This window comes from Pseudomonas sp. OV546, from assembly GCF_900116845.1.
GTDB classification, from domain to species: domain Bacteria; phylum Pseudomonadota; class Gammaproteobacteria; order Pseudomonadales; family Pseudomonadaceae; genus Aquipseudomonas; species Aquipseudomonas petroselini.
On sequence record NZ_FPCE01000017.1, the window covers coordinates 1 to 101,273 of the forward strand.

Here is a 101,273-nt window from a genome sequence, read left to right on the forward strand (position 1 = left end):
ATTTGCTGAAGCGAGGCCAGCTGGCCACGACTCAGTACCCGAATTTCTTGACGACCATAGAGCATTGGAACCACCTGATCCCATCCCGAACTCAGAAGTGAAACGATGCATCGCCGATGGTAGTGTGGGGTTTCCCCATGTGAGAGTAGGTCATCGTCAAGATTAAATTCCAGAACCCCTGTTTGCTAACGCAAACAGGGGTTTTGTTTATGTAGAAGTCCATGAATTTAACCGGCACGTTGCTAACACAACGGTCCGGTGCACAGAATTTCTTGACGACCATAGAGCATTGGAACCACCTGATCCCATCCCGAACTCAGCAGTGAAACGATGCATCGCCGATGGTAGTGTGGGGTTTCCCCATGTGAGAGTAGGTCATCGTCAAGATTGAATTCCGAAACCCCTGTCTGCTAGCGCAGACAGGGGTTTTGTCGTTTAAGAGATGCGGCAGTTGATAGATCCCCGGTAAGCATGTTCGATTTATTCACGTCGTCAGTGATCGATTACCAGGCCATTGCATGACATGCAAAAACCTATGAGGCATCTTGATTCCGGAGCTCCTGCTCTGTTGCAGCAAGTTCACAAAGGCGCCTTGCGCGGACGTATCTGCGGCACGACCCTGGCGACTGAAAGGCTCTGCATCACCGATCCGTTATCGCCTACCACCGGTCGGTTTCTCTCGCGAAAACAGGATATACCTCACAATCCCCTAAGATTTGCCCTGCTTTGGCCGAAAGCCTGATGAGCCATGCGTGCACCGAAATAGAGCGGTCAGAGAGTCCGCCTATACCGTTACATGGAATGTTCCACTCGGCACGCTCACACCCCCATTTGGCAAAAGAAGTCGGTGAAATGAATCTTAAGTTCAGTCATAAAATTCTGTTGGCCGCGTCAGGCGTTGTGGTTCTAGCCTTCGCGTTATTCACGCTTTACAACGACTACCTGCAGCGAAGCACCATCAAGCAAAACCTGGATTCCTCCATCCAGCAATCCGGCGAGCTTACCGCCAGTAGTGTGCAGAACTGGCTCAGTGGGCGAATTCTGGTACTCGAAAGCCTGGCGCAAAATATTGCCCACCAGGGCACTGGCGCAGACCTCCCGGGCTTGGTCGATCAACCTGCCCTGACAGCAAATTTCCAGTTCACCTATGTCGGCCAAACCAACGGTGTGTTCACCCAGCGTCCAGATGCGAAGATGCCTGATGGCTACGACCCCCGTCAGCGTCCTTGGTACAAGCAAGCTGTAGCCACTGATAAAACCATGCTCACCCCGCCTTACATGGCCGCAGTGGGTGGGCAGATCGTAACCATCGCGATGCCGGTGAAAAAGAACGGTGAACTGCTGGGTGTCGTCGGTGGTGACCTGAGCCTGCAAACCCTGGTGAAGATCATCAACTCTGTGGATTTCGGCGGCATCGGCCATGCGTTTCTGGTCAGCGGCGATGGCCAGGTCATCGTCAGTCCTGACCAGGACCAGGTGATGAAGAACCTTAAGGACATCTATCCAGGCTCCCCTGTGCGTATCGAGAAGGTCAGTCAGGATGTCGTCCTCAATGGCCAGGATCGTATTTTGTCGTTCACCCCGATCAGCGGCCTGCCAGATGCGGATTGGTACATTGGTCTGTCGATCGATAAAGACAAGGCCTACGCACCGCTGGGTAAATTCCGTACATCAGCGTTGATTGCCATGTTGATTGCGGTGGTGGCGATCGCAGTGCTCTTGAGCCTGCTGATCCAAGTACTGCTGCGGCCTCTGACCACTATGGGCGTTGCCATGCAGGACATCGCTCAGGGTGAGGGCGACCTGACCCGTCGCCTGGACGTCACCAGCAAGGACGAGTTTGGCGAGGTAGGCAGTGCATTCAATCAATTCGTAGAGCGTATCCACGCCTCCATCTCCGAAGTGTCTTCAGCAACACGCCAGGTGCATGACTTGTCCCAGCGCGTAATGGCATCGTCCAACGCCTCGATCATCGGTTCCGACGAGCAGAGCGCGCGCACTAACAGCGTGGCTGCCGCGATCAACGAGCTGGGCGCAGCCACTCAGGAAATCGCGCGTAATGCTGCCGACGCCTCGCAGCACGCGAGCGGTGCCAGTGAGCAGGCTGACGATGGGCGCAAAGTGGTGGAGCAAACCATTTTGGCGATGTCGGAACTGTCGCAAAAGATCAGCCTGTCCTGCACGCAGATTGAAACCCTGAATGCCAGCACCGACAACATCGGTCACATTCTTGATGTCATCAAAGGCATCTCCCAGCAGACCAACCTGCTTGCGCTCAACGCCGCGATCGAGGCTGCCCGTGCCGGGGAGGCTGGCCGCGGGTTTGCCGTGGTCGCTGATGAAGTGCGTAACCTGGCCCACCGTACGCAGGAGTCGGCTGAAGAAATCCACAAAATGATCACCTCGTTGCAAGTGGGTTCGCGTGAAGCGGTGAGCACGATGAACGCCAGCCAGACCTCCAGCGAAGAAAGTGTCCAGGTGGCCAACCAGGCGGGTGAGCGGCTGATCAGCGTGACGAAGAGGATCGTTGAAATCGATGGCATGAACCAATCGGTCGCTGCCGCCACCGAAGAGCAGACTGCAGTAGTGGAAACACTCAATGTCGACATCAATCAGATCAACCTGCTGAACCAGCAAGGCGTGACCAATCTCAACGAAACATTGAAGGACTGCGATGCGCTGTCCCAGCAGGCCAGCCGCTTGAAACAGCTGGTCGACAGTTTCAAGATCTGACGGTGATTGAACAGGAGCGAGCCCTCTCGCTCCTGCTCCTCAACCCAGCATATGGCGCACATTTCCCAAAGCGTTGTCGGCGAATGTTTGTACAAACTGTTCAAACTCCGCCTGCGCCATTTCTGCTGGCTCGCCGATCAGCGTCCAGGTCGCCCTTGAACCGCTTGAACCGAGTGCTTCCACGCGCATCGCCGCCCACAATCGAGCTACGCCCAGCGTGTTATAGATCGTTGTCCAGGTCATGCTCATGGCATCTTCGTCCCGGCTATTGAGTTGCTCCACGACGCGATGACCATTGTGGAAAAACTTGGTGCGCAAAGCGCCCACGCCGTCCCCCGTCATTTCGATGTGCGACAGGGCCGGAATAAAGGCATCAAAGCCTGCAAAGTGACCCACCACCCCCCACAGTCGCATGGCCTCGCAGTTGACCACGACAGAGGCCACCACCGGCATGCCAGTTGGGTTGTGAATCAATGTATCGGGTTGCAGCGGTTTCATGAGGTTGTCCTTAATCCGTTCAAAGAAAGCCGATAGCCTTGAGGTAGTCGCAGCCCCTTTGCAGCAGCGACGCGCTCTTTTCGGGGTAGTGGGTACCCATTGCTTCCACTGCCCGGCGTGCGTTGTTGCAGTGGATCATTGAGGTGTCGCCAATGTCGTCCCCCAGCCCGTCCATATAAAAGCCCAGTACGCCAAACAGCGCGTTTTCGCGGCTTACCGTGCGCAGCGCCCTTTGCCAGTGCGCGACACTGACGCGCTCGAATTCGTAGCCCGCCCGGCTGAATGCATCCAAATATTGATCCCAGCTCAAAGGCTGTGGGTTATGCAGGTTGAAGACGTTTCGCCTCGCTTCAAAATGGCCGCAGTGGAACGCGAGAAACCGAGCAAAAAAGTCCACAGGCATCAGGTCGAAGTTCACTTCCAAACGGGGCACCAAGCCCAATTGCAGCGAGCCTTTTAGCATCAGCATCAGGCGATTTTTCTGCGGCTGACACACACCGCTCCGGCTGTTGAAACTGATGTTTCCCGGGCGGTGAATGTTCACCCAGGAACCTTGCTTGACCGCGCGCCCCAGCCAGCGCTCAGCGACCCACTTGGACAAGTTGTAGCCATTTTTGATGTAGATCGGCAGGGTCTGCGCGGCCGGGGTTTCGAGGACGTGGCCATGTGCGTCGGTGTCGCTGCAGGCCGACAAGGTCGAGATGAAATTGAGCACTTTCTTGCAGTGGGTCTCACACAAGCGCAGGCATTCCAGCAGGGGGGCGACGTTGTCCTTTACCAACGAGGCGTAGTCCATCACGTGATTGACCCGCGCGGCGTTGTGCACGAGTACACCGTAGTCCCGTGCAAGGTGCTCATACGTATCGCAAGCCAAGCCCAGGCGTGGTTGGCTGATATCCGCGGCATAGACCTGCACCCGGCTCAAGTCCAAGTGTTCAAGACGGTGTTCGCGCAACGCCTGAGCGAATCGCGTGGTTGCGGCTTGTCCCGGCAGCTCCCGCACCAGGCACGCCACGTGGGTTGCACCATTGGCCAACAGCGCCTCGACGATATGCACACCGATAAAACTGTTTGCGCCTGTCACGATCACTTTGTTGCGATCACCGACGCGCTCTACAGGCAGTACCTGAACAACGTCTTCCCTCTGTGCATCCTGAAGTGCCTGGCCGAAAGCTGCTTCAGGCAGCGCCCCATCCTCGATCAGCAGCGCAAGCGTGCGAATCGTTGGTGCTTCAAAGAAGCGGTTCAACGGCAGGCTGCGGCCAAACTGCTCGCGGATACGCAGCAACAACATCGACAACAACATGGAGTGGCCGCCGAGATTGAAGAAGCTGTCATCAATTGACAGCTCGCCCACTGGCAACCGCAACAACTCACGCCATAACGCCACCAGTTGCATGTGAAGGGGCGTTTGCGCAGCCTGCCCGGCGCTATTCAACGTGGGGTGGGCCGGCAACGCCAGCAAGGCCTGGCGGTCGACCTTGCCGTTACTGGAGCAAGGCAGGCTGGGTAGCTCGGCCCACAGGTCGGGCTGCAGGTAATCAGGCAGCCACTGCCGTGCATGCTGTTTCAAGCCGGCTAGCGTAGCGCCAGGCTCCGGTTGGGCGACGACACCACGAATCTTGCGTTCACTATCAATGACCACCGCCACCTGGCGATACAGTCGACTGTCGCGCAGGCACTGTTCGATTTCCTGAGGCGCGACCCGGATTCCGCGAATCTTCACCTGCGCATCGCGCCTGCCGCCCAGCTCGATACCCTCGGCAGTCCACTTCGCAAGGTCGCCACTGCGATAGGCCCGCAGGGGCTTGCCACCCGGCAGGGCCAGCGTCATGAAAGGGTCGTCGGGCAACTGCGCTGCATTTAAATACCCCAGGCCTACCCCAGGGCCGACGATGTACAGCTCGCCCATCACCTGTTCGTCCACCGGTTGCAGGTTATCGTCGAGGATCAGCACTTGGCTGTTGGCGATGGGGCGGCCCAGGTTGCGATTGCCATCCCCGGCTTGCAGGATCCGATGGGTGACCAGTACCGTCGCTTCGGTGGGACCGTAGAGGTTGTGCAGGTGGCATTGGCCTGCCAAGCGTTCGATCACATAAGGCTCGCAGGCATCGCCGCCGGTCAACAGATGCGTCAGGCCCAAGGGTTTATCAAGCGGCAGGAGGCTGAGCAGCGCCGGCGGCAAGAACGCATGGGTGATGCGCTGTTGCCGAATCAGCTCGACCAATTGCTGCGGATCGCGCCGTTGCGTCTCGCTGGGGATGATCAACTCCGCGCCGGCGATCAGGCTGGGGAAAATGTCCATCAGCGATGCATCGAAATTCACCGAGGCGAACTGCAGCACACGACTCCGTTCACTCAGCGCCATTTTGCTGGCAAACCAAGCGCTGAAATGGGCGAGATTGTCCTGGCCGAGCAGCACACCCTTGGGCCGTCCCGTGGTGCCCGAGGTGAAGAGCGCCATGCAAGGTGCTTCAAGGTCGATGCAAGGAGGCCGCAATGGTCGTGCAGTGTCTGGCGCGCCGAGATTGCCGACGTCCAGCGAAACGAAGTGCTCACGCAATGGATGGCTGCCGTCATCCAGCAATACGCGGGCGCCTGCACTTTCCAGCATGACCTGCTGGCGTTGTGATGGGTGGTCGGGCGCCAGCGGCAGGTACACCGCGCCGCAGCCGAGCACTGCGAGAATACTGGCGTACAACGCGATGGATTTTTCCAGGCAAACACCGACTACGGCGGGTGCCTCAATGCCCTCCAGTAGCCGTTCCAGCCGCTGCTGGATGGCGAGCACCTGAGTCTGCAGTTGCCGGTAAGTCGTCACATTGCCCGCAATGTTCAGGGCAGGTCTCTCGGCGAAGGTGAGAAGGCTGGCCTGCAATCGCTCGATCACCGGCACCCGGGCTGCCTGCCACACGGCCGGGTCCGCCGTGCGATTAAACCGATGCAGAAACGCCACCGCTTCCAGCCCCTGCATGCCTTGCTCAGGCCAGGCATTGGCGCAGGCCTCTGGGGGCAAATACTCAGGGTCACGTGCAACACGACTGATGTGCAAGGCAACCCATTCCGCCAGCACCCGGGTTGCGTGCAAGCGCAGTCGCTGGCCGTTCCCACTGGGCTCTTCGGCAAGGTCCAGCGCGGCAAGCAGGCGCCTGTTGCGGTCATAGCCGCGCAACTGTACGGCGGGCAGCCCGTATTCAGTCAGAGCGCCGATGCCCACGCGCAAGCTGATGCGGGAGGCTTCGGACAAGCGCCGGGGTACTGGCTGGCTCCCGTCTTCGATCACCCAGTCGGCGGCCTCATCACCAGACCGATGGCCGTACTGCTCCAGCACGTGCTTCACGCTCTCCAGGGCTTGGCTGACACCGACCCATCCAATGGTCAGGCATCTCATGCCGCTCTCCCGGCCAGGGGCAAATAGTCACTCAATGCCTGTGTCACGCTGGGTGTCTGCAGCAAGCCGCTACGCTGCAGAAAACCTGTGATGTTACCGATCAGTGGGTGTTGTCGGGTGATGGGGAAATCCAGCGCGTTTACTTCTCGTGTCAGCGCCTGACGGATGTTGGGGTCCACGTCCAGACGTTCGATCAGTTGCAGGTCGAAGGACTTCTGCAGGTCGTTGGTCAGGTAGTGGCTCAAGAATGTTGGCAGCACGTCGGCGATGCTGTCGCGATCCTCCGGGCTCGCCGCTTGCCAGTAGAGGCGTACCAGGCGTGTCCAGAATTGCGCATGACGCCCTTCGTCAGAGAGATGATCGGCCATCATGCCGCGGACCGACGACTTGACGCTGTCGTCCTTGGCGAAGGCGGCGACGTCATGGGTCACCGTGTTTTCGGCGATGGCCACGCCAATCAACTCAACCGCGTCACGCAGGTGTGCCGGGGCCTGCGCCTGTGCTGCCGGCAGGGCGCGACTGAGCTCGATTTGTGCCGGCAGTTCGAGCGGTTCTATACCGGTCATTGCCACGGTCTGTTGCAGGAAATCCAGTGCGACCAGGGCATGGTAATCCTCGTCCACCACGATGGTCATTGCGTCGTAGCGACAGGCGAGGGGGAAGGTGATGGCGAAGCGGTTCTTGGCAATGCGGCGGGCGGTCTTGTCGACGATCTCGGTTTCGAAAATAACTACGTCATTGATGAATTTATAGAAGCTTTGCACCAGCACAAAATCGCGCCATTGCGAGCAGTGCTCGAGAAACGTCGCGCCCACTACCAGTGGCTGGCGACACAATGGATAGATCAGATTGCCGTCGTTTTCCAGCACGCGGCGAGGACGTGTGCGAATGGTTGCACGGCACTCCCAATCCTCAGCGATGGAGCGATAGTCAGCGGTATTCATGGATGCCCCCTTGCAACGAGGCACGCACCGAGTCCCAGAAGGTGATGCGGTTTTCCACCGCGTTGAGTGCAGCGCCCGCAGCTTCTTCTTTGCGGCACGCGTCGGCGCCAATCAGGCGTTGCAGTAACTGTTGCGCCGCTGGCTCATGGCCCTGGGTATCCAATTCGATGTGACGGTTCAGGTAGTGGCCCAGGATAGGCGCCTGTTGATTGATGATCCCGTTACCTTGCAACAGACGTTCGAACATGGCCGGGATTACACTCTCACGGCCGTGCAGGAACGCTGCGGCGACACAATGGGTCGGGGCATTTAACGCGATAAGCAACGTGTCCTCGACGAAGCGGGACACGCCTTGCGGTACATCGATCTGTTGCAAGGCTGCGTGGGCCTCGATGCCTCCGCGTTGCAGCGTAATAAAGGCATCGATGGCGGCGGTGCTGGCGCCCACTTCGACCATTGCTTCACGGTACAGCTCGAAGTGGCTGCTATAGCCTCGCTCAGGATGCTCGTCGGACTCCTCACCCAGCACGATCTCGTTAATCAATCGGGCAGCGTGTGGATCGGTCGGGGGAAGCCAGGGTAGCCGCGTGCACGTCAGGTCCTGTTGCAGGCGTTTGGTGAGGGTCATGAAGTCCCATACCGCAAATACGTGGCTCTCCATGAAAAGTTGTAACTTACCCAGTGAAGTTATTTCATCAAATAACAGATGGCTGCATAACAGCTGTTTTTTTTGCTCAAGCAAAGTTTGATACATGGTTGATGCCTATAAGTTGTCGCGACTGCTCGTGAAGCAGTGATGGCTTTTGCAGCCGGAAGTAGACAAGTAGCGTTCAGTCAGGCCACGCGCAAGGCGCGCCATAGGCCTGGATGGATACGGACAGTTGAAAAGTTTAATGTTCAGCGGAAGATAATAAGCTGATTAAACGTTTGGGTGAGCTTATAAGTGCACTGGATGTTTTTTCGAGAAGTTACATGTGGTGTGTAAAGTGCGTTTTAAAGGTGGGAAGTTTCTTGGGTAGAAGCAGGTTTAGTTTAATCAAGTTGTTTTAATCACGTCATCTTGACGCGGCGCTCTCCTTGAGGGGGAGCCCCGCAACGCAGGGGGGCGAGCGTTGCGGTGGAAAACCTATCTGTCGGCTTCTTCAAGGCCATTGAGATAGTTCGCGATGACTTCCATGCCGCGCGTCAGGTGATTGCGCAGTGCCAGGATGCTTTCGTCGAGCTTCTTCTGCGCCACCAGGTTCAGCAGTTCACGGTGATCTTCCTGGGATGTCTCGCCCAGCCCCATCGCTTCAAGGTTGAAGCGCAAAAAACGCTCCTCTTCATTCAAACCGTGTTCGACCAGCTTGAGCAGCCGCTGGTTAGGAGCCTTGCCATACAGGACCATGTGAAACAGTCGATTCAGGCGGCCAATCTCGGTGTAGTCTTTCTCCCGTTCCAAGGCATCGATGTAGGTATTCGCCTCGGCGATATCGGCGGCGGTCAGCAACGGGGTCGACAAGCGCAGCGCTTCCGACTCCAGAAGAATGCGCAAGGCATAGGTCTCAGCCGAGTTGTCCTCAATCAGCGGCGCAACCACTGCGCCCTTGTGCGTCACCACATGCAGCAATGACTGTGCCTCCAACTGGCGCAAGGCTTCGCGGACTGGCATGCGGCTGACCCCGAACAGGCTGGCCAGCTCTTGCTGGCGCATGGCGGTACCACACGGCAACCGGCCATCGAGAATGGCGTTACGCAAGGTTTCTTCAATTACGGAGCGGGCAAGGTGGGCGGGAATCGGCCCGCTGATCTTGATGCTGTTCAAAGGGTTCGGCTTCTGCGTCACGGCTACGCTATCCTCCTTATTAGAATGAGTGTGGCTAATTGGATCCAATGCACACTAGAGACTGCCTGCCGGGTTGTCAAACGGGCAAGGTTTTCGGCTTGTAAGCGGCTAAACACGCGGTTCTTGGCGCCCACACAGCGTTTCTACGGCGTCTTACAGCTGAACGTTTCGCTTCGCTGATTTATGCCATCCCCGCCGCCGAAAGCGCCTTTTCGCCGGAACATTCCTGTCTATAGATATTCATTATCGGTATTTAAAATGCCGCTCTTATATCTATAAAGTCACTCTCCTGTCTGACCGGGAGTGAACTCATGTCCGCCGCCTCTACTGTTCCAACAGCGATCCCTACCCACCAAACCTTCGAGATTCGCCCACTTCCCGGCAGTGTCGGTGCCGAGATCATTGGCCTGGACTTGACCCGTGCGATCAACGACAAAGATTTCGCGCGCATCCACCGCGCACATCTGGACCATCATGTCGTGGTCTTCCGTGACCAACGCATCACCCCCGAGCAACAGATCGCCTTCAGCCGTCGCTTTGGCGTGCTGCAGATCCATGTGCTCAAACAGTTCCTGTTGGCCAACCATCCGGAAATCCTGATCGTCTCCAACATCATCGAAAACGGCCAGTCCATCGGCCTGGGGGACGCGGGCAAATTCTGGCATTCGGACCTGTCCTATAAAGAACTGCCGAGCCTGGGCTCGATGCTGCACGCTCAGGAGCTGCCCTCTGAAGGCGGCGACACCTTGTTCGCCGATATGCACAAAGCCTGGGACCAATTGCCCGAGCACTTGCGCAACGCCGTCGAAGGTCGCAGTGCCGCCCATTCCTACACCGCGCGCTACAGCGAAACCAAATTCGAAGGCAACTGGCGCCCCACGTTGACCCCTGAGCAGCTTGCCCAGGTGGCGGAAGTCGTGCACCCCATCGTGCGCACTCACCCGGAAAACGGCCGCAAAGCGCTGTTTGTCAGTGAAGGTTTCACCACCCGCATCGTCGGCCTGCCGGAGGACGAAAGCCGCGACCTGCTGGCCCAACTCTATGCGCACAGCGTGTTGCCGCAAAACATCTACCGCCACCAGTGGCAGCCCCACGATCTGGTGTTCTGGGACAACCGTTCGCTGATCCACTTGGCCGCCGGTTGCCCGAGCCATCTGCGCCGCAAGCTGTTTCGTACCACCATCCAGGGCGACGCGCCTTTCTGATTCGGAGCATGACCATGTCCAGGAACATTCCATTTGCACGGCTGGCCGCGACCGTCGGCCTGGGTATCAGCCTGCTGGCCGGCAGCCTGGTCGCGCCAGCGGCCGCGCAGGCCGAAGGCGAGATTCGCATTGCTGAGCAGTTCGGCATCGTCTACCTGTTACTCAACGTGGTACGCGACCAGAACCTGATCGAGAAATACGGTAAGCAGGAAGGCATCGACATCAAGGTGGACTGGACTCAGCTGTCTGGCGGCGCGGCAGTCAACGACGCACTGCTCTCCGGTTCCATCGATATTGCCGGTGCCGGTGTCGGCCCGCTGCTGACCATCTGGGATCGCACCCACGGCAAGCAGAACGTCAAGGCCGTCGCTTCCCTGGGCAACTTCCCGTACTACCTGGTCAGCAACAACCCCAAGGTCAAGACCATCGCCGATTTCACCGAGAAAGATCGCATTGCCGTACCGGCGGTGGGCGTGTCGGTGCAGTCGCGTTTCCTGCAATACGCGGCGGCCAAACAATGGGGTGACAAGGAATTCAACCGCCTCGACAAGTACACCGTTGCCGTCCCGCACCCGGATGCCACCGCCGCGCTGATCGCTGGCGGCACCGAGCTCACCGGGCACTTTTCCAACCCACCGTTCCAAGACCAGGCCCTGGCCAACCCGAACGTGCACGTGGTGCTGAACACCTACGACCTGCTCGGCCCGAACTCGCCGACGGTGCTGTTCGCCACCGAGAAATTTCGCAACGACAACCCGAAAACCTACAAGGCGTTCGTCGAGGCATTGACCGAAGCCGCGCAGTTCGCCCAGAACGACAAAGGCGCAGCGGCGGACACCTACATCCGTGTCACCAACGCCAAGATCGACCGCGCCGAGTTGCTGAAAATCATCGACAACCCGCAGTTCGAATTCAGCGTCACGCCGAAAAACACCTACCCGCTGGCGGAATTCCTCTACCGCGTTGGCGCCATCAAGAACAAGCCTGAATCGTGGAAGGACTATTTCTTCCAGGACGCCAAGCCCCTGCAAGGAAGTTGAGATGAACGCGCCTTTGCAAGGCCACGCGGCCAGCAACCTGCACACCACCGGCCCGCTGCTGGCGGTGGATAACGTCAGCCTGGAATACCGCACCCCCGAGCGCGTGGTGCGGGCCACCCACCAGGTGAGTTTCGAGATCGACCCGGCCGATCGCTACGTGCTGCTCGGCCCTTCGGGCTGCGGTAAGTCCACCTTGCTCAAATCCATCGCCGGGTTTATCAAACCCTGCGAAGGCGAGATCCGCTTGCTGGGCCAGAAGGTCGAGCAACCAGGCCCGGACCGTATCGTGGTGTTCCAGGAATTCGACCAGTTGCCGCCGTGGAAGACCGTCAAACAGAACGTGATGTTTCCGCTGCTGGCCTCGAAAACCTTGAAGCGCGCCGAAGCCGAAGAACGCGCGCTGCACTACCTCGACAAAGTCGGCCTCACCGCCTTTGCCGATGCCTACCCGCACACCCTTTCCGGCGGTATGAAAGCCCGCGTCGCCATCGCCCGTGCCCTGGCCATGCAGCCGAAAATCCTGTTGATGGACGAACCCTTCGCCGCCCTCGACGCGCTGACCCGGCGCAAGATGCAGGAAGAGTTGCTGCTGCTCTGGGAAGAAGTGAGTTTCACGCTGCTGTTCGTCACCCACTCCATTGAGGAAGCGCTGGTGGTGGGTAATCGCATCCTGTTGCTGTCGCCTCACCCGGGACGCGTGCGCGCGGAAATCCACAGCCATCAATACGACCTGCACAGCCTCGGTGGCGTGGAGTTCCAGGCGTCGGCACGGCGCATTCATCGCCTGCTGTTCGATGAAGCGCCCGAGGCCGAACGCGAGTTGGGTTTCGCCGATATCCGCATCGCTTACTGAAGGGACAACCCATGCGCCAGGAATACGAAATCACCCTCGAGCCGTTGCTCAGTGTCCCAGTGGAACGCGAGCTGCCGCTGCGTCAACGTTTGTGGCAACAAGGCTGGCTGCGCAAGGGCCTGATCCTGATCGTGCTCGCGATCCTCTGGGAAGCCGTTGCGCGTTATCAGAACAACGACCTGCTGTTGCCGAGCTTCTTGCAGACCTTTCACGCACTGTACGACGGGCTGCTCAGCGGTGAATTGCTCAGCAAAGTCAGCATTTCGCTGGTGGTGCTGATCAAGGGTTACCTGATCGGCATTGTGCTGGCGTTTGCCCTGACCACCTTGGCGGTATCGACCCAACTGGGCCGTGATCTGCTGAGCACCCTGACCTCGATGTTCAACCCGCTGCCGGCGATTGCCTTGCTGCCGCTGGCGCTGCTGTGGTTTGGCCTGGGGCAGAACAGCCTGATCTTCGTGCTGGTGCATTCGGTGCTGTGGGCGTTGGCGCTCAACACCTATTCGGGGTTCCTCGGCGTGTCCGAAACCCTGCGCATGGCTGGCCGCAATTACGGCCTCAAGGGCATGCGTTTTGTGCTGTTCATCCTCATCCCGGCGGCGCTGCCGTCGATCCTCGCGGGCCTCAAGATTGGCTGGGCATTTGCCTGGCGCACGCTGATCGCGGCCGAACTGGTATTCGGCGCCACCAGCGGCAAGGGTGGCCTGGGGTGGTACATCTTCCAGAATCGCAACGAGCTGTATACCGACAAGGTGTTTGCCGGGCTGGCGGTGGTGATCCTGATCGGCCTGCTTGTGGAAAATCTGGTGTTTGACACGTTCGAGCGCCTGACCGTGAAGCGCTGGGGCATGCAGCGCTAAACAGGAATGATTGCTCTTTGTCCGCCGTGAACCCGATAATATCGGCCAAATCTGACGTCGCCCTGGCGTCAGGTGTGCCCGGTAAAAGGATTTACGACGATGCGGTTTTTTGTGTTGGCGGCGGCTTTGTGTTTGTCGACTTCGGTTCTGGCGGAATTCGTGCCTGAAGTGGTCACCATGCCCAAGCCGCTGTACCCCAGCCACCTGATAGCCACCCAGGGGCACGCACGCATCAGCCTGAACATTCATAACGACGGTACGGTCAGCGACGTCAAAGCGCTCAGCGCCACCAAGCCGGCGTTTGGTGAAGCCGCCGTGGCGGCGGCCACGCTATGGCGGTTCAAGCCCTGGACGGTAGAGGCCGATCGGCCCGCAGTGCTCCAGGCGCAAAACGATATGGTGTTCACACCCGAACCGGTGAGAAAGGAAACCACTCAACTGACCTTTACCCAGACCACCTACCAATCCTGCAGCGCGCTGACCGAAGAAGTCAGCCAGTTCCGTCGCGAACATCCCACGCGCCCCTTGATCGCAATGAAGAGCTTTGCCATTACCCGCGTCGCGGTGATGTTCCCGGCGCTGAGCGGTAAGAGCGACTACAACGAAGGCCTGGCTCGCGCCGACGAACTGGAAAATGCCCTGCCGGACATCGTGCGCAAATGCCAGGCCCATCCCAAAGCCGCCTTTGCGGACTACCTGCCCCGCAACGTGAAGCCTTACCTGTAAAGCCTGCTACGATTGCGCTCAATTCACGCCTTGTTGATCACGAGTGCTTGGCATGCAACTACCGGACATGAACCTGCTGGTCGCCCTCGACGCCTTGCTCGACGAGGGCAGTGTGGTTGGCGCCGCGCGCCGCATGAACCTCAGCCCGGCGGCCATGAGCCGCACCCTGACGCGTATTCGCGAAGCGGTGGGCGACCCGATCCTGGTGCGCGCCGGTCGCGGCCTGGTGCCCACGCCTAAGGCGTTGCAGCTGCAAGGCCAGGTGCGCAACGTCGTCGAGCAGGCGGCGCTGCTGTTCCGCTCGGCGGACCAGGTGGATCTGAGCACCTTGCGCCGCCGCTTCAGCGTGCGCGCCAATGACTTCTTTATCGGCGTATACGGCGGGCGGCTGTTCGACACCATGGAGCGCCTGGCGCCCCTGTGCGAGCTGTGCTTCGTGCCCGAAGGCGATACCGATGACGAGGCCCTGCGCGAAGGGCGCCTGGATTTACGCGTGAGCAACACCATGCCGGCCAGCCCCGAGGTGAAGGTGCAGAACCTGTTCTCCACCACCTTCGTCGGCCTGGCGCGGGAAGACCACCCGTTGTTCGACGAAGAAATCACCGCCGCACGCTTCGCCAGCTACTCCCATATCAGCATCTCGCGGCGCGGCATCGCGCGGGGGCCGATCGATACCGCGCTGAATGCCCAGGGCCTGGAGCGCCGCGTGGCGATGATCGCCCCAGGCTTTCACGGCGCGATGTTCATGCTGCCCGACTCCGACCTGATCCTGCCGGTGCCTAAGGAGGCGCTGTTGAGTGCCAATCGCCTGAAGCTGCCACTGCGCGCATTCGCCCTGCCTATCTCGCTGCCGACGCTGGTATTGGCCCAATCCTGGCACCCGCGATTCGACAAAGACCCCGCCCACAAATGGCTGCGCGAAACCCTGCGCGAGAGCTGCCACGCCACGTGGCTCGAAGCCCAGCCGGCCTGAAGTGAACTCGGTGAATGTGGGAGCTGGCTTGCCTGCGATTGCGGTCTGACTGTTCCAAATGGATCACTGACCCACCGCTATCGCCGGCAAGCCAGCTCCCACAGAGGTTGGTGTTTATCGTGATTGTTGCGTCTGGTGCAGTTACACACTGCCAACAAGTAACTTTTTGTCATGTTTGTGCCTGATTAAACTGCTCGGGTATCTATCATTCGAGCTACTTGTTCATGACGTCCCTCGCTGCACCCACCCTTGCGGCGGCAGCCAAGCCCACTGCCATGACCCCGCCCGTGTTCGGCCCGCGCATCATCATCGGGCTGGTTGGCGTGTTGCTGGCGGTGCTGGTCTCCGGTCTCAACGAGATGGTCACCAAAGTGGCCCTCGCCGATATTCGCGGCGCGCTGTACATCGGGTTTGACGAAGGCACCTGGCTGGTCGCGGCCTACACCGCCACCTCGGTATCAGCCATGGCCTTTGCACCCTGGTGTTCGGTGACTTTTTCCCTGCGCCGCTTCACCCTCTGGGCGATCGGAGTATTTACGGTGCTGGGGATCCTGTGTCCGTTCGCGCCGAACTACGAAAGCCTGCTGCTGCTGCGCACCGTGCAAGGCCTGGCCGGTGGTGCGCTGCCGCCGATGCTGATGACCGTGGCGCTGCGCTTCCTGCCGGCCAACGTCAAGCTGTACGGCCTGGCCGGCTACGCCCTCACCGCCACCTTCGGCCCGAGCCTGGGCACGCCGTTGGCGGCACTGTGGACCGAGTACGTCGGCTGGCAGTGGGCGTTCTGGCAGATCGTTGCGCCGTGTCTGCTGGCCATGGCCGCCGTGGCCTACGGGCTGCCGCAGGACCCGCTGCGCCTGGAGCGCTTCAAGCAGTTCAACTGGCGCGGCCTGCTGCTGGGCTTCCCGGCGATCTGCATGCTGGTGATCGGCATCCTGCAAGGCAATCGCCTGGACTGGTTCGAGTCGGGCCTGATCACCTTCCTGCTGTCGGGTGGCAGCGTGTTGTTGGTGCTGTTCATGGTGAACGAGTGGTCGCACCCGATGCCGTTTTTCAAATTGCAGATGCTCGGGCTGCGCAACCTGTCGTTCGCCCTGATTGTGCTGGCGGGCGTGCTGATGGTGCTGACCTCGGTGATCATCATCCCGTCGAGTTTTCTCGCCCAGGTCCAGGGGTACCGTCCGCTGCAAACCGCGCCGGTGATGCTGTTGATGGCGATCCCGCAATTGATCGCGCTGCCGCTGGTGGCGGCGCTGTGCAACCTGCGCTGGGTCGATTGCCGCTGGGTGCTCGGGATCGGCCTGGGGATGCTGGTGCTGTGCTGCGTGGGCAGTGCGCACCTGACCTCGGCCTGGATTCGCGATGACTTCTACGGCCTGTACCTGCTGCAAATTTTCGGACAACCGATGGCCGTGTTGCCGCTGCTGATGCTCTCCACCGGCAGCATCCAGCCAACGGACGGCCCGTTCGCCTCGGCCTGGTTCAACACCATCAAAGGCCTGGCCGCCGTGATTGCCACCGGCGTGCTCGACACCTTGACCACCCAACGCCTGCACTTCCACTCGACCCTGCTGGTGGACCGCCTGGGCAACTCACCCCTTGCCAACGGCGACGCGCCGGGCTTGGCGCACCGTCTGCACGAGCAGGCCGTGGTGCTGACCTCTTCGGATCTCTATTACGTCATGGCCGCAGTCGCGGCGGCGTTGATCCTGCTGATTTTCTGGATGCCCAGGCGGATTTTCCCGCCTCGTGCACCGACTTGATTGAAAGGACTGCTCATGAAACGCAAAGACAAAATTGCGGTCTCCGTTATCGCGGTATTCGCCGTCGGCGTGCTGGTGTACCTGGTCGCGCCGGGCGTGCTCGGCAGCAAGCGCCAGACCACCAACGACGCCTTCGTCGCCGCTGACTTCACCCTGGTGGCGCCGCGCGTGGCGGGCTTCATCAAAGAGGTGCTGGTGGAGGACAACCAGCGCGTCAAGGCCGGGCAACTGTTGGCGCTGATCGACGACCGCGATTTCCGCGCCGCCGCCCAGGCTGCCGACGCTGATACGTTGGTCGCCCAGGCCCAACTGAAAAATGCCACTGCCACCCTCGAGCGCCAAAGCTCGGTGATCGCCCAGGCCCAGGCCACCGTCGCAGCGGACCGCGCCGAAGTGGCTTTTGCCGAACACGAACTCAATCGCTACAACCACCTCGCCGGTGTAGGCGCCGGCACCGTGCAGAACGCCCAGCAAGCCAAGACCCGCATCGACCAGGCCACCGCGCGCCTGGCGAACGCGACGGCGGTGCTGGCGGCCGAACGCAAGCAAGTGGAGATCCTCACCGCCCAGCGCGATGCCGCCGAAGGTGGGCTCAAGCGTGCCCAGGCCGCGCTGGAATTGGCCAGTTATCAACTGTCCTACACGCGCATCGTCGCGCCGGTGGATGGCATGGTCGGCGAACGTGCGGTGCGCGTTGGCGCGTATGTGACGCCGGGCAGCAAGATCCTCGCGGTGGTGCCGCTGGAAGAGGCGTACGTGGTGGCCAACTTCCAGGAAACCCAGCTTTCCCATATGCACGCCGGCCAGGCCGTGCAGGTGCGCGTCGACAGCCTCGACGGTGAGTTGCTCAACGGCCATCTGGAAAGCCTCGCGCCTGCGACGGGCGTGACGTTCGCCTCGGTCAAACCCGACAACGCCACCGGCAACTTCACCAAGGTCGTGCAGCGGATTCCGGTGAAGATCGTCCTCGAACCCAACCAGGCACTCACCGAACGCCTGCGGGTTGGCATGTCGGTGGAAGCCAGCGTCGACACCCAGCCCGTTGCGCAGCAGCGTGAGGTGGCCCAGCAATGAAGCGAATTGCCTGGCTCACCTTGAGCCTTATCAGCCTGAGTGCCTGCACGGTCGGCCCGGACTTCCACAAGCCCCAGAGCCTGCCAGTGTCGCAATGGAACGAGCCCCAGGGTCGTCAGGCGACCAGCCGTGCCGTCAGCGATCCCTTGCAGGAGCGCTGGTGGGATGTGTTTCACGACGCGCAACTCTCGGCCCTCACCCGTCGCGCGCTCACCGATAACCTTGACCTGAAACTGGCCAGCAGTCGCCTGCAACAAAGCCGTGCCGTACGCCAGGTGACCACGGCCGAGCGATATCCCAACGTCAACGCCAACGCTGATTACCTGCGCCAACGCAACAGCGGCAAAGGCCTAAGCGACCCGTCCGGCAATAACGGTCGTTCGGCGTTCAACCAGTGGGACATGGGCTTTTCTGCCTCTTGGGAGTTGGACTTCTGGGGCCGTGTGAAACGCGAAACCGAAGCCGCTGACGCCACCCTGCAAGTCGCCGAAGACGACCGCCGCGCTGTGCTGTTGTCGGTACTCGCCGAGACCGCCCAGGACTACATCCAACTGCGCGGCGTACAGAACACCCGCGCCGTCACCGAGCAGAACCTCGACGTCGCCCGCCACAGCCTCAAGCTGTCACAGTTGCGCCTGGCCGATGGCGTGGCGACCGACCTGGACGTCGCCGAAGCCGCCGCCCAGGTCGCGGCCATCGAAGCGCGTCTGCCGGATCTGCAACAGCGTCAGGACCAACTGATCAATGCCCTCAGCCTGTTGATGGGCGAGCCGCCGCAGGCCCTGCATGCGCAGTTGTCCAAGGACGCCGCCGTGCCGCAAACCCAGCGCCAGGTTGCGATTGGCCTGCCGTCGGAACTGGCCGAGCGCCGCCCGGACATCCGCCAGGCCGAAGCCCGCCTGCACGCCGCCACCGCCAGCATCGGCGTTGCCAAAGGCGACTTCTACCCGCGCATCACCTTGTCCGGCAGCCTCGGCTCCCAGGCCATGCAACTCTCGGATCTCGGTTCCTGGGGCTCCCGCGCTTTTGCCTTCGGGCCGCAGTTCAGCTTGCCGCTGTTCAACGGCGGACGCCTGCAAGGCATGGTGAACCTGCGCGAAGCCCAACAACAGGAAGCGGCGCTCGCGTACCAGCAAACCGTGCTGCGGGCCTGGCATGAGATCGACGACCAGTTGACCCGCTACAACGCCAGCCAATTGCGCCGCGACAGCCTCGCCGAAGCCGTGCGGCAGAACCAGATTGCCCTGAGCACCGCGCAGCAGCAGTACGTGGAAGGCGTGGTGGATTTCGTCAACGTGCTCACTGTGCAGAGCGCGCTGCTGGCCACGCAAGAGCAATGGGTGGAAAGCTCGACCGGCGTGTCCCTGGCCATGGTTGGCCTGTACAAAGCGTTGGGCGGAGGCTGGGAATCGGTGTATCCGCTGCAAACCGCTGGGCGCTGAACGGCAAAGCTACAGATTGAACGCATCAAGGGTTTTGCAAAAACACCACGTAGCCTCGAAACCATTCGCTGTCCTTCAAATACCCCGGTGCTTGCCACTCTCCGCCCTGAATCAAGCCAATCTTGAACGGCAGCCCCAGCCGATCCATGCGTGGCAAGTACGCCGCGTAATCCGGGATGCTGTGGCGGCCTTGGTACGTCTGCACCACCACTTCATCCACCACGCCCTTGAGCTGGGCGATGGCCGCCGGGTCGGCGTTGCTGCTCCAGTCCATCAAGCCGGTGATGCTCAGGCGCAACTCGGCAGGCAAACGCTGGCGCAGGTCGCGCAGGAACTCGGCATATTCGTGCAGGTATTGGGTACGCGCATCGAAGTCGATCTGGATACCGACCACCGGGTTGCCCGCATCGCGCCAGCGTTGCACTTGCCCTAGCAGTTGTGTGTAGACCTGTTCCGGCCAGCGCAGGGTGTGGGCGCGGTAGACGATCCAGATGTCGCCCTGGGTGAGGCGTGGCACGCTGATGCCTTGGGCGATCATCTGCACGCCACGACCCGGCGCGCGGCGGGTGGCGTTGATCTGACCCTGGAGGATATACAGGGTCTTGGCCTGCTTGAGCACCGGTTGAGGGGTGACGCCACTCCACAGCCAGAAGGCGTCATAGTCACGGGCGTCAACGGCGCCGAAGGCCGGGCTTGCCAGTAACAGCAAGCCTAGCCACAGGTGCTTCACCAGTAGTACTGCAGGGACTTGCCCCACTGGGTGTCGGCGAAGCCGGTTTTCAACTGACGGAACCATGCCTTGCGCACGGCCGGCTCCACATCAACGCCGCCGCAACTGTTGTAGCCCGATGGCCCATAGCAGTTGATCGCGCGAAACAGCGCATAGGCGCGATCATTCTTAGGCGCCTTGGCGTTGCCGATCACCTGTTTGTAGCCGTCCAGGCGCGAGAAGGTTTCTCCCTTGAAGTCCGACGCAGTGCTGCCCAGGCTGCCGGCGGCGCGTGCCTGTTCCAGTGGCATGCCGTCCAGGCCGTTGCGCAGGATGAACTCACCCAGACAGTTCAGGCCCTGTGGGTTTTTGGCATCGGCCTGCAAGGTCGCGGCGGTTTGCGCAATGCTCGGGCAGGCGTAGCCGGATTCGGCCTTGTCGCCATTCCACTGGAACAGCTTCAAGGTTTGGCCGGCGCTGTAGACGTAGCCCAGGCTGGTGCCCAGTTTGTCTTCCGAAGGCTGGGCGGGCAGTTGCTTGAGGTCCTCGGCAAAGGTCGCGAACTGGCCGCGCAGCAGGTCTTTGTAGAGCAGCACGAATTGTGCGGTCTGGCGTTCCAGCGGGTCGCTGGCCTGGGCGATCTGCTGGCGCAGCAACTCAGGACCTGCAACGTTGCGCAGCAGGATGTAGCGCACCGGCTTGGCGCTGATCGGCGAGTCGGCGGCGAATACCTTGGCCAACTGGCCGCTGCGCTCGTAGTTCATGGCCAGGGCCAATTCCAACTGGTCGCGTTGCAGCGGCAGTTTCGCCAGCGGCAGCAGTTGCAGCCAGAGCGCTTCGGCACCTTTCCAGTCTTGCTTGGCTTCCAGGGCGAGGGCGCGCAGGGTCTGCTGGCTGAAGGCGAAGTAATTCAGGCTCGACGGTACGGTTTGGGGCAATAGCTTCAAGGCAGCGTCCGGTTGATGCTCGCTGTACAGCGCATTGACCGCCAGCAGGTAGTCATGCAGTTCCGGCGCACTGGCGAATGCGGCTTTTTGCTTCTCCAGGTCGGCGCGGGAGAGGGCCGGCTGGTTGCCGCCGCGCATCACCATCAGGTCACTGACAAACTGGATCATCGGTGTGGTGACGGTCTCGCTGTTGACCATCAACAGCTTGAGGTCAGCTTCCTCCACCAATTCATCCACCGACACATTGCGCTGCGCGTCAGTGGCCTGGGTCATCGCCCAGGCGTAGGCCTCGGCGAGTTTGGTGTTGTCACCGGCCAACCAATAGACCCGGCGCAATAGGCCACGGGCGGAAGCGACGTAATCGCCCTGTGGATAAGTTTTCAGGTAGTTGAGGAAACCTTCCTCAGCCTCGCTCAGGGCAGACTTATCCACATGCTCGAGGCGCGGCATGCCGTATTCGTCGAAGGCTTCGGCCTGGGCCTGGTTCAGTGAGGTACGCGCGGTCATGTACAGCGCGGTTTCCTTCAGCCACGGCACGTTGCTGCTGCTGGCGGCGGCAAACCCCCGTTCGGCGTCACTGAAGCGACCACTGTAGAAGTCGGCCGCGGCTTGCAGGTAAGTGCGCAACAGTTGGCCTTCGCTGGACTGGATCTGCTGGGCGTCCACCACTTGGCCCTCCCACGAACAGGACGTGAGCAGCTGCAAGCGCGCCTTTACCAGCAGCTCGCGTTCGGCCGCCGGCACGTCGGCCTTGATCACCTGGCGGATAAACGCGGTGGCGCTGTCATCGTCGTTGCTGCGGCAGCGGCTGCCTTCGCCATTGAGGAATGCTTCGCCAGCGGTTTTGTACTCGTCGCGCTTGATGCCCAAGGGCTGCAGCAGTGTGTCGAGTTCGGCGGTGTGTGAGTCGTCCGGGGCGTTGTCGGGTTCTTCGTTTGTGCTGGGAATGGGGGCCAGGCGATAGACCGGGAAGGGCACCGGGCCAAAGCCCTGGGACAGGTCATCTTCGCTCAAGGCGTTGGGCGCCAACGGCGCAGCCTTTTTGTCGGCCAGCAACAGGCGCAGATTGACGCGGCTGTCGTTGCCCGGGCTGAGGAAGGGCAGGTTGCTGCACGCGTCGAGGCTGTCACGTGCCACCCGCCAGTCGGGGTAGCACGAGTCGTCGGAGCTGGCCTGGGCGTGTTGGGAAAGGCCTGCGAGCAGTGCCAGTGCCAGGGGTGACAGAAAACCGATGCGCATGACGTGTCCTTGATCCTGAGTCCGTGGAGGGGGGCAATAATAGCGTGTTCCTACGGTTGCTTCGGAGACGCCCTGCACAATTTGCTGATTTGTCCGATTCCAGCAGCCAGCCTGGATCTTTTGTCCTAGAGTGGCGGTGTTTATGCGTGAGCAATCAAGGCAGTGGTAGGGGAATCGAGGTGCGTCGGTCTGTGGTAGAACAAAACGAAAAGGTCGGGACGTTACCCGCACTCAACCGCCTGACGTGGGAAGGCGCCGGTTGGATCAGCCGACTCTGGTGGGTGCCGATCCTGGCGCTGGCTATGATTCTGCGTTTTTACAACCTGACGGCGGCGGCGATCTGGGGCGACGAAGGCTCGAGCCTGCTGCTCAGCGAATACGCCTTGGCCGACCTGTGGTTCCACGCGGCGCACGACGTGCATCCGCCGCTGTATTTTTTCCTGCTGCGCGGCTGGATCGAGCTGTTCGGCGACAGTATCTGGTCGATACGCGGCATGAGCGCCATTCCCGGTGTGGTGGTCGTGGGCCTGGGCGTCTGGCTGACCCGGCAACTGTCCACGCGCCGGGCGGCGGTACTGGCGGGGATCCTGCTGGCGCTGTTGCCGACAGCGGTGCGTTACAGCCAGGAAGTGCGCATGTATTCGCTGCTGGGGGTGTGGTTGCTGGGCGCCACGCTGGCGCTGGTGTACTGGGTGCGCCAACCCGAGCGCACGCGCTATCTGGCGGCCTATGTCGTATTGATGAGTGCCGGTTTCTACACCCATTACTTCACTGCGTTGTGCGTGCTGGTGCATTGGGCTTACCTGGGCGTGCTGGGTGGCACGGCGCCGCGAGGCCAACGCCTGATCACGCGCCCGGCCTGGTGGGTGGCGAACACAACGATTGTGCTGGTGTACCTGCCGTGGCTGCCGAACCTGCTGGACCTGGTACAGCACGTCGACCAGCTCAAGGTGGGGGGCGACATCGGCTGGGAAGAACCGGTCAACCTGTTCTCCCTGCCCTCGATGATCTGGCAATTCGTGCTGCAGGATGAAGGCGTTGGCTTCTGGGCACCGCTGTTCTGGCTGTTTCCGCTGTTGCTGCTGGCTGTCGTCGTCATCACGGCCTGGCGTGATCGCGAGCGTCATCGACCGGCCCGCTTGCTGGCGCTGTTTTTCTTGCTGCCGTTGTTATTGGTCTACGGCGTGTCGTTTATTTCCCCGGTGTTTATCGAACGCTACCTGACGGTGTATGCCCTGGGCTTGCCGATCCTTTGGGCGATGGCCATCGACCGCCTGCCATCACGGTTTGCACTGCTGGGGGCGGCGTTGTTCGTCCTGTTTGTCGGCGTGGAACTGGTGGGGCTTAAGAACAATTTCACCGTGGATGAGCACGACCAGTTCAACGTGCCGGTGGAGTTCGTCAACCGCAATTACCAGGAAGACGACCGCATCGTCCTCAGCGACATGATGTGGTACCTCAGCTACGTGTATTACGACCAGACCGACGCTCAACTGCAGCTCTACACCCCGCCCAAACCCGACGGCACGCCCACCCGGCCGAATGCCTACGGCTTCGGCACCCTGGTGGACCAGGACGGCGGACGCATCTACCTCGACCACCTGTCGGCACTGCCCGCCGAAACCCGCCGCGTGTGGCTGATCAGCAGCAACGAAGCCCCGGACGACTTCGCCCCGCTGCCCGAAGGCTGGCGCGAACTCAGTCGCCAGGATGGCGGCGGTGCGAGGGCGCGGTTGTTCGTGTTGTGCAACGTGCCGTCGGCGCAACCCGAGGGCTGCCGCTAGACTGGGTTAACGCTTTTCTAACAGGAGTCCGTCATGGAATCGCCCGTGCATAGCTTGCCGTCACTGTTCAAACAGCTGGGTCTGCCGGATGACCCGGTGAGTATCGAGCAGTTTGTCACGACTCATTCGCCCCTCAAGCCGGAGCTGAAACTGGCGGATGCGTTCTTTTGGACCGACAGCCAACAGGCATTTTTGCGCGAGGAAATTCTGGAGGATGCAGATTGGGCAGAAGTGGTGGATGAATTGAACTTGATGTTGCGGGGCGGGCGAGGGGTGCAAAAGACTTAGCAGAAAGGGCAAAAGTTGAAAAAATCCGGTCTTTTACCGCGTTAGTAAACTTTTCCTGAGGTCCGGGCTTGGTGGCCAGGCCGAACACCAATCCTGAAGCCAGCACTGATCTAAATGTGGGAGGGGGCTTGCTCCCGATAGCGGTCAATCAGTCAACCTTGTATTGACTGAAACTGCGAAATCGGGAGCAAGCCCCTCCCACATTCGGTATGCGGTAAATCCTACCCCCACGCTAAAACCAGCTTTACTGACTCTCACCACCCATCCGCAAAATTGTTTCAAAACTTGACGCATTTGGATCCATCCACCATATTGATAGTTAGCAAACTAACTGTATGCGAACTATCCAGTGCCTCAATCCCTCGAACAACTCCAGATGAACCTCAGCAGCAGCATGGTGGTGGGCGCCCGTAACTGGCGCAAAATCTGCCAGACCACGCTGGTGAGCTATGGCATCTCCGAAGCTTGCGCCGTGCCGCTGTTGATGATCGGCCGCCTGGGTGACGGGGTGCACCAGGTCAAAGTGGCCCAGGCGTCGGGGATGGAAAGCCCGTCGCTGGTGCGCCTGCTCGACCGGCTGTGTTCCGACGGCTACGTGTGCCGTACCGAAGACGTTCACGACCGTCGCGCCAAGTCCCTGAGCCTCACCGAGCGCGGTCGTGAACTGGTGCATGCGGTGGAAGTGCAACTGGTGCGCCTGCGCAAGGACGTGCTGGCGGATATCGCCCCCAGCGATCTGGAAGCCGCGCTGCGTGTGCTGCGTGCTTTCGAGGCGGCGTCGCTTTGAACGGATTTTTTACCGGTTTCCCGCCCGCCCGTGATTGGTTCTACGGGGTCCGTACCTTCGCGGCCTCGATGATTGCCCTGTACATCGCCATGCTCATGCAAATGCCGCGTCCGTATTGGGCGATGGCCACGGTGTATATCGTGTCCAGCCCGTTTGTCGGCCCTACCAGTTCCAAAGCGCTCTACCGTGCCATCGGCACGTTCATGGGGGCGGCGGCGGCGGTGATCTTTGTGCCGATGTTCGTGCAGTCGCCCTACCTGCTGGTGGTGGTGATTGCCCTGTGGACGGGCACCTTGCTGTTCCTCTCCATGCACCTGCGCACCGCCAACAATTACGCCCTGATGCTGGCCGGCTACACCTTGCCGCTGATCGCCTTGCCGGTGGTGGATAACCCCCTGGCGGTCTGGGACGTGGCCGAAGCGCGCACTGAAGAAATCTTCCTCGGCATCGCAGTCGCAGCGGTGGTGGGCGCAATGTTCTGGCCGCGCCGGTTGATGCCGGTGTTCGATGGCTCGGTAGCCAAATGGTTTGCCGACGCGCAGGTCTACAGCCAGCGCTTCCTCACGCGCAACGTCGAGCCTGAGGAAATCAGCACACTGCGCGGCGGGATGGTCGCCACTTTCAACACCCTTGAATTGATGATCGGCCAATTGCCGCACGAAGGCGCACGGCCACAGACGGTACGCAATACCAAGGAATTGCGCGGGCGCATGATTCACCTGCTGCCGGTGATCGATGCCCTGGATGATGCGGTGTACGCCATCGAACACCGCGCACCAGAGTTTGTCGATCAGCTCGCGCCGTTGCTGGAAGCCGCCAACGCCTGGCTGGAAAGGACTACCGACACCGCGCCTCTTGAGCGCTGGCGCGTGCTGCGCGACCAGGTCGACGCCGCCCAACCCCAAGGCGAAGCGCTGGACGACCGTCACACGCTGCTGTTTTCCAACGCGCTGTACCGCCTGGGCGAATGGATCGACTTGTGGCAAGACTGCCGCAGCCTGCAAGCCGCCATCCAGTGCGAGAGCCAGGACACTTGGCGCGCCGTCTACCGCCACTGGCGCTTGGGCCGGCTCACGCCGTTCCTCGACCGTGGCTTGATGTTCTACTCGGCGTTTTCCACCGTCACCGCGATCATCGTCGCCTCGGTGCTGTGGATCCTGCTCGGTTGGACCGACGGCGGCAGCGCAGTGATCCTGGCCGCCGTCGCCTGCAGCTTTTTCGCAACGATGGACGACCCGGCGCCGCAGATTTACCGGTTCTTTTTCTGGACCGCCATGTCGGTGCTGTTCGCCAGCCTGTACCTGTTCCTGGTGCTGCCCAACCTGCATGACTTCCCGATGCTGGTGCTGGCGTTTGCCGTGCCGTTTATCTGCATCGGCACGCTCACGGTGCAGCCGCGCTTTTACCTGGGCATGCTGCTGACGCTGGTGAATACCTCGTCGTTCATCAGCATCCAGGGTGCCTACGACGCGGACTTTCTCAACTTCGCCAACGTCAACCTGGCGGGGCCAGTGGGCCTGCTGTTCGCCTTTGTGTGGACGTTGATCGCGCGGCCCTTCGGCGCTGAATTGGCGGCCAAGCGCCTGACCCGTTTCAGCTGGCGCGACATCGTCAGCCTCACCGAGCCGGCGACCCTCGCCGAACACCGGCACATGGCCGTGCAAATGCTCGACCGCCTGATGCAACACCTGCCGCGCCTGGCCCTGATCAACCAGGACACCGGCACCGCCCTGCGCGATTTGCGTGTGGCGCTGAACCTGCTCGACCTGCTGGCCTACTCGCCGCGCATCCTCGGCGTGCCACGGGTGCTGCTCAACCAAGTGGTGGAAGGCGTGGGGGGGTACTTCAAGGCCTGCCTCAAGGCGGGTGAACGCTTGCCCGCGCCCAGCGGTCTGCTGATGACCCTGGACCGCACGCGCCGCGCCCTCAACGGCCAGGGCCTGCAAGACGAACACGACACGCGCCTGCACCTGCTACACGCGCTGGCCGGGCTGCGCTTGTCGCTGCTGCCGGGCGTGGAATTTATTGGCGGCACCGAGATGGAAGCGCCGCTGCCTGATGGAGCGCCTTTATGATCGGTGATCTGGATATCAGCGGGGTGTTCCTGCCCACGCTGCTGGTGCTGATGGGCATTACGTATGTGTTGTTCCTGGTGGTGCACGGGTTGTTGACCCGCGTCCACTTCTATCGCCTGGTCTGGCACCGGGCATTGTTCAATGTGGGGCTCTACGCGCTGTTGCTGGGCGCGGTGGACTCACTCAGTCGATACCTGATGACATGAAAAAACCTTTTTTGACCATCGGCCGTGTAGTCCTCACGCTGTTGATCGTGACGTTTGCGGTCGTCGTAGTGTGGCGCATGGTCATGTACTACATGTTTGCCCCCTGGACCCGTGACGGCCACATCCGGGCCGACATCGTGCAGATCGCCCCGGACGTCTCCGGGCTGATCCAGCGCGTGGACGTGCGCGATAACCAGTTGGTGACCAAGGGCCAGGTGCTGTTTGCTGTCGACCAGGACCGCTTCAAGCTGGCCCTGCGCCAAGCCCAGGCCGCCGTGGCCGACCGCCAGGAAACCCTGGCCCAGGCCCTGCGCGAGTACAAGCGTAACCGTGGCCTTGGCAACCTGGTGCCCAGCGAGCAACTGGAAGAAAGCCAGTCGCGTGTCGCCCGCGCCCAGTCAGCCTTGGCCGAGGCCCAGGTGACGGTGGATTCCGCCCAGCTCAACCTCGACCGCTCGGTGATCCGCAGCCCGGTGGACGGCTACGTCAACGACCGTGCGCCGCGCGCGCAGGAGTTCGTCACCGCCGGGCGCCCGGTGCTGTCGGTGGTGGACAGCAATTCCTTCCATATCGACGGTTATTTCGAAGAGACCAAGCTCGACGGCATCCATGTCGGCATGAGCGTGGATATCCGTGTGATCGGCGACAACGCCCGTCTGCGTGGCCATGTGCAGAGCATCGTCGCCGGTATCGAAGACCGCGACCGCAGCAGCGGCTCCAATCTGTTGCCCAACGTCAACCCGGCGTTCAGCTGGGTGCGCCTGGCCCAGCGGATTCCGGTGCGCATTGCCTTTGACGATGTACCGGCGGACTTCCGCATGATCGCCGGGCGCACGGCGACGGTGTCGATCATCGGCGATAAGGTCGACAACGGAGCCAAGCCATGAAGCAGCTGCTGGCAACCGCTGCCCTGGGGGTGTTGCTGTCGGCCTGCCAAGTCGTGGGGCCGGATTACACGCTGCCGGAAAAGTCCGCCATCAACCGTGGTGACCTGCAAGGGCAACTCGCGGGCGAGGGCCACAACGTGGTCTCGGCGCCGGTGCCGGCCGACTGGTGGAAACTCTACAAGGACCCGCGCCTGGATGAGCTGGTGCGCCAGGCCATGGCCTCCAACACCGACCTGCGCGTGGCGGCCGCCAACTTGCAGCGCGCGCGCTATCAAACCCAGCAAGCCGAATCTGCCGGAGGCTGGAGCGTCGGCGCCAAGGCCGAAGCCCAGCGCCTGCAAGAGTCCGGTGAGGCCTTTTTGCTGTCGGAAAAAGTACCGGTGGGCAATATTGGCAGCGTCGGCATCACCACCTCTTACCAATTCGATTTGTTCGGCACCCTGCAGCGCGGAATCGAAAGCGCCCAGGCCAGTGCGGATGCCGCGCAAGCCGCCGCCGATATCGCGCGCATCACCCTGGTGGCGGATGTAGTGCGCTCCTACACCCAGGTCTGTGCGGCCAATGAAGAGCTGGCGATTGCCAACGAGTCCCTCGACCTGCAGGCCCAGAGCACTAAGCTGACCCAGCGCCTGCGCGACGCCGGGCGCGGTGATGAAACCCAGGTGACGCGCTCGCAGACCCAATACAAATCCTTGCGCGCCGACATGCCGCGCTACCAGGCGCTGCGCCAGGCCGGCTTGTTCCGCCTGTCGATGCTGCTCGCCAAGCCGCTGGACCAACTGCCGGCGGGCACCGGCACTTGCGCCGAATTACCGCACATCGCCCAATTGTTGCCGGTGGGCGACGGCGCGACGCTGCTCAAGCGCCGTCCCGATGTGCGTCAGGCCGAACGGCAACTGGCCGCTGCCACCGCGCGTATTGGCGTGGCCACGGGGGCGCTTTACCCGGATATCAGTATCGGTGCCACTGTGGGCACCGTCGGTCTGCTCGATAACCTCGGCACACCGGCCACCAATCGCTGGGGCTTTGGCCCGATGATCAGTTGGACAGTGCCGACCAACGGCGCACGCGCCCGCATCCACGAAGCTGAAGCCGCCACCCAGGGCGCCCTCGCGCACTTTGACGGCGTGGTGCTCAACGCCATCCGCGAAACCCAGACCGGCCTTGCGCAATACACCGCGCAGCTGCAACGCCGCGACGCCCTGGCCGAAGCGGGCGAGTCAGCCAAGGAAGCGGCGGGGCAGACCCATCGCTTTTTCCAGGCGGGTCGCGCGTCTTTCCTGGCCGACCTGCAAGCCACCCGCACCTACACCGATGTGCGCGCGCAGCTGGCGGCGGCCAACACCCAGGTCGCCATGAGCCAGATCGATCTGTTCCTGGCACTGGGCGGCGGCTGGGAAAGCGGACGAACGCAAGCGTCACAGCCCGGCAAACCCTGAGCGAATAGCTATGCTTTGACAGGCGGATCGCCGTGACGATTCGCCTGACACTGCTCGCGTTTGCTCATGGGGATTCCAATAATGAAAAACCCTTATGCTCCCGCTTTCTGGTGCGTGTGTTTCGCACTGGTATTGTTATCGGCGACTTACTTCTACGGCGTCATGCTGGCTCATCAACTCGACAAGGCGATGGTATTTCTCGACAGCGCCTGCCTGGTGATCGGCACCCTGTCCATCGGCGTCGTGGCCTGGGCCTCCTACCAAAATCAACGGGTGAAGAAAAAACTCCTCGAACAAGGCAAGACCCGCGTAGCCATCTGGGATACCAAGGTTGCGCTGCGTCGGGTCGAAACCGTGTTCGACCGCTATTTCTGGGGCAGCTATTGGCAGCCGGGGCGCACGTTCCAGGAAGTCATGGGCGACCTCACCGGCACGCCCCTGGAAAAAAGCCTCGAAGTCCTGAAAAAACAGTGTGTGGCGCTTGATCAGCAGGTTGCTGACGGCAGGCACTGGCTGAATAACGCGCGGGAATTGTCCGACGTGGCCACCCAGATGGCCCGCGAGCGCTACCAGCTCGACTTCTGCGACCCCAAGGCCGACACCCCCGGTAATGCCGTGATACACCGCGAGTTTGAGGTGTTGGTGTACACCTGGACGGCGCGCTTGAAGAGTTTCGACCACCAACTGGATGAAATTGAGCTGGAGTACTCCTGAACTCCTGTTGAACTGATCCCTCTGAAAGGCTGGGCCGTTTGTGGCCGCCAGTGCTAATCTTCCCCCGTTTTCGGCGGGCTTGAGCCAATCCCCTTGGGGTTCAAGGAAGACAGCCCACTTCTCACAGGATTTGATCAGGTCACTTCATGAATAAGCCAGCAGTCGTTCTTTTGGGTTTTGTTGTCGCCGTCGGCGTCGTCAGTGCGGGCGGTGCCTGGTACACCGGTAAGCAACTGGAGCCGGTGTTGCAAACGGCGGTTCAGGACGCCAACAAGGAACTGCAACGTTCCATGGCCGGCATCGACGGCACCGTTGCACTGGAGCTGGTGTCCCTGGACCGTGGCCTGTTCAGTAGTACCGCGCACTACCGCCTCAAAGGCCAGGGCTCGTTCTTCGGCGAGCAGAACCCGAACCCCGAGCTGCTGATTGTCGACCATATCGAACACGGCCCGCTGCCATTCTCGCGCCTGGTATCGCTGAAATGGCTGCCGGTCATGGCCACCAGTCACTACGAACTGGAAAAGAACGCCACCACCGAGAAATGGTTCGCCGCCGCCAAAGACCTGTCGCCACTCAAAGGCGTGGCCAATATCGGCTACAGCCGTTCGGTGAACGGCAATCTCGAACTGCTGCCGCTGGAGTTCAAGGACGCGACGGGCTCGGTCAACTTCTCCGGCCTGAACCTGGATTTTGACAGCACCGCCGAAGGCAAGAAGGTCAAGGTTGACGGCTACATGAACAGCCTCAAGCTGGCCGTGATCGACGCCAATGGCGCGCCATTCGACGCTGAACTCGCTGGCCTGACCGTGGCCAGCAACCTGGAGAAATCCACTTTCGGCTTCTACACCGGGCAGAACACTGTAGAGCTGAGCGACGCCAAGCTCACCTTCGGCCCGCAGAAAGCCGTGCTGACCCTCAAGGGCTTCGAGCAAAAAGACGCCAGTGAAGTCAAAGACAACACCATGTCCGGCCGCGTTGACTACAAGATCGACGAGATCGGCTACCAGGGCAAACCGGTCGGTTCCGCCGCCATGGCCCTGAGCTTGAAAAACATCGATGTCCCGTCGGGCCTGGTGCTGACCAAGCTGTACCAGGACAAGATGCAGCCGGTGCAAGCCGCTGCCGCCGCCGGCCAACCGGTGCCCGAGCTGCAGCTGACCGAAGCCGAGCAAGCGCTGGCCCAAGCCAACGTCAACCAGATGCTGGCCGCCAAGCCGCACCTGGCGCTGGAAAACCTGTCGCTGAAAACCACCCACGGTGAAAGCAAGTTCAACCTGGTGCTGGACCTGGCCAAGCCGACCACCCTGGAACTGCCGCCGGTTGAACTGGGCAAGCAAATGGTCTCGCTGCTGGACGCCAACCTGACCCTGTCCAAGCCGATGATCGCTGACGTTGCCGCGCTGCAAGCACAGGTCGGCGGTGTGACCGACCCTAAAGCCATCGAGCAGCAATCCCAGATGGCCAGCGAAATGGTCAGCGGCATGGCCGTCGGCACGCAGCTGGCGACCCTGGTGGGCAGCGACGTGGTCTCCAAGCTGCATTACGCCAACAATGAAGTGACCTTCAATGGCCAGAAGATGACCGTTGAGCAATTCATTGGCTTCGTGATGTCCAAAGTCGGTGCGGTTGGCGGCGCGCAGTAAAGATTTCGCCATCGCCCAGAAATAAATAATGGGGGAGCGGGATTGCCCGCGATACGGGTCAAACTGTCGGCGCTCCCGCCGGCGTGTGACCCGTTATCGTAGGCAAGTCCGCTCCCCCATTCGTATTTCAGATTTGTCGCGCAATTCTGAACAATTGTGCTGATTTGTGCATTTCGATACAGGCGTCGGGGATAGTTCATACAGGAAAGCTAGGTCGGGTCACGAGACGCCGACGCCCTGATGCAAATCGCTCAGGACCACCTATCGTTACAGCTTTCCGTGTGTAAGGAAGCTCACGATATGCTGCGAAACATTCCACTCAGTGCCTCAGGCCGGTTACGGCTGCTCATCGGGGTAACCTTGTGCAGCCAGTTGCTGATGCCCACCTTTGCCATGGCCGACACGGCCTATGACGCCCTGATCATCCAGGCGCGCAACGGCAACTTCACCCCCGCCCTGACCCAATTGCGCCAATTGCCTGCCGAGCGCCAGACGCCAGGCCAGATCAGCGATCACCTGGTGATCGCCGGTTGGGCCGGCCAGGATGCCGAAGTGCTGAAGGTGTACGAGGCGCAGGGTCAGAACCGCAACTTGACTGCCCAGGCGCTGGCCACGGTTGCGCGTACCTATCGCAACCAGAAGCAGTGGGCGCAGGCCGAGGCGGTCTATCGCAAGGCGCTGCTGCGTGAACCGAATAATGTCGACCTGCAATTGGGCCTGGCCCTTACCCAGGCTGACGGTGGTAAGGCCAGCGAAGCGGTGCAGCGCACCCGCGCCTTGGTGGCCGCCAAGCCCGATGACCCCAACCGGCGCATGGCGCTGGGCTACGCGCTGACTCGCGCGGGCTTGCAGTTCGATGCGCTGCATGAATTCGACCAGGCGTTTATCCGCGCCGGCGACAAACCGGAAGTGGCCCGCGAATACATCGTCGCCCTGCAAAAGGCGCGTTTACCGGAGCCTGCATTGCGCCTGTCGGCCCAGCGTCCGGGGCTTGTTGACCCCGTCACTCAGCGTCGCCTGGAAGGTGACCTGGCGGCCGAGCGCGTGCGCATGGCCGAGTTCGCCACGCGCTCCGAGAAAGAACGCTATGTCATCGCTGATCGTGCCTTGCAGGGCTACGACCAACTCCTCGCCCGCTGGACCCCGGACGCTAAGGCCCATGACGACGTGCTGACCTGGCGCATCGACCGCCTGGGCGCGCTCAAGGCACGGGCACGCACCGCTGACGTGATTCGCGAGTACGAAACCCTCAAGGCCGAGGGTGTGCAATTGCCCACCTACGCTGTGCGTTGGGTGGCGGCATCCTATCTCGACCAGCGTCAGCCGGAAAAAGCCGAACCGTTGTACCGCCAGGCGTTGAGCGCCCCCGACGCCGAGCCTGATGATCGGGTCGAAGACACCACGGCGTTGTTCTACGCCTTGCAGGAAAGCGATAAAGCCGACGACGCCCGCGAAGTCGCCAACAACCTCGCCAAGAACCAAAGCCCTCGAGTCGAACTCAAGGGCTTGCCTGTCGGCAACCCCAGCGATGCGTGGATGGACGCGCAACAACTGTCAGCCCAGGCCGGCGTTTTCGGCGGTGACCTGCCAGGCAGCGAGGCCGGCCTGGAAGCGCTGGTGGCAAAAGCCCCGGGCAATGTCGGCTTGCGCCTGGCCCAGGCCGACATGTACCGCGCCCGTGATTGGCCACGGCGCGCCGAAGGCCTTCTCAAGGAAACCGAAGCCCAGGCCCCGCGCGACATTGGCCTGGAAGTGAGCCAGGCCTACACCGCCATGGACTTGCAGGAGTGGCGCCAACTCGATGTGCTGACCGATGACGTGGTCGCGCGCAACCCGGACAACCGCCAGGTGCAGCGCCTCAGTCGCCTTCGCGATGTGCATGATATGGCCGAGCTACGGGTCGAGGCCTACACCGGTAAAAGCTTCGGCGGTGGCAACGACGGCGATGCGGGTGCCGTTTCCGGCAGCCGTGACTGGGGTATCGAAAGCCGCCTCTACACGCCGCCCATCGACGAAGACTGGCGCCTGTTCGCCGGTGCCGGCTATGCCCGCGCCGATTTCGAAGAGGGCACCGGCCAGCATCGTTGGCAGGTGGTCGGCGTAGAGCGGCGCACCCGTGACATGACCATTGAAGCCGAGGTGTCCAACCACTCCTACGGTGATGGCTCAAAACAAGGCGCTGCCGTGTCGATTGCCCGCGACATCAACGACAACTGGCAATACGGCGGCAGCCTTGGCTACCTCCTGTCCACCACCCCGCTGCGGGCGTTGAATGACGGCGTCACGGCCAACGGCGGCAGCGGTTTCATCCGCTGGCGTGCCAATGAAAGCCGCGAATGGAAACTGACCCTCAGCCCGTCCCATTTCAGCGATGGCAACGACCGTTTCGAAGCCTTGCTCAGCGGCCGTGAAGGCCTCTACAGCTCGTCGAAAGTGCAAGTGGACCTGGGCCTGGAAGTCGGCGCCAGCCGCAACAGCAAGGAAGACACGGTGTACTTCAACCCGAAGTCGGACTTCACCGTGTTGCCTGTCCTCAACATCAACCATGTGCTCTATCACCGCTACGAGACCCAGTGGAGTCAGCAGTTCCAGGTCGGTGCGGGTACGTATAGCCAGCGGGATTATTCCACCGGTGGCATCGGTCTGGTGGGCTACGGCCAACGCTTTCGCTGGAACGATGTCCTGGAAGCCGGCGCCAACCTGAGCCTGATCAGCCGACCTTATGACGGTGATCGCGAACGCGATCTGCGTCTGCTCGTCGACCTCACTTACCGTTTCTAGAAGAGCCTGACCATGACCGTCCTCAGCCGTTGCCTGTTGATCCTGGGCGTAATGCTGGCCAGTGCCTGCGCCCAGCAACCCGCACCCTTTACTCCACCCGCCGAGCGGCCGACCCCGGCCAACGAAGCGCCGTGGCCGAAAAACCATTTCCTGGGCATTGCCTACCACGACGTCGAGGATCGCGACCCCGATCAGGCGGTGGTGGCGGTGCGTACCGAACGTTTGATCGAACAGCTGGCCTGGCTGCGCGAGAACGGCTACCAGGCGGTCAGCGTCGACCAGATCCTGGCAGCCCGCAACGGTGGGCGGCCGCTGCCACCCAAAGCCATCATGCTCAGCTTCGATGACGGTTATTCCAGCTTCTACACACGGGTGATGCCGATCCTGCGCGCCTATCACTGGCCGGCGTTGTTGGCGCCGGTGGGCTACTGGATCGATACGCCGATGGACAAACCGGTGGACTTTGCCGGCCAACCACGGCCGCGTGGAGAGTTTCTTACCTGGCAGCAGATCCGCGAAGTGTCCCAGTCGGGCCTGGTGGAAATTGCGGCGCACACCGATGCCAGCCACACCGGCATCCTCGCCAACCCCCAGGGCAACTTGGAGCCGGCGGCAACCTCGCTGCGCTTTGATCCGGCCACGGGCCGTTATGAAAGCCAAGCGCAGTTCGATGCGCGCATGCGTGCCGATGTGGTGGCAATCTCCAACAAGATCCAAAAGGTCACGGGCAAGAAACCACGGGTGTGGGTATGGCCCTACGGTGCAGCCAAGGGCACTTCGCTGGCGATCGTTGGCGAGCAGGGCTATCAAATGGCCCTGACCCTGGAAGATGGCCTCGACAGCTCCAGTGACCTGATGAACAGCCCGCGCTTCCTGGTCGCCTCTGACCCGGACGGCGAGCACTTCGCCAACAGCATCGTCGCGGCGCAAGCCAAGGCACCGCTGCGCGTGCTGCATGTGGACCTGGACAACGTCTACGACCCGGACCCGGCCCAGCAAGCGCGCAACCTCGACCAACTGGTGCAGAGGGTCGTCGACATGGGCGCGGGCACCGTGTTCCTGCAAGCCTTCGCCGACCCCAAGGGTGATGGTCTGGTGCATGAACTGTATTTCCCCAACCGTCACTTGCCGGTACGTGCCGACTTGTTCAACCGCGTCTCCTGGCAATTGCACACCCGTGCCCATGCCGCGGTGTATGCCTGGATGCCGGTGCTCAGTTTCGCCCTCGACCCCAAGCTGCCGCGCGTGACGCGCTGGGACCCGAAAACCGGCCAGGTCGGCCTCGACCCCGACCAATACAAACGCCTGTCGCCGTTTGACCCGCAGGTGCGCAAGATCATTGGTGAGATCTATGAAGACCTGGCGCGCAACAACGCCATCGACGGTGTGCTGTACCACGACGATGCGGTGCTCAACGACTTCGAAGACGCCAGCCCGGCCGCGCTCAAGGCGTATGCCGCCAACGGCCTGCCGAATACGATCGAGGCCCTGCGTGCCGACCCGGCCGTGATGCAACGCTGGACGCGCTTCAAGAGCCGCTACCTGATCGACTTCACCAACGAGCTGACCGCCAAGGTCCGCGCCATCGGTGGGCCGCAGGTGCAGACCGCGCGCAATATCTTCGCCGAGCCGATGCTCAATCCCGGCAGCGAAGCCTGGTTCGCGCAGAACCTTGATGACTTCCTCCAGACCTACGACTGGACCGCGCCCATGGCCATGCCGTTGATGGAAGGCCAAGAGTACAAGACCTCCAACGCCTGGCTGGAGAAGCTGGTGGCGACGGTCAAGGCGCGTCCTGGCGCGATGGAGCGCACGGTATTCGAACTGCAAGCCAAAGACTGGCGCACCAAGGCCGCGCCGGATATTGACGCTAAGCAGATGGCTGAATGGATGGGTGTACTCAAGCGCCAGGGTGTCACGAGTTTCGGTTACTACCCGGACAACTTCCTGGAAAACTCCCCGGACCTGAAGACTGTGCGTCCGGCCCTTTCCAACCAATGGAACCCTTGACCATGTTCGACAGACTCCTGGCTTTATTCGTGCTGGCATTGGTATTGGGCGTGCCCCTGGGCCTGATCTTCCTGGTCACCGGGCAGTTCCTGATGGACTTTGTGTTTTTCTACCCGCTGTTCATGTCGGCGTTGTGGATCGCAGGCGGGGTTTACTTCTGGCTGCACTGGGAGCGCCACTGGCCCTGGGAAGAAGACACACCGGCACCCACGCTGGCCGGCAACCCGCTGATCTCGATCATCATCCCTTGCTACAACGAAGGGGATAACGCCGCCGACACCATCCATGCGGCGCTGGGCCAGCTGTACCCGAACATCGAAGTGATCGCGGTGAACGACGGCTCCAAGGACAACACCGCCGCCGTGCTCGACGCACTGGCACTGGAGCACCCGCGCCTGCGCGTGCTGCACCTGGCGCAGAACCAAGGCAAGGCGGTGGCCTTGCGCATGGGGGCCGTGGCCGCACGCAGCGAATACCTGGTGTGCATCGACGGCGATGCGTTGCTGGATAAAAACGCGGCGGCCTACCTGGTTGCGCCGATGCTCGATAACCCGCGCCTGGGCGCCGTGACCGGCAACCCACGGATCCGCACACGCTCGACCTTGATCGGCCGGGTGCAAGTGGGTGAGTTCTCTTCGATCATCGGCTTGATCAAGCGGACACAACGGGTGTTTGGCCGGATCTTCACGGTGTCGGGTGTGGTGGTAGCGTTCCGTAAAAAGGCGCTCGACCGTATCGACTACTGGAGCACCGACATGATCACCGAGGACATCGATGTCAGTTGGAAGCTGCAGCTTGATCACTGGAGCATCTTCTACGAGCCGCGTGCCCTGTGCTGGATCCTGATGCCCGAAACCGTCGGCGGCCTGTGGAAACAGCGCCTGCGTTGGGCCCAGGGCGGTGCCGAAGTGCTGTTCAAGAATATCCGTGGCATCTGGCAATGGCGTCACCGCTACCTGTGGCCGCTGCTGTTCGAATACTGCCTGTCCACCGGTTGGGCGTTCACGTTCCTGCTGTCGGTGATTTTCTGGGGGGTGGGCAAGTTCATTCCGCTGCCCCAGGCCATTGCCGTGGACTCCCTGATGCCGCCGGCGTTTACCGGGCTGGTACTGGCGATGGTGTGCCTGTTGCAGTTTGCGGTGAGCATCCTGATCGACCGCCGCTACGAGAAAGACCTGTGGAAAACCCTGTTCTGGACCGTGTGGTACCCGATGGTGTTCTGGCTGGTCAGTTTGTTCACCACCCTGGTCAGCTTTCCCAAGGTGCTGTTCAACCAGCACCAGAAGCGTGCGCGCTGGGTCAGCCCCGATCGCGGCATTAAACCCACTGAAGAGGAGGCGTGATCATGAAACTGGTCAGAACCCGCCAACGTACCGTGATGTGGATCATCGATGTGCTGTTGACCCTGATGGCCTGGGCCGGGTTGATCTGGCTGCTGGCCCGCGGGATCGGCTCGATGCTCGACAGCCACGGTGGGCCACGGATTGAAGCGCCGATCTTTGCAGCGCTCAATACCCTGCAGATCTACCTGTGGATCGCGCTGTTCAACGCTGTGATCCTGGTCAGCTGGGCCCGCTACCAGCAACGCAAGGGGCGCAAGTTCGCGCAGCGTCGCGCAGAGGCCAAGGCCCTCACCGACAAGAACCTGAGCGAGAGCTTCAGCCTTGCTGAAGGGGACCTTGAGCAGTTGCGTCGACCTGGAGTGTTGGTGATCCATAACGACGAGGACGGCGGTGTCGCGCAAGTGACATCCCATGTCTCCCGCGATGTGGAAAAGCCGGGGCTGACACTGGTGCCTGGCAAGGACCAGACCAAAGACGCCGGTTGAGTATTGTGACGGGCGGGCTTTGTGTCTGCCACAAGCCCGCTCGTCACAGGCATAAGCTTTAAGCCCATAAATGGGATCCAAATCACAAAAAGGCCGCGAACTTTTCTGCTGTTTTCGGTACTAACTTATCTCGGCAAGAACTTGATGGCTAATTAATAGCAATCTGTTAGTTCTCCGACGAATCGCGATCAATAGTGCTGCCGCTTGTCGGATTAATACTTCCAGTTACAAGCCGTTCGCCTATTTGATTATTTTTACTTGTTATTAATCAATAAGTTGCGTGATTAGCTTGCGCGAATATCCAACTAGCTCTGTTCTTTGAGTTGGCGGAAGTTCGATGTTAGTTTGCCGCCCTTTGATTTTCGACGGATCGAACATGTCTTCGTTATTGCCACGGACTCGGTATCTGCTGTGCACTTTCCTGCTCGCTTATTTGAGCCTGAACAGCGCCTCGGCCGCCCCTACGCCCGGGGATCAGGACCTGATCCGCGACCGGCAGAACCGCTTGCTCGAAGAGCAGCGCCGGCGCCTCGAAGAGCTCCAGGACCTGCCGGGCAAGGGCACCCAGTCCCAGACCCCGGCCGCGCCTGCCGACACCCGTTGCTTCCCTATCAAAGACATCCAACTGCAGGGTGCCGACAGCCTGTCGACGTCGGACCGCGTGCGCCTGCTCAAGCCCTATGTGGGCCAATGCCTGGGTGTCTCGCAGCTCAATGAGCTGCTTAAGGTCATCACTGATTTCTACATCGCCAAAGGCCGTGTCACCAGCCGCGCCTACCTGCCGCAGCAGGACCTTTCCAGCGGCCACCTGCAGGTGCTGGTGGTGGAAGGCAAGCTCGAAGGCGTGAAAGGCGGCCCAGGCAGCACCGTCACCGACCGCGAACTGGCGATGGCCTTTCCCGGCAAGGTGGGTGAGCCGCTCAACCTGCGCGAAGTCGAGCAACTGGTCGACCAACTCAGCCGCTTGCCGTCCAAGCAGGCGCAGATGGAGCTGACGCCCGGCAGCCAAGTGGGCGGCAGCGAAGTGGTGGTCAAGAACACCCCGCAGAAACCCTGGCGCGCCAGCCTGTCGCGTAACAACGACGGTCAGAAAAGCACCGGCGAACAGCAATGGGGTGCTGGTCTTGAGTGGGACAGCCCCCTCGGCCTGGCCGATCAACTGATACTGCGCGGCGGCCACGACGCCATGAGTGACCACCAGAAAACCTCGAAAAACAGCATGCTCTACTACAACGTGCCATGGGGCTGGTGGAACTTCAGTTACACCTACAGCGAAAGCGACTACCGCACCCTCGGCGATGCTGATGGCTTCAAGTTCAAGCAGTCCGGCGACAGCCAGAACCATCAGCTGCGCGCCGAGCGTGTGATCCATCGTGACGATGTGAGCAAGACCTCGGTGAACGTCGGCCTCGCCCATATACGCACCAACAACTACTTGCTCGACACTCGCCTGGGCCCCAGCAGCAACCGCCTCAGTGAGTTCCAGGTCGGCATCAACCACGGGCGGCGTATCGGCAGCGCCTTCGTCAACCTCGACCTGGGTATGCAGAACGGCATCGGCGCCTTCGACGCGCAAAGCAACGACCAGGAACGCGATCGCGAGGGCAACCTCACGCCCACGCCGAACTACCGCAAATACACCGCCACGCTCAGCTACCTGCAGCCCTTCACGCTGTGGGGTGAGTCGTTCAGTTTTTCCAGCCTGGCCACCGGGCAGCGCAGTGAGGACGTGCTGTTCAGCCCCCAGCGTATCAGCCTGGGCGGGTCGGCCTCGGTACGCGGCTACAAGGACCAGCAACTCACCGGCGACAGCGGTGGCTACTGGCGCAACGACATTCGCTGGGCCCGCCCGGTGACGTGGGACTGGATGCGCCCGGCGTTCCTGGAATACGGCGCCAGTGTCGGCTACGACCAGGGTGTGATCCGCAATGACCGCTACAACGAAACGCTCCATGGGCGGGTTTCGAGCAACTCCTTGGAGCTGTTCGCCCGCGGCAAAAACGTCAGCGCCAGCGTGACATTTGCCCACTCCCTGGAACGCCCTGCGGTGATGAGCGAGCGCGAAGCGCCGATCTATTTCCGCATGGATTTTTACCTGTAATTCAACGCCAGCTGCCTTGAGATCTTGAATATGGACGTTCGCCCTGTTTCTGCCCTGAAAAGCCTAACCCAGCGCGGCCTCGCACTGATTTTGGCGAATGCGCTGTTCTGGCAGCCGCTGTTGGCCCAGGCCGACGGCATTGTCGTCAGCGGCCCTGGCACCACGGTCGGCCAGGCAGGCAATGGCGTGCCGGTGGTGAACATCGCCACGCCGAACGGCAGCGGCCTGTCGCACAACCAATTCAAGGACTACAACGTCGGCCCCAACGGCGTGATCCTTAACAACGCCAGCGGGCCGGTGCAAAGCACGCAACTGGGCGGGATCATCGTCGGCAACCCGAACCTCAGGGGCGGCGCGGCGAATGTCATCCTCAACGAAGTCAAAGGCGGCAGCCCCAGCCAATTGCGCGGCTACACCGAAGTGGCGGGCCAGTCGGCCAAGGTCATCGTCGCCAACCCCTACGGCATCAGCTGCAACGGTTGCGGATTCATCAACACCCCCAACGTCACCCTGACCACCGGTAAACCGATGATCGATCAGGCCGGGCAGCTGAAAAGCTACCAGGTCGATGGCGGCGCCGTGACCATCGACGGCCAGGGCTTGAATGCAAGCAACGTGGACCGCTTCGAAATCATCACCCGTTCGGCCAAGATCAACGCGAAGATCAACGCCCGCCAACTGACCGTGATCGCCGGCCGCAACGACGTCGATGCACAAAGCCTGAAGACCACTGCACGCGCCGACGACGGCAGCGCCAAGCCCGAACTTGCCATCGACTCGTCGGCCCTGGGTGGCATGTATGCCGGTGCGATCAAACTGGTGGGCACCGAAGCCGGTGTGGGCGTGAAGCTCGACGGCACACTGGCCGCCAGTGGTGGCGATATTCAGCTCGACGCCAACGGCCACCTGAGCATGGCCCAGGCCGCCGCGAGCGGTGCGGTGGACATCAAGGCCGCGAGCCTGGAGACCAAGGGCGCGGTGTACGCGGGCACCACCCTCAAGGCACAGACCAAGGGCGCACTGAAAAACAGCAAGACCCTCGCCGCCCGCGACAGCATTGCCCTGGCCAGCAACGGCCAGCTGACCAACAGCGGCATCATCGAAGCCGGGGTCAACCCCGACAACACCCGCAATGCCGGTGGCGACGTCACCCTCGACAGCCAGCACCTCACCAACACCGGCACGGTGATCGCCAATCGCAGCCTCACCGCCACCGCGCAAAGCCTGGATAACCAGGGCGCTACCTTGAGCGCCAAGCAGGCGCTGAACGTCACCGCCGCCAGCGTCGACAACCGCAACAAAGGTCGACTGCTCAGCGACGGCGCACAGACCCTTAACGTCAGCGGCCTGCTGGACAACAGCCAGGGCGGCATCATCGACAGCACCGGTGCGTTCACCCTCAACGGCAATACCCTGGATAACAGCGCCGGTAGCTTGACCGCTGGTGGGGCGATCACCCTCGATTTGATCGGCGACCTGATCAACCGCAACGGCAAGCTGGCCAGCGCCGGGCCGCTGCTGATCCAGCGCGCCGCGCACATCGATAACCAGAGCGGCAAGCTCGCCAGCCAGGGCTTGCTGACGGTATTCGCCAACAGCATCGACAACCGTAACACCGGCACCCTGGCTGCCAACGATGGCCTGGCCCTGACCACCAGCGGCCTGTTGCAAAACAGCGGCAACGGCCTGATCCACAGTGAAAACGCTGGCGTGACCATCACCGCCGGTACGCTCGACAACGACGGTGGCCGCATCGCCGCCAAAGCCGGTGATGCGCAGATCGACGCTACGGATTTCAACAACGGCAGCGGCGCGTTGTTTGCTCGGGATCGCGTGCACCTGACCGGTATGAATGTGGATAACGGCGGCGAGATCGCCGGCAACCGGATCGACGTCAGCCTGAAGGGCGCACTGACCAACCGTGGCCTGATCGAAAGCGCCACGGCCCTTGATGTCGAGACCGCCAGCCTCAACAACAGCGGGCAAATACGCGCCTTGGGCACCAGCGGCAAGACCCGCTACGCCATCGGTGGCCTGCTCAACAACAGCGGTAGCCTGGAAACCGCCAACGACCAATTGAGCCTCGCCGCCACCCGCTTCCAGAACACCGGTGGCAAGGTGTTGCATGTGGGCACCGGCGCGCTCGACCTCAGTGGCATCAGCCTCGATGACGTGGGTGGCAGCCTGGTCACCAACGGTGACCTGACCTTCGACAAAGTCAATTGGACCAACAGCACCGCGATCCAGGCCGGGCGCCTGACCGTCAACGTGGATAACCTGCAACAGACCGCCACCGGCAAACTGCTCGGCACCCGCGCCCTGGTCGGCAGCGGCAAGGACTGGACCGTGGGCGGCAGCGTCGCCAGCCAGGGCAGCCTGGATCTTTCGGTGGACAACCTGCTCAACGACCACGGCCTGATCTTCAGTGGCGGCGACCTGAACCTCAAGGTCGACCGCCTGAAAAACCTCGGCGCCACGCTCTACGCCATGGGCAACCTGCGCGTCGATCGTGACGGCCAGGGCGGCTTGGCCACCAGCATCATCAACAGCTCGGGCACCATCGAGAGCGAGCGCAATCTGGTCCTGGCCGCCAGCACGATCCAGAACATCCGTACGGTGCTCAACACCGAGTCCGGTATCTACAGCGCCTCCATCACGCCCACGGCCTGTATCTTTCGCGTGACCGGTGGAGACTGCGACGGCCCCAAGCAGAACCGCCCGTTCCTGATTACCCAGCGTGATCACTTCATCGTCAGCGATGCCACGGCAGCGTCCAGCATCACCTCGGGCGGCAACATGCTGCTCACCGGCGGCGAGCTGCTCAACAGCAGCAGTAGCATCGGCGCCGGCGGCAACCTCACGGCCGTCGTCAACCAACTCACCAATGTCGGTGTAGTGACCCACGACACTCAGTACGATCGCATCTTCACCTCCGCCCGTGAGCGCAAGCCCGGTGCCTGGTACCGCGAAGCCGCTGCGTTCACCCAGCGCTATTCGGCCGGCCAGGACATGGGCGGCGTCGAAGCGGGCCTGGCCTCGTTCATCGGTAAGATGGAGAGCGAGCAGATCGCCCTGCGCAAGACCACCCAGTTAAGCGCGCCAGACCAAAGTTACGCCGCTGTGATCCAAGCTGGCGGCAGCGTGGATGTGAAGGCCCAGGCCGGCATCGACAACAGCGTCGTGCGAGGTGGCTACACCTACGTCGGCAGCGGCGCCAACACCAATGCGCCGGGCTACTCGACCCTGGTCAGCCTCAACCCGCAACTGCCACCGGACGTGGCCCAGCAACAGGTCAACCCGCTGGGCCTGCCCGGCTTCGACCTGCCCAGTGGCCAGAACGGCCTGTTCCACCTCAACGACAGCGATGGCGCCAAAGGCCTGCCCACCAGCCAGTTCGCGGCCAGCCCGCATAAATACCTGATCGAAACCAACCCGCTGTTCACGGATATGCGTCAGTTCCTGGGCTCGGACTACATGCTGACCAAGCTCGGCTATGACCCCGACACCGCGCAAAAGCGCCTGGGTGATGGTTTCTACGAACAGCGCCTGATCCAGCAAGCCGTACTCGCCCGCACCGGCCAGCGTTTCATCGACGGCCAGACCAGCGACGCCGACCTGTTCAAGCACCTGATGGACAACGCCATCAGCAGCAAAAGCGCCCTGAATTTGTCCGTAGGCGTGAGCCTCACCGCCGAACAAGTCGCCGCCCTGACCCACGATATCGTGTGGCTGGAAAACGCCACCGTCGCCGGCCAGCAAGTGCTGGTGCCGGTGCTGTACCTGGCCCAGGCGAACAACCGCCTGGCACCCAATGGGGCGCTGATTTCCGGCAGCGACGTCAACTTGATCACCGGCAGCAACCTCAATAACGCCGGCACCCTGCGTGCCACCGGCAACCTGCTGGCGAACGTCGGCGGCAACCTCACCAACAGTGGGTTGATGGAAGCCGGTGGTCGCCTCGACCTGCTCAGCGGTAACAACCTGACCAACCGCGCCGGCGGTGTGATCAGCGCGGGCAACGTCAACCTCGCCGCTGGCGCCGACCTGCTCAACGAACGCAGCGTCACCACCCACGAAAGCGCCAGCAGTTACCGCACCGAACGCAGCGACTTCGTCGACAGCGCCGCGCGCATCGAATCGGCCAACGATTTGGCCATGCAGGCGGGCGGCAACGTCAACAACGTCGGCGGTGTGCTCAAGAGCGGTGCCGACACCACGGTCAAGGCCGTGGGCGACGTGAACATCACCGCCTCGAAAACCCTCGACAGCGGCGCCATCGGCAACCGCTCCAGCTTCACCACCATCGCCCAACAGGGCTCCGTGGTCGACGCTGGCCGCGACCTGCATGTGATTGGCGGGCGCGATATCAGCGCCGTGGCCAGCCAGGTCGAGGCCAAGCGCGACGTCAACCTGATTGCCACCCGCGACTTCAACGCCGTTGCGGCGGCCAACGAGCAGCACTCCACGGGCAACACAAAAAAGGTCAAGAGCATCGAAGACCACGTGCAGCAAGTGTCCAGCGTGATCAAGGCCGGCGGCGACGCCACCCTGAGCGCCGGGCAGAACCTGCAACTGGTCGCCAGCCAGGTGAATGCCGGCAACGAGGCGTACCTGGTATCCGGTAAAAACCTCGAGCTCAAAGCCGCTGCAAACCAGGACTACAGCTTCTACAGCAAGACCAAGAAAACCTCCCAGGGCAAGAAATTCCGCCTGGATGAAACCGACGTGGTGAACAACGTTGGCAGCCTGGTCAGCGCGGGGACGAACAGCACCGTCGTCGCCGGTGCAGACCTGCTGCTGGCTGGCAGTGCCGTTACCGCTGAAAAAGGCGCCACGCAACTGGTCGCCGGCCAGGACGTGAACATCCTCGCCGTCAGTAACGCCGACAGCGCCCGTCATGAACGCAAGGAAAGCAAAAGCAGCTGGGGCGGGCTCAAGTCGAGCAAGGTCCAGGACAAAGTCGACGAAAAACGCACCACCGCCCTGGGCAGCATGGTCTCCGGCGAAACCGTCACCGTCGCCGCCAAGCGCGACGCCACGGTCACCGGTTCCAACCTGGTCAGCACCGGCGACCTCGCCGTCCAGGCGGGCCGCGACCTGACCGTCGACGCGGCGCAAAACACCTTCGCCCGCACCGACATGCACAAGGAGAAGAACCGCGACCTCACCGGCGTATTGACCGGCAACAAGCTCGGTCTGGACGACATGACCGGCAACCAGAAGCTGTACATCAACAGCTCCAAGCACAACGGCACCGCCAATGAAATGACCTTGACCGGCAGCACCATTGGCTCGAGTGCGGGCAATGTGTCGCTGACGGCAGGGCGTGAGTTGAAGGTGGTGGCCAGTGATCTGGTGAGCACCAAGAACATGGAGTTGAGTGGGGCTAATGTCACCGTTACTTCGGGGATGGAGACGGCCAGTCAGACCAGTAAGGACAGCTCAAAAAGCTTGGCGGTTGGGCGAGTGATTGCGGGCACAGTGGTCGACACCGCCAACAGCATCCGCGACGCAGCCGAGGCGGCGCGCAGCTCCGACGATCCACGCCTCAAGGCTGTGAAGATCGCCCAGGCGGCGCTGTCGATGTACAACCTGAATAACCAGGCGGGCGATCTCGCTAAACAAAGTACCGGCTTCAAGGACAAGACTGGTGGCTCTGCCGGCAACGGGTCGCTGATCAAGATCGGTACCGAACTGGCCAACACCCGCACCAAAAGCAGCAGCGAATACACGGCGCAGACCGCTCACCAGAGCAACCTCAACGCCGGGGGCAAACTGTCGATCATCGCTGCGGGCGATGCGCCGGGCACTGTGGGTGACTTGACGATTACCGGCAGTACGTTGAAAGCAGACAGCACGTTGCTGTCCGCGAAAAACAACATCCTGATGCAGAGCGCACAGAACACCACCGACCGCAAAAACGACGGCTCACGCAACAGGACCGCTATCGGTGCCAGCTTCAACATAGGCGAGCAAAACGGTTTCACCATCGACCTCGGCGCACAAACCGCCAAGAACCTCGGTTCGGGTGGCTCGGTTACCCAGGTCAATACCACGTTGGACACCGGCTCGCTGGTACTGCGCAGCGGCCAGGACACCAGCCTGATCGGCGCGCAGGTACGCGCTGACCGTATCGATGCCAACATCGGCGGCAACCTCAACATTCTGTCGCGCCAGGACACCGAGACGTCCAAGAGCAAGCAGAACAGCGCGGGCTTCGGTGCGAGCATCTGCATTCCGCCGATCTGTTATGGCTCCCCAGTGACAGCGTCCGCGAGCCTGGCGGCGTCGAAAATGAACAGCGACTACCAAGCTGTCACCGACCAGAGCGGTTTCTTTGCCGGTAAGGGCGGCTACACCATCGACGTGGCCAAAAACACCATCCTGCAAGGTGCGGTGATTGCCAGCGAGGCTGCGGCCGACAGGAACCTGCTGCTCACCGATCGGTTGCTGGTTAGTGACATCAAGAACAAGAGCGAGATCGAGAGCAAGTCTGCGGGCATGAGCGTCTCCGGCTCCTACAGCAGCGGCGCGAGCACGATGACACCGGGCGCTCTGTATGGAATGTCGCTGAACGATTCGGACCACAGCTATACGCGCAGTGCTGTCAGCGAAGGCACGATCGTGGTGCGTAACCCCGAGGGTGCCAATGACCTGGTCGGCTTGAACCGCGACACGGCCAACGCCAACCAGCGTCTCGACAAGCCTGATGAAAAGGCCATGCAGGAACGCATGGAACTGATCAAGAGTTCGATGGAGTTGACCAAGGGCATTGGCGATGCGATTGCTGCCGCGAAGATCAGGGACGCCGAAGACCCCACCACTGAGGCTGGCAAAGCCACGCGGCAGAAGCTAATTGAAGACGGCATCGCTAACCCGACTGCCGAACAAGTCAGCCAGCGTGCTCAGAAGGACTATGGCTTAGGGAGCAGCTTCCAGAGGGCCAGCCAAGCCGTCACCGCCATTGTTCAAGCGGTCATGGGTGGCAATGTTGGCGGTGCGTTGGCAGGTGCCGCGGCGCCGTACCTGGCACAGGAGATCAAGAAAAAAACTGAAGGCGACCCTTACGCCAACCTGATGGCTCACGCAGTGCTTGGCGCGATGGTGGCGCAAGCGCAAGGAAATTCGGCGCTGGCAGGGGGCACCGGCGCTGCGATGGGTGAGTTGATTGCCCGTCAACTTTATCCGGGCACCGCAACAAGTGACCTGACGCAAGCGCAAAAGGAAACGGTTTCCGCCTTGTCGACCTTGGCTGCGGGGGTGGGCGGAGGGCTCACTGGCGGTGATATGCTCGGTGCCTCCGCTGGCGCTCAGGCAGGACGTAATGCGGTGGAGAATAACTGGCTGAGTGAGACAGAAGCCCGCGCACTTGATAGAGAACTATCGGCCTGCAAAAACGTTAAAGGCGACTGCGGTCTAGTATTAAAAAAATATATTGAAATCAGTAATGAAAACAGTAAAAAAATGATGGGTCGTTGCATTGGCGGTGGTTTAACGTGTGTCCTACGGGAAGAGGAAATTCAGGCAAGCACCAATGCTGCGAGAGATGCCGACCCGTCACAGTTCCGCCTGAGTGAAAAATTGAAAAATCCCGAGGCTGTCGCACTGGTAAATTACCTCAATGGCTCGGACCTTAAATTTTTGAAGGAAAATATTACTGACACAGACCGAGTCATGTCAGTTGTCATCGATCCGCTCTCTTGGCCGGTAATGGTGATGGGCGGAAGTTCAATCCTTACTAACGCTTTGACCAAAGGTAAAGAACAATTGATAGCGGTGGGCGCTTCCGCAGGTATTGGTGCAGCTATCCAATATGGAACGACAGGAAAAGTGACACTGTCGGACGTGATTGGCTCTGGGGTAGTCGGCGCGATCACAGCTGGCAAAGGTTACAATCCGACGGTTACTTGGAATGCAACGGGTGGTTATTATCAAGCGGAAATGAAAGGGGAAGACCCATTTATGGGAGCTTTGTTAAGTAAGGCGGGCGCTTCTGTGGGGTTTGCCGTTGGTAATACGATCAAGGCGCCTCTTGATAAGCTGCTTAACCCGGTGTCGAAGCAGTATGAGTGGATGCCGACTGGAATATGGACTATCAGCAGGCCGGCATCGCAAAGTTCCGTTCCCTCCATATTTGGTAATCTGGGCGACTCTGTATCGTCAGGATTTTTCAATAGTGGAGCTGATTTCTATTTGAAGAAAAGAGACAACAATGAAAAAGAATGAACCTTGGTGGGTTGCTATTTATCTTCCTTGTGCCTGTGCGTTCGGTCTGTTGTTTATGTGTGTGTTCTTTCAGATTGCCGGGTATTGGTTGAGTGGTGGCGAGGACTTTATTGTGCTTATAAAAGAAAATACGCCGCTTTATTTAAAAATGGCTGGGGTTGGCTTTGTTCTAGGTTTTGTTCTGTGGTTTTTTAATGTTCGTTGATTTTTAATTTAATAAAGATGGCTGAGTTTTTGTATAAAAGGGTGCATGAAAGGGGGCGGATTTATTTAAACGTGACGCTAGTCGGTAGTCGATTAATAAATCTGTCCCCTTGAAAAATAGGGGTCAGACCACGGTTTTGCGCTTTTTAGAGTTCAGCAAAATTGCTCTTTTAAAATATGATTTATTTTTTGTAATTATTCGATTGTGTTGGCCTGGTGATGGGCGGCTAAGCTGTAAGCTCTTATTCATTTGGGGGTTTATATGGCTCGCCGTCCTAGAGTTATACTGCCGGATGTCCCGTTGCACATTATTCAGCGGGGAAACAACCGGTCTGCGTGTTTTTATTCAGACGAAGACTATATTTTTTACGTTGATAAGTTAGACCTGCTTGCTGAATTGTATGGCTGTAAAATTCACGCAATGTGCTTGATGACAAATCACGTTCACTTGTTGTTGACCCCCACCTGCTTCGCAGGGGCTGGTCTACTTATGAAAGGGCTGGGGCAGCGCTACGTTCAATACATCAATCGAACCTATCAACGAACGGGCACGTTGTGGGAAGGACGTTTCCGCTCCTGTCTGGTTCAAAAAGACAACTATGTTTTAGCTTGCTATCGATATATCGAAATGAATCCGGTTAGAGCGGGCATGGTTGCTCATCCGGGCGACTATCGCTGGACCAGCTACAGGGCAAATGCACAGGGCGAGCCATCAAGCTTTTTAAGCCCACATGCGGTCTATAGAGAGTTAGGTAGCAGCACCGTGCAACGAGCCGAATCCTACCGGTCTTTATTCAAGGATCGGCTTTCACCTGAGTTGATAGAGCAAATTCGATTTTCTACAAACGGTAATTACGTTTTGGGCGATCAGAAGTTTGCGGCCGAGATTGAGCAGGCATTAGGTAAACGAGTTTCGCAGGGGGTGTCAGGACGCCCAAGAAGTGTGAGCTAAAAGAATAGAAGAATAGTGGTCTGACCCCTATTTCTTTCTATTTCTTTCGTTGCTGAAGTCCACCACTGGAACTTCGGTAAGACAGATTTCCCGACCCAGATCGTTGACCCACGGCATTTAGTACCCGTACCTTCGCGCGAGGCTCATCAACTGATACACCAGCAAACTAGTGCAACTTCCAAACCCTGGGTGGGCCCAGTTTCTCCGTTGCATAGAATAGATATCCCTGAGTGGTCGACGCCTCTGGCGCCAATACGGTGAAGATATGAATCTCAAGAAGACCTTTGAAGCCTTAGGATTGCCCACCGTGCTGGATGCCTGCGCGGATGGAAGCATCCATCCGCCCATCTGCACGCTGGATGCCCCAGCGCAATGGTACGGGTTCCCGCCGGCGTTGATCCCGCTGTGGAGCGATGGATCGCGGCCGACCTATATTGGCTATTGGAGGCACTGGTTTGTCGACCGTGAACCCTGCTTCGTCAAGATGTATGTAGCCGCCGAGCATATGACGATCGAGATTGCCCGCACGCCTGCCCAGTTGATGGGTGTTCTGGCTATGATGTCCATCAGTGTCGAAGATGCTGTCACCCCAGAGCTTGAGCAATTTGCCCAAGCGGTTGGGCTTGATTGTCTGGAGGAGCTAGAAGCGCAGTCATTGAAAACCGGTGATGATCCCCAAGGCTTCGCCAACGTCGAATTGTTTAGCAAAGAGACGCCGCTGGAGAGCATGGCTGAAGACGCGGGGCCCTACACCGGAGACTTTCCCAACCCGTCCGACCCTGGCCGGCCATGGTGGGAAAGCAGTTGTTCCTTCGAAATCATTGATCGGGATATGCCCCCGCCGACAGGAGGGCAATTGCCGGCGTGGTTTGATCCTGATCGAGAGAAAAAGCCGTTGTTTGAGAGCTTCTTGCAAGCCGGCCGCTTGGACTATGCGTGGCTGAGCCTGAACTCCACGGGCTGGTCGATAACCGATGCGCGGCAGGCGCTTGTCGCGTTGCAGGCTCGGGCCAACGACAGAGGCTTCGATGCAGTAGTGGATTATTGGTTGTCGGTTGCGGATGTCAGTGCCGGGGGGTACTGAACCCCATGGCCAACCCAAAAAGGGGACGATTCATTTAGCTGGGGCCTTGATCGGTAAGCTATTGAATAAATCTGTCCCCTTTAATTACAAGGCCCGGCCTACCGGGAAATCGGAACGCCAGTTGGTGCTCAATACCGTCATTGGTCATCACGTGGAAGAGGTCGCCGGGGGACTCGGGGTCAGACAACGTTTTTTTAATGTATGTGAGGCAAGCCTAGAACATTACGCTCTTTAAAAATTAGCTTTTTATTTTTATCTGCTTAAAATTTTTTTTCAGCAAGGCGGTTATGAAAATAGGGGTCAGACCACGATTACTGCTAAAACGTATATTGGTGGTCTGAACCCTATTTTCTAATTCGGTAAAAAAATACCAGAGGGACCGCATAAAACAGCGGCTGAAAATGCGCTCAAGGCTGGCAGGATCGAATGCAAAATATTCAAATGGCCGCAATAATTCTGGAGGGTGTGGTGATGATTCCTTGGTCGTTGTTGCTTGAGCAAAAAGCAGGTGATGTCCTTGATACATCCGGAGCGGCACTTTCACTCATCGATGAGGGTGTTTATGGAACTTGCGATAATCAATTCTGCTTGGCCGACACCGTTAACGAGGATGGTCAAGACAAACTCCGATTAGTTTCTTTTTACTGGGCAGCAAGCGAGGCAGCGTTTCGTCGAGCCTATTTCAGAGAAGTTGAACGTGATGACATGGTAGTCATTAGTCCCCCTGCGGAATTGATACCAAAGACGGCAGGCACGACCTATGGTCAAATCAAGCAAGCGTTGAAGGCCGTGGGGGACGTTATGGAACATGCCTCTACCGCATAATGTCCGATGGTGCCTTTGTTCACAAAAGCCTCGAGAACGCTTCAGTGGTCTACTATTTTCGCTCGACAGACATATTGGACGACGAGCTGCCCTATGCCATTTTGTGGAAATGTCGTGTGCATGGTAACTATTAAAAAGCAGCAGTGAGTGAGGTGATTAATGGTAGACACTGGAGAAACGCCGGATAGGCTGCTTGACCGACGTGCTGCTGGATTTGCGGCATTTAGATCAGAGCGTCTGCCGGTGCTGCATAAATTCTGTGAAAGTCTCGGATTTGATCAGCCTCATGAAGTATTGGTTGAGCCAAAAAAGTTTTTAGCTCTGCTGGACCGTGGGTTTCAGCACGCTGTTATCAGTGAGGAACACAGAGTCTGGTTTGTGACGCGTATCGGATATTACATTGGCGAGTACCTGATTTCCTTGTTTTATGGCTGCTGGCTACTTGATGGTGATCGGCTGTCATCGTCTTTCGCCAAATATGTGGTCGGCGATTTTTCAATTGAAGGGGTTAAAGCAAAAGTTGTCGACCCTTTTGAAATCGCACAGCGTTATGCAACAACGCCGGCCCCGCGGTTCTTAAGACAAGAGATTGAAACAGTACTGGACTAAAGGGGGCGGTTTATTTGGTAGTGGCGCCAGTCGGTAAGCGGTTAAATAAATCCGTCCCCTTTAATCCCATCGCGCGGCGTCTTCCGGTTTTTGCGCGAGCAAGCGCCCTCCTGCGCAGGGCAATTAGGGTTATGCGTGGTATCGATGGAGTACATGTTGAATATTCGCGAACTTATAAAACACATCACCTCTGCTGAGCAGTACGAAGGGGATTATGGAAGCTGCATAAGTGACCGGGATTTAATACTGAGTGGCGTCGAATTTTCGCACCGCGACAGTGTGCCGGATGACTATCTTGAGTTTCTTGAGCAGTTCGGCTTCGGTGACTTGGACAGCGCGCTCTACATCGAGGACGGCCCAGTGAAGTACGCCGCCATCGCCAAATGCGAGGTCGATGCCTACCGTCATATGTATGTGTTTGCCAGCAGTGGGAGCGGTGTGCTTTATGCATTCGACGCAGAGAACGATTGGTCAATCGTAGAAATTGATCCTGAACTGGATGGGGCAACAGTTTTGTTCGAGGATTTTTCGAGCTTCATGTTGAGCCAGTTAGAGGCGGTCAAGGGTTACGTGGATTGGCGCGCCGCACAGTAATAGGCGCAACGCGCGCACTTGCATTATTAAGGATGATCAATGAAACCTGTAAAACTCTCCCTGCAAGCTTTCCTGATGTCCTGCCTGGTGGCCGGTTGGGGGCTTGTCTACGTGGGCCGTATCAAGTGGGCCATTTCGGTTGCTGCGCTGTTGTACGGCGGTGTGGTGCTGCTCGGCGTGTTCGGTCTGAGCGCCTCGCCCATCGGGCTGTATGTGTTGTTCGGCTGGATTGTCGCGGTCAAGCTCAGCTCGGCAATCGTATCGGCAGTGTTGGCCCGTCGTTACACGGGCCCGGCGGGCGTGCCGCGCAAACGGTTCCACGCGCTATACGTCGGCGTGTTGATCGTGATCACGTTCATTCTGTTGGAGGTCCTGCGGGGGCCGCTGATAGGGTTCAAGAATTACTACATTCCGACCGGTTCGATGGCACCGACGGTGTCCGTGGGCGACTACATTGTGGCCGACCTCAAGGCCGGTGTGCCGAAGGTCGGCGATATCGTGGTGTATCGCTGGAACGGCACCGAGGCAATCAAGCGCGTGGCGGGTGTTGGGGGTGATACGTTGGCCATCGTCAACGGCGAACTGATCCGCAACGGTGAAAACCTCGGCCTGTTTCATGCGCCGGCAGACCGTGTGAATGGGCCGGCGTCGATGGAGTTGGCTCCGCTCAAGGTCGAGCCAGGGCACGTCTACCTGCTGGGTGACAACCGCAATAACAGCAATGACAGCCGCTTTATGGGACAGGTGGCCGTTGAAGAGGTGGTCGGTAAGGTCACAGGCATCTGGTTTTCCGAAGAGCGGGCACGCATCGGTATGACGTTCCCGTGAATGCTCAAACGCGCTTGGCGCGCTTTTTCAGCATTGGGTGTCGGGTTGCCCAGTGGCTGTGCCTGTTGGTGATGTTCGCCAGCGCCACGGTATCCATGCTGGCCTGAGCCTACCTCGATCCTGGTTCGACGCCGTTGGGCGTGGCAGTCGCAGGCTTCCTGTGGTGCGGCATTGGGCTGTTGTTCGCGTTCGTGTTTGAGCGATCGCGCACAACCGCAGCAACGCTTCGATTCATGCTGACTCGGATGGCCGCGATACTGGTGCTCGCGGCCACGGCGGCCTACTTGCTCGGCCTGCTGTGGGTTGAGCCTGGGCGCGATTCCCTGGACGCTCTGTTGGAAAGGGCGTCCTGTGAAAAGTACGGCAGCACGATTGAAAAAGGCTGGGAGCGCAATTGCACCCGCCCGGAATAGACGCAATCACGTTGAAGTTGGAGTAACCCTGTATGGACGCAAATAGCACCCCTAAACGCCCCACAATCCTGGCCAGCATCGGCCGTCGCCTGGCCGCACGCATCATTGACTGCGCCATCGCGGTGCTGATCTTTTTCATCGTCAAATATAGTGCAGAGGCGTTGTCTGCCTATGTCCCTGCGGCGACGCCCAAGGCCGGTTTCCTCTGCGCGTTTTTTGCGGGCTTTGCCTACTTCCTGCTGGCCGATGCGCTCCCCTACGGCCAGAGCCTTGGCAAGCGCCTGCTGAGCATTGCCACGGTTGACCGCAAGACCCTCAAGGGTTGCAGCGTTTCCCAGTCGTTTACGCGTAACTCCGGTGCGCTGGTGGTCATCGATTGGGTGTGGATCCTCATGGAATCGAGGACACGCCTGGGCGACATGTTCGCCAAGACCATCGTGATCCAGACCGGTAATCTGACGAGCGTTCGCAGCCTGGCGGATATTTACGACAAAGGCAGGGGATAAGCACGTTATGAACGATTCAGTATCGGCGGCAGAAACCTGGGACCTTGCCAGCCCGTTCAGGCGGCTGCTCGGCTATGTCATCGATATGGCCGTGGTGTTTTTCCTGCTGTTTTTGATCCGCAACCTGGACTACGCGTATCTGTTTTTGCGCTCGGTGGTGGCCCCGCTGTTTTTTGATGGCATCCGCTATGTGCTGATGTTTTTAGCCTTCGGGTACTTTCTGTTTTGCGATGCCTTGCCCAAAGGCCAGAGCCTGGGTAAGCGGGTGTGCCGGACGGCGGTGGTGGGTTACCCCTAACCAACGAACTGCACGCTGTTTCAATCGTTTTTGCGTAATGTTCCGAAGCTGTTGTTCAGTATGCTGAACGGCCTTTTTGTGCTGTTCGGGTTGCGCCGTCGATTGGGCGATATGTTGGCCAAGACGATTGTGATCAACACGTGAGCAGGGCGGTCTGGCTGTAACTAATGTGGGCGGCGTTGAACCGCCGCTCCCACATTTTTGATTGACGTGCGTCAGATGGATATCCGTCGACGTACAGGCCTTTACAGTAACTTGCGCTGCACCGCCTCATCCAGCGTACTGCGCGTCAACGCCTCGACCACTTCCCGTGTGTCGGTCTGGAAAGGCAGGCCTACGATCAGCACCAGATGCACCCATGTGCGCACCGACTCACTCTTTTTGACCCGGCCCAACTCCTTGCCGTCCTTGTCTTTGAACACCGTTTCGAGGGTAAAAATGTTCTTCGCAGTGGTGGGGATGATGCAGAACGTGAAGCCGGTAATGAACGCTGACACCGGGCTGTATTCTTCATTGTTGTGCAGGGTGGCATCCACATAGAGGTCCGAGTCAACCTTGTCGGTGCTTACTCGCGAGAAGCGGTTGGACTGTTGGAAGGTGTCGGCCACAGCCTTTTCCCACAGCACCACCGGGGCACCCACTGCCGCGTTGCCTGGGCCACCGTTGACGTGGTTTTGCGCCGTGGTGCGCACGTACGCCGTCGGCTTTTGAGCCGGTGCGTTAGCGGTCGGCGGCCAGGTTTGCACTGCCGGCAGCTCGTGCTGCGAGTAAGAAACGCAACCGGTCAGCAGGACCGCCGCGAGGACCAGGCAGTGTTTAATCAATCCTTTCATGTGTTGCTCCTTAAATTTACGGTTTCGCCAGTTTGGCGGTAGCGGTGTCGAGCAATTGCGCGACCAGTTTGGTCAGCTGCTGGCCGCCCATCGAGGGCGCCCAATACTGGCCGCTGTAAAGCCCGACGTTGTGTTCGAACTTGATCGACTCTTTCGCCGAAGCCAGTTCCTGGCCGTTGCGGTCGACGATGACCAGGTCGCCCGCTACGTCAAAGCTGTCCACGTAGATCGGGCCGTTGACCCAGATCCAGATCGTCAGCGTCAGCAGCGCGCCCGGCACATACGCAGGGTGTGGCGCGCGATGGCCTTTGAGGGAGGTCATGTTGAATTTGAGCGTGACGTCGTGCTCGCCCAGGCGTACCGGATACTCGGTGACCTGGTTGAAATAACCCGCCGTGCGCACGTATTGGTTGATCTGGGCCGTCAGCGAGCGGCTGATGGCCGTCTTGTTGGCCTCGTTGACGTCGGCGGTATTCACCGTCACATCGGCGACTTGCGCACTGCGCGAGCTACTGCTGGAGGCCGGATGGAGCGGGGCGCCGATGGGGCCAGTGACGGTGTACGACACACAGCCGGTCATGGATAACGCGGCGACGAGCGCCGCTGCCCGGAAGAGGGTTTTCAACACGCAATATCCCTATAAATGAACGAACCAAGCCACTGTCTCGTCCTTCACGGGCATAACTTGAGAATGCATTTTTTATTTGATCGGTGCAGGCTAATAGCCATCATTGTTTTTGTTTTGCTGACAATGCCTTAGGGCATTTCGCCGCGGACTTGGGCATAAGCGCCAGTAAAACGGCGCAGCTCGGGCGTCAAAACAACTTGAGAACGGCTTTCAACTCCGTAAAATGCCGCGATTGTTTAAAGCACGATACTTTTCAGGGACGAATTCAGACATGCGCCTGTTTGCCGTATTCCTCGCGGCCTGCCTTATGGCGGGCTGTGCCTCCAAGCCGGCGTATTACATCTCCCCGGCGCCGGTCACTATTCCCAAGACGGCTACCTACTGGGTCGACACCTTCGACGTTGAAGTGGGCGGCAAAAGCAAACATTTCATGCCAGACGACAAGGTTCGCCAGGAGCTCGGTGTCGACCTGGTCAACCGCCTGCTCAACGCCAAGCGCTACGCCACCAGCAAGGAAACCGCCGATTATTTGCTGGACGTGGATATCGTCTACGTGCGCCATATCATCGACACCAACGGCGGGCTGTCCAATTTAGTCATCGACGACGGCACCATCCTGCAAAGCATCGATTTCGGCTACAAGGTCAAGGTCAAGAAAGCCGGCGCCCAAGTGCTGAGCTTTGCCCACGACCGGCCAGGCCTGGTGCCCAACAACTGGGTGGGCCAGGTGCAGCAATGGAAGACCATCGGCGGCATTATCACCAATACCGGTAACGCCAGTGTCGAGCGACATTTCACTGGTGGGCTGAGCCAATACATTGTCGACGACCTGCAAGATATCCCTTCTCGATAGCGGCTAATCGCTTTGGATTTCCCCACTTAGGAGCACTCTGTGAACACACTGTCCAAAATTCTGCTGTCGGGCCTCACCGCCGCAGCGCTGCTGACCGTGGCCGGTTGCGCCACGGAGAGCAACCGCGCCATGCCGGTGGAACAAGTCGCCAGTGCCAACGTCGCCTATTCCGGCGTACGCGTGCCAATCGCCGTGGGCAAGTTCGATAACCGCTCCAGCTACATGCGCGGCATCTTCTCCGACGGCGTTGACCGCCTCGGCGGCCAGGCCAAGACCATCTTGATCACCCACTTGCAGCAGACCAACCGCTTCAGCGTGCTGGACCGCGACAACATGGGCGAAATCTCCCAGGAAGCCGCGATCAAAGGCACCGTGCAGAAGCTCAAAGGCGCTGACTATGTGGTGACCGGCGATGTGACCGAGTTCGGCCGCAAAGAGACCGGTGACCGCCAGCTGTTCGGCATCCTTGGCCGTGGCAAGACCCAAGTCGCCTACGCCAAAGTCGCACTGAATATCGTCAACATCAGCACCTCCGAAGTGGTGTATTCCACCCAGGGCGCCGGTGAGTACGCGCTGTCCAACCGTGAAGTGGTCGGCTTCGGCGGCACCGCCAGCTATGACTCCACCCTCAATGGCAAGGTCCTCGACCTGGCCATGCGCGAAGCCATCAACCGCCTCGTCGACGGCATCAACGCCGGCGCCTGGAACCCGCGCAACTGATCAGCAACACCTCAAGGAGCAGTACACGGATGAGCAAGGCAGTTAAGTTGGTGCTGATGCTGACAGCAGTCGCAACGGTCGCCGGGTGCCAGACGGCGCCCCAACCCCTGTATCAATGGGAAAGCTACCAGCCGCAGGTTTACGAGTACTTCAAGGGCGAGCCCAAGGAAGCGCAGGTCGAGGCGCTGGAGCGGGATCTGCAGAAGATCAACGCCAGTGGCCGCAAGGCCCCACCTGGCTACCACGCGCACCTGGGCATGCTCTACCTGAGCATGGGCAAGGATGACCAGATGGTGCAGGAGTTCCGCACCGAGAAGGCACTGTTCCCTGAGTCCGCCGCCTACATGGATTTTCTGCTGAAAAACGCCAAGACCGGAGTCGCCACTAAATGAGCCTGTTGAAACTCACTGGCGCCTTGCTGGCCCTGGCCCTGCTCGGCGGTTGCGCAGCCCCCAAGACCATTGACTACACGGCATACAAACAGGCGCGACCGAAGTCGATCCTGGTACTGCCGCCGATCAATGAGTCGCCGGAAGTGCAGGCCTCCTACAGCATGGTCTCGCAAGTGACCTACCCGTTGGCGGAAGCCGGCTACTACGTGTTGCCGATTGCCCTGGTGGACGAAACCTTCCGCCAGAACGGCCTGACCACTGCCAACGATATCCAGGCGGTGCCACCGGCCAAGCTGCATGACATCTTTGGCGCGGATTCGGCGTTGTACATCACCGTTACCAATTACGGCACCAAGTACATGCTGATCTCCAGCGACACCTCCGTGACGGCCTCGGCCAAACTGGTCGACCTGCGCACCGGCACCACCCTGTGGACTGGCTCGGCGCATGCGTCCAGCGAGGAAGGCAACAACAACGGCGGTGGCCTCGTCGGCATGCTGATCACGGCGGCGGTCAAGCAAGTGATCAACAGTTCCACCGATGCGGCGCACCCGATCGCCGGTATCACCAGTGCGCGCCTGCTGTCGCCGGGGCAGCGTGCGGGGATCCTGTACGGCCCGCGTAACCCGAAGTACGGCACGGACTGATATCCGGATTCTGAGAGCACCACGGTCCAACTGTGGTGTTATTTGAATCAGGGTTAACCCGAACATCCCGCACCTTGCGTCTGACCTTGTGAACGGATCATTCATTCACGAGGTTCAGCCCATGTCCCGTCCTCTGCTCTTCCTGCGTCCTGCCGCCCAAGGCTTTGCCGTCACCATGGTGGTGGCGCTGGCCGGTTGCGGGCTGTCTTCGTCCCCTGAGCTGGCCAAGCCGGCCGAGCCCGTCGCCGAGCTGCAAACCGCGTCACCCCAGGGCGCTTTGGTGAAACGCATGGCAATGCCTGCACCGATGCGTATGCAGGAGTCCGCCGCGATGGACTACCGCAGCGAACCCCGCGAGCAATACGCCAACCTGCCGGACAACCCGGTGCATCGCGTGGCCGAAACGCCGGTTTCAACCTTCAGTGTTGATGTCGACACGGGCAGCTACGCCAACGTAAGACGCTTCCTCAACCAAGGCAGCCTGCCGCCCGAAGGTGCTGTGCGACTCGAGGAAATGGTCAACTATTTCCCCTACCACTACGCGTTGCCCACCGACGGCTCGCCCTTTGGCGTGACCACCGAAGTGGCCGCCACACCGTGGAACCCGCGCACCCAACTGCTGCGCATCGGCATCAAGGCGTCCGACCGCCCCGTGGCGGAGTTGGCGCCGGCCAACCTGGTGTTCCTGGTGGACGTGTCCGGCTCCATGGACCGTCGCGAAGGCTTGCCGCTGGTGAAAAGCACGCTGAAATTGCTGGTGGATCAGTTGCGTGAGCAGGACCGTGTTTCGCTGGTGGTCTATGCCGGTGAGTCCAGGGTAGTGCTCAAACCGACTTCCGGTCGAGACAAGGTGAAGATCCGCAACGCCATTGACCAACTCACCGCAGGCGGCTCCACGGCGGGCGCATCCGGCATCGAACTGGCCTACCAGATGGCCCGCGAAGGCTTTATCGACAACGGTATCAACCGCATCCTGCTGGCGACCGACGGTGACTTCAACGTGGGCATCAGTGATTTCGACAGCCTCAAACAGATGGCGGTAGAGCAGCGCAAAAGCGGCGTGTCCCTCACCACCCTGGGTTTCGGTGTGGATAACTACAACGAACACCTGATGGAACAACTGGCCGACGCCGGCGACGGCAATTACGCCTACATCGACAACCTTCGCGAAGCGCACAAAGTGCTGGTGGACCAACTCAGCTCGACCCTGGCGGTGGTGGCGCGCGATGTGAAGTTGCAGGTGGAATTCAACCCGGCGCAGGTCAGTGAATATCGCCTGCTGGGCTATGAAAACCGCGCCTTGAAACGCGAGGATTTCAATAACGACAAAGTCGACGCCGGTGAAATTGGCGCAGGGCATACGGTCACTGCGTTGTATGAAATTGTGCCCAAGGGCGAGAAGGGCTGGTCGGAGCCTTTGCGCTACGCTGCTGCGCCTGCAGCTGAGGATAAATCGGGTGAGCTGGCGATGCTGCGCGTGCGCTACAAGTCGGCGGCGGGGGGTGACAGTCAGTTAATCGAGCGCCCCATCCGCAATAAATCCACCCAAGCGAGCGACGACCTGCGCTTCGCGGCGGCAGTGGCAGCCTTTGCACTACAGCTCAAGGGCGATGGCCGCTACACTGGCAGCATGAGCCTGCAGGACACTGCCGAACTGGCCCGCTCGGCCCGAGGCAATGACCCGTTCGGCCTGCGTAATGAGTTCGTGCAACTGGTGGAATTGGCCCAAAGCCTCAAACACTGATCTTGAATGCAACACTGGTCGAAATGTGGGAGGGGGCAAGCCCCCTCCCACATTTACAAAAGGAGTTCGCCCATTACATGGCCGTTCCAGACGATCCACCCAGCGACGAAGCGCTGCTGGCCCGCTACCGAACCGGCGACAGCGCCGCGTTCGAAGCCTTGTACGCGCGCCATCGCCAGGGCCTGTACCGATTCCTCGTATCCCTGAGCAACAAGGCCGAACTGGCCGAGGAAATCTACCAGGAAACCTGGCTCAGCCTGATCCGCAGCGCCACCCAGCCACAAGGCCGGGCGAGCTTTCGCACATGGCTGTTCCAGATCGCCCGCAACCGCCTGATCGACCATTGGCGCAAGCACGGCATCCACAACCCCCTGCACGACAGCTACGACGAGCAACTGCACGCCCAGGCCGACGACAGCGCCGGCCCCGAGCAGCAACTGAGCCTGAGCCGCGACCAGGCCCGCCTCGACGTCGCGCTGCAAGACCTGCCCGAAGACCAGCGCGAAGTTTTCCTGCTGCGCCTGCACGGTGACCTCGAAGTGCCGCAAATCGCCGCCCTCACCGGCGCCCCGCTGGAAACCGTCAAAAGCCGCCTGCGTTACGCCCAGCAGAAACTGCGTCGCCTGCTGGCCGAGGAGATACCCGCATGACCGATCCCCGACACACCCCGGACCCCGACGACGTGCTGCTCCAGCACATGCGTCAACACAGCACCGGCGAGCCGCCCGCGTCCCTCGACGCCTTCATCCTCGCCACCGCCCGCCGCGAAGCCCCGGCGCCGCAGCCGAGCCTGTGGCAACGCTGGCTGCAAGCCTGCCAACGGCCACGCTGGCAGATGGCGTTTGCCACCGTCGCAGGCTTAGCGCTGATGATCGGCGTGGTCCTACGCGAGCCCGTGCCGCACCCCGACATCTCCACGGCGACCTTCTCCGCCCTTCATGAGGAAGCCGCGCGTCCTGCTCCGCCCCCGATGTCCGCCCCTGCGCCCGTGGCCCGACTGGCCGTCGCTCCCAAGGCCGAGAGCGCGCAAGTCATGGGCTCGATGGCGGATGAGTCGCCCGCCAAACTCAGCAAACGCGCGCCGGTGGCGGTGCCGGGGTTGGAGGAGGGGTTGCAGGAGATTGTGAGGCTGCGTGAGGCCGGAGAAAGTAGAGCGGCGGATGAGAAGCTGTTGGCGTTGCACGAGCGCTTTCCTGAGGAAGACTTGCCGGCGCGGTTGGAGGCATTGCAGAAACATTGAATGTCGCCCACAAAAAAGCCCCAGGCCTTTTGACCTGGGGCTTTTTCATCTGGATATGGTGCACCCGGCGGGATTCGAACCCACGACCCCTGCCTTCGGAGGGCAGTACTCTATCCAGCTGAGCTACGGATGCTTGTGCGGGCGACATCATACCCATGTCGACCTTGGGCGTCCATGCTGGTCTTTGAGCCTTCAAGCGTAGGAATCTGCCGCATAAGGCCCTAAGTCGGGAGGCACCGATCATTGCAGTGAAACCTGGCAGAAATACGCTGATCAGAAAAACCGGATAAATGCGCCGTTTTCGTTCTTTTTTTCGAACAGACTATTGCCCTGTACCCCCATTGATCCTAGGATTCGTTTGAGATTTCAAACGCTCTGTCTCCCGTGCGCTCTTTCACTTCATCCGCGCGCAGAGGCTGATTTCCCTGACGGCAGCCCACAAGGCGCCTTTCAACAACTCTAATTCGCTCCGCGTGCGCGCGGTGCTGTTAAGGAAAGCCGACATGCAGCTCAAAGATTCCCAGTTGTTCCGCCAACAAGCCTTTATCGATGGCGCTTGGGTCGATGCGGACAATGGTCAGACCATCAAGGTCAACAACCCTGCCACCGGTGAGATTCTCGGCACCGTGCCGAAGATGGGGGCCGCTGAAACCCGCCGTGCCATCGAAGCTGCCGATAAGGCGCTGCCGGCCTGGCGGGCACTGACCGCCAAGGAGCGAGCCAATAAGCTGCGCCGTTGGTTTGAGCTGCTGATCGAAAACCAGGAAGACCTCGGTCGCCTGATGACTCTCGAGCAAGGCAAACCGCTGGCCGAAGCCAAGGGCGAGATCGTCTATGCCGCGTCCTTCATCGAGTGGTTCGCCGAAGAAGCCAAGCGCATCTACGGTGACGTGATTCCTGGCCACCAGCCGGACAAGCGCCTGATCGTGATCAAGCAGCCGATCGGTGTGACCGCTGCGATCACCCCGTGGAACTTCCCGGCCGCGATGATCACCCGTAAAGCTGGCCCAGCCCTGGCCGCCGGGTGCACCATGGTGATCAAGCCGGCTTCTCAAACCCCGTTCTCTGCCCTGGCCCTGGTTGAGCTGGCACACCGTGCTGGCATCCCGAAAGGCGTGCTGAGTGTGGTGACCGGCAGCGCCGGCGACATCGGTGGCGAGCTGACCAGCAACCCGATCGTGCGCAAATTGTCCTTCACCGGCTCGACCGAAATCGGTCGCCAGCTCATGGCCGAATGCGCCAAGGACATCAAGAAAGTCTCCCTGGAACTGGGCGGCAACGCGCCGTTCATCGTGTTCGACGACGCCGACCTGGATAAGGCCGTCGAAGGCGCGATCATCTCCAAGTACCGTAATAACGGCCAGACCTGCGTCTGTGCCAACCGCCTGTACATCCAGGATTCGGTGTACGACGCGTTCGCGGAAAAACTCAAAGTGGCGGTGGCCAAGTTGAAGATCGGCAACGGTCTGGAAGAAGGCACCACCACGGGCCCGCTGATCGACGAAAAAGCTGTGGCCAAGGTCCAGGAACACATCGCCGATGCCCTGAGCAAAGGCGCCAAGCTGTTGGCCGGTGGCAAGGTGATGGAAGGCAACTTCTTCGAGCCGACTATCCTGGTCGACGTGCCGAAAAACGCCGCCGTCGCGAAGGAAGAAACCTTCGGCCCATTGGCGCCGCTGTTCCGTTTCAAAGATGAAGCTGAAGTGATCGCGATGTCCAACGACACCGAGTTCGGCCTGGCTTCCTACTTCTATGCCCGCGACCTGGGCCGTGTGTTCCGCGTGGCTGAAGCCTTGGAATACGGCATGGTCGGCGTCAACACCGGGTTGATCTCCAACGAAGTCGCGCCGTTCGGCGGCATCAAGGCCTCGGGCCTGGGCCGTGAAGGTTCCAAGTACGGGATCGAGGATTACCTGGAAATCAAATACCTCTGCCTGGGCATCTAACCCGCCCGGCAAGGCATTGCCGTAAACGCAGAGGGCACGAGAGCGCTGACCCTTTGCGTGTTTCACACCGTTATTCGTAGTGGCCGGGAAAGCTGTGGCAGTCGATCATCGCATGCTGCCGTAGTTGCCTCCCCGCCACGTATTCCTTGGACGACGCCACCCGATGAGTGGCGAATGAGGACTTTATGAGCAAGACCAACGCATCCCTGATGAAACGCCGCGAAGCCGCTGTACCCCGCGGTGTTGGCCAGATTCACCCGATCTTCGCTGAATCCGCGAAGAATGCCACCGTGACCGACGTTGAAGGTCGCGAGTTCATCGACTTCGCCGGCGGTATCGCCGTGCTGAACACCGGCCACGTGCACCCGAAAATCATTGCCGCCGTGACCGAGCAACTGAACAAGCTGACCCACACCTGCTTCCAGGTACTGGCCTATGAGCCTTACGTGGAATTGTGCGAAAAAATCAACGCCAAGGTCCCAGGTGATTTCGCCAAGAAAACCCTGCTGGTCACCACCGGTTCCGAAGCCGTCGAAAACGCCGTGAAAATCGCCCGTGCCGCTACTGGCCGTGCCGGCGTGATCGCCTTCACCGGTGCCTACCACGGCCGCACCATGATGACACTGGGCCTTACCGGCAAAGTCGTGCCGTACTCGGCTGGCATGGGTCTGATGCCGGGTGGCGTATTCCGCGCGCTGTTCCCGAACGAATTGCACGGTGTCAGCGACGATGACGCCATCGCAAGCATCGAACGCATCTTCAAAAACGATGCCGAGCCGCGTGATATCGCTGCCATCATCATCGAGCCGGTACAGGGCGAAGGCGGCTTCTACGTCGCGCCAAAATCCTTCATGAAGCGCCTGCGCGAGCTGTGCGACAAGCACGGCATCCTGCTGATCGCCGACGAAGTGCAAACCGGTGCCGGCCGTACCGGTACGTTCTTCGCCATGGAACAGATGGGCGTTGCGGCCGACCTGACCACCTTCGCCAAATCCATCGCTGGTGGCTTCCCGCTGGCCGGTGTGTGCGGCAAAGCCGAATACATGGACGCCATTGCACCCGGCGGCCTCGGCGGAACCTATGCCGGTAGCCCGATTGCTTGCGCCGCTGCGCTGGCGGTGATGGAAGTATTCGAAGAAGAGCACCTGCTGGACCGCTGCAAAGCTGTCGGTGAGCGCCTGGTGACTGGCCTCAAAGCTATCCAGGCTAAATACCCGGTGATCGGCGAAGTGCGTGCATTGGGCGCGATGATCGCGGTCGAACTGTTTGAAGATGGCGACAGCCACAAGCCGAACGCCGCTGCCGTTGCCTCCGTGGTGGCCAAGGCGCGTGACAAGGGTCTGATCCTGCTGTCCTGCGGCACCTACGGCAACGTGTTGCGCGTACTGGTCCCGCTGACTTCGCCGGACGAGCAGTTGGACAAGGGCCTGGCGATCATCGAAGAATGCTTCTCCGAGCTGTAAGCGGAGGCTGAGCTGATTGACACAAAAAACCCGCTTCGGCGGGTTTTTTTATGCCGATCACTGCGCATTCAGGCCTTGTTCATTGTACGTAGGCGCCTGCATTGTCTAAGGTTCCAGCATTGCCGAGGGAGCGTGCAGGATGATTGCTGTTGATTTACCCGCTGTACCGCGCGTACTGATTGCCGAAGCAGACCCCTGGTCGCGGGACCTGCTCAAGCAAGTGCTGTTGAATGTGCGCTGCGATGCGCGGCTGGATGTGTGTGCCGACGGGCAACAAGCGGCCACGCTGTTGCGCGAAAAGCCCTACGACCTGATCCTGGCGGATTGGGAGCTGCCCGGCATCGATGGGCTGAGTCTGTTGCGCAACGTGCGCCAGAAACGCCGCTCACCCGCGCTGCCGTTCATTCTGCTGAGCAGTCGCAACGACAGCGCAAGCGTCCGCGAAGTCTTGCCTTTGGCGCCCACGGCGTATTTGACCAAACCCCTGAACATGGAAGGCCTGACGCAGCGTCTGCAAGACCTGCTGCTGAATGAAGGCGAAACGGTGTACTGCGAGATTCCGCCGCTGGCGCCCGGCATGACTTTGCCGGTATTCCTCGAGCGTCGCCGCGAGGCGTCCGATGGTGCGCCGTTGCGGGTCGACGTGAGAGCCGCGGTGCAACGCAGCCTCGGGCCGGATGGCCTGGACCTTAAGCAACTCGAAGACCGGGTGCGTATGGACCCACAAATTACCGCCGTGCTGATCGCCGCCGCCAACAGCGCCGGCCATCACGGCACGCCCGTGCAAACCCTGCCCGCAGCCCTGCACACGCTGGCGCCCGGGCACAGCATGAATCTTATCCTCGGCCTGGCGCTCAAGCACAACGTGGTGTTGGGGGATTCGGCCCTGGTCGCCTATGCCGAGCGTCACTGGCAGTTGTCCCAGGACACCGCCGACTATGCCCGGCGTCTGGCACACCTGTTGGCGCTGGACCATGAGCGTTGCTACAGCGCCGGTATCCTCCATCGGCTGGGTGACTTGGCGTTGTTACGCTGCCTGGAAGACTGGCGCCAGGGCGGTGGTGCATTGGATGACGAAGCGATTGGCGAGTCGCTCCACACGTTTGGCGCTGCCTACGGTTCGGCACTGCGCGCACGTTGGCGTTTGCCGCTTGAGCTGCGTCAGTTGATCGCGGCGATTTATTCGTTGGAGGGTGGGGTCTATGCCCGGGATGCGCTGGTGATGAACCTGGCGGCGCAGATGGCGCGTTTGACCGAGCACGAAGGGCTGGAAGCACTGGCTGCGGGCAAGACAGCGCGACTGCTCAAGGTGGGCTTGCCGGAGCTGACCCGAATACGCAAATCCTAAAAGGCGCTGCGGTCGAAATGTGGGAGGGGGCAAGCCCCCTCCCACATTTGATCAGTCGACCACTAGCCGGCGATGACGCGGTTTTTGCCGAGGCGCTTGGCCTCGTACATGGCCGCATCGGCGCGGGCGAACAGGCTGTCCAGGGTCGAGTCTGACTCGCTGAGGTTGGCCAGGCCCTGGCTGATGGTCACGCTGAAGGCCTGGCCTTCATAGCTGAAACTCAGCGCCTGAATCTCTTTGCCCAGTCGTTCAGCGACCTGCAGCGCCATCTCCGGTGCGCAGCCGGGGAGGACAGCGGCGAACTCTTCGCCCCCAATGCGCCCGAACAGGTCGCCACGGCGCAGTACCCCGCGACCGCTCTCGGCGATACGCCGCAACACCTGATCGCCTTCCAGGTGACCGTAGGTGTCGTTGACGTCCTTGAAGTCATCGATGTCCAGTAGAAGGAAGGCCAGCGGCGCACCTTGGGCACAGGCAGTGTCGAAGGCCTGGTTGGCGCATTCGAAGAAGTGTCGGCGGTTGCTGCTCTGGGTCAGCACGTCGGTGGTGGCGAGACGGTGCAGTTCCAGCTCAAGTTGTTTCTTTTCGGTGATGTCTTCGGCCATGCCGACCACGATCACCGGTTCGCCGGGCTCAACCTGTTGATTGATATAACACTTGTCGCTCAGCCAGCGGATCTGCCCGTTGGCCGTGATGATGCGGTACTCCCGGTCTTCAACCGCGCCCTGCTCCAGCACGCGGGCCAGGCTGTGTTCGGCGTAGTCGAGGTCCTCGGGGTGAATGCTGTTGCGCCACTCCCGATGGTCGGCCAGCAGCAGGCTGGCGGAGCGACCGAACACCCGCTCGTAAGCCGGGCTCACGTATAGCACGCGACGGGTTTCCCAATCGATGGCCCACAGCACGGCATTCACGCTGACCAGCATCGAGCTCAGCAGCTGCTCACGCTCGCTCAATCGCTCGACTTCACCCTGGGCATGCACCAGCGCCAGCAGGGTCGCCGCCGCAGCTGGGCGGGGATGCTCAGCTGTGGGCGCGTCGACTAAGGAGGACTTTTCGTGAACCATCGGCACAACTCTCTCTGGGCGCGCCGCAAACTGGAGCAGCGGTCACTACAAGGGGCCACCATGATGGCGAAGTGTTCATTGAGAGAGGCGAATTGCAGTGAAGTTCCGTCAATAGGATCGATTGACGGTGTCCGAGAAATGGCGCCAAAAAGCTGATGGGCGGGAGGGAAGGCCCTCCCGCCTTGTTGTCATATGGATGCAGGGCGCAGCGAATAGGTCTTCAATTGGTGGGCAAAATCCCGCAGGGACTGGATGCCGCTGGCCTCGGCCTCGTGTACCCATTCCTTGATGGCGGCGAGCATATCGTGGCCATTGGAGCTGGTCTTGAGCCAGATCTGTTGCAGCGCCAGGCGCTTTTCATAGATCACTTTAAGGGCCTGGCTATGCTCCAGCATGCTCTGGATACGCAGGTGGTGGCGGTCGTCCAGCAAGCTGGTTTCCCGCGACAATAGGCGCTTGGCGCGGTGGAATTGGTGACGAACGGAGTGATCGACCTTTTCCAGTTCCTGCTTGACCAGCGGTCCGATTACCAACTTGCGGTACTGGGCCATGATCTGGAAGCGGTTGTTGAGGATCGCCATGGCGGTGTCCATGTCCAGGTGGCCCTTGCCTTCCACGCGGTGGGCGATGGGCGCAACGCGCTGCACCTTGGCCAGGCGCAGGAAGCTGAATACCTTGATCCACGCCCAACCCAGGTCGAACTCCCATTTCTTCACGGACAGCTTGGCGGAGTTGGGGTAGGTGTGGTGGTTGTTATGCAGCTCTTCGCCCCCGACGATGATGCCCCACGGCACCAGGTTGGTCGCCGCATCACGGCATTCGAAGTTGCGATAGCCCACGGCATGGCCCAGGCCATTGATCACACCGGCGGCCCAGAACGGGATCCACATCATCTGGATCGCCCAGATCGTGATGCCGATGGTGCCGAACAACAGCAGGTCGATCACGCCCATGATCGCCACGCCGAGTAGCGGGTAGGGGGTGTAGAGCTTGCGTTCGATCCAGTCATCCGGGCAGTTCTTGCCGTAGATACGCAGGGTCTCCGGGTTTTCGGCCTCGGCGCGGTAGAGCTCGGCACCGGTGCGCAGCACGGTGGACAGGCCCTTGATGACCGGGCTGTGCGGGTCGTCGACGGTTTCGCACTTGGCGTGGTGCTTGCGGTGGATGGCCGTCCACTCGCGGGTGTTCTGCGCCGTGGTCAGCCACAGCCAGAAGCGGAAGAAGTGTTTCAGGCCTGCATTGAGCTCCAGGGAGCGATGGGCTGAATAGCGGTGCAGATAGACCGTGACCGCAATGATGGTCACGTGGGTCATCAACAGAGTGACTGCCACCAATTGCCAGGCTGACAAGTCAAGAAAACCGTTGTACCACATAGGCTGTATGGCCCTCAGATAAAGAAAAAAACAGCTCACGCATTATCACTAAGCCTACAGAGAAAACCAGCCGCCCTTTCAGATAGGAGTGACTGGATGTTTCTTATTCTATAATCCGCAGCCTTTGTGGGGCGATTATGTTTTTTTGGTAAGGATTACTGACCATATGCTGTTTTCATACCGAGGTGCCCGGTGGGCGGGGCTGGTATATCTGCTGGTTTCGATTGCGTGGATAAGCCTGACTGAGCGGTTATTGATCGAGTTTCTCGATAACCCGAGTGCGTTGAATCACTGGCTGCAGGTGCGTGGCTATGTGTGGGTGGCACTCAGTGCCTTGGTGATTTACTTGATCTGCGCCCGGTTTGCCCGTGCCAACCAGCAGCAGCAACCCCTGAAGGAAAACCGTGAACGCCTGCGCCAGGCCGCGGCCGTGTTCGATTGTACCCGCGAAGGCGTGTTGGTCACTGACGCTCAGGGGCTGATCGTGCACGTCAATCGGGCCTTTATGGAAATCACCGGTTACAGCCGTGAAGACGTCATGGGTCGCCAGCCCAGCCTGTTCAAGTCCGGTCGCCATTCGTCGAATTTCTACCAGCAGATGTTCCAGAGCCTGGAGCGCTGCGGCGAATGGAGCGGTGAAATCTGGAACCGACGCAAAAGCGGCGAGATTTATCCACAGTGGCAAACCATCCGTGTAATCCACGATGACCTGGGCCAGGTCAGCCACTACGTGGCGGTGTTTTCCGATATCAGCGCGATCAAGGATTCCGAGCACGAGTTGGCCCACCTCGCTCACCATGATCCGCTGACCGACCTGCCCAATCGCCTGCTGTTTACCGACCGCGCCCAGCAGGCGCTGGCGTCGGCGCAAGTCCACAAGCGCGGCTGCGCCCTGCTGTTGCTCGATCTGGACCACTTCAAGATCATCAACGACAGCCTGGGCCATAACGTCGGCGACCAGTTGCTCAAGCTGGTGGGTGAACGGCTCAAGGCACTGTTCGGCCCCGGCGTGACCCTGGCGCGCCTGGGTGGGGATGAGTTCGCCGTGCTGGCGGAAAGTTGTCCACAGGTGGCGCAAGCGGCCAGCTTGGCGCAACGCATGTTGGAGGCGATGAAACAACCGTTCCTCTTCGACGGCCATCAGCTGTTTATCAGCGCCAGTATTGGCATCAGCCTGTTCCCCAATGACGCGTTGAGCGCTGAACAACTGCTGCGCAACGCCGATTCCGCGCTGTTCAAGGCCAAGAGCACCGGCCGTGAGGGCTATGCGCTGTACACCGAAGAACTCACCGCCCACGCGCAAAACCGCGTGGAAATCGCCAGCGAGCTGCGCCGTGCCCTTGAGCAGAAAGAGCTGCGCGTCTACTACCAGCCGGTACACGACCTCAATGGTAGCCGCCTGATTGGCGTCGAAGCGCTGGTGCGCTGGCAGCACCCGGCGCGTGGCCTGGTGCCGCCTGGGGAATTTATCCCGATTGCCGAGCGCACCGGGCTGATTGCCGATATCGATGCCTGGGTGATGGACCAGGCTTGCCGGCAGATGTGCGATTGGTTGGCGCAGGGGGCGCCGTTGAGTTTTATCGCGATCAACGTGTCCAGCCGCCTGTTTGCCCGGCGCGAGCTGTATGAACAGGTTGCCCAAGTGCTGCACGACACCGGCCTGGACCCGGCTTTCCTCGAGCTGGAAGTCACCGAAAGCGCCGTGATGGACGACCCTGAGGTGGCCTTGGAGCAGCTGCACCGCTTGCGCGAGCTGGGCTTGCGCCTGGCCATCGATGATTTTGGTACCGGTTATTCGTCGCTGTTGCGCCTCAAGCGCCTGCCGGTGCAGAAGCTCAAGATCGACCAGGGCTTCGTCGCCGGCTTGCCGTGGGATGAGGATGACGCGGCGATCGTGCGCGTGGTGATCGCCCTGGCGAAAAGCATGGGCATGCAGGTGCATGCCGAGGGGATCGAGCAGGAGGAACAGGCGCGCTTCCTGCTCGACCAGCAGTGCGACATGGGGCAGGGGTATTGGTTTGGGAAACCGATGCCGGCGCAGGAAATCGATTGGTCACGGGCCCCCGTAATCAGGCCTTGAAATGCAGTCAAAATGTGGGAGGGGGCTTGCCCCGATAGCGGTGTGTCAGGTTAGAAATTCTTGACTGACCTACCGCCATCGGGGGCAAGCCCCCTCCCACATTTGAATCTGCTCAAGACTTTATTTTTGCGTTCTGGCACAGAACCCGCGCGCAACCCCGCGTCCCATCAGAAAATTCTTTCTGGTTATATAAACATTCTTAAATAGTATTTTTAAGAATATCCGCGCTTATCTACTATCGCCCTCACGCCGCAAGCAGTGCCGCCACTGCGAGGCACTATTCATTTCAGGAGCGAGACCATGAGCGCATCTCTACGTAGCGTCGACGGCCAGGACGAAGCAGCCATTTTGCGTGAGATCCAGAGCGCCCTGCGCGATCTGCGGTTTGGCGCGGTGGAAATCACGGTGCACAACGCCCAAGTGGTTCAGATTGAACGCAAAGAAAAATTCCGTTTGCAGAATCCGGGTAACAAACCGAGCTAAGCAAGAACGGCGATTCGCATGCTAGACCCGCATCTATAAGAAAAAGCCAACACCCCAGAATTTCAGGAGCTTCTATGTCGTCGATTCGCCGTTATGCCCTAGCCGCCCTGGCCAGCGCCGTGTTTGCAGGTTCCGCGGTTGCCAAGGACTACGAGTTGCTCAACGTCTCGTACGACCCTACCCGTGAGCTGTACCAGGACTACAACGCTGAGTTCACCACCTTCTGGAAACAGTCTCACCCGGGCGACAACGTCAAGATCCAGCAATCCCATGGCGGTTCGGGCAAACAAGGCCGTGCCGTGATCGACGGCCTGCGCGCCGACGTGGTCACCCTGGCCCTAGCCGGTGACATCGACGAAATCGCCAAGCTGGGCAAGACCCTGCCGGAAAACTGGCAGACCCGCCTGCCGGATGCGAGCACCCCGTACACCTCGACCATCGTGTTCCTGGTGCGCAAGGGCAACCCTAAAGGCATCAAGGATTGGGGCGACCTGATCAAAAAAGACGTGTCGGTGATCACCCCGAACCCGAAAACCTCCGGCGGCGCCCGCTGGAACTTCCTCGCCGCCTGGGCTTATGGCCTGAAAACCGGTGGCAGCGAAGCCAAGGCCCAGGAATACGTGAAAGAGCTGTTCAAGCATGTTCCTGTGCTGGACACCGGTGCTCGCGGTTCGACCATCACCTTCGTCAACAACGGTCAGGGTGACGTGTTGCTGGCTTGGGAGAACGAAGCGTTCCTGGCCCTGAAAGAAGACGGCGGCGCTGACAAGTTCGATATCGTCGTGCCTTCCCTGTCGATCCTCGCCGAGCCTCCGGTGGCCGTGGTCGACAAGAACGCCGAGAAAAAAGGCAACACCGAGATCGCCACTGAGTACCTGAAACACCTGTACAGCCCGGCTGGCCAGGAGATTGCGGCGAAGAACTTCTACCGCCCACGCGATGCAAAAGTGGCCGCCAAATACGCCCAGCAGTTCCCGAAACTGGACCTGGTGACTATCGACAAAGACTTCGGCGGCTGGAAAACTGCCCAACCGAAATTCTTTAACGACGGTGGCGTGTTCGACCAGATCTACACCGCGCAGTAAACCAAAGTACCTGTAGGAGCCCACTTTCTGTGGAGAGGCCCTTACTGTGGCGAGGGAGCTTGCTCCCGCTGGACTGCGAAGCAGCCCCAAAATCAGACAACCGAGTTGCACCAGGTGCAACGCGGATACCGGTTTGGGAGCGCTTCGCGCTCCAGCGGGAGCAAGCTCCCTCGCCACAATAAGTTACCTCTACATTTACGGCGCGCTCCTGCAGTGGTTTCTACCCTTTAACCAAGGACTCTTATGTCGCGTCGTATCTCCCCCGTCATACCCGGCTTCGGGCTGACGCTGGGCTACACCGTGGTGTACCTCAGCCTGATCGTACTCATCCCCCTCGCGGCGATGTTTGTACACGCCGCTCAACTTACCTGGGATCAGTTCTGGAACATCATCTCCGCACCGCGCGTGCTGGCGGCGTTGCAACTGAGCTTCAGCACGGCGCTGTACGCCGCGTTGATCAACGGCGTGATTGGCACACTGCTGGCCTGGGTGCTGGTGCGCTACACCTTCCCCGGTCGCAAGATCATCGATGCGATGATCGACCTGCCCTTCGCCCTGCCCACCGCCGTCGCCGGTATCGCCCTGACGGCGCTGTACACGCCTAACGGCCTGGTCGGCCAGTTCGCCGCGGACCTGGGCTTCAAGATCGCCTACACGCCGCTGGGCATCACCCTGGCGCTGACCTTCGTCACCCTGCCTTTCGTGGTGCGCACGGTGCAGCCGGTGTTGGCCGATATTCCCCGGGAAGTCGAAGAAGCCGCCGCCTGCCTGGGTGCCAAGCCGTTGCAGGTGTTCCGCTACATCCTGGTGCCTGCGTTGCTGCCAGCCTGGTTGACCGGTTTCGCCCTGGCGTTTGCCCGTGGCGTCGGTGAGTACGGTTCGGTGATCTTTATCGCCGGCAACATGCCGATGAAAACCGAGATCCTGCCGTTGCTGATCATGGTCAAGCTCGACCAATACGACTACCGCGGCGCCACCTCCATCGGCGTGCTGATGCTGGTGGTTTCCTTTGTCCTGCTGCTGCTGATCAACTTGTTGCAGCGGCGCATCGAACGTCCATAAGGAAGCGCGGAACATGTCCCAATCGTCTATTTCCGCCGCGTCCTCGGCCAACGCCGCCCGCCGTGGCAGTGCTGCGTCCCGACGCATCCTGATCGGCCTTGGCTGGCTGGTGTTCGCACTGTTCCTGCTGTTGCCGCTGTTGATCGTGGTGACCCAAGGCCTGAAAAACGGCCTCGGTGCGTTCTTCACCGCGATTCTCGAGCCGGACGCGCTGTCGGCACTGAAACTCACGGTGATCGCCGTGGTGATTTCGGTGCCGCTCAACCTGGTGTTCGGCGTCAGCGCCGCGTGGTGCGTGAGCAAGTACTCGTTCCGTGGCAAGAGCATCCTGGTGACGCTGATCGACCTGCCGTTCTCGGTGTCGCCGGTCATCGCCGGTTTGGTCTACGTGCTGATGTTCGGCGCCCAGGGCTTCTTTGGCCCTTGGCTGCAGGAGCACGATATCCAGATCGTGTTCGCCTTGCCTGGCATCGTGCTGGCGACCATCTTCGTCACCGTGCCCTTCGTGGCCCGTGAACTGATCCCGCTGATGCAGGAGCAGGGCACCCAGGAAGAAGAGGCCGCGCGCCTGCTCGGTGCCAATGGCTGGCAGATGTTCTGGCATGTCACCGTGCCGAACATCAAATGGGGCCTCATCTACGGCGTGGTGCTGTGTACCGCACGGGCGATGGGTGAGTTCGGCGCGGTGTCGGTGGTGTCCGGCCACATTCGCGGCGTGACCAACACCCTGCCGCTGCACGTCGAGATTCTCTACAACGAATACAACCACGTTGCCGCGTTTGCGGTGGCGAGTCTGCTGCTGATCCTGGCGCTCTTCATCCTGCTGCTCAAGCAGTGGAGCGAGAACCGTATTAACCGCCTGCGCGCCGGTGCGGCTGAGGAATAAGTCATGTCGATCGAAGTCCGTAATGTCAGCAAGAACTTCAACGCCTTCAAGGCCCTGAACAGCATCAATCTGGACATCCAGAGTGGCGAGCTGGTGGCCTTGCTCGGCCCGTCCGGCTGCGGCAAGACCACCTTGCTGCGCATCATCGCCGGTTTGGAAACCCCGGATGACGGCAGCATCGTGTTCCACGGTGAAGACGTGTCCGGCCACGACGTGCGTGATCGCAACGTCGGCTTCGTGTTCCAGCACTATGCGTTGTTCCGCCACATGACGGTGTTCGACAACGTGGCGTTCGGCCTGCGCATGAAACCGAAAAACCAGCGCCCGAATGAAAGCCAGATCGCGGTCAAAGTGCATGAGCTGCTGAACATGGTGCAACTGGACTGGCTGTCCGATCGCTACCCGGAGCAACTCTCCGGTGGCCAGCGCCAGCGTATCGCCCTGGCCCGTGCCCTGGCGGTGGAACCGAAAGTGTTGCTGCTGGACGAGCCCTTCGGCGCCCTCGATGCCAAGGTGCGTAAAGAACTGCGCCGCTGGCTGGCGCGCCTGCACGAAGACATCAACCTGACCTCGGTGTTCGTGACCCACGACCAGGAAGAGGCCATGGAAGTCGCCGACCGCATCGTGGTGATGAACAAGGGCGTGATCGAGCAGATCGGTTCACCGGGCGACGTCTACGAAAACCCGGCCAGCGATTTCGTCTATCACTTCCTGGGTGATTCGAACCGCCTGCACCTGGGTGAAGACCAGCACGTGCTGTTCCGTCCACATGAAGTGTCGCTGTCGCGTCATGAGCTGGAGGATCACCACGCCGCTGAAGTGCGGGATATTCGCCCGCTCGGCGCGACAACCCGTGTGACGTTGAAGGTGGAAGGCCAGAGCGAGCTGATCGAAGCTGAAGTGGTGAAGGACCACGACAGCCTGACCGGTTTGGCCCGTGGCGAGACCCTGTTCTTCAAGCCCAAGGTCTGGCAAAAAGCTTAAAAGCCCACCCAATATCCCATAGGGGAATGGGATCTGAATGTGAGAGGGGGCAAGCCCCCTCCCACATCAGACTTCGCTAGGCTTTAGATCACGACGAATTACCGGCCCCGACCGCTCTTCAATCTGCTGCTTGAGCCCCTGGCGCAACCCCAGCAGAAACGCCAACTCTGCCACCACAAACAACGGCCCCACAATCAGTCCCGACACGTCATCCACAAACGCGGGCTTGCGGCCTTCGTAATAGTGGCCGACAAACTGGATCACCCAGCCCACCACAAACATCCCCACGCCGCTGCTGAGCCACACCAGCGTGCTTTGCGCCGCCAGCACATGCCCGGCCCACACCGACAGGCCCATCAGCACCGTCATAAGCACACCCAGAGCCAGCTCCAGGCGCAGGTAAAACCACGCCGACAACAGCGCGACAATCACGGCGGGGGACATCCACAGGCTGCCCACGGCCCATTCGGGGCGCGACAGCAGCACGGCAACCGCCACCACAATCAACGGGATGCCGATAAAGTGGCTGGCGATATTGCGCGGGTCGCGATGGTAGGCGGCGTATTGACTGAGATGGTCGACGAGGCTTTTCATTGTTATTCCTCCTGTAGGATGTTTGATCATGCCCTGTCAGCCTGTGGCGAACTGTCAGCTGGGCGACAATCTTCGGAGTTCACATGGACGCAGACAAATGGCACGCCCGGTTGGGCTGTGGCCACTGGTTCCGTCATCTGCCTTCAGATTTGCAGCGTAGCTTGCTGGCAGCGGCCCGGCCACGCTCGCTGACGGCAGGACAGTTGCTGTTCAAGCGCGGTGATCCCCCGTGCGGTGTGTATGCAGTGCTGGAAGGTGGGGTGCGTATCAGTGCGGTGAATGCCCAGGGCAAGGAAGCGGTATTGAGCCTGGTTGAGACGCCTTACTGGTTCGGCGAAATCTGCCTGTTCGATGGCCTGCCGCGTACCCATGATGCCCTTGCCATGGGGCCATGCACATTACTGCAGGTGCCGCAGGCGGCAATGCTCGGCATCCTGGAGCGGCATCCGTCGTATTGGCGCGATGTAGCCCTGTTGATGAGCCACAAACTGCGCCTGTCATTGATCAATATCGAGCAGATGAGCCTGATGCCCGCGTCGGCGCGGCTGGCCCATCGGCTGCTGATGATCGCTGAAGGCTACGGGGAGATAGAACAGGCCCGCCGCGTGTTGCACCTGCCTCAGGAGGATCTTGCGGCGATGCTGGGCCTGTCGCGCCAGACCATTAACAGTCTGCTCAAGATGCTGGAGCAACAGGGCGTCATTGAGCTCAGTTACGGCGCGATTGAGATACTCGATTTCAATGGCCTGCGGCTGTCTGCGGGCCTATGAGCCGCGATATGTAGAGAACCCGTACGGGCTGAGTAGCAGCGGGATGTGGTAATGCTGGTCGGCCTGTTTGACTCGGAAAATGACCGGCACTTCTGGGAAAAAGGTCTCGCGGTTGGCCTTTTTGTAGTAGTCGCCCGTCTTGAACACCACACGGTACTCACCCGGCTTTATGCTGCGATTGGCGGGAAACAGTTCGCTAATGCGTCCCTGCTGGTTGGTGACGCCTTGGGACAGCGACTGCCATTGGTCGCCCACGTGCTCTTCCAGGGTGACGCTGACCCCGGCACTCGGCAGGCCATTTTCAAGGTTGAGCACATGCACGCTCAACGGATTGCCGTCGGCCAGTGCCAGGTTGCACAGGCCGCTCAGGCTGAGGGCGGCGAGGGTCATGTTTAGGGTTTTCATCGAGAAGTCCTTTTGACAGGGGGATTCAAGGGGTGGTTTTTAAGCCCAGTTGCTCGGCGGCTTGCAGGGCACAGGCTTCGTCCTGTGCCGCGCCGCCGGCACCTGCGATGCCAAGCGCGCCGACCAGTTCCGCCTCGGCAAACAGCGGCACGCCGCCGCCGAGCAACAGCAATTCGGGCAAGCTGTTAAGGTTGGCCGCTTCGGGATTGTTGCGAGCGCGCTCGGCAAACACGCGGGTCGGGGTCTTTGTCGACAGCGCGGTGTATGCCTTGCGTTGGCTGGCGAGGCTGTTGTGCGGGCCGACGCTATCGGCTCGCAGGGCCACCAGCAGGTTGCCGCCGCGGTCCAGCACGGTCAGTGCGGCGGTGCAGTGCGTCAGGCTGGCATCGGCCAGTTGGCGCGCAGTGCGCAAATCAAGGTCGGCATGACGCGGCAAGAGGGGCGCAGCCTGAGCGGCCGTGCAGGCGGCGAGGCTCAGGAACAAGGCAGTGCGATACATGGTGAAGGCTCCTTAAAACAGGCCATCACGTTAGCCAGCGGGCAGGGTCAGAAGCCGCACAATTTGATGACAATTTTGTAATCAAACTACGAGGTAACGCATGCAGGTGTTGTTAGTGGAAGATCAGCCCCAACTGGCGCAGCGCATGGCTCAAGGTCTGAGCGAGGCTGGCTTCACGGTAGAAGTCGCGGCGAATGGCATGGCGGCATTGCGCTTTGTTGAAAGTACCGAATACGACCTGGTGATCCTGGACGTAATGTTGCCGGGTCTGAATGCCTGGAAGCTGCAACAGGCCATTCGGCAGAAGGGGCAGACGCCGCTGCTGTTCCTGACCACGCCGGGCGGGATTGAAGATCGCCTGCGCGGGCTGGAATTGCATGAGGATGACTATTTGCTCAAGCCGTTTGAGGCCAAGGCGCTGGTGGCGCGGGTGAAGAAGGTGTTGCGGCGCGACCGCGGGCGGTGATTGATCAGGTATTTTTGCTGCCTGAGCCATCGCCATCGCGGACAAACCCCCTTCCACAGGGGAATGCATTTCAAATGTGGGAGGGGGCTTGCTCCCGATGAGGCCATCACCATCACCCCAAACCTACCTACCGCAATCCATCCCGAAACTGCCCCGGCGTCATCCCCGTCCAACGCTTGAACGCGCGGTTGAAGCTGCTGGTATCGGCAAACCCGAGTAAATGACTGATCTCGGCCAATGAGCAGTTCGGGTCGCGCAGGTGCAGCAATGCCAGGTTCTCCCGGCATTCATTGAGCAACGTATCAAACCGGCAGCCCTCATCCGCCAAGTGCCGCTGCAAGCTGCGCAGGCTCAGGTGCAAGGCCTGGGCGATGCGTTCGGCACTCGGCTCGCCATCCGGCAATTGCGCCTCGATGGCCGCGCGTACCTTGCGTTCCCAGGTCAACGGTTGCAGTTGGGCGAGGGTGCGCTTGAGCACGGTCTCATTATGTTCGGCCAGTTCCGGGTTGGCATCGTCCAGGTGGCTGTCGAAGTCATGGGCGGCGAATTCCAACGCGTCTTCCTCGGCACCAAAAAACACCGGTGCGCGAAATACCGTGTGCCAGGGGCTGGGGTCGGCAGGTTCAGGGCGCCGCAAGTGAACGGCCAAGGGGGCGTAGTCGCGGCCCAGGCGGTTACGGCAGGTGCGCACATAGATCGCCGCGAAGGCATCGATGGCTTCCAGCGCCGGTGCCGGACTGCCTGGGGGCTGCAGCAGGCGAAAGCGATAACGCTCGCCTTCGCGACTGAGCTCCAGCGTCAGCGCATCGCTGACCACCTGGTGATACCGCACGATGCGCTCGAACACCTCGCGCAGGCTGCCGCTGGCCACCAACGCATAGCCCAAGGCATGAAAGGTCGTGGGGCTGACAAACCGCGACACCCGCAAACCAATCGCCGGATCCCCGCTGGCCTGCACCGCCAGTTCCCACAAGCGCGTGGTGGCGGACAGCGGGTAGCGTGCATTGGGATCGTCCATCTGTTGTGGGTCGAGCCCGGCTTGCACGCACAGCGCGGCGCTGTCGAGGCCCAGGGCGTCGAGCTGCTTGCGCAGGGCGCGGGTCCAGCTGGCGAGGGAAGTGGGTTCAGTCATGGCGATTGGCGCTTGCGGTCAACAGGTTGGCGTGTGGGGCTAGCGTCCTGCAAGAAGCTCTGGTGCAGGATGTAACCATCAATAAATAAGAGGATGGGAGCATGGACGGTACTTCTGCAAGTCCCCAGCAGATGAACGCGCAACAGCGTTCGGCGCATATCCGTGAAGTGGTGCTGGCCGAGGGCGTGCGACTGCGCCGCCGGCACCCCTGGTTGCTGCATCAGGACGCGCTGGGCGCGGGCATCCTGGCGTTTGCGCTGGTCGGCATGGTGGGTTCGGCGGCGCTCTACATCACGGGGCACATGGCCTGGTGGGCGTGCCTGCTGCTCAATGCGTTCCTGGCCTCACTGACCCACGAGCTGGAACACGACCTGATCCACAGCATGTACTTTCGCAAACAGCGCGTGCCGCACAACCTGATGATGGGCCTGGTGTGGCTGGCGCGGCCGAGCACCATCAACCCGTGGGTGCGCCGGCACCTGCACCTCAACCATCACAAAGTCTCCGGTACCGAAACCGATATGGAAGAGCGCGCCATCACCAACGGCGAGCCGTGGGGTTTTGCGCGCTTGCTGATGGTCGGCGATAACGTCATGTCGGCGTTTATCCGCATCCTGAGGGCCAAAACCTGGAAGCACAAACGAGCGATCATCAAGCGCTCGCTGCTGGTGTACGCACCGCTGGCGCTGCTTCATTGGGGCGCGTGGTACATCTTCCTCGGCTTCCATGCCGCCAATGGTATTGCGGGTCTGATGGACACGCCGATTGAATGGTCGGCCGCTACCGTGCAGATGATGCACGTGATCGATATCGCCGCCGTGGTGATCATCGGGCCCAACGTGCTGCGCACCTTTTGCCTGCACTTCGTCAGCTCCAACATGCACTACTACGGCGATGTGGAACTGGGCAACGTGATCCAGCAGACCCAAGTGTTGAACCCCTGGTGGATGTGGCCGTTGCAGGCGTTCTGCTTCAACTTCGGCAGCACCCACGGGATTCACCATTTTGTGGTGAAGGAGCCGTTCTACATCCGCCAGATGACGGCCAAGGTAGCGCATAAGGTCATGGCCGAGATGGGCGTGCGTTTCAATGATTTCGGCACGTTTGCGCGGGCCAATCGGCTTGAACCCATGGCGTCGCCCCAGGCCCGGCTCAATCCGGCTGAAACGGCGACGCGCTGAGCACCACGCCGGTTTCGTCGACGTACTGCTGCCAGTGGCCGATCAACCTGGCGAGCTTGTCCGGATGACTCAAGGCCAGGTCGTGGATTTCGCCGGGGTCCTGGCCCAGGTCATACAGCTGCCAGGTCGCCGGGCCCACGGGGCCGGGAATGTACACGGCTTTCCACTGGCCCTGGCGAATCGCGCGGCGGCCAAACAGTTCCCAGCCGGTTACGGTGTCGTCGTCGTGCACCTGGGCGGTCTCGCCGGAGAGGAAGCCCAGCCACGACTTGCCCCGCAGCGGCGCCACCGGCTTGCCACGCCATTGTTTGCCCGGATGACGCACGCCGGCCAGGTCGAGGATGGTCGGCGTGATGTCCATCACCGTGCCGAACCCATGGCTGATACGACCTTTGAGCGACAACTGCGGATAGTGCACCAGCGCCGGCACGCGAATCCCGCCCTCGGTGGTGAACGCCTTGAACAATCGCGACGGCGCCGTCGCCACCTGCGCCCATGACGGGCCATACCAGACGTAGGAGTTGGCGCGGCCGATATTGTCGAGGCTGTTGTCGTAATGCTGGTTGAGGTAGGTGAGCAACTGCGGCCCGAACTTGGGGAACGCCTCCAGCAGCGCACCTTCGGCGCCGTTGTCGGACATGAACACAATGAACGTATTGTCCAACTGCCCCTGCTGGCGCAGGTAATCCACCACTCGGCCGATGTTCCAGTCCATGCGCTCGACCATCGCCGCATACACCTCCATGGCCCGCGCCGACACCTGGCGCTGTTCGTCGCTCAAGGCGGCCCACTGGGTGTTCAGCTCGATCAACGGATGGGGCTCGACGTCGGCGTCGATCAGCCCCAATGCCTTGAGTTTTTCCAGGCGTTCCAGGCGCAGCACTTCGGGGCCGGCGTCGTAGCGGCCACGGTACTTTTCGACGATGTCCGCAGGCGCCTGCAACGGCCAGTGCGGGGCGGAAAACGGCAGGTAGGCGAAGAACGGCCGGGCCTGGTCGCGCTCCTTGAGGTAGTGCAGCAGCTTGTCGCCGAAGGCATCGGAGGAATAGAAGTCCTTGGGCAGTTGCTCCACGAACCGGTCGTCTTCGATGTACAGCGCCGGGGTGGATTTGAGCAGGCCCGGGGTGTGCTCGTCGTAGGTCGGCTCGAAGCCATAATGGTTGGCGGCGCCCGGCAACAACGAGAACGAACGCTCGAAACCGCGGGCGTGGGGCGCCAGTTCGGCGGTCAGGCCCAGGTGCCACTTGCCGCTCATCAATGTCTGGTAACCGGCCTCGCGCAGCAGCTCCGGCAGTGCCACCACCTTGTCATTCAAGTAGCCCTCGTAGCCGGGCTTGCCGATCAGCTCCGGGGTCAGTGCCTCGGCCATGGTGCCGATACCGGCAATATGGTGGTCGGTGCCGGTGAGCAGCATCGAGCGGGTAGGCGAGCACGTCGGGGCGGTGTGGAAGTCGGTCAGGCGCAGGCCGTTCAGGGCGAGTGCGTCCAGGTGCGGCGTGGAAATTTCCCCGCCAAACGCACCGAGGTCCGAGAAGCCCATGTCATCGGCCAGGATCACGAGAAAATTGGGACGTTGCGGCATCAAGGCACTCCTTTTTTCAGCAGGCAATAAAGGCCAATGGCAGATCGCGGATCTGTTCGCGCATCGGCGGCTGGTAGTGGCCATCGTTGGTCAATTCATGCAGCAGTTCTTCGCGCAGTTGATGGAATTCAAAACTGCTGCGCTGACGTGGATGTGGCAGGGCGACGTCCACCACCTGCTTGATCCGCCCCGGCCGAGGCTCCATCACCACCACGCGGTCGGCGAGGAAAATCGCTTCCTCCACATCGTGGGTCACCAATACCGTGGTGATTTTGGCGCGGGCGCGGATCGCCAGGAGTTCGTCCTGCATCTGCTGGCGAGTCAGGGCGTCGAGGGCGCCGAACGGTTCGTCCAGCAGCAGGATGCGCGGGCTGGCCACCAGGCCGCGGGCAATCGCCACCCGTTGCGCCATGCCGCCGGACAGCTGGTGCGGATAGGCGCGGGTGAAATCGGTGAGGCCGACCAGCTCGATAAAATCGCTGATGCGCCGATTGCGCTCAGCGTCGCTCAGTGGCTCGTTGACCAGGCCCAGGCCGATGTTTTCCGCCACGGTGAGCCAGGGGAACAGACGATGCTCCTGGAACACGATGCCGCGCTCGCCGCCAATGCCGCTCACGGCTTTACCGTCGACGCGGATCTCGCCGCGAAACTGCGTATCCAGCCCCACCAGCAAACGCAGCAGCGTGGATTTGCCGCAGCCGCTGGAGCCGACAATCGCGACGAATTCGCCTTCTGCAATCTCCAGGTTGAATTCGCGGATGGCTTCCAGCTCGAAGCCGTCGACGTCGAAGGTCTTGCCCACATGGTTGAAGCTGACGATAGGTGCGTTCATGCGTGTCTCCAGCGGGTGGCGCGGGTTTCGATGCGCTGGCCGATCAGGTTGAGGGCCGCGCCGGTAAGGCCGACCAGGAGCATGCCGCTCATGATCAGGTCCATGCGCAGCAGTTGTTGGGCGCCGATCATCAGGCTGCCGATACCGCCGTTGGACGGCATGAAATATTCCGCACCGATGGTGCCCAGCCAGGCGTAGATCAGGCTCAGGCGCAGGCCGGCGAAAATCCCGGCTGCGGCGCCTGGCAGTACCAGGCGTCGCAGCCGTTGGAACAGATTGAGGCGCAACACCTGCGCCGCTTCGTTGAGCTGTGGCGACAGATTCAGCACGCTGCGTTGAGTGGCGATAAACAACGGGAAGAAGGCGGCGAGGGCGATAAACACCCACTTGGCCAACTCACCCAGGCCAAACCAGGCAGTGAGCAATGGCACCCAGGCGAAAATCGCGATCTGGCGCAAGGCGCTCAGGGTCGGCCCGAGTACCCGCTCACTGCGCCGTGACAGTCCGAGCCACAGGCCCATGGCAAAGCCAACGCCGCCACCGAGCAGCAAGCCGCCCAGGCTTCGCCCCAGGCTGGTGCCCAGTGCACCGCTGAGGTTGCCATCCACGACCCCGGCGACGGTGGTGTGCAGCACCACCCAAGGGCTGACCAGAATGTTCGGGTCGACCCAGCCTTGTTGCGTCGCGACCTGCCACAGCGCCAGCAACAGCAGGGGCAGCACCCACGGTTGCAGGCGCTGCCAGCCTTGATAGCGCGGCCCGCGACGAATCTGCGCCGTGGCCGGATGGGGCCAGTGCACCCATTTGCGGTCCAGCCAGCCAATGCCACGGTCCATCACCACGCCGAATACGCCGATGACCACGATGCACACGAAGACGATATCGAGCATGAACAGCTGGCGCGCCCACACCATCAGGTAGCCGATGCCTTCGCTGGAGGCCAGCAACTCCACCGCCAGCAGCGAGGTCCAGCCGGCCGCCAGGGCCAGGCGCACGCCGGCCATAAAGGCGGGCAGCGCAGCAGGCAGGATCAGGCGCCGGATCAACAGGTGCGTGGGCAGGCGCAGCACGCGGGCGGCTTCACGCAACTGGGGCTGGGCGTCGCGCACGCCCACCAGGGTATGCAGGGTGACGGGCACCACGATCGCCTTCACCAGCACCACCAGTTTCAGGGTTTCGCCAATGCCGAAGAACACCATGAACAGTGGAATCCAGGCCAGGGTCGGTACCTGCGACAACGCGCTGAACGTCGGAAACACCAGGCGCTCGGCGCGCGCGCTGAAACCCAGCACCGCCCCCAGCAGCGCCCCGGCGCCAATGCCCGCCAGCAACCCCCAGGACAGGCGTTGCAGGCTGATCGCCAGGTGGCTCCACAGCTCGCCGCCGGCCAGTTCCACGGCGCTGCTCCACACCAGGGACGGTGGCGGCAGGATCTGCTCGCTCATCCAGTGATTGCGGCTGGCCAGCCACCACAGCGCAAACAGCGTCACCGGCAGCAACCATGGCAACAGCCGTTCACAGCGCAGCGGCCAACGTGGCGTGGCGCCGGGAGCCGCGAGCGGGAGGCTCAAAAGTGAGATTCGGGCCATGGAGGACCTCCGTTGTCGCCAGGGGCGTTATGTGATTTCGATCTTATAAAAACGTAATCAAGATGATTGAGGGATAAGAAAAACCATTTAAAGCCTCGCCCCGGCACGCATCCAATGCATTCGAAGAATATTTTCGATGCTATTCATGCATAGCCCTCTGGAGCCTGCGTTTCCCTTCGTATAGTCCTAAAAGCTATTAAATTGTGAATTTATAGTATTTAAAGTTTTGACCAGGTTGTGCCTACTTTCTGCTCCCCAGGCGACCCTCGCCCACAAGGAGCTGCGCTTATGAAACTGCCGTTCAAACGTCTGATCACCCTGGTGGCAGGCACCGCATTGGCGGGCCTGGTACAGGCTGCCGACCTCAAGGAAATCCGCATCGCCGTGCCCGACCTCAGCGCAGGCAGCCAGCACAGCGGCGGGGGCATAACGGACGTGCTGCGCGAGCAGCAGATCTTCGAAAAAGCCTTTGCCGACCAAGGCATCAAGATCCAGTGGAATTACTTCAAGGGCGCCGGCCCTGTGATCAACGAAGCCTTCGCCAACGGGCAGGTGGACCTGGCGTACCTGGGCGACCTGGCGGCGATCATCGGCCGCTCCAATGGCCTGGAGACGCGCCTGCTCAGTGCCACCGCGCGGGACATCAAGCAGTACCTCGGCGTGGTGCCGGGTTCTGGCATCAAGACCTTGCAGGACCTCAAGGGCAAGCGCGTCGCGGTGTTCCGTGGCACGGCCAGCCAGTTGTCGTTCGACAGTGCATTGGCCAGCCAGGGCTTGAGTGAGAAGGACCTCAAAGTCATCAGCCTGGACTACAACGCCGCCAATGCCGCGCTGGCCGCCAAGCAGATCGACGCCACCTGGGGCGGTTCGAACCTGACGGCATTGCAAGCCAAGGGGCTGGCTGAAATACCGCTGACCACCAAGGACCTCGGTGGCGCCGGCAGCGTCCAGGCGGTGCTGGTGGGCAGCAAACAGTTTGTCGACGAGCACCCCGACGCCGTCGCCAAGCTGCTCAAGGCCCAGCAGCAGGCGGTGCACTGGTTGACCGATGACAACAACAAGCAAGCCTACATTGCGCTGGTGTCCGGGCTGGCCAGTTACCCGCCGGTGATCCTCACCAATGACTTGAAAGACCAGACCCTCAGCGAGATTTTCCCGTCGACCCTGGACCCGGTGTTCCTGGCTAAATTGCAGGGTTCGGTGGACCTGGCCTCCAAGGAGAAGCTGATTCGCAAGCCGTTCCAGGTGAGTGACTGGGTGGCGCCGAACCTGGCGGCGGCGGGGCTTTGAGTCGGGTGGTGCCTGGGCTATCGCCATCGGGGGCTTGCCCCCGATGAGGCCCGTCAAACCGCCACGCTCACCTCCTGCCTGTCCACCTCCACCAGCGTCTCGATCATCGCCTTCGCCGCCGGCGACAACCGCGAACCAGTGCGGCTGACAATCCCGCAGCGGGCGCTCATGGTCTCCATGTTCTGCGGCAGGTTGCGCCAGTGCAGCAGCTTCAACGTGCCGTGGGCGATGTCTTCGGCGAACGCCTCCTCGGTGCCGACGCCGATGGCATTGGACTGCAGCACGATCTTCACCAGCGCCGGGAAATGTTCGGTCTGGATGCTCGGGGAAAAATCCATGCGCCCGCTCAGGTTCGCCAACAGTTTGCGAATGCCCTGTGAGATCAGCGGCGCCGCCAGCGGGTAGTCGAACATGTCGTTGGTCGACAGGCTGTCCTTGGCCAGCAACGGGTGGCCCGGTCGGCAAAAAAATACCCCGCGCTTGGGGGTCAGCGCGCGGGTCTGGAAATTCGGGTCGGCTTCGAATTGGCGGATGTCGGCGATAAAGAATTCGATCTCTTCACGGCTCAGGGCACGGCTGAGTTTTTCCCAGTTATCCACCTGGAAACTGGTGCGGATTTTCGGGTGGGCGCTGATAAAGCGCGCCACCGCATCCGGCACCAGTTTCACCGCCGGTGCCGGGCCGCAGCCGAAGCGCAGGTCGCCGGCGTCGAGCTTGGTCATGCGCGTCACTTCACTGCTCAGCAAGGCGGCGCCGTGCACCAGGGACAGGGCATGTTGCAGCACCACTTGGCCCTCCGGCGTGGGGCGCAGGTCCTTGTGGCCACGGTCGACCAGCACGCAGCCGAACTCCTGTTCCAGCCCCTGGATGCTGCGGCTGAACGCCGGTTGGGTGATGCCCATGGCGTCTGCCGCACGCACGAAACTGCGGTGTTCGTTGAGGGCGATGAAGTAGCGCAGTTGGCGAAGATCCATATGCTTTCCCTGCATCTTAAAAATAGGTCGAAGGCATTTGCGACCACGGGAGCAGAGGTTTTAAATGCAAGCTCTTATTCCGTCAATGAAGCATTCGTTCATTTGCTAGACCTAAATTGCATATGGATAGAGCGTTGTCGGAAAGCGTCCCCATCAGCAGGCACAAGAGGGTCATCACCATGAGCAACGCCGCATTAGCTGTTCAACCCGTCGCCCAGGCGCTGGATATTCACCCGGTCGCCGGCCGCATCGGCGCCGAGATCCGCGGTATCAGACTGTCCGGCGATCTGGATGCCGCCACGGTCGAAGCCATCCAGCAGGCGCTGGTGCAGTACAAGGTGGTCTTCTTCCGTGAGCAGACTCACCTCGATGACCAGAGCCAGGAAGCCTTTGCCCATCTGCTCGGCGAGCCGATTGCCCACCCGACGGTGCCGGTGCGCGACGGCACGCGCTTCCTCATGGAACTGGACGGCACCCGTGGCCAGCGCGCCAATTCCTGGCACACCGATGTGACCTTCGTCGATGCCTACCCGAAAGCCTCGGTGCTGCGTTCGGTACTGGCGCCCAAGTCCGGTGGCGACACGGTCTGGGCCAACACCTCAAGCGCCTACAACGACCTCAGCGTCGAACTGCGCGCCCTGGCGGATAACTTGTGGGCAGTGCACAGCAACGAATACGACTACGCCGCGCTCAAGCCGGATGTGTCGGCCGAGCGGCTTGAGGCATACCGCAAGGTGTTCACCTCGACGGTGTACGAAACCGAGCACCCGGTGGTGCGCGTGCATCCGGTCAGTGGCGAGAAAACCCTGCTGCTGGGGCACTTCGTCAAGCGCCTGAAAGGTTATTCCCAGGCGGACTCGACCCAGCTGTTCAACCTGCTGCAAAGCCACGTCACCCGCCTGGAAAACACCGTGCGCTGGCGCTGGAACACCGGCGACGTGGCGATCTGGGACAACCGCGCCACCCAGCATTACGCCGTCGACGACTACGGCACCCAGGAACGCATCGTGCGCCGGGTGACGCTCAAGGGCGATGTGCCGGTGGGCGTGCACGGGCAGCGCAGCCAGACCACCAAAGGTCTCTGATGTGGGAGGGGGCAAGCCCGCTCACCACAGAGGTACCCGTTTGCTGTGCGACAGCGCTACTTCGAAGAGGTAGTGGGGGCCCCCACGTTCGATGTGTGGTTTACCACACGCCGATCTGCACCACCTTCTCCGCTTCCGGCTCACCGTAACGAAACCGTTGGCCACGCAGATCGATCTCTGCGTGGCTGATGGTGGTGCGTCGCTTCAACCCGCGCAGCCATTCGAACAGATACCCCACGTGGGTTTCGCGCACTTCGGCATAGGCCGGGTCGTTGCCCAGGTCGTGCAGTTCCTGCGGGTCGTTTTCCAGGTCGAACAGCTGTGGGCGGAAGCCGTCGTACGCCAGGTATTTCCAGCGTTCGCTGCGCACCATGGTCATCCGGCAACGGTCGATGGGTTGCGCCAGGCGTTCGCGGGCCGGGGCCTGGAAGGCGTAGTCGTACTCGGCGATGGCGTAGCGGCGCCAGCGGGTTTCCTGGCCGTGCAACAGCGGGATCAGCGAGCGGCCTTCCAGGCGATGCTCGGCCGCTGGCAAACCCAGGGCGTCGAGGAAGGTCGGCAGCGCATCGATGGTTTCCACCAGACGCGCGTCCACCGTGCCACGGCGGGTATCGGCGGCGGCGCGTGGGTCGCGCACGATCAGCGGAATGCCCACCGCAGGTTCCAGCAGAAATTCTTTTTCGCCGAGGAAGTGATCGCCGAGGAAATCGCCGTGGTCGCTGGTGAACACGATCAGGGTGTCGTCCCAACGGCCATTGCCTTGCAGGAAATCGAACAGGCGCCCGAGTTGGTCGTCGACCTGTTTGATCAAGCCCATGTAGGTGGGAATCACCGTGAGCCGTACCTCGTCACGGGAAAAGTTAAGGCTCTCCTGGTGCTGGCGGAACGCCTGGTACACCGGGTGATCGCTGGTCTCCCCTGGCTGGATCGGTGCCTGGATATGCTCGGCGCCATACAGCGCGTGATACGGCGCCGGTGCGATGTAGGGCCAGTGTGGCTTGATATAGGACAGGTGCAGGCACCACGGTTGTTCGGCCTGTTCACGGATAAAGTCGATGGCGCGGTCGGTGGTGTAGACGGTTTCCGAATGTTCCTCGGCCACGCGCGCGGGGCGGCCCGCATTGCGCATGTGCCAACCGCTGAGGACTTCGCCGTTTTCACCGGCTGCCGCATTGGCCCATTCGTGCCACGGGTTGGCGCCGCTGTAGCCCTGCTCGCGCAGGTAATGGGTGTAGGGCGCGGACTCGCGTTTATCCTCGAACAGCGGGCTGTCGGGGTAGATGCCGTCGTGACGCAGGTACGCCTCGAAGCCGACCTCGTTCAACGGCTCGGCCTGCTTGCTGTCAGGGTCGATATTCAGGCGTTGCAAGGCGTCCACATTGGGCGTGGCGTGGGTCTTGCCGACCAGCGCCGTGCGGATGCCGTGGGGGCGCAGGTAGTCGCCGAGGGTCAGTTCTTCCAGGGGCAACGGCACCGCGTTCCACGCCACCTGGTGGCTGCTGACGTAGCGCCCGGTATAGGCCGACATGCGCGAGGGCCCGCAGATGGTGCCTTGGGTATAGGCGCGGTTGAAGCGCACACCGGCGGCGGCCAGGCGATCGATGTTCGGCGTGTGCAAGTGGGCGTGGCCGTAGCACGACAGGTAATCGCGGCGCAGTTGGTCGCACATGATGTACAGCACGTTGCGCACGGGTTGGGGGTGGGACATGGGGCTTCACCAGACGGAGGACAGGTGAGGTTTTTCGCCGTTCGAGTGGGGGGCTGGCAAGTGCATTTGGGGACTGGCTTTGATGCAGTGAATGCATGGCCTAGACCGCAACGTTCTCCAGCGTGCACACCTCTTCATCCAACTCATCGACCTGCTTGATCTGCTCGATCATCGCTTCGGCCAGCGGCGACAAGCGATACCCCGCACGGCTGACGATGCCGTAGCGGGTGTAACGCTCCTCCAGATCCTCCGCCAGGCCCTCGATCGTCAAGCACACCAGTTCGCCCCGGGCCATGTGCAGCACATCGCTGTTGGCGCTGACGATGCCGATGGCGTCGGAGCGCAGCACCACGCCCATCAGGCTATAGCCGTTCTCGCATTCGACATTGGGCAGGTAATCGGGCCGGCCGCTGAGGTCGACGATGACCTTGCGCAGGTTGGGCGGGCGGATGGTCACGGCCAGTGGGTAACTCATCAGCTCGGCGGCGCTTACGCTGCCACGCCCGGCCAGTGGGTGGCCGGCGCGGCAGCAGAAATACCAGCGGCGCGGGCGCAGGCGGTGGGTGTGATAGTCCGGGTTGGCTTCGAAGTGGCGGGTGTCGGCGACGAAAAACTCGAACTCTTCACTGAGCAGGCGTTTGCTCAGGCTTTGCCAGTCGTCCACCTGGTACTGCACCCGTGCCTTGGGGTAGCGCCCGATAAAACTGCCGATGGCGCGCGGGATCAGGCCGCCGGCCGGTGCCGGGCCGCAACCGAAGCGCAATTCTCCCGCCTCCAGGCCATTGAACTGGCTGATCTCATTGGCCAACTGCTGCGCACCGCTGACCAGGCGCCGGGCGTGCTCCAGCAATACCTGGCCTTGTTTGGTCGGCGCCAGGTCTTTGCGGCCACGGTCAATCAGCTGGCAACCGGCGCTGTGTTCCAGGGCCTGGATACTGCGACTGAACGCCGATTGCGACAGGTTCACCGTCAACGCGGCGGCGACAAAACTGCGTTGTTCGGCAAGGGCGATGAAGTGACGAAGCTGGCGCAGATCGATATGCATTTTTCACATCAAAAATATCCGGGAAATGCATTGGCTATGCATTAGGTCGACTCCTTATAAAGGCTATCTCTTATGCAGTAAATGTTCGTAAAAACATAAATAAATAACCTAAAGGAATATCTCTCGATGGATATTTCCGGGTTCCGGAGCCGCTTATGAGTCTGTTGAAGTCCTTGCCCCTGGCCATTCTGGTGGCCGGCAGTTCCAGTTGGTCGCCGACCCAGGCCGCCGAAACGCCCGCGCCGGTAAGCAAGGGCGAGAGCGCCGGCGGCGAGTTGGAGACGGTCACCGTCACCGCCCGGCGGCGCACCGAAAGCGCCCAGGCAGTGCCGACGCCCATGAGCGTGATCGGCGGCCAGGCCCTGGAGAGCCAGCGGGTGTATCGGATTCAGGATCTGCAGCAACTGGTGCCCAGCGTCAACGTCGCCTACATGCATGCGCGCCAGTCCAGCGTGTCGATCCGCGGGCTTGGCAACAACCCGGCCAGCGATGGCCTGGAAGGCAGCGTAGGGCTGTATATCGACAACGTGTATCTCGGGCGGCCGGGCATGGCGGTGTTCGACCTGATGGACATCGAGCAGCTTGAAGTCTTGCGCGGCCCGCAAGGCACCTTGTTCGGCAAAAACACCACCGCCGGGGTGATCAACATCAGCACGCGCGCGCCGAGTTTTACCCCGGAGCGCAGCATTGAAACCTCGCTGGGCGAGGACGGCTACTTCCAGACCAAGGGCACGATTTCCGGCCCGCTCACCGATGACCTGGCGGGGCGTTTCTCGGCGTATCGCACCCGCAGCGACGGCGACATCAAGAACGAATACAACGGCCATGACCTCAACGGCGGCTCGCGCCAGGGCTTTCGCGGGCAACTGCTGTACAAGCCCAGCGAGACCTTCAACCTGCGCTGGATCGGCGATTACAACGAAGAGGATTCCAGCGCCGGCACCCGGGTGCTGTACAGCACCGGGCCGACCATCAACGGCACCAACCTCTACCAGTCGCGGGCCAACGCGGCAGGCGCGACCCTGGTCGATGGCACCCACCGCAAGGTCAACCTGGACAGCGACCAGCACGTCACCGTGTTCCAGGGCGGTACGTCGCTGGAGGCCAACTGGACGTTGCCGAGTGATTTCACCCTGACCTCGGTCAGTTCCTATCGCTTCTGGAATTTCACCCCGCGTAACGACGACGGCCTTAACGTGCCGGCGTCGTATAACGCCGGGGTGTCGGTGGAAGATAAGCAGTGGTCCCAGGAATTCCGGCTGGCTTCACCCACCGGCGGGTTCTTCGATTACGTGCTCGGTGCCTACTACTTCGGTAATTCGCTGGATAACAAATCCTTCAGCTATTACGGGCCGCAGGCCGACATCTGGAACGGCACGCCAGCCGGCGCACTGGCCAACGTCAGCAGCGTCGGCAACGGGCACATTCGCACCGACAGTTTTGCACTGTTTGCCCAGGGCACCTGGCACCTCACCGAGCGCCTGGATTTCACAGCCGGCCTGCGTGGCACCTATGAAGAAAAAAGTGCCTGGGTCACGCGTAACGCTCCCCTTGGCGGTGCGGCGGTCACCGGTGCTGCCGCGACGGCTCGACGCGGGCGCGCGGGGGCGTACGATTCCGGCGACCTCACGCAATACAGCACCAGCCCCTCGGGTTTGCTCAACCTGAGCTACCGCTTTAACGAAAACCTGCTGGGCTACGCGACCTTGTCCCATGGCGAGAAGTCCGGCGGGGTCAACCTGGCGGTAGGCTCGGCACCGACGGCCGGGGCCGACTCACTGCTGATCGGCACCGAGCGCGCCAATAACGTCGAACTGGGTTTCAAAAGCACCCTGTGGGACCGGCGGCTGCAGCTCAATGCCAACCTGTTCTGGACTCAGGTCAACGGCTACCAGACCAATGCCTATGACCAGGACAACCGTGTGCAGTACCTGACCAACGCCGGTTCGGTGCGCTCGCGGGGTGTCGAGGTGGAAAGCACCCTGGTGCCGATCAAGGGCCTGACGCTGAACCTCAACGGCTCGTTCAACGATGTGAGCTACCTGTCTTACAAAGATGCGCCGTGCCCGCCGGAAGTCAGTCTGCGCCCCGGTGCGCCGGCCTCCTGTGACCTGAGTGGGCACCAAGTGGTGGGGGCCTCGAAATGGATCGCCAACGCCAACGGCGAATACAAGTGGAACCTGGATAACGGCTTCGAACCCTACGTCACCGCCAGCTATGCCTTCCGCTCCAAGGCTGTGGGCACCGTGGAGGACTCCGACTATGGACAGATTCCTGCCTACGCCGTGGTCAACCTGTCCACCGGCCTGCGTGGCAACTATGAGCAAGGGCAGTGGGACGTGTCGTTATGGCTGAAAAACGCCTTCGACAAGACCTACTACACCACGCTGTGGACGGGGGGGAACGGCGGCTACGAAGGCCTGCTTGGTACGCCGCGCACGCTAGGAGTGACCGGGCGCTATGACTTCTAGCCCCGTGCGATAGGTGGCCGGGCTGAACACGCGCGTCACCACCAGCATCGCCACCGCCGTGACCGTCAGCACCACCCAGGCGCTGACAAAGTTGCCGGTCAGCCCGCGCAACCAGCCGGTCAGCCACGGCGACACCGCATTGATCAAGAAGCCCACGCCTTGCACAAAGGCCGCCAGTTGCCCGGCCTGGCGTGGGTCGCGATGGTGGTCGAGGGTCAGCAGCAGGCTCAAGGCGAAACACGCGCCCAGGCCGAAGCCGCACAGCGCCACCCAGAGGTGCGGATATTCCTGCGGCGCGACGATCAGGCCGAGGTAACCCACGGTCTGGGCCAGCAGGGCGATGCCCAGCAGCGGCCGACGGTCGATACCGCGCTGCGCCAGCACCGGCATCAACAGCGCGGCGAGCACCTGGAAGATGGTCATGAACGCCAGCAGCGAACCGCTGGGCAACACGCCCCAGCCAAGTTGCTGATAGTAGGCCGGCAGCCACGCCACCAGGCTCATGTAGCCGCAATTGACCAGGCCGAAATACAGCGCCAGCAACCAGGCGCGGCGATTGCGCAGGTCCTTGAAGGCCGGCACCACCTGTGGATTTCTGGCCGCGCCCAGGGGCAGCCAGGCCCATAGCAGCAAGGCGCCCAACGCCGGCAGCAGCCACACCCCCAACCCCGCCTGCCATTCCTGGAAATGCGTGGCCACCAGCGGGCTGAGCAGCGCTGCCAGCCCGCCGCCGGCCATCAGCGAGGCCGAATACACGCCCATCGCCACCGGCACGCGATGACGGAATTCGCGCTTGATCATCGCCGGCACCAAGGCCTGGATCAGCGCCACGCCCGCACCGCCGAGCAACGCCGTGACCAGCAGCGCCGACGCCTGGCCCATCAGCCAGCGTGCCAGGCACGCCAGCAGGATCATTATCAGGCCCAGGGCGATGCCGCGCCGTTCGCCAAGGCGGGCTTCCACGCGCACGCCCACCAGCGCCACCAGCCCCATGCACACCACCGGCAGGCTGGTCAGCAGGGCGCTGCTCTGGAAACTCAGGCCGGTGGCCTGGCGGATCTCGCCGAGCAACGGGCTGATGGAACTGAGGATCGGCCGCAGGTTCAGGCCGAGCACCACCAGCAGGCCCCAGCCGGCGAGGGATTTGTTCAGGGTCATGCAACGCTCTTGCAGTCGGCAAATGAGGCGTGAGTATGGCCAGCACCCAAGGTATTCTGAAATTAAATATAACCATGCCAACCAGTGGCAAAGAGAATGGTGACGCTGATGTTCGATCCCGTGTTGTTGCGCAGCTTTGTCGCCGTGGTGGACTGCGGCAACTTCACCCGTGCCGCCGAGCGCCTGCACTTGACCCAATCCACCGTGAGCCAGCAGATCCGCCGCCTGGAAGACGCGGTGGCGTGCCAGTTGCTGGACCGCGACCAGCGCCGCGTGGTCGCCACCGCCGAGGGCGAACGCTTGCTGGCCTATGCGCGGCGCATCCTCGCGTTGCATGAAGAAGCCACCGATGTGTTGATCAACCAACAGAGCGACGGCGTACTGCGCCTGGGGGTGCCGGAAGACTTTGCCGCCGAGCGCCTGATGCCGTTGCTGTCGGCATTTGTGCTGGCCTATCCACGGGTGCGCCTGGAGGTCACCAGCGGCCTGGGCCCCGAGTTGCAGCGCCAATACCGCAGTGGTGAATTCGACGTGTTGCTGGTCAAGCAGATGGGCAGCAGCGATGACTGCCTGGCCTCGTGGCCCGAGCCGCTGTGTTGGGTCGACAGCCGCAGCACCCCGTGCCTGGGGCGCGACCCTCTGCCGTTGGTGGCATTCCCGGTGGGCGGCCTGTACCGCAATGAAATGTTGCACCACTTGGAAGTGGGCGGCTGGCGCTGGCGCATCGGTTATTCCAGCGCCAGCCTGGCCAGCGTGTGTTCGGCGGTGGCGGCGGGGTTGGGTGTGAGTCTGTTGCCGCGACGGGTCGTGCAGCCAGGGCATGTGGAACTGGGGCCGGACAGCGGCTTGCCCGTGGTGCAAGGCGTGCGCCTGGCGTTGTATGCCCGTCATGGCCTGAGTGCCGCGGGGCAGTGCTTGCAGGCTGAGCTGTTCGATTTGTGTGCAAACAGCCCCGTTGAGCCATGCCTTAAGTGAATATTTTGTATGCCTGAAAAGCATCAAAAAAAACCACCTCGACGCCAGGCCACGTGGGCCGGGGCTTTGGTGTTTGCAGAGCATTCGTTTATTCAAATTTGATCTATCTATAACTTCAAAGATTACTTTAAGAGATAAGCGTCTGGCCCCGATGATTCAGCCCTCGACGGCCTTCCACGCAGGCCCGTCGGTTTTTTGGTTTCGAAACCGTAGGGAGTGAATCAATGGGCAATGTCCAGACCGCCGCCAGTGCACCCGAGGCGCAATGGCGCCAGGCACCGAGTGGTGAGTTGGTCGACCTTGGCCGGCCGCACCGCGCGCCGTTGGGGCAATTGCGGACGCAGCAAACCCCGAAGCGCTTCTCCAGCCGCCGCGAAGGGATCCTGCTCGGTTTGTTGGTACTGGCCCTGCACGGTGCAGTGATTTATTGGGTCAGCCAGAAACCCACGCCGGTGCTGCCGATTGTGCCGCCGGAGATTCCGCCGATGACCATCGAATTTTCCCAGCCGGCACCGCCCGTGGTGGAACCGCCACCGCCTGTGCCGCCACCACCGCCACCGCCTGTTGTCGAGCCACCGCCGCCGGTGGTGGATGAGTTGGCCGCCAAGCCGGCGCCGCCCAAGCCGATTCCAAAACCCAAGCCCAAGCCGGTGCCAAAGCCTGAGCCCAAGCCCGCACCGAAACCGGTCGAGCAGGCGCCCACGCCACCGCAACCGGCGCCACCGGCCCCTGCGCCCGCTCCGCCCGCGCCAGCCCCGGTGACACCGGCTTCGGCCAACGCCGCGTACCTCAAGAACCCGGCGCCGGAGTACCCGTCCCTGGCGCAGCGTCGCGGTTGGGAAGGCACGGTGTTGTTGCGGGTGCATGTATTGGCCAGCGGCAAGCCGGGCGAGATCCAGGTCCAGAAAAGCAGCGGTCGCCAGCAACTCGACGACGCCGCACTGACCGCCGTGAAGCGGTGGAGCTTCGTGCCGGCCAAGCAGGGCGATGTGGCCCAGGACGGCTGGGTCAGCGTACCGATCGACTTCAAGATTCACTAACTATTGCGCTGCGGTGTGCAGCACACGCCGCGACTAGTACAGAGGGAAAACATCATGGCATTAGCATCTCCACTTGAATCCATCGAAAGCGCGGTGATCTGGCTGCTGGTGGTCTTTTCGGTCGCCACCTGGGGCCTGGCCCTGCTCAAGGGCGTGCAGTTCGGTCGCCTTAAAGCGCAGGATCGCAAGTTCCACAAACAGTTCTGGGCGGCGTCGAGTCTCGACTCGGCCGCCGAGTTGGCCGAAACCCAGCCCGGCGCCGCTGCCCGTGTGGCCCAGGCCGGTTACGCCGCGATCCAGGTCGGGGAAGCGCCGCATGCGGCCGACCTGAGCCAGGCGATCAACCACCAGGACCGCCTCGAGCGTGCCCTGCGCCAGCAGATCGTACGTGAGCGCCGCTCCCTGGAAACCGGCCTGGCCGTGGTCGCCAGTATCGGCAGCACCTCGCCGTTTATCGGCCTGTTCGGCACCGTGTGGGGGATCATGGAAGCGCTCAAGGGCATCAGTGCCGCCGGCTCCGCCAGCCTTGAAACCGTGGCCGGCCCCATCGGTGCCGCCCTGGTTGCCACGGGCGTGGGGATCGCCGTCGCGGTGCCGGCGGTGCTGGTCTACAACTATTTCCTGCGTCGCCTGAAACTGACGGCTGCCGACCTGGATGACTTTGCCCACGACTTCTACAGCCTGGCGCAGAAGAATTCGTTCCGCGTGCTGCTGCACCCGGCCCTGACCAAGCATGCGCCTGGCAACCCGCAGAAAGTGAAGGAGGCGTCCTGAGATGGCCTTTTCCACGCAAGACAGTGATGAGGTGCTGAGCGAGATCAACGTCACGCCGCTGGTGGACGTGATGCTGGTACTGCTGGTGGTGTTTATCGTCACCGCGCCGCTGTTGACCAACGCGATCCCGATCAACCTGCCCAAGACCGAGGCCGTGGCCCCGGTGGAGCAGAAAGACCCGCTGGTGGTGAGCATCGACGGCGCGGGCAAACTGTTTATCAACAAGGACGAAATCCAGCCGGACCTGCTGGAATTCAACCTGCAGGCGGCGAAGGCCAAGGACCCCGATGTGCGGGTGCAACTGCAGGCTGACGATGGTGTGAACTACGGCGAAGTGGCGCGAGCCATGGCGTCTATCGAGCGCGCGGGGATTACCAAGCTGTCGGTGATTACCGCACGTTAGTTGCAACGCTTCCACCAATAGCCTCGACAACTTTTTGGCCGTTTCCTTGGCAGGGTGCGGCCTTTTTTTTGCCTGGGATTTACTCAACACCCCGAGTCCCTATGTGGAACCGGGTCGATGTGGGAGGGGGCTTGCTCCCGATGGCGGTGTATCAGCCGCCACCTGTATCAACTGACCCACTGCTATCGGGAGCAAGCCCCCTCCCACAGTTTGATCTTCATCGGCTTTGATATTTTGGTTATTAATAAATAGCTTCTTATTCCTTAACGAATATAACCCTCGTCCCTATACTGTTCAGCAACGTTAAACGCTGCAGGAGGGCACACCCATGCACAGCGAGTCGATTCGTTACCTGATCGTGCCGGGCTGGCAAGGATCGCCAGAAGATCATTGGCAAAGTCATTGGCAGAACAGCCTGCCCAACAGCGCCCGTGTGGAACAGGCCGACTGGCTGACGCCACGGCGCGAAGACTGGGTCGCCGCGCTGGCCGAGGCCATTGCGGCCGACAGCACGCCAGTGATCCTGATCGCCCATAGCTTGGGCTGCATCACCGTGGCGCATTGGGCGGCTACCGCGCCAGTGCAGTTCCTGCGCCAGGTGCGTGGCGCCTTGCTGGTGGCTCCGGCCGATGTCGAACGCCCGGCGTGCTCACCTGCCCTGCGCAACTTTGCGCCGATTCCGACCGACTTGCTGCCGTTTCCCACCCAGGTGGTCAGCTCCGATAACGACAGCGCCGTCAGCGCTCCCCGGGCCGTGGAACTGGCGCGTAACTGGGGCGCTGAAGCCGGCATCCTGTCCGGTGCCGGCCATATCAATGTGAAGTCCGGCCACCAGCGTTGGGAGCAGGGTTTCGCCTACCTTTATCGCCTGCAAAGCCGCCTTGAGCATCACGCCCGGCGCACTGCCTGACTATCTTTAAACGCCCCGTCCCTGAGTGGATTTGGGGCGGGAGCCTGCCATGAGCCTGCATGAAACCTACGGCCAGCCACTGCTGACCTTCCCCGACGCGGAAAAAAGCCCGCTGAGCATTCGCGCCAAAGCGTTGGTCTTTGTTGATCCACGCTCGCGGCAACTGCGCGAAGACTTGGAAAGCCTCGCGCCGCGCGCCTTACCGGTGCTGATTCGCGGCGAGACCGGCAGCGGTAAAGAGCTGCTGGCGCGGCACATCCACCGTGGCAGCGACCGCACCGGGCTGTTTGTCTCGGTCAATTGCGGCGCCATCAGCCCGACCTATGCCGATGCCGAGTTGTTCGGTTATGCGGCCGGTGCCCACAGTGGCGCGGCCAGCAGCCGTGCGGGGTGGTTCGGTTCGGCGAATGGCGGCACCTTGTACTTGGATGAGATCGGCGACTTGCCGCTACCGATCCAGGTAAAACTACTGGCCGCACTGGAAAACCATGAAGTCACCCGCGTCGGCGCCCATCAGCCCAGCCCGGTGGATGTGCGCCTGGTGGCGGCCACCAGCATCGACTTGGCCCAGGCCGTGGCCGCCGGCAAGTTCCATGAGCGCTTGTTCCATTACCTGAGCGAAGGCCAGCTGGACTTGCCCGCCTTGCGCGAGCGTGTCGGTGACATCCTGTCCCTGGCCGAGTATTTCCTGGGCATCTACAGCCAGCGCCTGGACCTGCCGGTGCCGCTGATCAGCGACGCCGCCCAGCGCGTGCTGGAGCACCACACCTGGCCGGGCAATACCCGTGAGCTGGAAAACGTTATTCACTTTGCATTACTGGTCAGCAGCGGCGATGAGATTTTGCCCGAGCATCTGAATTTGCCTGTGGGGGGCACGCCGTTGGAGCAGGTACAGCGAATTTTCAACACGGCCAGCCCCGCCGAGCAGGAAGCCTTGCGCAGCTTTCTACGTGAACAAGCCACTACATGAGCAAAATGGAATATCAACGTGAATAAAAGATATTGTTCGGGAATAAAAAATCTAGGTATTGTCCCTCCCACGCCGCGATAGCACTTCGCTGGCACACCACATAAAAAACGGCCGTCAGAGACGACCCGGAATTTCGATAAGGACACTGCATGAAAAAGGTTCTGTTGTTTACCGCACTGGCGGCTGCCCTGACTGCTGGCTTCGCCCAGGCAAACGAGAAACTGGTGGTGGCCGCGACCCCAGTGCCGCACGCCGAGATCCTCGAATTGGTCAAGCCAACTCTCGCCAAAGAAGGCGTGGACTTGGAAATCAAAGTCTTCACCGACTACGTACAACCTAACGTGCAGGTGGCTGAGAAGCGCCTGGATGCCAACTACTTCCAGACCCTGCCGTACCTGGAAAACTTCAACAAGGGCAAGGGCACCAACCTGGTCACCGTGGTTGGCGTGCACGTTGAACCCTTCGGCGGTTACTCGAAAAAGATCAAGAACATCTCCGAGCTGAAAGATGGCGCCACCGTGGCCATTCCTAACGAAGGCTCCAACAGCGGCCGCGCCCTGTTGCTGCTGCAGAAAGCCGGTGTGATCACCCTGAAAGATCCGACCAACGCCCTGGCCACGCCAAAAGACATCGCCAGCAACCCCAAGAACCTGAAGTTCAAAGAGCTGGAATCGGCCCTGCTGCCACGCGTGCTGGATCAGGTTGACCTGGACTTGATCAACACCAACTACGCCCTGGAAGCTGGCCTCAACCCAGCCAAGGACGCGCTCATCATCGAAAGCGCTGACTCGCCGTACGTGAACTTCCTGGTGGCTCGCCCGGACAACAAGGACAGCGACGCTATCCAGAAACTGTCCAAGGCCCTGACCAGCCCGGAAGTCAAAGCTTTCATCGAGAAGAAGTACAACGGTGCGGTAGTGCCTGCGTTCTGATGTAACTGAAAACCCCCTTCAAGGTTTTAACGCCGATGGCTTATATAGCGTCGGCGTTTTTTATGCCTGAAATTTGGAATGCAATCCAAATGTGGGAGGGGGCTTGCCCCCGATTGCAGTGTGTCAGCCAATCAATCTGTAACTGATACACCGCCATCGGGGTGTAGAACCGTAGACATCGTTTACATCTGAAACCGGGGACATCGTTTACACATTTGAGGCTTGGACGCGGGTCATACCTCGTCCAAGCCTCCCCAAGGGATAATCACACAGGTACAAATCCCAGACATCATCCTCAGCTTCTTTGAGCCCTATCCTTTCCCCGGATAATGCCTCGCTGACAAATACCAACTTGC

The 101,273-nt window shown here is 60.9% G+C and carries 86 protein-coding genes, 1 tRNA gene, 2 rRNA genes and 2 pseudogenes; 67 read left to right on the forward strand and 24 right to left on the reverse strand.

Features of this window, described 5'->3' with window-relative positions:
• The first annotated feature begins 46 nt into the window (after positions 1-46).
• The 4 genes and pseudogenes from rrf (BM403_RS27795) to BM403_RS32695 all read left to right on the forward strand — a co-directional run bounded on the left by rrf (BM403_RS27795) (position 47) and on the right by BM403_RS32695 (position 2,733).
• Positions 47-162: ribosomal RNA gene (gene rrf, locus BM403_RS27795) — 5S ribosomal RNA — on the forward strand.
• Between the two features lie 109 nt (positions 163-271).
• Positions 272-387, forward strand: a 5S ribosomal RNA gene (gene rrf / locus BM403_RS27800).
• 465 nt (positions 388-852) lie between these two features.
• Positions 853-1,830 (forward strand): annotated as a pseudogene (locus tag BM403_RS32690) (cache domain-containing protein); the annotation flags it as partial.
• A gap of 117 nt (positions 1,831-1,947) precedes the next feature.
• Positions 1,948-2,733 carry a methyl-accepting chemotaxis protein gene (locus tag BM403_RS32695; protein ID WP_370636097.1) on the forward strand — a complete coding sequence of 262 codons (786 nt, stop codon included), beginning with the start codon at positions 1,948-1,950 and terminating at the stop codon, positions 2,731-2,733.
• A gap of 39 nt (positions 2,734-2,772) precedes the next feature.
• On the opposite strand, the gene BM403_RS27810 is transcribed toward BM403_RS32695, so the two are convergent.
• The 5 genes from BM403_RS27810 to BM403_RS27830 all read right to left on the reverse strand — a co-directional run bounded on the left by BM403_RS27810 (position 2,773) and on the right by BM403_RS27830 (position 9,391).
• Complete coding sequence (locus tag BM403_RS27810; RefSeq protein WP_093546176.1) at positions 2,773-3,231, reverse strand: SRPBCC family protein; 459 nt, start codon at positions 3,229-3,231, stop codon at positions 2,773-2,775.
• A gap of 19 nt (positions 3,232-3,250) precedes the next feature.
• Entirely contained in the window at positions 3,251-6,622 is a 3,372-nt protein-coding gene (locus tag BM403_RS27815) for an amino acid adenylation domain-containing protein (protein WP_093546179.1), read from the reverse strand.
• Complete coding sequence (locus BM403_RS27820; RefSeq protein WP_012721559.1) at positions 6,619-7,566, reverse strand: diiron oxygenase; 948 nt, start codon at positions 7,564-7,566, stop codon at positions 6,619-6,621. Before BM403_RS27820 ends, BM403_RS27815 begins: the two co-directional genes overlap by 4 nt.
• Positions 7,553-8,320 carry a DUF3050 domain-containing protein gene (locus BM403_RS27825; RefSeq protein WP_093546182.1) on the reverse strand — a complete coding sequence of 256 codons (768 nt, stop codon included), beginning with the start codon at positions 8,318-8,320 and terminating at the stop codon, positions 7,553-7,555. Before BM403_RS27825 ends, BM403_RS27820 begins: the two co-directional genes overlap by 14 nt.
• A 372-nt stretch (positions 8,321-8,692) precedes the next feature.
• Positions 8,693-9,391 carry a GntR family transcriptional regulator gene (locus BM403_RS27830; protein ID WP_012721561.1) on the reverse strand — a complete coding sequence of 233 codons (699 nt, stop codon included), beginning with the start codon at positions 9,389-9,391 and terminating at the stop codon, positions 8,693-8,695.
• Between the two features lie 311 nt (positions 9,392-9,702).
• Here BM403_RS27830 and BM403_RS27835 point away from each other — a divergent pair, with 311 nt between their 5' ends.
• The 9 genes from BM403_RS27835 (at position 9,703) to BM403_RS27875 (ending at position 19,324) form a co-directional block, all read left to right on the forward strand.
• Positions 9,703-10,596, forward strand: a complete 894-nt coding sequence (locus tag BM403_RS27835) for a TauD/TfdA dioxygenase family protein (RefSeq protein WP_012721562.1) — start codon at positions 9,703-9,705, stop codon at positions 10,594-10,596.
• Between the two features lie 14 nt (positions 10,597-10,610).
• Positions 10,611-11,636, forward strand: coding sequence for an ABC transporter substrate-binding protein (locus tag BM403_RS27840; protein WP_043204612.1), 1,026 nt, complete (start codon positions 10,611-10,613; stop codon positions 11,634-11,636).
• A gap of 1 nt (position 11,637) precedes the next feature.
• Entirely contained in the window at positions 11,638-12,489 is an 852-nt protein-coding gene (locus tag BM403_RS27845; protein WP_093546185.1) for an ABC transporter ATP-binding protein, read from the forward strand.
• 11 nt (positions 12,490-12,500) lie between these two features.
• Positions 12,501-13,349 carry an ABC transporter permease gene (locus tag BM403_RS27850; protein WP_012721565.1) on the forward strand — a complete coding sequence of 283 codons (849 nt, stop codon included), beginning with the start codon at positions 12,501-12,503 and terminating at the stop codon, positions 13,347-13,349.
• 99 nt (positions 13,350-13,448) lie between these two features.
• A complete protein-coding gene (locus BM403_RS27855; protein ID WP_093546188.1) occupies positions 13,449-14,075 on the forward strand; it encodes a TonB family protein in 627 nt (208 codons plus the stop codon).
• A 52-nt stretch (positions 14,076-14,127) separates the two neighbouring features.
• The gene (locus BM403_RS27860) at positions 14,128-15,048 is read left to right on the forward strand and encodes a LysR family transcriptional regulator (protein WP_012721567.1); all 921 of its coding nucleotides are present in this window, start codon (positions 14,128-14,130) and stop codon (positions 15,046-15,048) included.
• 224 nt (positions 15,049-15,272) lie between these two features.
• Entirely contained in the window at positions 15,273-16,808 is a 1,536-nt protein-coding gene (locus BM403_RS27865; RefSeq protein WP_093546191.1) for an MFS transporter, read from the forward strand.
• Positions 16,809-16,823: 15 nt separating this feature from the next.
• The gene (locus BM403_RS27870) at positions 16,824-17,882 is read left to right on the forward strand and encodes an HlyD family secretion protein (RefSeq protein ID WP_012721569.1); all 1,059 of its coding nucleotides are present in this window, start codon (positions 16,824-16,826) and stop codon (positions 17,880-17,882) included.
• The gene (locus tag BM403_RS27875) at positions 17,879-19,324 is read left to right on the forward strand and encodes an efflux transporter outer membrane subunit (protein ID WP_093546193.1); all 1,446 of its coding nucleotides are present in this window, start codon (positions 17,879-17,881) and stop codon (positions 19,322-19,324) included. The genes BM403_RS27870 and BM403_RS27875 overlap by 4 nt, the downstream gene beginning before the upstream one ends.
• Positions 19,325-19,349: 25 nt before the next feature.
• On the opposite strand, the gene BM403_RS27880 is transcribed toward BM403_RS27875, so the two are convergent.
• Positions 19,350-20,054, reverse strand: a complete 705-nt coding sequence (locus BM403_RS27880; RefSeq protein WP_012721571.1) for a DUF3142 domain-containing protein — start codon at positions 20,052-20,054, stop codon at positions 19,350-19,352.
• A complete protein-coding gene (locus BM403_RS27885) occupies positions 20,051-22,219 on the reverse strand; it encodes a PA5441 family protein (RefSeq protein ID WP_093546195.1) in 2,169 nt (722 codons plus the stop codon). Before BM403_RS27885 ends, BM403_RS27880 begins: the two co-directional genes overlap by 4 nt.
• Before the next feature lie 179 nt (positions 22,220-22,398).
• Between BM403_RS27885 and BM403_RS27890 the strand changes: the two genes are divergently transcribed.
• From BM403_RS27890 to BM403_RS28005, 25 genes are all read left to right on the forward strand, one after another.
• Positions 22,399-24,003: a glycosyltransferase family 39 protein gene (locus BM403_RS27890; RefSeq protein ID WP_093546198.1), complete on the forward strand. Its 1,605-nt coding sequence runs from the start codon at positions 22,399-22,401 to the stop codon at positions 24,001-24,003.
• Positions 24,004-24,036: 33 nt separating this feature from the next.
• Positions 24,037-24,291, forward strand: a complete 255-nt coding sequence (locus BM403_RS27895; protein WP_046034555.1) for a DUF2789 domain-containing protein — start codon at positions 24,037-24,039, stop codon at positions 24,289-24,291.
• A gap of 376 nt (positions 24,292-24,667) precedes the next feature.
• A complete protein-coding gene (locus tag BM403_RS27900) occupies positions 24,668-25,078 on the forward strand; it encodes a MarR family winged helix-turn-helix transcriptional regulator (protein ID WP_043204616.1) in 411 nt (136 codons plus the stop codon).
• Positions 25,075-27,153: an FUSC family protein gene (locus BM403_RS27905; protein ID WP_046034556.1), complete on the forward strand. Its 2,079-nt coding sequence runs from the start codon at positions 25,075-25,077 to the stop codon at positions 27,151-27,153. Before BM403_RS27900 ends, BM403_RS27905 begins: the two co-directional genes overlap by 4 nt.
• Complete coding sequence (locus BM403_RS27910) at positions 27,150-27,359, forward strand: DUF1656 domain-containing protein (RefSeq protein ID WP_012721577.1); 210 nt, start codon at positions 27,150-27,152, stop codon at positions 27,357-27,359. The genes BM403_RS27905 and BM403_RS27910 overlap by 4 nt, the downstream gene beginning before the upstream one ends.
• Complete coding sequence (locus BM403_RS27915) at positions 27,356-28,246, forward strand: efflux RND transporter periplasmic adaptor subunit (protein ID WP_093546200.1); 891 nt, start codon at positions 27,356-27,358, stop codon at positions 28,244-28,246. The genes BM403_RS27910 and BM403_RS27915 overlap by 4 nt, the downstream gene beginning before the upstream one ends.
• Positions 28,243-29,685 carry an efflux transporter outer membrane subunit gene (locus BM403_RS27920; protein WP_012721579.1) on the forward strand — a complete coding sequence of 481 codons (1,443 nt, stop codon included), beginning with the start codon at positions 28,243-28,245 and terminating at the stop codon, positions 29,683-29,685. Before BM403_RS27915 ends, BM403_RS27920 begins: the two co-directional genes overlap by 4 nt.
• An 81-nt stretch (positions 29,686-29,766) precedes the next feature.
• Positions 29,767-30,399, forward strand: coding sequence for a hypothetical protein (locus BM403_RS27925; protein WP_028615228.1), 633 nt, complete (start codon positions 29,767-29,769; stop codon positions 30,397-30,399).
• Between the two features lie 146 nt (positions 30,400-30,545).
• The gene (locus BM403_RS27930) at positions 30,546-32,042 is read left to right on the forward strand and encodes a YdgA family protein (RefSeq protein WP_012721581.1); all 1,497 of its coding nucleotides are present in this window, start codon (positions 30,546-30,548) and stop codon (positions 32,040-32,042) included.
• Positions 32,043-32,342: 300 nt separating this feature from the next.
• Positions 32,343-34,823: a poly-beta-1,6 N-acetyl-D-glucosamine export porin PgaA gene (gene pgaA / locus BM403_RS27935; protein ID WP_093546203.1), complete on the forward strand. Its 2,481-nt coding sequence runs from the start codon at positions 32,343-32,345 to the stop codon at positions 34,821-34,823.
• Positions 34,824-34,835: 12 nt separating this feature from the next.
• Positions 34,836-36,833, forward strand: a complete 1,998-nt coding sequence (pgaB, locus tag BM403_RS27940; RefSeq protein ID WP_012721583.1) for a poly-beta-1,6-N-acetyl-D-glucosamine N-deacetylase PgaB — start codon at positions 34,836-34,838, stop codon at positions 36,831-36,833.
• 2 nt (positions 36,834-36,835) lie between these two features.
• Positions 36,836-38,176 carry a poly-beta-1,6-N-acetyl-D-glucosamine synthase gene (pgaC, locus tag BM403_RS27945; protein WP_012721584.1) on the forward strand — a complete coding sequence of 447 codons (1,341 nt, stop codon included), beginning with the start codon at positions 36,836-36,838 and terminating at the stop codon, positions 38,174-38,176.
• A gap of 2 nt (positions 38,177-38,178) precedes the next feature.
• The gene (gene pgaD, locus BM403_RS27950) at positions 38,179-38,661 is read left to right on the forward strand and encodes a poly-beta-1,6-N-acetyl-D-glucosamine biosynthesis protein PgaD (protein ID WP_043204617.1); all 483 of its coding nucleotides are present in this window, start codon (positions 38,179-38,181) and stop codon (positions 38,659-38,661) included.
• Between the two features lie 376 nt (positions 38,662-39,037).
• The gene (locus BM403_RS27955) at positions 39,038-40,762 is read left to right on the forward strand and encodes a ShlB/FhaC/HecB family hemolysin secretion/activation protein (RefSeq protein ID WP_012721586.1); all 1,725 of its coding nucleotides are present in this window, start codon (positions 39,038-39,040) and stop codon (positions 40,760-40,762) included.
• A 30-nt stretch (positions 40,763-40,792) separates the two neighbouring features.
• The gene (locus BM403_RS27960; protein WP_093546206.1) at positions 40,793-48,988 is read left to right on the forward strand and encodes a two-partner secretion domain-containing protein; all 8,196 of its coding nucleotides are present in this window, start codon (positions 40,793-40,795) and stop codon (positions 48,986-48,988) included.
• Positions 48,975-49,193 carry a hypothetical protein gene (locus BM403_RS31750; RefSeq protein ID WP_139238009.1) on the forward strand — a complete coding sequence of 73 codons (219 nt, stop codon included), beginning with the start codon at positions 48,975-48,977 and terminating at the stop codon, positions 49,191-49,193. Before BM403_RS27960 ends, BM403_RS31750 begins: the two co-directional genes overlap by 14 nt.
• 300 nt (positions 49,194-49,493) lie before the next feature.
• Positions 49,494-50,144, forward strand: a complete 651-nt coding sequence (locus BM403_RS27965) for a transposase (protein WP_224265921.1) — start codon at positions 49,494-49,496, stop codon at positions 50,142-50,144.
• A 265-nt stretch (positions 50,145-50,409) separates the two neighbouring features.
• Positions 50,410-51,228, forward strand: coding sequence for a hypothetical protein (locus tag BM403_RS27970; protein WP_012721589.1), 819 nt, complete (start codon positions 50,410-50,412; stop codon positions 51,226-51,228).
• Positions 51,229-51,654: 426 nt separating this feature from the next.
• Positions 51,655-52,053 carry a hypothetical protein gene (locus tag BM403_RS27975; RefSeq protein ID WP_256577227.1) on the forward strand — a complete coding sequence of 133 codons (399 nt, stop codon included), beginning with the start codon at positions 51,655-51,657 and terminating at the stop codon, positions 52,051-52,053.
• Between the two features lie 159 nt (positions 52,054-52,212).
• A complete protein-coding gene (locus BM403_RS27980) occupies positions 52,213-52,662 on the forward strand; it encodes a hypothetical protein (protein ID WP_012721592.1) in 450 nt (149 codons plus the stop codon).
• A gap of 153 nt (positions 52,663-52,815) precedes the next feature.
• Complete coding sequence (locus tag BM403_RS27985; RefSeq protein WP_224265920.1) at positions 52,816-53,256, forward strand: SMI1/KNR4 family protein; 441 nt, start codon at positions 52,816-52,818, stop codon at positions 53,254-53,256.
• Positions 53,257-53,295: 39 nt separating this feature from the next.
• Positions 53,296-54,084, forward strand: a complete 789-nt coding sequence (gene lepB, locus BM403_RS27990) for a signal peptidase I (protein ID WP_043204622.1) — start codon at positions 53,296-53,298, stop codon at positions 54,082-54,084.
• A 233-nt stretch (positions 54,085-54,317) separates the two neighbouring features.
• Complete coding sequence (locus BM403_RS32310; RefSeq protein WP_256577228.1) at positions 54,318-54,497, forward strand: hypothetical protein; 180 nt, start codon at positions 54,318-54,320, stop codon at positions 54,495-54,497.
• A 32-nt stretch (positions 54,498-54,529) separates the two neighbouring features.
• On the forward strand, positions 54,530-55,003 hold the full coding sequence (locus BM403_RS28000) for an RDD family protein (protein WP_012721596.1): 474 nt from the start codon (positions 54,530-54,532) through the stop codon (positions 55,001-55,003).
• Positions 55,004-55,010: 7 nt separating this feature from the next.
• Positions 55,011-55,301 (forward strand): RDD family protein, encoded by a 291-nt coding sequence (locus BM403_RS28005; protein ID WP_256577229.1) that lies wholly within the window; start codon positions 55,011-55,013, stop codon positions 55,299-55,301.
• A 245-nt stretch (positions 55,302-55,546) separates the two neighbouring features.
• Here BM403_RS28005 and BM403_RS28010 read toward each other — a convergent pair whose 3' ends face one another.
• The gene (locus tag BM403_RS28010) at positions 55,547-56,134 is read right to left on the reverse strand and encodes a hypothetical protein (protein ID WP_012721599.1); all 588 of its coding nucleotides are present in this window, start codon (positions 56,132-56,134) and stop codon (positions 55,547-55,549) included.
• A 16-nt stretch (positions 56,135-56,150) separates the two neighbouring features.
• On the reverse strand, positions 56,151-56,762 hold the full coding sequence (locus BM403_RS28015; protein WP_093546208.1) for a hypothetical protein: 612 nt from the start codon (positions 56,760-56,762) through the stop codon (positions 56,151-56,153).
• Between the two features lie 271 nt (positions 56,763-57,033).
• Between BM403_RS28015 and BM403_RS28020 the strand changes: the two genes are divergently transcribed.
• The 7 genes from BM403_RS28020 (at position 57,034) to BM403_RS28050 (ending at position 62,358) form a co-directional block, all read left to right on the forward strand.
• On the forward strand, positions 57,034-57,615 hold the full coding sequence (locus BM403_RS28020; RefSeq protein ID WP_012721601.1) for a hypothetical protein: 582 nt from the start codon (positions 57,034-57,036) through the stop codon (positions 57,613-57,615).
• 39 nt (positions 57,616-57,654) lie between these two features.
• A complete protein-coding gene (locus tag BM403_RS28025) occupies positions 57,655-58,335 on the forward strand; it encodes a CsgG/HfaB family protein (RefSeq protein ID WP_058426355.1) in 681 nt (226 codons plus the stop codon).
• 29 nt (positions 58,336-58,364) lie between these two features.
• Positions 58,365-58,727: a DUF4810 domain-containing protein gene (locus BM403_RS28030; protein WP_093546211.1), complete on the forward strand. Its 363-nt coding sequence runs from the start codon at positions 58,365-58,367 to the stop codon at positions 58,725-58,727.
• On the forward strand, positions 58,724-59,374 hold the full coding sequence (locus tag BM403_RS28035; RefSeq protein ID WP_012721604.1) for a DUF799 domain-containing protein: 651 nt from the start codon (positions 58,724-58,726) through the stop codon (positions 59,372-59,374). Before BM403_RS28030 ends, BM403_RS28035 begins: the two co-directional genes overlap by 4 nt.
• A 121-nt stretch (positions 59,375-59,495) precedes the next feature.
• The gene (locus BM403_RS28040) at positions 59,496-61,118 is read left to right on the forward strand and encodes a vWA domain-containing protein (protein ID WP_093546214.1); all 1,623 of its coding nucleotides are present in this window, start codon (positions 59,496-59,498) and stop codon (positions 61,116-61,118) included.
• 77 nt (positions 61,119-61,195) lie between these two features.
• Positions 61,196-61,768 carry an RNA polymerase sigma factor gene (locus BM403_RS28045; protein ID WP_093546216.1) on the forward strand — a complete coding sequence of 191 codons (573 nt, stop codon included), beginning with the start codon at positions 61,196-61,198 and terminating at the stop codon, positions 61,766-61,768.
• Positions 61,765-62,358 (forward strand): hypothetical protein, encoded by a 594-nt coding sequence (locus BM403_RS28050; protein ID WP_093546218.1) that lies wholly within the window; start codon positions 61,765-61,767, stop codon positions 62,356-62,358. The genes BM403_RS28045 and BM403_RS28050 overlap by 4 nt, the downstream gene beginning before the upstream one ends.
• 56 nt (positions 62,359-62,414) lie before the next feature.
• Here the strand turns inward: BM403_RS28050 and BM403_RS28055 are convergent.
• Positions 62,415-62,491, reverse strand: a tRNA-Arg gene (locus BM403_RS28055).
• Positions 62,492-62,861: 370 nt separating this feature from the next.
• On the opposite strand from BM403_RS28055, the gene gabD reads away from it, so the two are divergent.
• The 3 genes from gabD to BM403_RS28070 all read left to right on the forward strand — a co-directional run bounded on the left by gabD (position 62,862) and on the right by BM403_RS28070 (position 67,115).
• Positions 62,862-64,304 (forward strand): NADP-dependent succinate-semialdehyde dehydrogenase, encoded by a 1,443-nt coding sequence (gene gabD / locus BM403_RS28060; protein WP_012721618.1) that lies wholly within the window; start codon positions 62,862-62,864, stop codon positions 64,302-64,304.
• A gap of 185 nt (positions 64,305-64,489) precedes the next feature.
• On the forward strand, positions 64,490-65,767 hold the full coding sequence (gabT, locus tag BM403_RS28065; protein ID WP_012721619.1) for a 4-aminobutyrate--2-oxoglutarate transaminase: 1,278 nt from the start codon (positions 64,490-64,492) through the stop codon (positions 65,765-65,767).
• Between the two features lie 139 nt (positions 65,768-65,906).
• Complete coding sequence (locus tag BM403_RS28070) at positions 65,907-67,115, forward strand: HDOD domain-containing protein (RefSeq protein WP_093546221.1); 1,209 nt, start codon at positions 65,907-65,909, stop codon at positions 67,113-67,115.
• Between the two features lie 62 nt (positions 67,116-67,177).
• Here the strand turns inward: BM403_RS28070 and BM403_RS28075 are convergent, their stop codons facing one another.
• Positions 67,178-68,179, reverse strand: coding sequence for a sensor domain-containing diguanylate cyclase (locus tag BM403_RS28075; RefSeq protein WP_093546224.1), 1,002 nt, complete (start codon positions 68,177-68,179; stop codon positions 67,178-67,180).
• Between the two features lie 188 nt (positions 68,180-68,367).
• Positions 68,368-69,552 (reverse strand): delta-9 fatty acid desaturase DesA, encoded by a 1,185-nt coding sequence (desA, locus tag BM403_RS28080; protein ID WP_012721622.1) that lies wholly within the window; start codon positions 69,550-69,552, stop codon positions 68,368-68,370.
• A gap of 166 nt (positions 69,553-69,718) precedes the next feature.
• On the opposite strand from desA, the gene dibA reads away from it, so the two are divergent.
• The 6 genes from dibA (at position 69,719) to BM403_RS28110 (ending at position 76,132) form a co-directional block, all read left to right on the forward strand.
• Complete coding sequence (gene dibA, locus BM403_RS28085) at positions 69,719-71,632, forward strand: phosphodiesterase DibA (RefSeq protein WP_093546227.1); 1,914 nt, start codon at positions 69,719-69,721, stop codon at positions 71,630-71,632.
• A 300-nt stretch (positions 71,633-71,932) separates the two neighbouring features.
• Entirely contained in the window at positions 71,933-72,115 is a 183-nt protein-coding gene (gene oscA, locus BM403_RS28090) for a sulfur starvation response protein OscA (protein ID WP_003170956.1), read from the forward strand.
• Between the two features lie 74 nt (positions 72,116-72,189).
• Positions 72,190-73,200, forward strand: a complete 1,011-nt coding sequence (locus BM403_RS28095) for a sulfate ABC transporter substrate-binding protein (RefSeq protein ID WP_093546230.1) — start codon at positions 72,190-72,192, stop codon at positions 73,198-73,200.
• Positions 73,201-73,443: 243 nt separating this feature from the next.
• Positions 73,444-74,262, forward strand: a complete 819-nt coding sequence (gene cysT / locus BM403_RS28100; protein WP_012721625.1) for a sulfate ABC transporter permease subunit CysT — start codon at positions 73,444-73,446, stop codon at positions 74,260-74,262.
• Between the two features lie 13 nt (positions 74,263-74,275).
• Positions 74,276-75,148: a sulfate ABC transporter permease subunit CysW gene (cysW, locus tag BM403_RS28105; protein WP_012721626.1), complete on the forward strand. Its 873-nt coding sequence runs from the start codon at positions 74,276-74,278 to the stop codon at positions 75,146-75,148.
• A gap of 3 nt (positions 75,149-75,151) precedes the next feature.
• The gene (locus BM403_RS28110) at positions 75,152-76,132 is read left to right on the forward strand and encodes a sulfate/molybdate ABC transporter ATP-binding protein (RefSeq protein ID WP_046034569.1); all 981 of its coding nucleotides are present in this window, start codon (positions 75,152-75,154) and stop codon (positions 76,130-76,132) included.
• Positions 76,133-76,198: 66 nt separating this feature from the next.
• On the opposite strand, the gene BM403_RS28115 is transcribed toward BM403_RS28110, so the two are convergent.
• Positions 76,199-76,726 carry an Mpo1 family 2-hydroxy fatty acid dioxygenase gene (locus BM403_RS28115; protein WP_064054180.1) on the reverse strand — a complete coding sequence of 176 codons (528 nt, stop codon included), beginning with the start codon at positions 76,724-76,726 and terminating at the stop codon, positions 76,199-76,201.
• Positions 76,727-76,809: 83 nt separating this feature from the next.
• Here BM403_RS28115 and BM403_RS28120 point away from each other — a divergent pair, with 83 nt between their 5' ends.
• Positions 76,810-77,496, forward strand: a complete 687-nt coding sequence (locus BM403_RS28120; protein ID WP_093546233.1) for a Crp/Fnr family transcriptional regulator — start codon at positions 76,810-76,812, stop codon at positions 77,494-77,496.
• Here the strand turns inward: BM403_RS28120 and uraH are convergent.
• Both uraH and BM403_RS28130 read right to left on the reverse strand, forming a co-directional pair.
• A complete protein-coding gene (gene uraH, locus BM403_RS28125) occupies positions 77,491-77,901 on the reverse strand; it encodes a hydroxyisourate hydrolase (RefSeq protein WP_012721630.1) in 411 nt (136 codons plus the stop codon). The two genes, BM403_RS28120 and uraH, sit on opposite strands and share 6 nt — an antisense overlap.
• A gap of 25 nt (positions 77,902-77,926) precedes the next feature.
• Entirely contained in the window at positions 77,927-78,400 is a 474-nt protein-coding gene (locus tag BM403_RS28130) for a GlcG/HbpS family heme-binding protein (RefSeq protein WP_093546236.1), read from the reverse strand.
• Positions 78,401-78,500: 100 nt separating this feature from the next.
• Between BM403_RS28130 and BM403_RS28135 the strand changes: the two genes are divergently transcribed.
• Positions 78,501-78,866, forward strand: a complete 366-nt coding sequence (locus BM403_RS28135; protein WP_043204631.1) for a response regulator — start codon at positions 78,501-78,503, stop codon at positions 78,864-78,866.
• Between the two features lie 127 nt (positions 78,867-78,993).
• On the opposite strand, the gene BM403_RS28140 is transcribed toward BM403_RS28135, so the two are convergent.
• Positions 78,994-79,998, reverse strand: coding sequence for an AraC family transcriptional regulator (locus tag BM403_RS28140; RefSeq protein WP_012721632.1), 1,005 nt, complete (start codon positions 79,996-79,998; stop codon positions 78,994-78,996).
• A gap of 101 nt (positions 79,999-80,099) precedes the next feature.
• Here BM403_RS28140 and BM403_RS28145 point away from each other — a divergent pair, with 101 nt between their 5' ends.
• Positions 80,100-81,179, forward strand: coding sequence for a fatty acid desaturase (locus tag BM403_RS28145; RefSeq protein ID WP_093546239.1), 1,080 nt, complete (start codon positions 80,100-80,102; stop codon positions 81,177-81,179).
• On the opposite strand, the gene BM403_RS28150 is transcribed toward BM403_RS28145, so the two are convergent.
• Genes BM403_RS28150 through BM403_RS28160 form a run of 3 tightly spaced genes read right to left on the reverse strand, consistent with a single transcriptional unit; the run spans position 81,151 to position 85,182 of the window.
• Entirely contained in the window at positions 81,151-82,761 is a 1,611-nt protein-coding gene (locus BM403_RS28150; protein ID WP_012721634.1) for an arylsulfatase, read from the reverse strand. The two genes, BM403_RS28145 and BM403_RS28150, sit on opposite strands and share 29 nt — an antisense overlap.
• 16 nt (positions 82,762-82,777) lie before the next feature.
• Positions 82,778-83,593: an ABC transporter ATP-binding protein gene (locus BM403_RS28155; RefSeq protein WP_012721635.1), complete on the reverse strand. Its 816-nt coding sequence runs from the start codon at positions 83,591-83,593 to the stop codon at positions 82,778-82,780.
• Positions 83,590-85,182: an ABC transporter permease gene (locus BM403_RS28160; protein ID WP_012721636.1), complete on the reverse strand. Its 1,593-nt coding sequence runs from the start codon at positions 85,180-85,182 to the stop codon at positions 83,590-83,592. Before BM403_RS28160 ends, BM403_RS28155 begins: the two co-directional genes overlap by 4 nt.
• A 288-nt stretch (positions 85,183-85,470) precedes the next feature.
• On the opposite strand from BM403_RS28160, the gene BM403_RS28165 reads away from it, so the two are divergent.
• Positions 85,471-86,472, forward strand: a complete 1,002-nt coding sequence (locus BM403_RS28165) for an ABC transporter substrate-binding protein (protein WP_012721637.1) — start codon at positions 85,471-85,473, stop codon at positions 86,470-86,472.
• Positions 86,473-86,525: 53 nt separating this feature from the next.
• Here the strand turns inward: BM403_RS28165 and BM403_RS28170 are convergent, their stop codons facing one another.
• Positions 86,526-87,446 (reverse strand): LysR family transcriptional regulator, encoded by a 921-nt coding sequence (locus tag BM403_RS28170; RefSeq protein ID WP_012721638.1) that lies wholly within the window; start codon positions 87,444-87,446, stop codon positions 86,526-86,528.
• A 179-nt stretch (positions 87,447-87,625) separates the two neighbouring features.
• Between BM403_RS28170 and BM403_RS28175 the strand changes: the two genes are divergently transcribed.
• Positions 87,626-88,531 (forward strand): TauD/TfdA dioxygenase family protein, encoded by a 906-nt coding sequence (locus tag BM403_RS28175; protein ID WP_012721639.1) that lies wholly within the window; start codon positions 87,626-87,628, stop codon positions 88,529-88,531.
• Between the two features lie 100 nt (positions 88,532-88,631).
• On the opposite strand, the gene BM403_RS28180 is transcribed toward BM403_RS28175, so the two are convergent.
• Complete coding sequence (locus BM403_RS28180; RefSeq protein ID WP_012721640.1) at positions 88,632-90,239, reverse strand: alkaline phosphatase family protein; 1,608 nt, start codon at positions 90,237-90,239, stop codon at positions 88,632-88,634.
• Between the two features lie 100 nt (positions 90,240-90,339).
• Positions 90,340-91,284, reverse strand: coding sequence for a LysR family transcriptional regulator (locus tag BM403_RS28185; protein WP_012721641.1), 945 nt, complete (start codon positions 91,282-91,284; stop codon positions 90,340-90,342).
• 155 nt (positions 91,285-91,439) lie between these two features.
• Here BM403_RS28185 and BM403_RS28190 point away from each other — a divergent pair, with 155 nt between their 5' ends.
• Positions 91,440-93,755 (forward strand): TonB-dependent receptor, encoded by a 2,316-nt coding sequence (locus tag BM403_RS28190; protein WP_012721642.1) that lies wholly within the window; start codon positions 91,440-91,442, stop codon positions 93,753-93,755.
• Here the strand turns inward: BM403_RS28190 and BM403_RS28195 are convergent.
• The gene (locus BM403_RS28195) at positions 93,726-94,913 is read right to left on the reverse strand and encodes a CynX/NimT family MFS transporter (protein ID WP_012721643.1); all 1,188 of its coding nucleotides are present in this window, start codon (positions 94,911-94,913) and stop codon (positions 93,726-93,728) included. The two genes, BM403_RS28190 and BM403_RS28195, sit on opposite strands and share 30 nt — an antisense overlap.
• Positions 94,914-95,021: 108 nt before the next feature.
• On the opposite strand from BM403_RS28195, the gene BM403_RS28200 reads away from it, so the two are divergent.
• The 7 genes from BM403_RS28200 (at position 95,022) to BM403_RS28230 (ending at position 100,917) form a co-directional block, all read left to right on the forward strand.
• Entirely contained in the window at positions 95,022-95,888 is an 867-nt protein-coding gene (locus tag BM403_RS28200; protein ID WP_027607856.1) for a LysR family transcriptional regulator, read from the forward strand.
• 224 nt (positions 95,889-96,112) lie between these two features.
• Positions 96,113-96,928 carry an energy transducer TonB gene (locus tag BM403_RS28205; protein WP_012721645.1) on the forward strand — a complete coding sequence of 272 codons (816 nt, stop codon included), beginning with the start codon at positions 96,113-96,115 and terminating at the stop codon, positions 96,926-96,928.
• 54 nt (positions 96,929-96,982) lie between these two features.
• Entirely contained in the window at positions 96,983-97,702 is a 720-nt protein-coding gene (locus BM403_RS28210) for a MotA/TolQ/ExbB proton channel family protein (protein ID WP_027607855.1), read from the forward strand.
• Between the two features lies 1 nt (position 97,703).
• Positions 97,704-98,105 (forward strand): ExbD/TolR family protein, encoded by a 402-nt coding sequence (locus BM403_RS28215; RefSeq protein ID WP_010565408.1) that lies wholly within the window; start codon positions 97,704-97,706, stop codon positions 98,103-98,105.
• 328 nt (positions 98,106-98,433) lie between these two features.
• Entirely contained in the window at positions 98,434-99,015 is a 582-nt protein-coding gene (locus tag BM403_RS28220) for an alpha/beta hydrolase (RefSeq protein WP_012721647.1), read from the forward strand.
• Between the two features lie 49 nt (positions 99,016-99,064).
• Entirely contained in the window at positions 99,065-99,985 is a 921-nt protein-coding gene (locus BM403_RS28225; protein WP_012721648.1) for a sigma 54-interacting transcriptional regulator, read from the forward strand.
• 149 nt (positions 99,986-100,134) lie between these two features.
• Positions 100,135-100,917, forward strand: coding sequence for a MetQ/NlpA family ABC transporter substrate-binding protein (locus BM403_RS28230; RefSeq protein WP_012721649.1), 783 nt, complete (start codon positions 100,135-100,137; stop codon positions 100,915-100,917).
• 207 nt (positions 100,918-101,124) lie between these two features.
• Here BM403_RS28230 and BM403_RS32700 read toward each other — a convergent pair.
• Positions 101,125-101,273, reverse strand: a pseudogene (locus BM403_RS32700) (IS481 family transposase); the annotation flags it as partial.

Coding starts and splice junctions, on each gene's coding strand:
- BM403_RS28035 (WP_012721604.1), top strand. CDS start 58,724: ATGAGCCTGTTGAAACTCACTGGCGCCTTGCTGGCCCTGGCCCTGCTC.
- dibA (WP_093546227.1), top strand. CDS start 69,719: ATGCTGTTTTCATACCGAGGTGCCCGGTGGGCGGGGCTGGTATATCTG.
- BM403_RS28170 (WP_012721638.1), bottom strand. CDS start 87,446: ATGGATCTTCGCCAACTGCGCTACTTCATCGCCCTCAACGAACACCGC.
- BM403_RS27900 (WP_043204616.1), top strand. CDS start 24,668: ATGAACCTCAGCAGCAGCATGGTGGTGGGCGCCCGTAACTGGCGCAAA.
- BM403_RS28190 (WP_012721642.1), top strand. CDS start 91,440: ATGAGTCTGTTGAAGTCCTTGCCCCTGGCCATTCTGGTGGCCGGCAGT.
- BM403_RS27910 (WP_012721577.1), top strand. CDS start 27,150: ATGATCGGTGATCTGGATATCAGCGGGGTGTTCCTGCCCACGCTGCTG.
- BM403_RS27850 (WP_012721565.1), top strand. CDS start 12,501: ATGCGCCAGGAATACGAAATCACCCTCGAGCCGTTGCTCAGTGTCCCA.
- BM403_RS27930 (WP_012721581.1), top strand. CDS start 30,546: ATGAATAAGCCAGCAGTCGTTCTTTTGGGTTTTGTTGTCGCCGTCGGC.
- BM403_RS27865 (WP_093546191.1), top strand. CDS start 15,273: ATGACGTCCCTCGCTGCACCCACCCTTGCGGCGGCAGCCAAGCCCACT.
- pgaB (WP_012721583.1), top strand. CDS start 34,836: ATGACCGTCCTCAGCCGTTGCCTGTTGATCCTGGGCGTAATGCTGGCC.
- BM403_RS28120 (WP_093546233.1), top strand. CDS start 76,810: ATGGACGCAGACAAATGGCACGCCCGGTTGGGCTGTGGCCACTGGTTC.
- BM403_RS28210 (WP_027607855.1), top strand. CDS start 96,983: ATGGCATTAGCATCTCCACTTGAATCCATCGAAAGCGCGGTGATCTGG.
- BM403_RS28005 (WP_256577229.1), top strand. CDS start 55,011: ATGAACGATTCAGTATCGGCGGCAGAAACCTGGGACCTTGCCAGCCCG.
- BM403_RS32695 (WP_370636097.1), top strand. CDS start 1,948: ATGGCATCGTCCAACGCCTCGATCATCGGTTCCGACGAGCAGAGCGCG.
- BM403_RS27815 (WP_093546179.1), bottom strand. CDS start 6,622: ATGAGATGCCTGACCATTGGATGGGTCGGTGTCAGCCAAGCCCTGGAG.
- BM403_RS28135 (WP_043204631.1), top strand. CDS start 78,501: ATGCAGGTGTTGTTAGTGGAAGATCAGCCCCAACTGGCGCAGCGCATG.
- BM403_RS28160 (WP_012721636.1), bottom strand. CDS start 85,182: ATGGCCCGAATCTCACTTTTGAGCCTCCCGCTCGCGGCTCCCGGCGCC.
- BM403_RS28185 (WP_012721641.1), bottom strand. CDS start 91,284: ATGCATATCGATCTGCGCCAGCTTCGTCACTTCATCGCCCTTGCCGAA.
- gabD (WP_012721618.1), top strand. CDS start 62,862: ATGCAGCTCAAAGATTCCCAGTTGTTCCGCCAACAAGCCTTTATCGAT.
- BM403_RS28150 (WP_012721634.1), bottom strand. CDS start 82,761: ATGCCGCAACGTCCCAATTTTCTCGTGATCCTGGCCGATGACATGGGC.
- BM403_RS28020 (WP_012721601.1), top strand. CDS start 57,034: ATGCGCCTGTTTGCCGTATTCCTCGCGGCCTGCCTTATGGCGGGCTGT.
- pgaC (WP_012721584.1), top strand. CDS start 36,836: ATGTTCGACAGACTCCTGGCTTTATTCGTGCTGGCATTGGTATTGGGC.
- BM403_RS27810 (WP_093546176.1), bottom strand. CDS start 3,231: ATGAAACCGCTGCAACCCGATACATTGATTCACAACCCAACTGGCATG.
- desA (WP_012721622.1), bottom strand. CDS start 69,552: ATGTGGTACAACGGTTTTCTTGACTTGTCAGCCTGGCAATTGGTGGCA.
- BM403_RS28145 (WP_093546239.1), top strand. CDS start 80,100: ATGGACGGTACTTCTGCAAGTCCCCAGCAGATGAACGCGCAACAGCGT.
- BM403_RS28040 (WP_093546214.1), top strand. CDS start 59,496: ATGTCCCGTCCTCTGCTCTTCCTGCGTCCTGCCGCCCAAGGCTTTGCC.
- BM403_RS28075 (WP_093546224.1), bottom strand. CDS start 68,179: ATGGTTCACGAAAAGTCCTCCTTAGTCGACGCGCCCACAGCTGAGCAT.
- BM403_RS27845 (WP_093546185.1), top strand. CDS start 11,638: ATGAACGCGCCTTTGCAAGGCCACGCGGCCAGCAACCTGCACACCACC.
- BM403_RS28000 (WP_012721596.1), top strand. CDS start 54,530: ATGGACGCAAATAGCACCCCTAAACGCCCCACAATCCTGGCCAGCATC.
- uraH (WP_012721630.1), bottom strand. CDS start 77,901: ATGAAAACCCTAAACATGACCCTCGCCGCCCTCAGCCTGAGCGGCCTG.
- BM403_RS28200 (WP_027607856.1), top strand. CDS start 95,022: ATGTTCGATCCCGTGTTGTTGCGCAGCTTTGTCGCCGTGGTGGACTGC.
- BM403_RS28130 (WP_093546236.1), bottom strand. CDS start 78,400: ATGTATCGCACTGCCTTGTTCCTGAGCCTCGCCGCCTGCACGGCCGCT.
- BM403_RS28050 (WP_093546218.1), top strand. CDS start 61,765: ATGACCGATCCCCGACACACCCCGGACCCCGACGACGTGCTGCTCCAG.
- BM403_RS28115 (WP_064054180.1), bottom strand. CDS start 76,726: ATGAAAAGCCTCGTCGACCATCTCAGTCAATACGCCGCCTACCATCGC.
- BM403_RS27975 (WP_256577227.1), top strand. CDS start 51,655: ATGCAAAATATTCAAATGGCCGCAATAATTCTGGAGGGTGTGGTGATG.
- BM403_RS27825 (WP_093546182.1), bottom strand. CDS start 8,320: ATGTATCAAACTTTGCTTGAGCAAAAAAAACAGCTGTTATGCAGCCAT.
- BM403_RS27970 (WP_012721589.1), top strand. CDS start 50,410: ATGAATCTCAAGAAGACCTTTGAAGCCTTAGGATTGCCCACCGTGCTG.
- BM403_RS28165 (WP_012721637.1), top strand. CDS start 85,471: ATGAAACTGCCGTTCAAACGTCTGATCACCCTGGTGGCAGGCACCGCA.
- BM403_RS28230 (WP_012721649.1), top strand. CDS start 100,135: ATGAAAAAGGTTCTGTTGTTTACCGCACTGGCGGCTGCCCTGACTGCT.
- BM403_RS28095 (WP_093546230.1), top strand. CDS start 72,190: ATGTCGTCGATTCGCCGTTATGCCCTAGCCGCCCTGGCCAGCGCCGTG.
- BM403_RS27870 (WP_012721569.1), top strand. CDS start 16,824: ATGAAACGCAAAGACAAAATTGCGGTCTCCGTTATCGCGGTATTCGCC.
- BM403_RS28225 (WP_012721648.1), top strand. CDS start 99,065: ATGAGCCTGCATGAAACCTACGGCCAGCCACTGCTGACCTTCCCCGAC.
- BM403_RS27895 (WP_046034555.1), top strand. CDS start 24,037: ATGGAATCGCCCGTGCATAGCTTGCCGTCACTGTTCAAACAGCTGGGT.
- BM403_RS28205 (WP_012721645.1), top strand. CDS start 96,113: ATGGGCAATGTCCAGACCGCCGCCAGTGCACCCGAGGCGCAATGGCGC.
- cysT (WP_012721625.1), top strand. CDS start 73,444: ATGTCGCGTCGTATCTCCCCCGTCATACCCGGCTTCGGGCTGACGCTG.
- oscA (WP_003170956.1), top strand. CDS start 71,933: ATGAGCGCATCTCTACGTAGCGTCGACGGCCAGGACGAAGCAGCCATT.
- BM403_RS27820 (WP_012721559.1), bottom strand. CDS start 7,566: ATGAATACCGCTGACTATCGCTCCATCGCTGAGGATTGGGAGTGCCGT.
- BM403_RS27955 (WP_012721586.1), top strand. CDS start 39,038: ATGTCTTCGTTATTGCCACGGACTCGGTATCTGCTGTGCACTTTCCTG.
- pgaD (WP_043204617.1), top strand. CDS start 38,179: ATGAAACTGGTCAGAACCCGCCAACGTACCGTGATGTGGATCATCGAT.
- BM403_RS27925 (WP_028615228.1), top strand. CDS start 29,767: ATGAAAAACCCTTATGCTCCCGCTTTCTGGTGCGTGTGTTTCGCACTG.
- BM403_RS28140 (WP_012721632.1), bottom strand. CDS start 79,998: ATGACTGAACCCACTTCCCTCGCCAGCTGGACCCGCGCCCTGCGCAAG.
- BM403_RS27860 (WP_012721567.1), top strand. CDS start 14,128: ATGCAACTACCGGACATGAACCTGCTGGTCGCCCTCGACGCCTTGCTC.
- BM403_RS28010 (WP_012721599.1), bottom strand. CDS start 56,134: ATGAAAGGATTGATTAAACACTGCCTGGTCCTCGCGGCGGTCCTGCTG.
- BM403_RS28180 (WP_012721640.1), bottom strand. CDS start 90,239: ATGTCCCACCCCCAACCCGTGCGCAACGTGCTGTACATCATGTGCGAC.
- cysW (WP_012721626.1), top strand. CDS start 74,276: ATGTCCCAATCGTCTATTTCCGCCGCGTCCTCGGCCAACGCCGCCCGC.
- BM403_RS27960 (WP_093546206.1), top strand. CDS start 40,793: ATGGACGTTCGCCCTGTTTCTGCCCTGAAAAGCCTAACCCAGCGCGGC.
- BM403_RS28110 (WP_046034569.1), top strand. CDS start 75,152: ATGTCGATCGAAGTCCGTAATGTCAGCAAGAACTTCAACGCCTTCAAG.
- BM403_RS27835 (WP_012721562.1), top strand. CDS start 9,703: ATGTCCGCCGCCTCTACTGTTCCAACAGCGATCCCTACCCACCAAACC.
- BM403_RS28220 (WP_012721647.1), top strand. CDS start 98,434: ATGCACAGCGAGTCGATTCGTTACCTGATCGTGCCGGGCTGGCAAGGA.
- BM403_RS27980 (WP_012721592.1), top strand. CDS start 52,213: ATGGTAGACACTGGAGAAACGCCGGATAGGCTGCTTGACCGACGTGCT.
- BM403_RS32310 (WP_256577228.1), top strand. CDS start 54,318: ATGCTGACTCGGATGGCCGCGATACTGGTGCTCGCGGCCACGGCGGCC.
- BM403_RS27915 (WP_093546200.1), top strand. CDS start 27,356: ATGAAAAAACCTTTTTTGACCATCGGCCGTGTAGTCCTCACGCTGTTG.
- BM403_RS27985 (WP_224265920.1), top strand. CDS start 52,816: ATGTTGAATATTCGCGAACTTATAAAACACATCACCTCTGCTGAGCAG.
- BM403_RS27855 (WP_093546188.1), top strand. CDS start 13,449: ATGCGGTTTTTTGTGTTGGCGGCGGCTTTGTGTTTGTCGACTTCGGTT.
- BM403_RS31750 (WP_139238009.1), top strand. CDS start 48,975: ATGAAAAAGAATGAACCTTGGTGGGTTGCTATTTATCTTCCTTGTGCC.
- BM403_RS27840 (WP_043204612.1), top strand. CDS start 10,611: ATGTCCAGGAACATTCCATTTGCACGGCTGGCCGCGACCGTCGGCCTG.
- gabT (WP_012721619.1), top strand. CDS start 64,490: ATGAGCAAGACCAACGCATCCCTGATGAAACGCCGCGAAGCCGCTGTA.
- BM403_RS28045 (WP_093546216.1), top strand. CDS start 61,196: ATGGCCGTTCCAGACGATCCACCCAGCGACGAAGCGCTGCTGGCCCGC.
- BM403_RS28215 (WP_010565408.1), top strand. CDS start 97,704: ATGGCCTTTTCCACGCAAGACAGTGATGAGGTGCTGAGCGAGATCAAC.
- BM403_RS27875 (WP_093546193.1), top strand. CDS start 17,879: ATGAAGCGAATTGCCTGGCTCACCTTGAGCCTTATCAGCCTGAGTGCC.
- BM403_RS27885 (WP_093546195.1), bottom strand. CDS start 22,219: ATGCGCATCGGTTTTCTGTCACCCCTGGCACTGGCACTGCTCGCAGGC.
- BM403_RS28070 (WP_093546221.1), top strand. CDS start 65,907: ATGATTGCTGTTGATTTACCCGCTGTACCGCGCGTACTGATTGCCGAA.
- BM403_RS27920 (WP_012721579.1), top strand. CDS start 28,243: ATGAAGCAGCTGCTGGCAACCGCTGCCCTGGGGGTGTTGCTGTCGGCC.
- lepB (WP_043204622.1), top strand. CDS start 53,296: ATGAAACCTGTAAAACTCTCCCTGCAAGCTTTCCTGATGTCCTGCCTG.
- BM403_RS28175 (WP_012721639.1), top strand. CDS start 87,626: ATGAGCAACGCCGCATTAGCTGTTCAACCCGTCGCCCAGGCGCTGGAT.
- BM403_RS28155 (WP_012721635.1), bottom strand. CDS start 83,593: ATGAACGCACCTATCGTCAGCTTCAACCATGTGGGCAAGACCTTCGAC.
- BM403_RS28195 (WP_012721643.1), bottom strand. CDS start 94,913: ATGACCCTGAACAAATCCCTCGCCGGCTGGGGCCTGCTGGTGGTGCTC.
- pgaA (WP_093546203.1), top strand. CDS start 32,343: ATGCTGCGAAACATTCCACTCAGTGCCTCAGGCCGGTTACGGCTGCTC.
- BM403_RS28030 (WP_093546211.1), top strand. CDS start 58,365: ATGAGCAAGGCAGTTAAGTTGGTGCTGATGCTGACAGCAGTCGCAACG.